Annotated in this window: 104 protein-coding genes and 3 pseudogenes (2 of these 107 cut by a window edge); 43 read left to right on the top strand and 64 right to left on the bottom strand. The window is 72.7% G+C overall.

Annotation, left to right across the window (positions count from 1 at the left end):
• The 3 genes from RM590_RS18285 to RM590_RS18295 form a co-directional block, all read right to left on the bottom strand.
• Positions 1-3,910: the 5' portion of a golvesin C-terminal-like domain-containing protein gene (locus tag RM590_RS18285; protein WP_311705677.1), read on the bottom strand. The gene continues 365 nt to the left of window position 1, outside the view; only the first 3,910 of its 4,275 coding nucleotides appear in the window; it begins with the start codon at positions 3,908-3,910; the stop codon falls past the left edge of the window.
• A 97-nt stretch (positions 3,911-4,007) separates the two neighbouring features.
• Complete coding sequence (locus RM590_RS18290) at positions 4,008-4,931, bottom strand: hypothetical protein (RefSeq protein WP_311705678.1); 924 nt, start codon at positions 4,929-4,931, stop codon at positions 4,008-4,010.
• Between the two features lie 11 nt (positions 4,932-4,942).
• Positions 4,943-5,470 carry a hypothetical protein gene (locus tag RM590_RS18295; RefSeq protein WP_311705679.1) on the bottom strand — a complete coding sequence of 176 codons (528 nt, stop codon included), beginning with the start codon at positions 5,468-5,470 and terminating at the stop codon, positions 4,943-4,945.
• 171 nt (positions 5,471-5,641) lie between these two features.
• Between RM590_RS18295 and RM590_RS18300 the strand changes: the two genes are divergently transcribed.
• A complete protein-coding gene (locus tag RM590_RS18300) occupies positions 5,642-6,190 on the top strand; it encodes an N-acetyltransferase (protein ID WP_311705680.1) in 549 nt (182 codons plus the stop codon).
• On the opposite strand, the gene RM590_RS18305 is transcribed toward RM590_RS18300, so the two are convergent.
• On the bottom strand, positions 6,150-6,395 hold the full coding sequence (locus tag RM590_RS18305; RefSeq protein WP_311705681.1) for a hypothetical protein: 246 nt from the start codon (positions 6,393-6,395) through the stop codon (positions 6,150-6,152). The genes RM590_RS18300 and RM590_RS18305 overlap by 41 nt on opposite strands.
• Positions 6,392-6,553, bottom strand: a complete 162-nt coding sequence (locus RM590_RS18310; RefSeq protein WP_311705682.1) for a hypothetical protein — start codon at positions 6,551-6,553, stop codon at positions 6,392-6,394. The genes RM590_RS18305 and RM590_RS18310 overlap by 4 nt, the downstream gene beginning before the upstream one ends.
• 154 nt (positions 6,554-6,707) lie before the next feature.
• Between RM590_RS18310 and RM590_RS18315 the strand changes: the two genes are divergently transcribed.
• From RM590_RS18315 to RM590_RS18325, 3 genes are all read left to right on the top strand, one after another.
• Positions 6,708-7,535 carry a helix-turn-helix domain-containing protein gene (locus RM590_RS18315; RefSeq protein WP_311705683.1) on the top strand — a complete coding sequence of 276 codons (828 nt, stop codon included), beginning with the start codon at positions 6,708-6,710 and terminating at the stop codon, positions 7,533-7,535.
• Positions 7,532-7,741 (top strand): DUF397 domain-containing protein, encoded by a 210-nt coding sequence (locus tag RM590_RS18320; RefSeq protein WP_311705684.1) that lies wholly within the window; start codon positions 7,532-7,534, stop codon positions 7,739-7,741. The genes RM590_RS18315 and RM590_RS18320 overlap by 4 nt, the downstream gene beginning before the upstream one ends.
• 118 nt (positions 7,742-7,859) lie before the next feature.
• Positions 7,860-8,330, top strand: coding sequence for a CAP domain-containing protein (locus RM590_RS18325; protein ID WP_311705685.1), 471 nt, complete (start codon positions 7,860-7,862; stop codon positions 8,328-8,330).
• A gap of 73 nt (positions 8,331-8,403) precedes the next feature.
• On the opposite strand, the gene RM590_RS18330 is transcribed toward RM590_RS18325, so the two are convergent.
• From RM590_RS18330 to RM590_RS18345, 4 genes are all read right to left on the bottom strand, one after another.
• Complete coding sequence (locus RM590_RS18330) at positions 8,404-10,002, bottom strand: alkaline phosphatase D family protein (protein ID WP_311705686.1); 1,599 nt, start codon at positions 10,000-10,002, stop codon at positions 8,404-8,406.
• Positions 10,003-10,173: 171 nt separating this feature from the next.
• Positions 10,174-11,097: a hypothetical protein gene (locus tag RM590_RS18335; RefSeq protein ID WP_311705687.1), complete on the bottom strand. Its 924-nt coding sequence runs from the start codon at positions 11,095-11,097 to the stop codon at positions 10,174-10,176.
• Positions 11,097-11,648 (bottom strand): hypothetical protein, encoded by a 552-nt coding sequence (locus RM590_RS18340; RefSeq protein WP_311705688.1) that lies wholly within the window; start codon positions 11,646-11,648, stop codon positions 11,097-11,099. The genes RM590_RS18335 and RM590_RS18340 overlap by 1 nt, the downstream gene beginning before the upstream one ends.
• Before the next feature lie 72 nt (positions 11,649-11,720).
• Positions 11,721-12,719 (bottom strand): ArsR/SmtB family transcription factor, encoded by a 999-nt coding sequence (locus tag RM590_RS18345; protein ID WP_311705689.1) that lies wholly within the window; start codon positions 12,717-12,719, stop codon positions 11,721-11,723.
• Positions 12,720-12,775: 56 nt separating this feature from the next.
• Here RM590_RS18345 and RM590_RS18350 point away from each other — a divergent pair, with 56 nt between their 5' ends.
• The 3 genes from RM590_RS18350 to RM590_RS18360 are packed head-to-tail and all read left to right on the top strand — an operon-like array spanning position 12,776 to position 14,751.
• Positions 12,776-14,056, top strand: a complete 1,281-nt coding sequence (locus RM590_RS18350; RefSeq protein WP_311705690.1) for an MFS transporter — start codon at positions 12,776-12,778, stop codon at positions 14,054-14,056.
• A 27-nt stretch (positions 14,057-14,083) separates the two neighbouring features.
• Positions 14,084-14,353 carry a FitA-like ribbon-helix-helix domain-containing protein gene (locus RM590_RS18355; protein ID WP_311705691.1) on the top strand — a complete coding sequence of 90 codons (270 nt, stop codon included), beginning with the start codon at positions 14,084-14,086 and terminating at the stop codon, positions 14,351-14,353.
• Entirely contained in the window at positions 14,350-14,751 is a 402-nt protein-coding gene (locus tag RM590_RS18360) for a type II toxin-antitoxin system VapC family toxin (RefSeq protein WP_311705692.1), read from the top strand. Before RM590_RS18355 ends, RM590_RS18360 begins: the two co-directional genes overlap by 4 nt.
• Positions 14,752-14,791: 40 nt before the next feature.
• Here the strand turns inward: RM590_RS18360 and RM590_RS18365 are convergent, their stop codons facing one another.
• Positions 14,792-16,267: an AAA family ATPase gene (locus RM590_RS18365; protein ID WP_311705693.1), complete on the bottom strand. Its 1,476-nt coding sequence runs from the start codon at positions 16,265-16,267 to the stop codon at positions 14,792-14,794.
• A gap of 107 nt (positions 16,268-16,374) precedes the next feature.
• On the opposite strand from RM590_RS18365, the gene RM590_RS18370 reads away from it, so the two are divergent.
• The 3 genes from RM590_RS18370 (at position 16,375) to RM590_RS18380 (ending at position 19,110) form a co-directional block, all read left to right on the top strand.
• Positions 16,375-17,505 (top strand): glycosyltransferase, encoded by a 1,131-nt coding sequence (locus RM590_RS18370; RefSeq protein ID WP_311705694.1) that lies wholly within the window; start codon positions 16,375-16,377, stop codon positions 17,503-17,505.
• A gap of 34 nt (positions 17,506-17,539) precedes the next feature.
• A complete protein-coding gene (locus RM590_RS18375) occupies positions 17,540-18,496 on the top strand; it encodes a glycoside hydrolase family 5 protein (RefSeq protein WP_311705695.1) in 957 nt (318 codons plus the stop codon).
• Positions 18,497-18,807: 311 nt separating this feature from the next.
• Positions 18,808-19,110, top strand: a complete 303-nt coding sequence (locus RM590_RS18380) for a hypothetical protein (protein ID WP_311705696.1) — start codon at positions 18,808-18,810, stop codon at positions 19,108-19,110.
• Here the strand turns inward: RM590_RS18380 and RM590_RS18385 are convergent.
• The 3 genes from RM590_RS18385 to RM590_RS18395 all read right to left on the bottom strand — a co-directional run bounded on the left by RM590_RS18385 (position 19,107) and on the right by RM590_RS18395 (position 21,354).
• Positions 19,107-19,385, bottom strand: a complete 279-nt coding sequence (locus tag RM590_RS18385; RefSeq protein ID WP_311705697.1) for a hypothetical protein — start codon at positions 19,383-19,385, stop codon at positions 19,107-19,109. The genes RM590_RS18380 and RM590_RS18385 overlap by 4 nt on opposite strands.
• Before the next feature lie 169 nt (positions 19,386-19,554).
• On the bottom strand, positions 19,555-19,701 hold the full coding sequence (locus RM590_RS18390; RefSeq protein WP_311705698.1) for a hypothetical protein: 147 nt from the start codon (positions 19,699-19,701) through the stop codon (positions 19,555-19,557).
• A gap of 309 nt (positions 19,702-20,010) precedes the next feature.
• Positions 20,011-21,354 carry a BTAD domain-containing putative transcriptional regulator gene (locus tag RM590_RS18395; RefSeq protein WP_311705699.1) on the bottom strand — a complete coding sequence of 448 codons (1,344 nt, stop codon included), beginning with the start codon at positions 21,352-21,354 and terminating at the stop codon, positions 20,011-20,013.
• A 70-nt stretch (positions 21,355-21,424) separates the two neighbouring features.
• Here RM590_RS18395 and RM590_RS18400 point away from each other — a divergent pair, with 70 nt between their 5' ends.
• Positions 21,425-21,985 carry a hypothetical protein gene (locus RM590_RS18400; RefSeq protein WP_311705700.1) on the top strand — a complete coding sequence of 187 codons (561 nt, stop codon included), beginning with the start codon at positions 21,425-21,427 and terminating at the stop codon, positions 21,983-21,985.
• Between the two features lie 25 nt (positions 21,986-22,010).
• On the opposite strand, the gene RM590_RS18405 is transcribed toward RM590_RS18400, so the two are convergent.
• Positions 22,011-22,838: an NAD(P)H-binding protein gene (locus RM590_RS18405; RefSeq protein WP_311705701.1), complete on the bottom strand. Its 828-nt coding sequence runs from the start codon at positions 22,836-22,838 to the stop codon at positions 22,011-22,013.
• A 145-nt stretch (positions 22,839-22,983) separates the two neighbouring features.
• Here RM590_RS18405 and RM590_RS18410 point away from each other — a divergent pair, with 145 nt between their 5' ends.
• Together RM590_RS18410 and RM590_RS18415 are read left to right on the top strand one after the other, a co-directional pair.
• Positions 22,984-23,853: a DUF3626 domain-containing protein gene (locus RM590_RS18410; RefSeq protein WP_311705702.1), complete on the top strand. Its 870-nt coding sequence runs from the start codon at positions 22,984-22,986 to the stop codon at positions 23,851-23,853.
• Positions 23,854-23,940: 87 nt separating this feature from the next.
• Positions 23,941-24,891: an alpha/beta fold hydrolase gene (locus tag RM590_RS18415; protein ID WP_311705703.1), complete on the top strand. Its 951-nt coding sequence runs from the start codon at positions 23,941-23,943 to the stop codon at positions 24,889-24,891.
• On the opposite strand, the gene RM590_RS18420 is transcribed toward RM590_RS18415, so the two are convergent.
• The 4 genes from RM590_RS18420 to gmd all read right to left on the bottom strand — a co-directional run bounded on the left by RM590_RS18420 (position 24,863) and on the right by gmd (position 30,034).
• Positions 24,863-25,690, bottom strand: coding sequence for a glycosyltransferase family 2 protein (locus tag RM590_RS18420; RefSeq protein WP_311705704.1), 828 nt, complete (start codon positions 25,688-25,690; stop codon positions 24,863-24,865). The two genes, RM590_RS18415 and RM590_RS18420, sit on opposite strands and share 29 nt — an antisense overlap.
• On the bottom strand, positions 25,687-26,166 hold the full coding sequence (locus RM590_RS18425; RefSeq protein ID WP_311705705.1) for a hypothetical protein: 480 nt from the start codon (positions 26,164-26,166) through the stop codon (positions 25,687-25,689). Before RM590_RS18425 ends, RM590_RS18420 begins: the two co-directional genes overlap by 4 nt.
• Positions 26,166-28,925, bottom strand: coding sequence for a CBM96 family carbohydrate-binding protein (locus RM590_RS18430; RefSeq protein ID WP_311705706.1), 2,760 nt, complete (start codon positions 28,923-28,925; stop codon positions 26,166-26,168). The genes RM590_RS18425 and RM590_RS18430 overlap by 1 nt, the downstream gene beginning before the upstream one ends.
• Positions 28,926-29,020: 95 nt before the next feature.
• Entirely contained in the window at positions 29,021-30,034 is a 1,014-nt protein-coding gene (gene gmd, locus RM590_RS18435) for a GDP-mannose 4,6-dehydratase (protein ID WP_311705707.1), read from the bottom strand.
• An 83-nt stretch (positions 30,035-30,117) separates the two neighbouring features.
• On the opposite strand from gmd, the gene RM590_RS18440 reads away from it, so the two are divergent.
• A complete protein-coding gene (locus tag RM590_RS18440) occupies positions 30,118-31,059 on the top strand; it encodes a GDP-L-fucose synthase family protein (protein ID WP_311705708.1) in 942 nt (313 codons plus the stop codon).
• Positions 31,060-31,099: 40 nt separating this feature from the next.
• Here the strand turns inward: RM590_RS18440 and RM590_RS18445 are convergent, their stop codons facing one another.
• The 4 genes from RM590_RS18445 to RM590_RS18460 all read right to left on the bottom strand — a co-directional run bounded on the left by RM590_RS18445 (position 31,100) and on the right by RM590_RS18460 (position 35,717).
• Complete coding sequence (locus RM590_RS18445; RefSeq protein WP_311705709.1) at positions 31,100-32,605, bottom strand: exopolysaccharide biosynthesis polyprenyl glycosylphosphotransferase; 1,506 nt, start codon at positions 32,603-32,605, stop codon at positions 31,100-31,102.
• A gap of 159 nt (positions 32,606-32,764) precedes the next feature.
• Entirely contained in the window at positions 32,765-33,631 is an 867-nt protein-coding gene (locus tag RM590_RS18450) for a heme ABC transporter ATP-binding protein (RefSeq protein WP_311705710.1), read from the bottom strand.
• Positions 33,628-34,668, bottom strand: coding sequence for a FecCD family ABC transporter permease (locus tag RM590_RS18455; protein ID WP_311705711.1), 1,041 nt, complete (start codon positions 34,666-34,668; stop codon positions 33,628-33,630). The genes RM590_RS18450 and RM590_RS18455 overlap by 4 nt, the downstream gene beginning before the upstream one ends.
• Positions 34,665-35,717, bottom strand: coding sequence for a heme/hemin ABC transporter substrate-binding protein (locus RM590_RS18460; RefSeq protein WP_311705712.1), 1,053 nt, complete (start codon positions 35,715-35,717; stop codon positions 34,665-34,667). The genes RM590_RS18455 and RM590_RS18460 overlap by 4 nt, the downstream gene beginning before the upstream one ends.
• A 59-nt stretch (positions 35,718-35,776) precedes the next feature.
• On the opposite strand from RM590_RS18460, the gene RM590_RS18465 reads away from it, so the two are divergent.
• Entirely contained in the window at positions 35,777-37,237 is a 1,461-nt protein-coding gene (locus RM590_RS18465) for an HtaA domain-containing protein (RefSeq protein WP_311705713.1), read from the top strand.
• The gene (locus RM590_RS18470; RefSeq protein ID WP_311705714.1) at positions 37,234-38,757 is read left to right on the top strand and encodes an HtaA domain-containing protein; all 1,524 of its coding nucleotides are present in this window, start codon (positions 37,234-37,236) and stop codon (positions 38,755-38,757) included. Before RM590_RS18465 ends, RM590_RS18470 begins: the two co-directional genes overlap by 4 nt.
• A 54-nt stretch (positions 38,758-38,811) precedes the next feature.
• On the opposite strand, the gene RM590_RS18475 is transcribed toward RM590_RS18470, so the two are convergent.
• Both RM590_RS18475 and RM590_RS18480 read right to left on the bottom strand, forming a co-directional pair.
• Positions 38,812-38,988, bottom strand: a complete 177-nt coding sequence (locus RM590_RS18475) for a hypothetical protein (protein WP_311705715.1) — start codon at positions 38,986-38,988, stop codon at positions 38,812-38,814.
• A 268-nt stretch (positions 38,989-39,256) separates the two neighbouring features.
• The gene (locus RM590_RS18480) at positions 39,257-40,150 is read right to left on the bottom strand and encodes a LysR family transcriptional regulator (RefSeq protein ID WP_311705716.1); all 894 of its coding nucleotides are present in this window, start codon (positions 40,148-40,150) and stop codon (positions 39,257-39,259) included.
• 82 nt (positions 40,151-40,232) lie between these two features.
• On the opposite strand from RM590_RS18480, the gene RM590_RS18485 reads away from it, so the two are divergent.
• Positions 40,233-41,201, top strand: a complete 969-nt coding sequence (locus RM590_RS18485; RefSeq protein ID WP_311705717.1) for a threonine ammonia-lyase — start codon at positions 40,233-40,235, stop codon at positions 41,199-41,201.
• A 10-nt stretch (positions 41,202-41,211) separates the two neighbouring features.
• Here the strand turns inward: RM590_RS18485 and RM590_RS18490 are convergent, their stop codons facing one another.
• The 8 genes from RM590_RS18490 to map form a co-directional block, all read right to left on the bottom strand.
• On the bottom strand, positions 41,212-42,294 hold the full coding sequence (locus RM590_RS18490) for a DUF5685 family protein (RefSeq protein WP_311705718.1): 1,083 nt from the start codon (positions 42,292-42,294) through the stop codon (positions 41,212-41,214).
• Positions 42,295-42,359: 65 nt separating this feature from the next.
• The gene (locus RM590_RS18495; RefSeq protein ID WP_311705719.1) at positions 42,360-43,343 is read right to left on the bottom strand and encodes an aldo/keto reductase; all 984 of its coding nucleotides are present in this window, start codon (positions 43,341-43,343) and stop codon (positions 42,360-42,362) included.
• 56 nt (positions 43,344-43,399) lie between these two features.
• Positions 43,400-44,995 carry an alpha-amylase family glycosyl hydrolase gene (locus RM590_RS18500; RefSeq protein WP_311705720.1) on the bottom strand — a complete coding sequence of 532 codons (1,596 nt, stop codon included), beginning with the start codon at positions 44,993-44,995 and terminating at the stop codon, positions 43,400-43,402.
• Positions 44,996-45,057: 62 nt separating this feature from the next.
• The gene (locus RM590_RS18505) at positions 45,058-45,882 is read right to left on the bottom strand and encodes a carbohydrate ABC transporter permease (protein WP_311705721.1); all 825 of its coding nucleotides are present in this window, start codon (positions 45,880-45,882) and stop codon (positions 45,058-45,060) included.
• The gene (locus RM590_RS18510) at positions 45,879-46,964 is read right to left on the bottom strand and encodes a carbohydrate ABC transporter permease (RefSeq protein WP_311705722.1); all 1,086 of its coding nucleotides are present in this window, start codon (positions 46,962-46,964) and stop codon (positions 45,879-45,881) included. Before RM590_RS18510 ends, RM590_RS18505 begins: the two co-directional genes overlap by 4 nt.
• Before the next feature lie 35 nt (positions 46,965-46,999).
• Entirely contained in the window at positions 47,000-48,373 is a 1,374-nt protein-coding gene (locus tag RM590_RS18515) for an ABC transporter substrate-binding protein (protein ID WP_311705723.1), read from the bottom strand.
• 70 nt (positions 48,374-48,443) lie between these two features.
• Entirely contained in the window at positions 48,444-49,100 is a 657-nt protein-coding gene (locus RM590_RS18520; protein ID WP_311705724.1) for a biliverdin-producing heme oxygenase, read from the bottom strand.
• Positions 49,101-49,260: 160 nt separating this feature from the next.
• Complete coding sequence (gene map / locus RM590_RS18525; protein WP_311705725.1) at positions 49,261-50,127, bottom strand: type I methionyl aminopeptidase; 867 nt, start codon at positions 50,125-50,127, stop codon at positions 49,261-49,263.
• A 33-nt stretch (positions 50,128-50,160) separates the two neighbouring features.
• Here map and RM590_RS18530 point away from each other — a divergent pair, with 33 nt between their 5' ends.
• The 3 genes from RM590_RS18530 to RM590_RS18540 all read left to right on the top strand — a co-directional run bounded on the left by RM590_RS18530 (position 50,161) and on the right by RM590_RS18540 (position 51,448).
• On the top strand, positions 50,161-50,412 hold the full coding sequence (locus RM590_RS18530) for a hypothetical protein (protein ID WP_311705726.1): 252 nt from the start codon (positions 50,161-50,163) through the stop codon (positions 50,410-50,412).
• Between the two features lie 33 nt (positions 50,413-50,445).
• Positions 50,446-51,156, top strand: coding sequence for an NADPH-dependent F420 reductase (gene npdG / locus RM590_RS18535; RefSeq protein WP_311705727.1), 711 nt, complete (start codon positions 50,446-50,448; stop codon positions 51,154-51,156).
• A gap of 88 nt (positions 51,157-51,244) precedes the next feature.
• Positions 51,245-51,448, top strand: coding sequence for a hypothetical protein (locus tag RM590_RS18540; protein WP_311705728.1), 204 nt, complete (start codon positions 51,245-51,247; stop codon positions 51,446-51,448).
• A gap of 34 nt (positions 51,449-51,482) precedes the next feature.
• Here RM590_RS18540 and RM590_RS18545 read toward each other — a convergent pair.
• The 3 genes and pseudogenes from RM590_RS18545 to panB form a co-directional block, all read right to left on the bottom strand.
• Positions 51,483-52,061 (bottom strand): annotated as a pseudogene (locus RM590_RS18545) (ABC transporter permease).
• A 30-nt stretch (positions 52,062-52,091) separates the two neighbouring features.
• Positions 52,092-52,445, bottom strand: a pseudogene (locus RM590_RS18550) (ATP-binding cassette domain-containing protein); the annotation flags it as partial.
• A 204-nt stretch (positions 52,446-52,649) separates the two neighbouring features.
• Positions 52,650-53,519, bottom strand: a complete 870-nt coding sequence (panB, locus tag RM590_RS18555) for a 3-methyl-2-oxobutanoate hydroxymethyltransferase (RefSeq protein ID WP_311705729.1) — start codon at positions 53,517-53,519, stop codon at positions 52,650-52,652.
• 203 nt (positions 53,520-53,722) lie between these two features.
• On the opposite strand from panB, the gene RM590_RS18560 reads away from it, so the two are divergent.
• From RM590_RS18560 to pspAB, 3 genes are all read left to right on the top strand, one after another.
• Entirely contained in the window at positions 53,723-54,751 is a 1,029-nt protein-coding gene (locus RM590_RS18560) for an endonuclease/exonuclease/phosphatase family protein (RefSeq protein ID WP_311705730.1), read from the top strand.
• An 85-nt stretch (positions 54,752-54,836) separates the two neighbouring features.
• A complete protein-coding gene (gene htpX / locus RM590_RS18565) occupies positions 54,837-55,736 on the top strand; it encodes a zinc metalloprotease HtpX (protein ID WP_311705731.1) in 900 nt (299 codons plus the stop codon).
• 8 nt (positions 55,737-55,744) lie between these two features.
• Complete coding sequence (gene pspAB / locus RM590_RS18570; protein WP_311705732.1) at positions 55,745-56,350, top strand: PspA-associated protein PspAB; 606 nt, start codon at positions 55,745-55,747, stop codon at positions 56,348-56,350.
• On the opposite strand, the gene RM590_RS18575 is transcribed toward pspAB, so the two are convergent.
• Complete coding sequence (locus RM590_RS18575) at positions 56,310-58,118, bottom strand: NAD+ synthase (RefSeq protein ID WP_311705733.1); 1,809 nt, start codon at positions 58,116-58,118, stop codon at positions 56,310-56,312. The genes pspAB and RM590_RS18575 overlap by 41 nt on opposite strands.
• Before the next feature lie 206 nt (positions 58,119-58,324).
• On the opposite strand from RM590_RS18575, the gene RM590_RS18580 reads away from it, so the two are divergent.
• Positions 58,325-59,374: a terpene synthase family protein gene (locus tag RM590_RS18580; protein ID WP_311705734.1), complete on the top strand. Its 1,050-nt coding sequence runs from the start codon at positions 58,325-58,327 to the stop codon at positions 59,372-59,374.
• On the opposite strand, the gene RM590_RS18585 is transcribed toward RM590_RS18580, so the two are convergent.
• The 5 genes from RM590_RS18585 to RM590_RS18605 are packed head-to-tail and all read right to left on the bottom strand — an operon-like array spanning position 59,319 to position 63,653.
• Positions 59,319-60,773 (bottom strand): cytochrome P450, encoded by a 1,455-nt coding sequence (locus RM590_RS18585; protein WP_311705735.1) that lies wholly within the window; start codon positions 60,771-60,773, stop codon positions 59,319-59,321. The genes RM590_RS18580 and RM590_RS18585 overlap by 56 nt on opposite strands.
• Positions 60,770-61,402 (bottom strand): GTP-binding protein, encoded by a 633-nt coding sequence (locus RM590_RS18590; protein ID WP_311705736.1) that lies wholly within the window; start codon positions 61,400-61,402, stop codon positions 60,770-60,772. The genes RM590_RS18585 and RM590_RS18590 overlap by 4 nt, the downstream gene beginning before the upstream one ends.
• Positions 61,383-61,763: a DUF742 domain-containing protein gene (locus RM590_RS18595; RefSeq protein WP_311705737.1), complete on the bottom strand. Its 381-nt coding sequence runs from the start codon at positions 61,761-61,763 to the stop codon at positions 61,383-61,385. Before RM590_RS18595 ends, RM590_RS18590 begins: the two co-directional genes overlap by 20 nt.
• Positions 61,760-62,200 (bottom strand): roadblock/LC7 domain-containing protein, encoded by a 441-nt coding sequence (locus RM590_RS18600; protein WP_311705738.1) that lies wholly within the window; start codon positions 62,198-62,200, stop codon positions 61,760-61,762. The genes RM590_RS18595 and RM590_RS18600 overlap by 4 nt, the downstream gene beginning before the upstream one ends.
• A gap of 34 nt (positions 62,201-62,234) precedes the next feature.
• Positions 62,235-63,653 carry an ATP-binding protein gene (locus RM590_RS18605; protein WP_311705739.1) on the bottom strand — a complete coding sequence of 473 codons (1,419 nt, stop codon included), beginning with the start codon at positions 63,651-63,653 and terminating at the stop codon, positions 62,235-62,237.
• A gap of 397 nt (positions 63,654-64,050) precedes the next feature.
• Here RM590_RS18605 and glnA (RM590_RS18610) point away from each other — a divergent pair, with 397 nt between their 5' ends.
• From glnA (RM590_RS18610) to RM590_RS18640, 7 genes are all read left to right on the top strand, one after another.
• Positions 64,051-65,412: a type I glutamate--ammonia ligase gene (gene glnA / locus RM590_RS18610; protein ID WP_311705740.1), complete on the top strand. Its 1,362-nt coding sequence runs from the start codon at positions 64,051-64,053 to the stop codon at positions 65,410-65,412.
• A gap of 103 nt (positions 65,413-65,515) precedes the next feature.
• Entirely contained in the window at positions 65,516-67,219 is a 1,704-nt protein-coding gene (locus tag RM590_RS18615; RefSeq protein ID WP_311705741.1) for an ABC transporter ATP-binding protein, read from the top strand.
• Complete coding sequence (locus tag RM590_RS18620; protein WP_311705742.1) at positions 67,216-69,006, top strand: ABC transporter ATP-binding protein; 1,791 nt, start codon at positions 67,216-67,218, stop codon at positions 69,004-69,006. The genes RM590_RS18615 and RM590_RS18620 overlap by 4 nt, the downstream gene beginning before the upstream one ends.
• Positions 69,006-70,085, top strand: a complete 1,080-nt coding sequence (locus tag RM590_RS18625) for an iron-siderophore ABC transporter substrate-binding protein (RefSeq protein WP_311705743.1) — start codon at positions 69,006-69,008, stop codon at positions 70,083-70,085. Before RM590_RS18620 ends, RM590_RS18625 begins: the two co-directional genes overlap by 1 nt.
• A gap of 1 nt (position 70,086) precedes the next feature.
• On the top strand, positions 70,087-71,130 hold the full coding sequence (locus tag RM590_RS18630) for a FecCD family ABC transporter permease (RefSeq protein ID WP_311705744.1): 1,044 nt from the start codon (positions 70,087-70,089) through the stop codon (positions 71,128-71,130).
• 1 nt (position 71,131) lies between these two features.
• Positions 71,132-72,190: a FecCD family ABC transporter permease gene (locus RM590_RS18635; protein ID WP_311705745.1), complete on the top strand. Its 1,059-nt coding sequence runs from the start codon at positions 71,132-71,134 to the stop codon at positions 72,188-72,190.
• Positions 72,191-72,196: 6 nt separating this feature from the next.
• On the top strand, positions 72,197-73,042 hold the full coding sequence (locus RM590_RS18640; protein WP_311705746.1) for an ABC transporter ATP-binding protein: 846 nt from the start codon (positions 72,197-72,199) through the stop codon (positions 73,040-73,042).
• A gap of 40 nt (positions 73,043-73,082) precedes the next feature.
• Here RM590_RS18640 and RM590_RS18645 read toward each other — a convergent pair whose 3' ends face one another.
• A complete protein-coding gene (locus RM590_RS18645) occupies positions 73,083-74,297 on the bottom strand; it encodes a S8 family peptidase (protein ID WP_311705747.1) in 1,215 nt (404 codons plus the stop codon).
• 177 nt (positions 74,298-74,474) lie between these two features.
• Here RM590_RS18645 and RM590_RS18650 point away from each other — a divergent pair, with 177 nt between their 5' ends.
• Positions 74,475-77,462 carry a bifunctional [glutamine synthetase] adenylyltransferase/[glutamine synthetase]-adenylyl-L-tyrosine phosphorylase gene (locus RM590_RS18650; RefSeq protein ID WP_311705748.1) on the top strand — a complete coding sequence of 996 codons (2,988 nt, stop codon included), beginning with the start codon at positions 74,475-74,477 and terminating at the stop codon, positions 77,460-77,462.
• On the opposite strand, the gene RM590_RS18655 is transcribed toward RM590_RS18650, so the two are convergent.
• Together RM590_RS18655 and RM590_RS18660 are read right to left on the bottom strand one after the other, a co-directional pair.
• Positions 77,450-78,352 carry a phosphatase PAP2 family protein gene (locus tag RM590_RS18655; RefSeq protein ID WP_311705749.1) on the bottom strand — a complete coding sequence of 301 codons (903 nt, stop codon included), beginning with the start codon at positions 78,350-78,352 and terminating at the stop codon, positions 77,450-77,452. The two genes, RM590_RS18650 and RM590_RS18655, sit on opposite strands and share 13 nt — an antisense overlap.
• 233 nt (positions 78,353-78,585) lie before the next feature.
• Positions 78,586-79,614: a LacI family DNA-binding transcriptional regulator gene (locus RM590_RS18660; RefSeq protein ID WP_311705750.1), complete on the bottom strand. Its 1,029-nt coding sequence runs from the start codon at positions 79,612-79,614 to the stop codon at positions 78,586-78,588.
• A 289-nt stretch (positions 79,615-79,903) separates the two neighbouring features.
• On the opposite strand from RM590_RS18660, the gene RM590_RS18665 reads away from it, so the two are divergent.
• The 6 genes from RM590_RS18665 (at position 79,904) to RM590_RS18690 (ending at position 87,919) form a co-directional block, all read left to right on the top strand.
• A complete protein-coding gene (locus RM590_RS18665; protein ID WP_311705751.1) occupies positions 79,904-81,169 on the top strand; it encodes an extracellular solute-binding protein in 1,266 nt (421 codons plus the stop codon).
• Positions 81,170-81,250: 81 nt separating this feature from the next.
• The gene (locus RM590_RS18670) at positions 81,251-82,168 is read left to right on the top strand and encodes a carbohydrate ABC transporter permease (RefSeq protein ID WP_311705814.1); all 918 of its coding nucleotides are present in this window, start codon (positions 81,251-81,253) and stop codon (positions 82,166-82,168) included.
• A gap of 2 nt (positions 82,169-82,170) precedes the next feature.
• Positions 82,171-83,124 (top strand): sugar ABC transporter permease, encoded by a 954-nt coding sequence (locus tag RM590_RS18675; RefSeq protein ID WP_394813898.1) that lies wholly within the window; start codon positions 82,171-82,173, stop codon positions 83,122-83,124.
• A gap of 52 nt (positions 83,125-83,176) precedes the next feature.
• Positions 83,177-84,850, top strand: a complete 1,674-nt coding sequence (locus tag RM590_RS18680; protein WP_311705753.1) for a glycoside hydrolase family 13 protein — start codon at positions 83,177-83,179, stop codon at positions 84,848-84,850.
• Positions 84,847-85,881 (top strand): LacI family DNA-binding transcriptional regulator, encoded by a 1,035-nt coding sequence (locus RM590_RS18685; RefSeq protein ID WP_311705754.1) that lies wholly within the window; start codon positions 84,847-84,849, stop codon positions 85,879-85,881. The genes RM590_RS18680 and RM590_RS18685 overlap by 4 nt, the downstream gene beginning before the upstream one ends.
• A 319-nt stretch (positions 85,882-86,200) precedes the next feature.
• The gene (locus RM590_RS18690) at positions 86,201-87,919 is read left to right on the top strand and encodes a carbohydrate-binding module family 20 domain-containing protein (protein WP_394813895.1); all 1,719 of its coding nucleotides are present in this window, start codon (positions 86,201-86,203) and stop codon (positions 87,917-87,919) included.
• A 28-nt stretch (positions 87,920-87,947) separates the two neighbouring features.
• On the opposite strand, the gene RM590_RS18695 is transcribed toward RM590_RS18690, so the two are convergent.
• On the bottom strand, positions 87,948-88,571 hold the full coding sequence (locus RM590_RS18695; protein ID WP_311705755.1) for a hypothetical protein: 624 nt from the start codon (positions 88,569-88,571) through the stop codon (positions 87,948-87,950).
• Between the two features lie 89 nt (positions 88,572-88,660).
• Positions 88,661-90,562 (bottom strand): hypothetical protein, encoded by a 1,902-nt coding sequence (locus RM590_RS18700; protein WP_311705756.1) that lies wholly within the window; start codon positions 90,560-90,562, stop codon positions 88,661-88,663.
• A 75-nt stretch (positions 90,563-90,637) separates the two neighbouring features.
• Between RM590_RS18700 and RM590_RS18705 the strand changes: the two genes are divergently transcribed.
• Positions 90,638-91,309: a GNAT family N-acetyltransferase gene (locus RM590_RS18705; RefSeq protein WP_311705757.1), complete on the top strand. Its 672-nt coding sequence runs from the start codon at positions 90,638-90,640 to the stop codon at positions 91,307-91,309.
• On the opposite strand, the gene RM590_RS18710 is transcribed toward RM590_RS18705, so the two are convergent.
• The 4 genes and pseudogenes from RM590_RS18710 to glnII all read right to left on the bottom strand — a co-directional run bounded on the left by RM590_RS18710 (position 91,290) and on the right by glnII (position 95,223).
• Positions 91,290-91,937: a response regulator transcription factor gene (locus RM590_RS18710; RefSeq protein ID WP_311705758.1), complete on the bottom strand. Its 648-nt coding sequence runs from the start codon at positions 91,935-91,937 to the stop codon at positions 91,290-91,292. The genes RM590_RS18705 and RM590_RS18710 overlap by 20 nt on opposite strands.
• A 36-nt stretch (positions 91,938-91,973) precedes the next feature.
• Positions 91,974-92,612 (bottom strand): annotated as a pseudogene (locus RM590_RS18715) (hypothetical protein); the annotation flags it as partial.
• A 69-nt stretch (positions 92,613-92,681) separates the two neighbouring features.
• Positions 92,682-93,983: a sensor histidine kinase gene (locus RM590_RS18720; protein ID WP_311705759.1), complete on the bottom strand. Its 1,302-nt coding sequence runs from the start codon at positions 93,981-93,983 to the stop codon at positions 92,682-92,684.
• 220 nt (positions 93,984-94,203) lie between these two features.
• Positions 94,204-95,223, bottom strand: coding sequence for a glutamine synthetase (glnII, locus tag RM590_RS18725; RefSeq protein ID WP_311705760.1), 1,020 nt, complete (start codon positions 95,221-95,223; stop codon positions 94,204-94,206).
• A gap of 171 nt (positions 95,224-95,394) precedes the next feature.
• On the opposite strand from glnII, the gene RM590_RS18730 reads away from it, so the two are divergent.
• A complete protein-coding gene (locus tag RM590_RS18730) occupies positions 95,395-96,288 on the top strand; it encodes a Gfo/Idh/MocA family protein (RefSeq protein WP_311705761.1) in 894 nt (297 codons plus the stop codon).
• A gap of 43 nt (positions 96,289-96,331) precedes the next feature.
• On the opposite strand, the gene RM590_RS18735 is transcribed toward RM590_RS18730, so the two are convergent.
• The 7 genes from RM590_RS18735 to glnA (RM590_RS18765) all read right to left on the bottom strand — a co-directional run bounded on the left by RM590_RS18735 (position 96,332) and on the right by glnA (RM590_RS18765) (position 103,051).
• On the bottom strand, positions 96,332-97,255 hold the full coding sequence (locus RM590_RS18735) for a bifunctional helix-turn-helix transcriptional regulator/GNAT family N-acetyltransferase (protein ID WP_311705762.1): 924 nt from the start codon (positions 97,253-97,255) through the stop codon (positions 96,332-96,334).
• Positions 97,256-97,430: 175 nt separating this feature from the next.
• Positions 97,431-97,829 carry a DUF2795 domain-containing protein gene (locus RM590_RS18740; RefSeq protein ID WP_311705763.1) on the bottom strand — a complete coding sequence of 133 codons (399 nt, stop codon included), beginning with the start codon at positions 97,827-97,829 and terminating at the stop codon, positions 97,431-97,433.
• A 210-nt stretch (positions 97,830-98,039) separates the two neighbouring features.
• Entirely contained in the window at positions 98,040-98,618 is a 579-nt protein-coding gene (locus tag RM590_RS18745; RefSeq protein WP_311705764.1) for a TetR/AcrR family transcriptional regulator, read from the bottom strand.
• A 239-nt stretch (positions 98,619-98,857) separates the two neighbouring features.
• Positions 98,858-99,634, bottom strand: coding sequence for a group II truncated hemoglobin (locus tag RM590_RS18750; RefSeq protein ID WP_311705765.1), 777 nt, complete (start codon positions 99,632-99,634; stop codon positions 98,858-98,860).
• On the bottom strand, positions 99,631-100,197 hold the full coding sequence (locus RM590_RS18755) for a hypothetical protein (protein ID WP_311705766.1): 567 nt from the start codon (positions 100,195-100,197) through the stop codon (positions 99,631-99,633). The genes RM590_RS18750 and RM590_RS18755 overlap by 4 nt, the downstream gene beginning before the upstream one ends.
• An 87-nt stretch (positions 100,198-100,284) precedes the next feature.
• A complete protein-coding gene (gene rsgA / locus RM590_RS18760) occupies positions 100,285-101,364 on the bottom strand; it encodes a ribosome small subunit-dependent GTPase A (RefSeq protein ID WP_311705767.1) in 1,080 nt (359 codons plus the stop codon).
• 271 nt (positions 101,365-101,635) lie between these two features.
• Positions 101,636-103,051 (bottom strand): type I glutamate--ammonia ligase, encoded by a 1,416-nt coding sequence (gene glnA, locus RM590_RS18765; protein ID WP_311705768.1) that lies wholly within the window; start codon positions 103,049-103,051, stop codon positions 101,636-101,638.
• Positions 103,052-103,247: 196 nt separating this feature from the next.
• On the opposite strand from glnA (RM590_RS18765), the gene RM590_RS18770 reads away from it, so the two are divergent.
• A complete protein-coding gene (locus tag RM590_RS18770) occupies positions 103,248-103,715 on the top strand; it encodes an RDD family protein (RefSeq protein WP_311705769.1) in 468 nt (155 codons plus the stop codon).
• 119 nt (positions 103,716-103,834) lie between these two features.
• Here RM590_RS18770 and RM590_RS18775 read toward each other — a convergent pair whose 3' ends face one another.
• From RM590_RS18775 to lipB, 4 genes are all read right to left on the bottom strand, one after another.
• Positions 103,835-104,545, bottom strand: a complete 711-nt coding sequence (locus RM590_RS18775; RefSeq protein ID WP_311705770.1) for a DUF4191 domain-containing protein — start codon at positions 104,543-104,545, stop codon at positions 103,835-103,837.
• Positions 104,546-104,597: 52 nt separating this feature from the next.
• Complete coding sequence (locus RM590_RS18780; protein ID WP_311705771.1) at positions 104,598-104,816, bottom strand: hypothetical protein; 219 nt, start codon at positions 104,814-104,816, stop codon at positions 104,598-104,600.
• Positions 104,817-104,918: 102 nt separating this feature from the next.
• The gene (gene lipA, locus RM590_RS18785) at positions 104,919-105,851 is read right to left on the bottom strand and encodes a lipoyl synthase (RefSeq protein ID WP_311705772.1); all 933 of its coding nucleotides are present in this window, start codon (positions 105,849-105,851) and stop codon (positions 104,919-104,921) included.
• An 82-nt stretch (positions 105,852-105,933) separates the two neighbouring features.
• A complete protein-coding gene (lipB, locus tag RM590_RS18790; protein ID WP_311705773.1) occupies positions 105,934-106,725 on the bottom strand; it encodes a lipoyl(octanoyl) transferase LipB in 792 nt (263 codons plus the stop codon).
• Positions 106,726-106,923: 198 nt separating this feature from the next.
• On the opposite strand from lipB, the gene RM590_RS18795 reads away from it, so the two are divergent.
• A complete protein-coding gene (locus tag RM590_RS18795) occupies positions 106,924-108,486 on the top strand; it encodes a regulator (RefSeq protein ID WP_311705774.1) in 1,563 nt (520 codons plus the stop codon).
• A 55-nt stretch (positions 108,487-108,541) separates the two neighbouring features.
• On the opposite strand, the gene RM590_RS18800 is transcribed toward RM590_RS18795, so the two are convergent.
• From RM590_RS18800 to RM590_RS18810, 3 genes are all read right to left on the bottom strand, one after another.
• On the bottom strand, positions 108,542-109,843 hold the full coding sequence (locus RM590_RS18800) for an FAD-dependent oxidoreductase (RefSeq protein WP_311705775.1): 1,302 nt from the start codon (positions 109,841-109,843) through the stop codon (positions 108,542-108,544).
• Between the two features lie 197 nt (positions 109,844-110,040).
• On the bottom strand, positions 110,041-110,958 hold the full coding sequence (locus tag RM590_RS18805; protein WP_394813896.1) for a TIGR01777 family oxidoreductase: 918 nt from the start codon (positions 110,956-110,958) through the stop codon (positions 110,041-110,043).
• Positions 110,959-110,976: 18 nt separating this feature from the next.
• Entirely contained in the window at positions 110,977-111,546 is a 570-nt protein-coding gene (locus RM590_RS18810; RefSeq protein ID WP_311705777.1) for a DUF4240 domain-containing protein, read from the bottom strand.
• A 138-nt stretch (positions 111,547-111,684) separates the two neighbouring features.
• Between RM590_RS18810 and RM590_RS18815 the strand changes: the two genes are divergently transcribed.
• Positions 111,685-111,895 carry the 5' end (the start) of an SDR family oxidoreductase gene (locus tag RM590_RS18815; protein ID WP_311705778.1) on the top strand. 722 nt of this gene lie beyond the right edge of the window, so only the first 211 of its 933 coding nucleotides appear in the window; its start codon is at positions 111,685-111,687; the stop codon falls past the right edge of the window.

Raw genomic sequence — 111,895 nt, forward strand, 5'->3', positions numbered from 1 at the left:
TGCGGAACAGCGACAACGCGCCGCTGTTGAAGAAGTGCTGGCTGATGTCCGAGGCGACCAGCCAGACCGGCGCGGGGACGTTGAGGTCGGACTGGACCTCGGCTGTCCAGTTGCCCACGGGCTGGTGCAGGAGTGCCTCGTCACTGACCGCGGGGCGGTAGCCGATGGATCCGCCCGAGGTGTACTGGACGGCCACACATTCCGCCGGAACGGCGTCCGAGGCGGGCTGCCCGTGCCTGTCGATCGTCAACGGGCCGGAGGCCACCGGATCGTAGGCACGCCCGGGCAGGATGCCGGTGGCGCTGGTGCTCGTGGTGGTGACGCGCCCGTCGTGTTCGTTCATGTCGGTGGCGCTATAGGTCAAGTCGGGCTCCTCGATTCCGAAGTCCTCCTCGATGGCGTCGAAGATGTCACGGACGAACTGCGGCAGGTGGGTGTCGCCGGTCCGGTCGTCGAACTCGGCGTACTCGGTGCCGTCCAGGATGTAGCCGTCCTCCAGCACGATGTAGGACACGGTGACGCTCTGGCGGATCTTGTAGGAGCCGTCGTCCGTGTCGAAGTAGTCGGGTCTGGTGGTGGAAATGGGGCGTTGGGAGACCGGATTGGAGAAGTTCAGCCAAGCCGGGATGCTGCTGCCGTCGGGATGGTCGGTGGGGTGGGTGCCGGCCTCCTCCACTTGCGTGCGCCAGGCTTGCATCGCCTCGCGCATGGCCGGACCGGCGCAACTGCTGGTCTGCTGGGTGGTGCAGGCGGGCAGGTCCAGCACGTCCCCGGTCCGGTCCATGGCCCAGTCGTACAACGAACCCCGGTCGGCGAACGGGGTGGCCAGGAAGTCCGCGGAGCCGTGTGCGTCGAGGTTCTGGTCCTCGTCGAAGTAGGCCACCGCCTCCACGGTGTCCTCGACGAACTCGCCGTCGACGGGGATCACCATGGCGGCGTCGAAGGCGACGTTGTCCTCGCCGTTGCCGCCGGGCACCGAGTTGTCCAGCCGGATGACCGGCTGGTTGTCGAACATGAACGCGCCCAGCAGGACCCAGCGGTTGCCCGTGCCGTACTGGCTGATCCTGCGCACCTCGGTGCCGTACGCGGTGTCGATCTCGTAGCGGGCGTAGGTGGTGCGGGCACCGTGGTCGGGCAGGTGCACGGCGACGATGCCGGGGCTGTTGACCGTGTTGTCGAACGCCCAGGTGGCCTCGACGTTCAGGCGCTGCCCCAGGACGTCCAGCTCGCGGCCGTGGGCGAAGGTGAATCCGGCGGCGAAGCCCGCGCCGAGCTGGTGGTAGTCGACCTTCGCCGGCCACACCCGCTGGCCGCTGTCGTTGAGTTCGCCGGGCCCGAAGTCGACGGAGTATGTGCCCGCCTGGTGCCAGGGTTTGTCACAGTCGGGGCGGACGGAGGGCACGTCGTCGTCCAGGTTGTCCACGATCAGCGCGTTGGCCGGGATGTCGTCCAGGGCGCAGTTGGGCGGATAGGCGGTTCCGTCGGGCTCCTCGGGATAGGTGGAGTTGAACCGGACCAGTTCATTGCCGCAGGTGTAGGAACAGTCGTCTTTCCAGGTCACCGGGGCGTGCCACCAGCACCGGTAGTCGGAGCGTTCACAGGGGCCGGACGGCGAGGTGATCGCGCCCGGGTCGCAGTTGTTGGCGGAGGTGCAGAAGAGCGTCATGGGCGGCTTGACGCCGGCCCGGTAGTACTTGGCGGTGCCGGGGGTCAGCGCGTCGCCCTCGGTGCCGTTCCACCAGGCGGCGCGGAAGCCGGCGACCATGGTGTTGGGCGCCTCCAGGGCCTCCAGCGGGTGCGCGGCGAAGCCGAGGACCTTCTCCTGGTAGGGCCAGTCCTGCGGGTGGGCAGCGTCGGCGTACTGCGGGTTGCCGTAGCGGTCCTCCATGAAGTTGTCGCGGGCCGGGTCCCATTCGGGGTTGGCCGGGTTGTTGGCCCAGCCGACGCCCCAGGCGCCGCCGTTCTGTCCGGCCTGGGACTGCGGGTAGTAGCCGGAGTTGTAGGCCCACAACGCGAAGAACCAGTTCTCCAGCTTGGCCGGATCCCCGTTGTTCACGGTCAGGCCGCCGTTGCGGGTCTGGTTCCACTTCTCGGAGAGGATGCTCAGCCCGGCCGCGATGTTGACGGTGTAGTCCAGGGCGACCGCGCGCTGCTTCTGGTACGGCCAGGCGGCCGGCCCGCCGTCCTCGTGCCCGGCGCGGCGCATGTGGTCGGTGACCTGGGTGATGCCGTAGCCGCAGTCGGCCTCGGCCCAGTCGACCGTCCAGTCGTTGGAGGAGTCGCCGTCGTAGTAGTCGATGCCGTAGTAGTTGCCGATGAGCGGGTTCCCGGTGACACCCGGCACGGTGTAGCGGGACGCCTGCCACATGTTGGACTCCTGGGCGGTGACGCCGAGGAGGACCTGCGCGGGCACGCGTCCGCCGCCGGCCAGCGCGGGCCGGGGGAACATGTCGGCGGACTGCGGCTGGTAGGCCGGCATGCCGAGGTTCTTCCAGTTCGCCGGGCGGGAGATGTGGTTGTTCAGGGTGTTGTTGATCGCCTGGTCCACCGCCCATTCCACCTGGCGCGGCTTGGGCTGGAGCGCCTGGTCGGTGGGGCTGTTGCGCGGCACGGAGCAGGTCCGCTCGCTCTCCACCACCTCGGTGCGGGAGGCCAGGGTCTCGGGGGTGTCCTGCTCGGCCTCGGCCGGGCCGGTGGCGGCCACGGGGTCGGGGGTGACGGTGAAGCCGAGGTCCTCCTCGGTGGCCATGGCCGTCATGTCCACCCGCACCGGGCGGGACGCGCCCCACTCGGCCTCGGCCGTGGTGCGGGAGTCGCCGCCGTCCGCCCAGGCCACGCCGCCGATCAGCGCCTCACCCCGGGTGGAAGCCGTCGCCTCGCGCGGGGTATCGGGCAACACCCGGACCTGCGCAGGCAGTTCATCGGCCACCTGTTCCGTCTCGCCGGTCAGCCAGACCTGCCCGGCGGCCGTCCGCGTCAGCCCGGTGCCGGTCAGCGGGCCCTCGGCCAGCGTGGCCGGCTCGGCCCCGCCCCGGTCGAGCTGCCGCCCGGTGAGCCGCATGGCCCGCGCCGTCTCCTCGCCGTCGTGGTCCATGAAGACCAGGCCGCCGTCGGCGTCCGGTGTGAGCCGGTAGGGAACGTTGTCGGTGCCGGCCACATCGGTCAGTTCGCCGTCGTCGCCGACGCGGACCACGCCGCCCGCGCCCGCCGCGTAGATGGTGTCCTCGACGGGAACGGCGGAGGTGACCTGCCCCTCGACCTCGACCGGCTCGGCCAGCTCGCCCCCGGGCACGTCGAGAACGGTCAGCCGGGTGCCGTTCAAGTCCTCGCCGCCGGACTGGGTCAGCACGGCGGTGTCCCCGACGCCGCAGCCGGGGTTGTAGTAGGACAGCGACGCCTGCTGCGGAAGCTTCGTGACCTCGCCCGAGTCGAGGTTCACCACGGCCGTGAACCCGCCCCGGGCCATCAGCTCCGGTTCGTTGGTGAAGGTGCGGGGCGCGTAGACGGCGACGGCCCATTCGCCGTCGCCGGTCACGCACGCGTTGCCGATCCAGGAGTCGGCGTCGAAGCCCGGCTCGGCCAGGGTGGCGGCGGTCCGCCACGCGTAGCCGTCGCTCGCGTCGGCGACCAGGAGATGAAAGCCGGTGACGTCCCCGGTCGTGGTCCAGGCCCGGTCGTTCGACGACTCCCAGTCACCGCCGAGCAGTTCGGCCCGCTCGTCTTCCGCCACGGACGGTGGCGCCTCGGGCGCGGGCTCCACGGCCGGGGCGGCCGGTTCGAGCTGGTCCCAGATGTCGTAGACGGACTGGGGCCCCGCCTCGTCGGCCCGGGACGCGGGTGCCTGAAGCAGTCCGACGGCGAGGGCGGTGGCGAGTACGCCCGTCCCCCACAGCCGGTGTCTCCGGCGCAATCGATGCCGATATGTCACTTTCTTCCCCTTTCTTGCGCACAGTGACAGGCCCTCCGGCCAGGGGTGCGGCCGGAGGGTCCTGTCGGGTCACTCGGGGTTACTGGAGAGAAGCGGCGACCGCCAGAACGGCGTCGTTCCGCGCCTGTTCCTCCTCCAGCGCGGCGCGGTGCTCACCGATCAGGTCCTCCTGAACGGCGGACTCCACCGCGAACCACGTCTCGACAAGGCCGACTTGCTCCTTGCAGCCGATGTCGGTGACGGCGATCTCCTGGGCGGGCGCGGTGGTGAGCGTCCCCGCGTCATAGGGGTGGGCCACCTCGTAGCCGGCCTCCGCCATGCAGGCGGACCAGGTCCCGATGGCGGCGACCACGTCGGGGTGGGACCGGGACGCCTCCATGGACTGTCCGGCCAGCTCGTTGGCCAGGGTCTCGTCCAGCATCCCCACGGTCTCGGCGGACACGCCGACGCAGCCGCCCTCGGGCACGTCGATGCCGTCGATCTCCGAGACGGTCTCGCCCGCCTCGGTCCGCCCGGTGAGGACGGCGATCTCGGCGTCGGTCGCCTCCGCCGACGCCGTCGCGACTTCCGCGGGCTCGGGCAGTTCATACCCGTAACGCTGGGCGTCCTCCAGGACCGTGATCCCGTAACGGCGCGGGGTGTTCATGGTGTTGTAGGAGAACGACGGGTCCGCGTACAGCACCGGGGCGAACCAGCGCAGCCCCCGCTCGGTCACGCACTCCTGCTCGACGGACCGGCGCGCCGTGTCCCAGGCGACTTGATCCGGGTAGGAAATGAGGTATTCCTCCAGCGGGAGCGACAGCCCCTCCGCGAGCCCCGAGGCCGGAACGGCACTGGGCCAGCCCTCGTCGACGAGCCGCACTGCCATGGCGTCGCCGGCGCTCGCGGTGCTGTCGGCGGGTGAGCCGCCGCTTGTGGCGGCGACGGCGGCGGTGCCGGCGACCAGCGCCAGCGCCAGCCCGCCCGGGACGGCGATCCGGGCCCAGGCGCGCGTCTCTCGCATCAGCCCTCGCATCAGCAACCCGACCTTGCATAGTGGGATTCATTGTTGTTCTTGAGGTCGGTGCCCATTTGCCCGATGGTGTTGTGGTAGGCCATCCGGGAGTGGCCCGTGGCGAAAGTGCCGGCGTAGATCTGGAAGTTGGCACAGTCCCGGTTGTTGAAGGAGGCGGCGTTGTTCACCAGCCGCTCGTTGTATCCGCTTTCGTTGTGGCAGCCGGGACCGTAACCGGTCCGGAACACATAGGCCAGGTAGTTGCTCCCGTCCTCCTGGCCACGGTGATTGCCCAGATTCCGGTTGCTCGCGTGGCACGCGGAGTTGGGCGCGCTGCCCGCCGGATACGAGTTGTAGTGCAGGAGCAGGCAGTCGCGGATGCCCGCCTCGTCACAGGTGTCGCCGACGTTGATCGTGGCCTGTGCCCCCACGTCGTTCCCGTCGTCCGCGTGGGACGCCGGCGCCTGGAGGAGTCCCAGGGCGAGTGTGGTGGCGACGGCCGCCGTCGCCAGGAGTCGGGTTCCCCGGGGTCTGTGCCGGTGTGCCATTGTTCCCCTTCCGGTCCGTTGGTGGCTGAGCGCAACCGGGCTCATGTGAGTCTGTGGGAGCGGACTTGATAAATCCTGACCAGGCGCTGATACGTCCACTGACCCGCCGCTGGAACGCCCGCTCCGTCCGATCCGGTGACCCCACGGGCTTCGTGGGGCAGGATGAGCCTCATGATCGAAACCTTGTCCGGACCGTCCGCGCTCTCGTACCGGCAGGCGGAGGACGGCGACCTGGCCGAGCTGGTGCGGCTGCGGGACACGGCCGCACGCTGGCAGATGGAGCGCGGGATCGACCAGTGGCGGCCGGGGGAGCTGGGCGAGGACCACTTCCGGGCGCGGCTGCGCGAGGGGGAGGTGTGGCTCGCCACCATCGGGCCGGACGGACCGCTCGTCGGGGCCTGGGAGCTGTGGTGGGACGACCCCGGCGCCTGGGGCGAACAGCCGCCCGTCGCCGGGTACATCCACCGGCTGATGATCGACCGCCGCACCGCGCCGCCCGCCGCCGGGCGGCGGATGCTGGCCGAGGCCGAACGCCGCATCGGGGCGTGGGGGCGCCCGCTCGCCAGGCTGGACTGCCTCGCCACCAACCCCCGGCTGCGCACGTACTACCAGGAGGCCGGTTACACGGCGGTGGGCGAACAGCAGGGCAAGCGCGCCATCGACGGCAAGCGGTACGCCGTCACCCTCCTGGAAAAAACCCTGCCCGCCCACGACGCCTGAGCCGGGGGTCGATGCGGCGCGTCGCCCACAGCACGGTGTCGCGCCGCATGGTGAACGTCTCGCCCGAGGCGAAGTGCAGCCGCTTCACGTCGACGCCCATCGTCACCATGTCCAGGACGGTGAACGCCTGTCCGCCGATCATGAGTTGATCGCCGATCCTGATCGTGGCCGCGTCCACCTCTATCGCCATCAGCACCCCGTTCACCGCGCGGCACCGCCCTTGCTCAGTACGTTGGCCTCGCTGGCGGCGTTGGCCTCCCGGACCTTCTCGCGCAACTGTGCGAGCGTCGGGCTCTCCTCCCCGTCCTGCTGCGGTGTTTGGGGCGGCTGGGGCGGTGGAGAGGGGGGTGGCGCATCCGTCATCTGACCCTCCGGGGGCGAAAATCCGTCTGTTCGAGTGAGTACTCTGTGTGCTCGGGGCACTACTAGATCAGCACGAAACGGGTCGCGACGCGGGACATGAAGAGGAACGGTCCGGCCCGGCGAGCGTGACGGTACGTGATGAGGGGAGGTCACCGTGGCTGACGACGAGGTTCCCGCGGGGAACTTGAATGACCTTGGTTATCTCGGTGTCGAGATCAAAGAAGCCAGGGAGGGCCGCAAGCTGACGCAAAAGCATCTGGGCAAGGCCACGGGCTACTCGGAGAGCTATGTCAGCAAGGTGGAAGCGGGGGCGGTGCTGCCCAGCGAGCAGTTCATGTGCGGCTGCGACAAGGCGTTCGGAACGAACGGGCTGTTCGTGCGGCTGCGGGAGCGGGTGACCAAGCGGGGGCACGCCTCCTGGTTCCAGCCGTACGTCAAGCTGGAGCGCGAGGCGGTCACCATCCTGGACTACAACGCCAGTCTGGTGACGGGCATCCTCCAGACCCCCGCCTACGCCCGGGCGGTCATCCGCGCGGCCCGCCCGCGCGAGGCGGACGATCTGATCCAGGCCAAGGCCGAGGCGCGCTACCGGCGCCGCGAGATCCTGAAGCGCGAAAACCCGCCGCTGCTCTGGGTGGTCCTGCACGAGAGCACCCTGCGCACCATGGTGGGCGACACCCCCTCGGTGATGCGCGAGCAGTTGGAGCAGCTCATCCAGGACGCCCAGACGCCCAACACCATCGTCCAGATCCTGCCGTTCGGCGCGGGCGCCCCGCCTGCGGCCGAGAGCTTCACCCTGCTGACCTTCGCCGACCGGTCGCGCATCGTCTACGCGGACACGCTGATCGGGGGGCAGTTGACCGACGCCCAGGAGTCGGTGGACCGCGCGACGGAGGTCTACGATCGGCTGCGGGCGGAGGCGATGCCCCCGGCCGAATCGCTGGCCCTGATGCGCAAGATCCTGGAGGAGTACACCCTATGAGTGCCGCCTTTGACCTGTCCCGCGCGGTGTGGGAGAAGTCCAGCTACAGCAATGGCGAGGGCGGGAATTGTGTGGAGTTCGCGCGGACCTTCGCCGCCGACGCGGGTGTGGTGCCGGTGCGCGACTCCAAGCGTCCCGAGGGTGCGGCGCTCGTCGTGCCCGCCGCCGCCTGGCAGGCGTTCGTGGACACGGTCACGGCGTCCTGACCCCCACCGTTCCGGTCCCCCGCTCGCGCGGCGGGGGGACCGGAGCCGGTGCACAACGCACGGGCCGTGCGCAGCGTTCAAGTGGAAGACACACGTGCGAGAAATTAGCCTGGAAAGCATGAGCGATCAGGAACTCTTCGATGTGATCAGCGACGCGCGCGCACACCCGGAGAAGTATCCGCCCAATGGGAATGCCTCGGGCGCCGCCATGAGCCCGTGCGCCAATGCTTTCCAGCTTTCCCCGCGGCTACGGGATGTCGCCCGCGATCACAACACCTTCCTGGCGAGCCGCCCCATCGAGTGGGTCAACAGCGATGTCAACATGCACCGTGGACCCAGCGGAAAACTGGTCTGGGAGGACGGCGAGCCCATGAGTCAGGCGGGCTACAACACTTTTCGGGCGGAAATAGTGGCCACCGGATTCCCGACAGCCGAGGCGGCGGTGCGTTTCTGGATGCAGGACGACGCGCCGTGGAGCTGGGGCCACCGCAACCTGATCCTCAACTGCTCGGTCCAGGAGGCCGGTACCGGCCATCACCAGGGCGGTTCGGGTGGCCACTATTGGACGGTCGACATGGGCACGAGGTAACGGCCGCCTGCCCCGGGACGGCGGTCCTTCCCGTTCCGCGCCGGGAACGGGAAGGACCGCCGTCCGGTTGGCGTCAGCCCTCCTGCACGCCCGGCCGCCGGTCCTCCACCACGTAGCTCGCCCGGGTGGAGATCGGGGCGCCGGGCCGGGTGACGTACGGCAGCACGCGGAAGTCGCTGCGCCACCGCTCCTCGGTGACGTTGACCCGGACGTAGCCGCGCTGCGCGTTGAAGAACTTCATGTGCGGGTTGGCCGCCAGGAAACGCTCGCCCTCCGCCGTCATGTCCGCGCCGTCGGCGCCGCTGGAGATGGAGGTGCCGACGAACTCGCTGGCCACGGTCGGGGAGTCCGGGTCGGTGAAGTCCCGCTTGAGGTCCCACGCGTAGTTCTGGTGCCGGTCGCCGGTGATCACCACCAGGTTCCGCACGCCGCGGTCCTGGGCAGCCGCCAGCACCCGGTCCCGGTCGGCCACGTAGCCGTCCCACGGGTCGAGGAAGATCTGCGTCGTCTCCGCACTGGCGTCCAGGTCGGTCTGTCCCATCGGGGCCTGGTTGCCGAGGATCTGCCATCGGGCGTCCGACCGGCTGAAGCCGTTGAGCAGCCACTCCCGCTGTTCCGCGCCCAGCAGCGTGCGGTTCTCGTCGAACCGGTCCGTGCAGGTGGCCGAGGTGCCGTCGCCGCAGGGCTGGTCGTCACGGTACTGCCGGGTGTCGAGCATGGTGAGGTCGGCCAGCCTGCCGTACGACAGCCGGCGGTGCAGCCGCACGTCGGGCCCGTTGGGCATCTGCTGCCGCCGGAGCGGCATGTTCTCGTACATCGCCTGGAACGCCGCCGCCCGCCGCTGCCGGAACACCGCCGGGTCCTGGTCCGGTTCGGTGTCGGCCTGGGAGATGTCACTCGCCCAGTTGTTCTCTACCTCGTGATCGTCGATGGTCATGATCCACGCGAAACGGGCGTGCGCCTGCTGCAACGGCGCCTCCGTCTTGTACAGCGCGTACTGGAGCCGGTAGCGGGCCAGGTCGAACGTCTCGCCGTGGAACCGCGCGTCCACGGTCACGCCACGCTTGTTGGTGGCCACGCCGTACTCGTAGAGGTAGTCCCCGAGGTGGACGACGAAGTCCAGGTCCTCGGCGGCCATGTGCTCGTACGCCGTGTAGTACCCGTCCTGCCACGCCTGGCACGAGGCGAACGCGAAGTTCAGCTCGCGCGGCCTGCTGTGGGGCGCGGGCATGGTCCGGGTCCGGCCGACCGGTGAGACCTCCCCGCCGGTGCGGAACCGGTAGAAGTACTCGCGGTCCGGCGCCAGGCCCCGGATCTCGGGATGAACGGAATGGCCGAGTTCCGGGGTGGCCACCACGCTGTCGCGCCTGACGACGGACCGGAACCGCTCGTCCCGCGCCACCTCGTACTCCACCCGCACCGGCCGCGCCGGCATCCCGCCGCTGCCGTCGGCCGCGAACGGGTCGGGTGCCAGCCGCGTCCACAGCACGACGCCGTCGGACAGCGGATCGCCCGAGGCCACACCGAGGGTGAACGGATTGCCCCCCTGGGCCGGAGCGGCGTACGCGGCCGAGGCGTTCCAGGCTCCCGTTCCGAGCAGCACTGCGGCGGCCCCCGCACCGCCGACTCCCAGAACTCCCCGACGGGAGAATGACCGGGCGGATCGTGACATGGGTGTCCTCCAGCGGTGAGGCGAACAACTTCGCCCCGATGCTGGGGAGTCAAGCTGTCCTACGCCCCCCGCTGCGATGACGTCCCGGTGACGGCCGAAAATCGGTCAGGGGAGGCAAGGGGCGGGCCCTCCGGCGGGTTTGCGCCGGAGGGCCCGCGGGCGGGTGGTTACTTACCGGAGGGCTTCGGCGGTGGCCAGCACCTCGGCGTTCTGCTCCCGCTCACCGTCCAGCGCGGCCCGGTGCTCGTTGATCAGGTCCTCCTGAATCGCCGACTCCACCGCGAACCACGTGTCCACCAGGCCGACTTCCTCCTTGCAGCCGATGTCGGTGACCGCGACCTCCGTGGCCGGGGCGGTGGTGATCTCCGACGCCTCATAGGGGTGGGCTACCGTGAAGCCGTGCCCGGCCATGCACGCGGACCAGTCGGCGATGGCGGCCACCACGTCCGGGTGCGTCTCGGACGCCTCCATGGCCTGCCCCGCCAGCTCGTTGGCCAGCTCCTCGTCCAACTCACCGACGGTCCGGGCGGATTCGCCGTAGCAGCCCCCCTCGGGCACCTCGATTCCGTCGACCTCCGCCACCTCCTGACCGTCGTCCGTCCGGCCCGTCAGCACGGCGATCTCGGTGTCGGTGGCCTCCGCCGACCGGCTGGTCGCGGCGGCGGTGTCGAGCGGCGGCAGCTCGTAGCCGTACTGCTCCGCGTCCGCCAGGACGGTGATGCCGTAACGGCGCGGGGTGTTCATGGTGTTGTAGGGGATGCTCGGATCGACGTAGGTCACCGGCGCGAACCAGCGCAGCCCGCGCTCGGTCACACACTCCTGCTCCACCGTCCGCCGCGCGGTCTCCCAGGCCACCTGGTCCTGGTAGGGGATGAGGTAGTCCTCCAGCGGCAGCACCAGACCCTCGGCCGGTCCGGAGGCGGCCATGGGCGCGGGCCAACCCTCGTTGACCAGCTCGACCGCCGCCGTCTCCGTCCCCGTCTCCGTCTCGGCCGCGTTGTCGCTTCCGCCCTCGTTCGCGATCGCCGTCCCCGCCGCCAGTGCCAGTGCCAGCACCAGCCCGGCCGGCACCGCTACCCGCCTGATGGTCATCATCAGCACCCCGATCGCGTGTAGTGGGACTGGTTGTCGTTCTTGATGCCGCTGGCCAGGGGGCCGCCGAGCTCGTTGCCGTACCTGAGCATCTGCGAGTGGCCCTGGCCGGAGTTCCCGGCGTAGATCTGGTAGGAGACGCAGTCCGCGTTGAAGTAGGAGGCCGCGTTGTTGACCAGCCCCTGCCCGTCCCCCGAGGCGTCCCAGCAGTCGGGATTCGCGGCGGGCTGGTAGTCGCGGAACACATAGCGCGTGTCGTTGCTGCCGTTCTCGATCCCCCAGTGCCGGGAGATGTTGCGATTGGTCATGTGGCAGGCGCCCTCGGGTTCCAAGTAGGTCCCGTCGTACGAGTTGTAGTGCAGATAGAGACAGTCGCGGATTCCCTCCGGATTGCAGGTGTCCCCGACATAGGAGGTGGCCAGCGTCCCCACGTCGCCGCCCGCTCCGTCCTCCGCGCTGCTCGCCGGCGCCTGGACCAGCGCCAGCCCGAAAACCGCCGCGCCGGCCAGGCCGAACGCGCGGAGCCTCTTCGATGAACCTCTGTCGCTGCGCATGAGGCCGAACCTAGGGGAGCCCACTGGTCCGGGAGCTTGACGGAATCTTGAACGGCGCTGAGACGGAGCGCTTCAAGCCGCCGGTGGCCCCGCGCCGGCGGCTTCCATCACCGTCTGTCCGGCACGGGTGCGCGCGTAGAGGACCTGCCGGCCCGCGCGGTGGGCGCTGACCAGACCGGCGGTGCGCAGGGCGGTGAGGTGCTGGGAGACGCCGCCGGGGGTCAGGCCGGTGCGGCGGGCGAGTTCGGTGGTCGAGGCGGGAGCGGCCAGTTCGGTCAGGAGGGTCGCGCGGGAGCGGCCCAGCACCCCGGCCAGCGCCTCGGAGACCTGCGCCGGGCGGGCGTGCCAGAGGGTGCCGACGGCTCGCGGCGGGTAGCGCAGCGACGGCTGCCACGGCTCGTTCAGCACGGAGAAGACGCGCGGCCAGACGAAGGCGGAGGGCACCAACAGCAGGCCCCGGCCGTCGAGTTGGCGCGCGCCGCGCACGGTGCGGTGCTCCAGGTGCAGTGTTCCGCCGGCCCAGGTGACCTGCGGATCGAGGTCGGCGAACAGGTGCTGGGCCCCGCCCTCGACCAGCCGCCCGGCGCGGTAGCGGATGTCGCCCTCCAGCAGGGCGAGGACGCGCGGCCAGTACGGGGCCAGCGCCAGCTCCCAGTACGCCTCGATCAGCTCGGCAAGCCGGGCGAGCCCGGCCGTGGGGTCGGCCCGCAGCGCGGCCAGGCGTGCGGGCGGCACCTCGGCAGTTGTGCGCAGCAGCGCGGGCGGGGTGGCGCGGACCGTGGCCAGCTCGACGTCCAGCGAGGGCAGCGGCGTGGTGGGCGGCGGGCAGAGGAACCCCGGGACGCTGCCCGCCCACGGCGAGCGGGCGGGCACCGGCACGAGGTCGAACAGCGGGCCGAAGTCGGTGCTCGCGGCGGCCAGTTGGTGGCGCACCCGGTGGACCCACGCGGCATGCAGACCCTGCTCGTCGGCGCCCTTGAGCATCCGGATGCTGGCGACCGCCTCCCACAGCGGGGACAGCGCGAAGCGGGTCCGGGCCAGGTCCTCTCTGCTGAACTCGATCTCGATCATTTAGCTCAGAGTAAATCAATAGGGGGAACGGAGGGCGGTCGCGCACGGTGGCGGGCATGACCGAAGCACCCCCCTCACCGTGGCGGCTGCGCGACTTCCGCATCCTCTTCGCCGCCGGTGCGCTCAGCCACCTCGGCAGCAACGTCGGCTATATGGCGATCCCGCTGCTCGCCGTCACCGCCCTCGGCGCGGGCCCCGGCCAGGCGGGCGCGCTGGCCGCGCTGTCCACGGCCGCGTTCCTCCTCATTGGCCTGCCCGCGGGCGCCTGGGTGGACCGCCTGCCGGGCCGCCGGGTGCTGGTGGTCGCGGACGCGGCCCGCGCGGTGCTGTTCGCCTCGGTCCCCATCGCCTGGTGGCTGGACGTGCTGTCGCTGGCGCAGCTCTACGCGGTGGTGCTGCTGACCGGCTGCGCGACGGTGTTCTTCGACGTCGGTTCGCAGAGCGTTCTGCCCCAACTGGTCGGCCGTGAACGGCTGGTGCGGGCGAACTCCGCCCTGGTGAGCCTGATGGCCGGCGCCACCATCGCCGGCCGCGGCGCGGGCGGCTTCCTGGTCCAGCTCTTCACGGCGCCGTTCGCGGTTCTCGGCGGGGCCGTCGCCTACCTGGCCTCCGCCGCCGGCCTCACCCGCGTCGGCGCCCGCCTCGCGCCCGCCCCGGCCCCGGCCGCCGGGCGCGACCTGCGGGCCGAGATCGGGGAGGGGCTGCGCCACGTCCTCGGCAGCCGCGAGCTCCGCGCGCTGGCGCTCACCGCGGGGCTGACCAACCTGGGCGCACAGATGATCAACGCCATGCTGCCGGTGCTGTTCACCCGCGAACTCGGCCTGCCTGCCGGTGCGTTGGGGATGTACTGGGCGGCCGGCGGCGTGGGCATCCTGCTCGGCGCGGCCCTCGCCCGCCGCCTGGCCGCCCGCCTCGGCCACGGCCGCACCCTGGGCCTGGCCGGCCTGTGGTTCGCCCCCGCCGCGCTCGCGGTCGCGCTGGTCGGCGACGGCCCCTGGCTGTGGCTGGCGGGCGCGGGCTGGCTGGCCGCCATGACGAAGACGGGCATCGACAACGTCCTCGGCGTCACCCTGCGCCAGCACCTGACCCCGGCCCCCCTGCTCGGCCGCATGAACGCCACCTTCCGCTTCGTCCTGACCGGCGCCCTGGCCATCGGCGCGGCACTCGGCGGCCTGATAGGCGAAACGGCGGGCGTACGAGCGGCGGTGTGGGCGGGAGCCGCATGCCTGGCGTGCGCGTTCCTCCCGGTGTTCTGCTCACCGGTACGGGGGCTGCGGGAACTGCCGGTGCTGCCGGTGCTGCCGGTGGCGACGACGGATGTCGCGCGGGTGCGCTGAATTCAGAGCTGCATGTAAAATGCATGCATGGTCGCACTGCAGATCCGGGATGTTCCGGAGGAAGTACGGGACGCGCTGGCCGCTCGCGCCCGGGAGAACGGTCAGTCCCTGCAAGGGTTCCTGCTGGCACTGGTCATGCGCGAGGCGTCGTTCGCCAGGAATCTGGACCTGCTCCAGGAAATCGAGAGCTGGCCCGGTGAGCCCGGGCCCACCGTGGAGGACGTGGTGGCGGCACGGGACGCTGCCCGTGCCGAGCGCGACACGACGCCGGGCGCGCGCCACGGCGGTGCCGCGTGATCGTGGTCGACGCGTCGGTCGCGGCGCTGCTGTTCGCCGACCCGGAGACGGAGCCCCGGGTCAAGGCCGCGCGAACGGTCCTGGCCCGTGACCCGGTGTGGGTCGTTCCGGAGCACTGGAAAATCGAGGTCTTCAGTACGCTCAGGGGCCTCTGGCTGGGCCGCAAGCTCAGCGATGAGCGCACGCGGCGCGCTGTCGCCGGCATCCCGCGCATGGTGGTCACTGTCGTGCCGACCGATTCCCTGATGCCCCGCATGTGGGAGCTGAGAGGCAATGTCAGTGGGTACGACGCGGCCTATGTCGCGGCCGCTGAGGCGTACGAGTGCGCGCTGGTGACGGCGGACGCGCGCCTGGCGCGCGCCGGTGGCGTGCGGTGTCCGATCGAGGTGATCGCTTGACCGCCCGCGCGGCAGCGCCCCCCTCCGGAGGGGGGCGCGTTCAACCGCCGTACAGGTCGGCGGGACTGACCAGCACCACTTCCCGGTCCTTCCGGGCGCGTTCCAGCAGCGCTTCGTTGAACCCCGCGCCGCCGCACAGCACCAATCGCGTGCCGCCGGTGTCGTAACGACCGGCGCGGGTGATCGCTTCGCGGACGCGGCCGAGGCGTTCCAGGTGGCCGAGGCCCATCGTGTCGTTCCACTTGGCCTCGCCGATGGCGAGCAGGGGCGGCCGGGTGGCTCCGTCCGGGATGCCCACCACGGCCAGGTCGACCTCGTAACTCCTGCGCGCCGCCTGATCCGTGACCGTGCCGTGGCCGACGCGTGCCGGCAGACCGCCGAAGAGCTCGGGGTCGGCGTGATGCAACGCCCATTCCCGGCAGACCTGTTCGAAGTGCGGGCCGAGCACATTGCTGGTGAACCGGCGCCGGCTCGCCTGCCAGACGCGCTCCGCCGCCCCCGGGCGCTCCAACTGGTCCCAGACCGGCCGCATGATCGCGTGATGGAAGGCGATCAAGGGCTCGGCGATCTGGTAGGTCGAACGCTTCTCCCGGAAGGCGTCCGCATCTCGGCGGAGCAGTCCGGCGTCCTCCAGTACATTGATCGGGTGGGCGATGTCGACCGCCTTGCGGCCCAGGTGTCCCGCGATGCCGCCGCGGGTGGCGTTGCCCTCCGCGACCGCGCCGAGGACGGACAAGTACAGGGCGGTGTCCCGCAGATCGGGTTCCTCGGCAAGCAGGTAGCGGGCCTCGCGGAACAGCGGCGTTTCCGGGTTGAGCACGGTGCGGATCACCCAGTCGTCGAAGTCGTCCGGGCCGGCCGGAGCGTCCCCCCGGGCGAACTCGCGGCGGTACGCGGGGGTGCCGCCGACGACCGCGTGCACCTGGAGCGCCAGCCGGGGGTCGTCGTCGACCCCCCAGAACCGGGCGGCCTGCCGGTGGTCCAGTGTGGGCACGACCAGCTCCAGGCCGGCGCGTCCGCGCAGCGGCGCCGTACCGGACAGCAGCCTGCCCATGAACGAGAGCGCCGAGCCGCACAGCAGCAGCCTGGTCCGGGACTGGGTGCGCTGCTCCCGCAGTGGGCCGAACGCCTGCTGGAGGATCGACGGCAGCTCCGGGTTGGCCTTGGCGAGGTAGGGGAATTCGTCGATGACCACGGGCACCGGGCGCTCCCGGCCCAGGGACAGCAGCGCGTCCGCCACCTCGGACCAGTCGGCGAAGTGGTACGCGGTCGCCGGCTTGGCGTACTCGGTGAGAGCGGCGCTCATGCGGCGCAACGACACCGCGTCCGTGGCCTCGGTCGCGCCGAAGTAGAAGCCGTCGGCCGCCCGGCAGATCGCGTCCAGGAGGAAGGTCTTGCCCTGGCGGCGCCGACCCGAGACGACACCCAGGGTCGCTCCCGGCTGCTCATCGGTCACAAAGCGGTCGAGTGCTGACCACTCCCGGTCACGGTCGAACATCTCCGCGGGCTTGCGCACGCCGGAACTCCCTGCTCGGCTGTAATGAGGTCTACACTTTTAATAAGTGTATCTCTATCTTGTGCACAGGCGAGCTGGGGAGCTCGATCCGGGGAGGGGACGGTGCCATGAAGGTGCTGCATGTCGTGACGCTGCACACGCCCACGCACGAGTTCGGCGGGCCCACGCGCGTCGCTCTGAGTCAGGTCCGGGGGCTGCGCGAGCGCGGGGAGCGGGCCGTGCTGGTGGCGCTGGGGGACGGGTTCGGCGGGGCGGAGCTGCCGCGGGAGGTGGAGGGGGTGCCGGTCCGGCTCTTCCATGCGCGGCACGTGCTGCCGCGCTTCGAGGTCAGCGGCATCACCTCGCCCCAACTGCTCGCGCGCGCCTGGGAGTTCGTTCGCTCGGCCGACATCGTTCATGTCCATCTGATGCGGGACCTGATAACGCTGCCGTTCGCACTGCTCGCGGTTCGAGCCGGGACGCCGCTGGTGCTCCAGACCCACGGGATGGTCGACCCGACCGAGAAGCGGGTGGCGCGGCTCGTGGACGCGCTCGGCGTGCGGCGGGTCCTGCGGCGGGCCGACGCGGTGCTGTACCTCACCGAGCGGGAGCGGCGCGAGACGGCGGCCGTGGTCGCGCCCGAGCCGATCGGCCCGCAGTACCGGCTGGTCAACGGGGTGCCCGCGGGGACCGAGCGGCGCCGCACCGACGGGCCGCCCACCGTGCTGTACCTGGCCCGGATCCAGGAGGGCAAGCGCCCGCGCGACTTCGTCGCCGCGATGCCGGCCGTGCTGGCCAAGCACCCCGACGCGCGTTTCGTGCTGGCGGGCCCGGACACCGGGGGACTGGCGGAAACGCTCGCGCTGGCCGAGGAGTTGGGCGTCCGGGGCGCCCTGGACTCGATCGGCGCGATCGACGGCCGGGACCGGGTGATGGCCCAACTCCGGGCCGCCGACGTCTTTGTCCTGCCGTCGGTGCAGGACGCGTTCTCCGTCTCCGTCCTGGAGTCGATGTCCGTGGGCACCCCGGTCGTGGTCACGGCCACCACCGGCCTGGCCCCCGACGTCGAACGCGCCGGCGCCGGCCGGGTGGTGCCGCACGGCGGGGCGATCGGGGACGCCGTCCTGGAGCTCCTGGACCCGGCGGCCAACGAGCTGGCGTCCCGAGCCGCCTTCGAACTGGTCCGGGACAGCTTCACCATCGACGGCGTCCTGGACACCCTCCTGGATGTCTATGGCCGGGTGTCCGCCCGGGGATAAAGTGGCGCCCGCCACGCCCCGGATCGGAGACCACATGCCGCGCCCCACCCTGCCCTCCGCGACGCTCGGCTCGGGAATCAACCTGGGCAACGCCCTGGACGCCCAGGACAGCTCCCCCCGGGCGCTGCCGCCGCTGCCGAGGTACTTCGACGCGATCAGGGCGGCCGGCTTCGACACGGTGCGGCTCCCGGTGGCGTGGTCGGCACACGCGGCGGAGGGTGCTCCGTTCACGATCGAGGAGGACTTCTTCCAGCGCGTCGACCGGGCGATCGACGAGGCCCTGGCTTGGGACTTGAACGTGGTGCTGGACGTGCACCACTACCACGCGCTGAACGACGCGCCGGACGCACAGACCAAGCGGTTCCTGGCGCTGTGGCACCAGATCGCCCCGCGCTACGCCGACCGCCCGGACCGCCTCTGCTTCGAACTCCTGAATGAGCCCCGCGCGGCCCTGACCCCGGAGCGCTGGAACGCGCTGCTGCGTCAGGCGCTGGCCGCCGTTCGGGAATCCAACCCGGAGCGCACGGTGGTCATCGGCTCGGCGGAGATGAACGACATCCACGGACTGCCGAAGCTCGACCTCCCGGACGACGACCACCTGCTGGTGACGGTCCATTACTACTCCCCGTTCCCGTTCACGCATCAGGGCGCGCACTGGGTGGCCAACTCCGCCCCCTGGCTCGGCACGACATGGGGCGAGGAAGCCGACCGGAAGGCGGTGTCCGACGACCTGACGCTCGCCGCGAACTGGGCGGAGACGATGGAAGTCCCGCTGTTCATCGGCGAGTTCGGCGCATACGAGCGAGCGGACATGGACTCCCGCGCCCGCTGGACGGCCTGCGTCCGGGAGACGGCGGACCGCCTGGGAATGAGCTGGGCCTACTGGGAGTTCGCCACGGACTTCGGCGCCTATGACCCGGAAACGGACACCTGGCGCGAGCCACTGCGCCAGGCGCTGCTCCCTTCCGGAGAGAGCTCTTCGCAGGGGTGAGCGGGCCGATAGAGTCCGCTCATCCGTTTGAATCGACTCGGGGGGGCCGACCCATGGTGAAGTACCCGCTGCCGTTGTCGGGAAGACGTGTCGTCGGCGCCGCCGCCGGGGTGTTGCTGCTTGCCGCGTGTGGTGGGGGTGGCGGAGGTGACGACAGTGCCGGGGGTGAGGCTTCGCCGAGTGAGAGTGTCTCCGCCACTCCTTCCGCCGACCCGACCACCGAGTCGCCGGAGCCCGAGCCGGAGCCCGAGCCGAGTGACACTCCGCCGCCGTCGCCCAGTCCGACCGAGGACGAGGGGCCCGATCTCTCGATGCTGCCCGAACTGGCGGGCTTCTGGATGACCACGCCGGATCCAGCGACGGCCTCCTCGCTGGACTTCGACGGCGACTACGGCTCCGTTTTCTACCTGCCCAACGAATCCGAGGGGCGGCCCTACCTGAACTGCTTCGGCGTTCTCGACGGGAGCTCCTTCGCCGTGGACTGTCAGAGCTGGGACGTGTCGGGCGTCCCCTACCACTTGACCGCCGATCTGGAGGTCAACGGCTCGACGCTCACCGTGACGTGGGACAACGGCGACGTGGAGACCTACACGTACTACGGGGATGGTGCCTAAGCCCGCTTGCACGCCTGGACGGCGTGTGTCGGTACCACGCCCAGGTCCACCAGCAGTTCGCTGCACAGGTTCATGTTGCCCTCGGCCCCGATCCGGCAGGACTCGATGTGCTTCTGGGTGACCTCGTAGCCGCGGTTGTTCAGATAGCTGGTGCACTGGATGGTGGCGGCTCCCGCGGGGGACGCGAAAGCGATCGTTCCGGCGAGTGCCGTCACCGAAAGCGCCGTGCCGATCAGGATCTTCCGCAGTGTGTGTCCCATGGTGCTGGTCGTCATGGGGGCAAGCCTGCCGTCCTCCCCTTGACGGCGGCTGATCATCCGCTGATTCCGGGGTTCAGACAGTGGTCGGACGGGCTCCATGTCGGCGGTCCGTGGTGGCCACCAACGGGGGCTTGAATGCGCGAGTTCCAGCCAAGCGCAAGGGATGGCCCATGATCCGCAGAATTCACCGTGCCGCGCTGACGGCGGCGACCGCCGCCGCCCTGACCGTTGTCGTGCCGACCGCCGACGCGTCCCAGCCCGCGGCGTTCTTCGGTTCCGAACTGCCGCTGAGCGCCCCGCCGGTGACCGAGGAGGTCGCGCCCGGGGTCACGCTGACCTCCCTCCAGCTCGGCGCGCGCGACGCCGACGACCTCTGGACCGTTCATGTCTACCTGCCCGCGGACCCGGACGGGCCGGTGCACCGCGGGACCACCGGGCTGGGGCCCAGGGCGGCCGCCGAGCGCGTCGCCGGGGCGCTGCGGGCGGCGGGCTTCGAGCCGCGTATCGAGGAAGCCACCGCCGCTCTCGACCAGGGAGCCGGGGTTCGGCGAGCGGGTGTATGTGGTCTTCCTGCCGGTCCTGACCGTGGCGTACACGAAGCGCCGCGGGAATGGGTCCGCCGGGACTTGAGCCGCCTCGTTCACCCCGGGCCGCACGCGCCGCCGCACGTCGCCAGGCTGCACCAGCGGCGCCGGCCGCTGGCGTCCAGGAAGAGCCAGCCGCAGTGCTCGCTCGGGCAGGCGGTGACCGTGAACCGGCGCGGATCGGCGAGGAGTTCGGCCGCGCTGGTGGCCGCCGCCCACAGCGGGACGCGCAGCCCGGCCGCCGGGGACAGCCGCCAGCGGCCCAGGCCGTCCGGGCCCCGGGTGAACGCCGACATTCCAGCCGCCTGCTGGGCCACCCCCGCCACGGCCGTGAACGCCCGGGCGTCGTCCGCGTTCGTCAGGCAGGCGTACAGGTCCGCGCGGAACTCCCTTGCCGCCGCGAGGACTTCCTCCGCCTCCCGGGGCCGTTCCCGCGCCTGCCGCAGCAGCGACACGACGACCGGCTCCGGCACCAGGTCCTGGTGCCCGGCCCAGACCGCGAGCGTGGCGTACCGGGCCAGCCACTCGGAGCCGGGCAGCCCGGGGCCCGTCCAGGCCCAGCCCGCATACGTGTTGCAGAACTCCAGCGCCGGATGGCCGCCGACCGCCCACGGCAGCCACTCCTCGCCGACCCGCACCGCGTAGACCGGCGCGGGCGGCCGGTCCAGCCGCGGGTCGCCGCGCAGGATCCGGTCGTGCAGCGTCTGGAGCTCCACGCCCGGCTCGATGCCCAGCTCCTCCACCAGCGCCCGGCGCGTGCGCCGGTACAGATCCAGCGCGTCCGCCTGCCGACCGCCCCGGTGGAGCGCCGTCATCCGGGCCGCGACCAGCCGCTCGCGGCGCGGGTGTTCGTCGGCCAGCGGTGTCAGGTCCGCCAGCACCCGGTCGTGCAGGCCCATGGTGAGCTGGGCCTCCGCGCGCCGTTCCAGCGCGGACAGCCGCTGCTCGACCAGATGCCCGCCGAGCCGGTCCCGCAGCACCTCGCCGGCCACGTCCGCCAGCAACGGGCCGCGCCACAGGGCCAGCCCCTCGTCGTACAGCCGGACGCGTTCCCCCGGGTCGCCGGTCGCGGCGGCGCGCCGGACCAGCGACAGGAACGTGTGCGCGTCGATCTCGTGCGAGCCGGAGTCCACCGAGTAGCCGTCGTGCCGCGTCTCCACGATCACGCCGTGCGGCTTGAGCGCGGCGCGCAGCCGGCCGATGTACGTGTGCACGGTGCCCCGCGCGGTGGCGGGCGCCACGCCGTCCCACAGCAGGTCGATCAGGCGCTCGGTCGTCACGACGTGATCGGCGTTCAACAGGAGGATGGCCAGCAGACACCGCTCCTGGCGGCGGCCGGCCAGCGGGATCCGCCGCCCGCCGTGCCGGGCTTGAAAAGGACCGAGCAACTGGAACTCCATGGCGGTCCGCAAGCCTACCGCCGGCCCGCGCGGTGAGAACGTGGTGAGCGGGCGGGTGAACGCTGACCCCATGCAGACACGACGAATCGCTTTCCCGCTGCTGGCCCTTGCCGTTCCCGCGCTGCTGGGCGCCGCCCCCGCCGCCGCGTCCGCCCCGCCCGCGGCCGCCGCGCCCGCAGCCGCCCCCGCCGCCCCGGCGGCCGGCTGGGAGCCGGCGCCGTCCGCGCCCTGGGAGCTGCCCGCCGGCGCCCGCTGCGACTTCCCGATCTCCGGAGTGCCGGTGGTGGACGAGGTGGTGCAGCTCGTGACGGAGACCCACCCGGACGGCTCGCCCAAGACCGTTGTCTACAAGGGCGACTTGGTGATCCGGGTGACCAACCTGGAAACGGGAGCGGCCCATGACGCGGACGCCAGCGGCAGCGCCGTCGTCGAGTACGCCGCCGACAGCTCCGCCTCCTTCTGGTACGTGGTCGGCCCGGTGCTGGTCGGCGTCGGCGAGAACGGCGGCAACGTGCCGCGCGGGCTGTACATCGTCGACGGCGTCTACACCCTGGACATCGGCGCGGACGGCTACAAGACGATCGACATGGTGGCCGGGACGACGGACGACATCTGCGCCCACATCGACTGACCGCCGCCCGCCGGGGCGGCAACGGTCAGGAGTCCGTTCCCCGGAACGCGTCGAGGTGGTCCCGCACCCAGGCGGCGTAGGGGGTGGCCGGGCGGCCGAGGATCCGCTCCACCTCGTCGGTGACGAGCGCCGGGCGGTCCACGGTCTCGCGCAGCAGGGCCAGATACGCGTCGATCACCGGCTCGGGGATGCCGAGCCCGGCCATCCCTCGCTTGGCCGCCTCCGGTGGGACCTCCTCGTACCGCAGCGGGCGCTCCAGCGCGGTGCCGATGACGCCGACCATCTCGGCGTGGGTGAGCGACTCCGGCCCCGTCAACTTCGGTTCTCGCTTGACCAGTTCGTCGGTGAGCAGCGCCTGGGCGGCGACGGCGGCCAGGTCCCGGGGATCGATCGGGGCCTGCTGGGACCGGGCGTAGGGGCCGGCGACGGTGTCGCCGGCCCGAATCTGCCCGGCCCAGAGAGCCAGGGTGCCGGTGGCGAACATGCCGGGCCGGAGGATTACCCGTTCAAGTCCCGACTCGGCGACCGCTTCCTCGATCGCCAGCGTCGGCGGGTCCACCGCGATGCCCGACAGCAGGACCACGCGCCGCACGCCCGCCTCCCGGGCCAGCTTCAGCAGGTCGCGCGCGGAATCCCCGACGGCCTCCGGGTTCAGGAACAGGCTGCTGACCCCGGTCAGCTCGTCGGCGATGGCAGTGGGCTGGTTCAAGTCGGCCTCGACCACCTCGACCCCGGCGGGCAGCCCCGCGGCCGCCGCGTTCCGGGTGACGGCCCGCACGCCGGTGCCCCCGGCGTGCAGCAGTTCGACAAGCGGGCGTCCGACGCCGCCGGTGGCGCCAGTTACCAGAATCATGTGGGTTCGTCTCTCCTCGATGCTCCGCCCCCGCTCCGCCGCGGGGCCGGTCATTACCTGAGAGCGAACCGGGCGCCGAAGTGTGACATCGACCCACGCGGCAATCCGGATGCGATCGCCGGCCGCGCTCCGGCACACTGCGCCGATGAACAGGGAACGCGCCCTCGCCCACGTCGCCGCCCGCGCCTCTGGCGGACCGCTGCCGCCGGGGCTGCGGCTGACCGTCAACTTCCACCCGGACCGGCTGGTGGGCGGGCGGCCGATCCTGGAGTCGATGGCCGAGGACGGCGCCTACTACTCGCAGTTCGTGACGGCCACCAGCAACGGCGGCCTCACCGCCCACCCCGGCGGGGACCGGTGGCACTGGGAGAGCCGCATCTTCGGCGGCGCCTACGACGACGCGCCCGCCCATGAACGGCCCGTGTACGGCGCCTTGAACCACCGCCCGCTGGCCGTCGGCGGCGCGCCGCGCTTCGGCTCGTCGTACTTCCGGCTGACCGCCGGCACGCTCGCCCGCGCCACGTTCTGCTACCCCGACAGCTCCACCGGCCCCAGGGACTTCGGCGTCGCCGACCGGTTCGCCCTGATCGAACTGGCCGAGGCCGACGGCCAGAACACCCTCGACGGCCATATCGAGGCCCAGATCCACGGCCCCGTTCTCCTGGACCGCGACGTCGAAGCCCTGGTGCTGGACCCCTGCTTCCGCGACACCCCCGTGGGCGACGCCGCCCGGCGGCTGCCCTGCCCGGTGGAGTGGCACCCCGGATTCCGGGCCGCCGCCGAGGAGCTGGCCCGTCACCCCGGCTTCCGGGGCCCGCGGTACGCCGCGCTGGCCGTGGCGCTCGCCGAGGACGGCGTCCTCACGCCCCGCCCCATCGGCGACGCGGCCCGCGCGGGCCGGCATGAACCGGACGCGCTCAAGAAGGTCTGGCACCTCCTCGCCCACCTGGGCGCGCCGGCCGACGTCGGTCAGCCGTGGGCCGTTGGGCTCACCCGAAAGTTGGACGTTCCATAACGCGCCCGGGAGGAACGGGCGATGTGAGACCCGCAGTGATGGTCTGGGCCCCAAGGACATTTCCCGGAAAGGTGCATTATGGGGCAGTTGGCCACACGACCCGCGAACGATGTCGTGATCCGCTCGCACACGCACGGCGGGTTCCGCTACACCTCCCGGGTCGTCACGTCCCGGCCGGCGTCGGGAGTGACGCCCATCGTGCTGGTCGGCGGTGCCTTTCAGCGCAAGGAGTCATGGGGGCGGCTGGAGAAGGCGCTCACCGACTACGCCACCGTCATCACCGTCGATCTGCCGGGCTGGGGTGACTCGGACGACCTCCCGGCCGCATACGGTTTCGAGTTCGTGGCCGACGCCCTGGCCCACCTCCTGGACGACCTCGGCCGCCCCTGGGTGCACCTCGCGGGCGGCTCCTACGGCACGGCCGTCGTCTGGCGGCTGGCCCAGCTCCGGCCGGGGCGGGTCGGCAGAGTCGTCCTCGTCGGCACGATGCCCAGGCTCTCCGAGCGGATCAGGGACGGCATCCGGCACACGCTGGAGCTCCTGGACACCGGTGACATCGAGCAGTTCGCGACCGCCACGGTGGATGTGTTCATGCGGGGCGGCACACGACGGAGAGTCGTCAACAAAGACGTCATCCGCAGGATCCTGGTCCGGAACTTCTCCTCGGCCTCCGACCGGGAGAGGGAGAAGTACCGCAACAACTCCCTCCGCCTGCTCAAGGAGGACTCCGCGCTCTCCCCCGAGCCGCCCGTCCTGGCGCCGACCCTGTGTGTGACGGGCGAGCACGACGACTTCACCGGGCCGGCGGCCTGCCGGGAAGTGGCGCGGTACTGCGCCGACGGTCACGTCGCCATCGTTTCCGACGCCGACCACCTGGTGCACCTCGAACGGCCCGCCGAAGTCGCGGACTTGTTCATCCGCTTCTTCGACGGGCAGCCACTGGCCGGACTTGAATACTGCTCCCTTCTGGAACGCGTCGGCCGACCGGTGCCGGGCCCTGCCGCGCGCCTCAGCCCGCGTCCAGCTCCCGTGCCTTGAGCCCGATCTGCCAGCGGTAGAAGCTCATCGCCAGCGCGTAGTCCAGGCCCGCGCGGCCGTCCAGGAAGCCGCGGCGGTAGACATAGGCGTAGGCGAACGACAGCAGCGGTTTGAACGGGGCGCGGTGGAAGAGCTGGCCCTGCCGGGTCTTCGCCTTGCGGATCTGCTCGCGGACGTCGGGGTGGTGTTCAAGCCACGCCTCCCAGTCCGAGTAGCGGTTGTGGCGGTCGAACCAGGTGCGGACCGGGTCCAGGTCCAGGTGTTCGATCGGGGCCCGCAGGCGGTGCACCGGGTCGGCCAACGGCTGGTAGTGGCCCTCCTGTTCGCCCATGCCGGGGGCGGCGAGGTCGTCCGGCTCGGGGAACCGCGCGCGGGTGCGGTCCAGCAGCGCGCGTTTCACGATGGTGTGGCCGTGCCGCAGGCGGCGGCCGGCGAACCAGTAGCCCAGGGGTATGTCGAACGCGGCCGGGCGGACCCGGCGGCCGTCCAGGAATATCCGGCGCAGCTCGGCCAGCAGCTCCGGGCTCGGCATCTCGTCGCCGTCCAGGAACAGCAGCCAGGGGATCTCGGGCCGCACATGCTCCAGGCACCACTGCTTCTTCTTCGGGTAGCGGCCGTCCCAGGTGTAGGGCACGACGTCCGCGCCCTCGGCCATGGCGAGGGCGCGGGTGTCGTCCGTGCTGTCCGAGTCCACGACGACCACCGCCTGGAAGTGGCCGATGACGGAGCGGACCGTCGTGGTGATGTTGGCCGCCTCGTTCTTCGTGGGGATCGCCACCACGATCGGCAGGAGGGTCACTCTTCTCCTCGGGCTTCGGTCAGCAGGTCGGCGTATTCGGGGCACAGGTGCTCGACGGCCGCCTCGGCGTCCGGGATGTCGCCCTCGCGCAGGGCGGTCACGGCGGCCTCGGGGTCGTGGCGGTCCAGATAGCCGAGCCGGTCGCAGGCGGCCGAGCCCAGCTCCAGGATGGCCGCCGGGTCGGCGCCCTCGGGGACCCGTTCGGTCAGATAGTCCTGTTCCTCCTCGGAGAACTCTCCCTCGGCGGGCGTGAGTTCCGCCCGGGGGATGGTCTCCTCGGGTATGCCGTCGTCCTCCGCGCCGGGCGCGTCCTCCTCGTCGGCCGCGTTCTCCTGGTCGGGCACGTTCTCCTCGTCGTTTGAAGTGCCCTGCTCGGATGACGGGGCGGACGCGGCGCCGTCGTCCCCGCCCCCGCCGCAGGCAGTGAGCACGGCGACGGCGGCCAGCAGCGCGGCGGCTGGGAGGAGCCGCCGCATCAGGGCGCCCCGAAGGTGAGGAGGAGCTGCGGCCGGTAGCCGCTCGCGGCGGCCTCGCTCGCCCACAGCCAGAGGCTGTCGGTCCCCTCGCTCGTCAGCGCCACATCGAACGAGCCGCCGAGCGCGCCGTTCACCGTGGCCAGGTTCAGCGGAACGGTGTACACCCCGCCGGGCGTCGCCGGGGCGCTCAGCGTGCCCAGCGAAGTACCGCCCAGCGCCGGGCGGTTGGCGTACGTCGTGCCCGTCTCCGTCCAGGCCCCGGTGATCGGCACGACGGCGAAGTCGTCCGCCGACCCGGCGACCGAGTCGCCGGTCACCCGCACCCGCAGCGCGGCGGACTTGAGCACCTGGCCGCTCGGGGCGGCGGGCAGGTCGAAGGCGAGGTAGCTCTCGTAGGCCGTGCTGCCGCGCACCGCGAGCTGCTGGTGGGTGCCGTAATTCGTGCTGGTGGCAGCCGCGTTGACATAGGTGTCGGCGGTCGGGACCAGCGTGGTGACCGTGTCGGTCGGCAGCGACGCCGCGTCGTGGTGCGCGCGGACGCGGGAGGCGGACAACTGGGCCGGGTAGACGGCCGTTTCATCCAGGTAGCCGTCGAAGAAGTCGCTGGCCGGGCGGTTCGGCCAGCCCTGGAGGCTGTCCCCGCCGGTGCGCCAGTAACCGGTGACGTTCCGCGACGAGGTGGTGAGGATCGAGCCGGCGACCTGGGAGCCGTCCACGTACAGGCGCAGGCCGTTCGCCCCGACCGAGGCCACCACATGGTGCCATTCGCCGTCGTTGTAGGCGGCCGGGCTGGTCACCGTGCGGTAGGTGCCGTTGTAGACGCCGAACGTGAGGCGGCCGTTGCTCTGCATATAGACGTTGTTGTCGCGCGACGTGCTGTTCTGAAGGGTGCGGTTGCCCATGCCGATCAGCTTGCCGCCGCTGGTGGTCGTCGTGCGGAACCACGTCTCCACGGTGAACCGCGTCAGCCCCGAGTAGCTGCGATCGCTGTAGGTGTACGCGTCGGCGCCGTCGTAGCCGACGCCGGCCGCCTCGGGGGCGGGCACGGCGGCCGGGGTCACGCCGCGCTGCGGGCCGCCGCGGTGCACGCCGTTCGCGTTGTTGCCGGAGGCGTCGGAGGCGAAGTTGTTGGCCGTCTCGTCGTAACGCCAGTACAGCAGCGGGTCGTCGGCCAGCACGGCGTCCGCGTACGGCTGGCCGCCGTCGGCCGCGGTGACGGTGACCGGCGGGGACAGCGCGCTGGTGTTGCCCGCGGCGTCGGTGGCGCTGACGCGGTAGCTGTGGGTCTCGCCGGGCGCCACATCCGTGTCGGTGAACGTCAGTTGGGGTCGGCGCCAGGGCACGGAGGACGCCTCCGCCGTGTGCACGGGCTGGCTGCGGCCGTCGCGGTAGACGCGGTAGGTCAGCAGGCTGTCGTCGAGGTCGAGGCTGGGCCGCCAGGTGACGTCGATCCGGCCGGCCGCCGGGCTGGCGGCGTGCGTCTCGGGGATGGAGGGGGCGCCCGTGTCGGGCGCGGTGGCGAACCGCGTCAGGCCCCACTGCGCCGTGCCGTTGACCGTGGTGAAGCCGCCGCCGACCCACAGGAAGTCCCGCTCGTCGGTCGGGTGATCGGTGGCCACCGTCATCACGCGCGGGCCGAGTTGCTCGCCGAGGCCGTCGTTCGTGTTGGGGAACCAGCCCAGCAGCTTGGGGTCGTGCACCGACTGGGCGAACAGGTGGTAGCGCTCCTGGTTGGGGAACTCGCCCATGCTGGAACAGTCGTGCGCGTGGTGTCCGCTGTACAGGACCTCCTGGTGGACGGCCACGGCCTGGGTGGCGCCCAGGCACGTGTCGCGCCAACGCTCGTCGAACGTCCCCCAGTTGAGGGCGATCCGGCCGTCGAAGCCGCCGGTGCCCTCGTTCGCCGTGTAGAAGCCGCTGGCGTCGGTGGCCAGCGCCTGCACGGTGGAGCTGTCCTCGATGAAACCCCGGCCGTAAGTGCGGACGTTCGCGCCGGTGTCCGCGTCGACGACGGCCAGGGCGTGGGAGCCGGCGCCGTTCATGGTGAAGAAGTCGCCGCCCAGGATGACGTTCTCGCCGTCGGGGGAGAGGGCGATCGCCTTGCCGATCTCGTCGGCGTCGGCCCGCCAGCTCTGCACCGCGCCGCCGGTGGACACCGCGCCGAACCGCGCCCGGGCCTGGCCGCTGAGCTGGGTGAAGTCGCCGCCCAGATAGACCCGGTCGTCGGTGGCGGCGATTGCGCGCACGATCCCGTTGGCCGCCGTGGGGAACGGCTTGCGCTCACAGCTCGGGATGTCGAACGCGGCCAGGCTGCTGGCGCCGACGCCGTTGACCGAGCCGAACGTGCCGCCCACGTACAGGGTCTGCCCGTCCGGCGAGACGGCCAGCGCCCGCACCGTCGCGGTGCCCGAGCCGACCGTGAACGACAGGTCGCAGTCGGCCACCGGCGCGCCGGTCGCGGCGTCCAGCGCCACGAAGTTCGCCGCGGGCCGCTCCTGGGTGCCCGAGGCCGCGCCGGGCGGCCGGACCGTGGAGAACGTGCCGCCCGCGTACACCACCCCGTTCGCCTGGGCCAGCGCGTACACGATGCCGTTGGTCTGCCAGGTGGGCAGCTCCTCGGCCGTCATCGACACCGGCGGCGTCAGGGCGCCGGCCGACGGTGCCGAGGCGCCCTCGGTGGCCGCCAGCAGGCTCGCGGTCAGCGCCAGGACGGCGCCAACCGCCCCGGATCTGCCGCGCGTTCGTCGTTCGCTGCTCATTTCCTCACCCTTCCCCACGTTCCCCACTCCGGGCGCAGTTATGGACCAATCAAGTGGGCTTCTGGTTGTGCGCCGCCCGCGCCGGGAGCGCGTGCTCAACGGTCGATGCGCACCCGTGCGCCGCTCAACTCCGCGTCCAGCGCGGCGATGTCGGCCTCCACCATCAGCTCGGCCAGCTCCCGCCACCGCACCTCGGGCCGCCAGTTGAGCAGTTCGCGCGCCTTGGAGGCGTCGCCGACCAGCGCGTCCACCTCGCTGGGCCGCTCGTACTTGGGGTCGAACCGCACGTGCTCCGACCAGTCCAGCCCGCCCGCCGCGAACGCCGCCCGGAGGAAGTCCCGCACGGTGGCGGGCACTCCGGTGGCCACGACGTAGTCGTCGGGCTCGTCCCGCTGGAGCATGAGCCACATCGCCTCGACGTACTCCGGCGCGTAGCCCCAGTCCCGCACCGCGTCCAGGTTCCCCAGGTAGAGGCGGTCCTGGAGGCCGGCCCTGATCCGGGCCACCGCGCGGGTGATCTTGCGGGTGACGAACGTCTCGCCCCGGCGCGGCGACTCATGGTTGAACAGGATGCCGTTCACCGCAAACAGCCCGTATGCCTCCCGGTAGTTGACGGTGGACCAGTAGCCGTAGACCTTGGCGCAGCCATACGGGCTGCGCGGGTGGAAGGGGGTGCGTTCATTCTGCGGAGGCGGCGCCGCGCCGAACATCTCGGAGGACGACGCCTGGTAGATCCGGGTGTCCACGCCCGCCGCGCGGATGGCCTCCAGCAGCCGCAGCGTGCCCAGCCCGGTCACGTCCCCGGTGTACATCGGCGCGTCGAACGAGACCCGGACGTGCGACTGGGCGCCGAGGTTGTACACCTCGTCCGGGGCGATCTCGCGCAGCAGGTTGACCAGCGCCACGCCGTCGCTCAGGTCGGCGTGGTGCAGCACCAGCGTGCGGCCCGGCTCCTGCGGGCCCTGGTAGATGTGGTCCAGCCGCTCGGTGTTGAACGAGGACGAGCGGCGCAGCAGACCGTGCACCGTATAGCCCTTCGACAGCAGCAACTCGGCCAGGTACGAGCCATCCTGGCCCGTGACGCCAGTGATCAGCGCGGTCTTTCCCATGGTGATCCCCCCTCGGTGACAACGTGATGGGCTTGTGGGCGTTCTGGGTGGGCGGGAGTGGCGAACTGGCACAATCCCGAGGCATGACGACTCAACTGGACGCCGGCGCCCGGGTCTTCGTCGCGGGTCACCGGGGCCTGGCCGGCTCCGCGATCGCCCGCGCGCTGGCGGACGCGGGGTATGAGGTGCTGACCAGGACCCGGGCCGAGCTGGACCTGCGGGACGGGGCCGCGACGGCGGACTTCCTGCGCGCGGCGCGGCCCGACGCCGTGGTGCTGGCCGCGGCGACGGTCGGGGGGATCATGGCGAACGCCCGGAACCCGGTGCCGTTCCTGGAGGACAACCTCCGCATCCAGCTCGGCGTGATCTCCGGCGCGCACGCGGCCGACGTGAACCGGCTGCTGTTCCTGGGGTCCTCGTGCATCTACCCCAAGCACGCGCCGCAGCCCATCCCGGAGGAGGCGCTGCTGACCGGCCCGCTGGAGCCGACGAACGAGCCGTACGCCCTGGCGAAGATCGCGGGCATCACCCAAGTGCGCTCCTACCGGCGGCAGTTCGGCCGTTCCTACATCTCGGCCATGCCGACGAACCTGTACGGCCCCGGGGACAACTTCGATCCCGAGACCTCCCATGTGCTGCCCGCGCTGATCCGCCGCTTCCACGAGGCGCGGCGCGACGGCCGGGACGAGGTCGTGCTGTGGGGGAGCGGCACGCCCCGGCGCGAGTTCCTGCACAGCGCCGACCTGGCCGCCGCGTGTGTGCTGCTGCTGCGCGAGTACGACGACGAGCCGCCGGTCAACGTCGGCTGCGGGGAGGACCTGACGATCGCCGAGCTGGCGGACACGATCGCCGGGGCGGTGGGCTTCACCGGCCGGATCGGCTGGGATCCGTCCCGGCCCGACGGTGCCCCGCGCAAGCTGCTGGATGTGACCCGGCTGCGGAAGCTGGGGTTCGCCCCCCGGGTGCCGCTGGCCCGCGGCATCCGGGAGACCTATGAGTGGTGGGTGCACGCGACGCGCTCCTAGAGTGTTCAAGTCACCGAAGTCCCGGCTTCGCGGGGGGTGTTCAGTACGCGCCGCGGCCGTCGACGACGGCGCGGAAGGTGCGGGCGAGGACGTCGAGGTCGCCGGTGACCGACCAGTTGTCGGTGTAGAACAGGTCCAGGGCCAGGCCCTCGTCCCAGGACAGGTCCGAGCGCCCGCTGATCTGCCAGGGTCCGGTCAGCCCGGGCTTGACGCCGAGCCGGCGCAGCTCGACCGCGCCGTAGCGTGCGACCTCCTCGGGCAGCGGGGGGCGCGGCCCGACCAGGGACATCTGGCCGCGCACCACGTTGAAGAGCTGGGGCAGCTCGTCCAGCGAGGTGCGGCGCAGCAGCCGGCCCAGGCGGGTGACCCGGGGGTCGCTGCGCATCTTGAACAGCGGGCCGGTCAGATGTTCATTGGCGGATTCCAGCTCGGGGCGGCGCAGTTCGGCGTCGGCGACCATTGTGCGGAACTTCCACAGCGTGAACGGCGTGCCCCGGTGGCCGATCCGGGTCTGCCGGTAGAGCACGGGCCCGGGGGAGTCCAGGCGCACCGCGACCGCCAGCAGCGCGAGCAGCGGGGCCAGCGCCACGAGTGCCAACCCGGCGGCGGCCCGGTCGAACACGGACTTGAACGCGGGCTGTGCGCCCCGGCGCAGCGGCGCGGCGATGTGCAGCAGGTTGAGGCCGGCGGCGGTGGAGACCGACAGCCGGCGCAGGGCGACCTCGGTGAGGCCGGAGGCGATCGCGAGCGAGAGCCCGGCGTCCTGCACCGCCCAGGACAGGCGCCGTAACCGCTCGCCGGTGAGCAGCGAGCCGGGGACGACCAGCACCAGGTCGGCGTCCTTGCGGCGGGCGGCGGCCAGCACGGTGGAGCCGTCGAGGCCGTCGGGTACCAGGTCGGGGACCGCGGGGGACAGGTCGGGGCCCACCGCGTCCAGACGCCCCGACTCCGGGATGCCGCAGGCCGGTTCGCCGGTGCCGGCCAGCACCGTGCCGACCACCACATACGCGTGGTCGGTGCGCGCGGCGAGCTGCGCGGCGACCACGTCCACCGGCCCGGCCTCGCCGACCAGCAGGACGCGGCGCAGCGCCTGCGCCTGGTGGCGCTGGCCCGTGAGATGACGGTGGATCAGGACGCAGGTCAGCCCGGTGACCGGCACGGCCGGGGCGAGGGCGAGCAGCGCCGAGGAGACCTCGGAGCTCTCGCCGGTGATGGCGCGCAGGGCGGCCAGCAGGCCCACCAGGACCAGCCAGTCGTGAACGGTGGCGATCAAGCCGCGGCTCTCGCCCAGCGAACGGCCGACATAACGCTGGTTCAGGGCGCGGACGGTGATCCAGGCCAGGGTGGCGGCGACCGCGGCGGCGAACGGGCGGGGCTCGCCGGCCGCGGCGTAGACGGTGAGGACGGGGACGAGGACGCCCAGCAGATCGGCGGCGATCGCGGCGAGCGGATACCACGACGCGGTGTCGCGGCGCCGGACGGAGCGGCGCCCGGTGCCGGGTGATCTTCGGGCGCTGCCGTGCCGCGACACGTGTGAATGACGCATGTACCCCCCAAGGTGGCTGCGACAACACTGCGGAGACTATGTGAAGGTGTTACGCGATAAAGAAGGCGCGCCTTCATCTCCCCGTGAGTGCGCGCCGTGCCGCTGGAAAAGGTTAGGGCATCCAACAACCGTTTGACTGTAGTTTGTTGAAACTTTCCGTTACCGACCAGTTCCGTGGGGTGGTTCTTCCGGTCTGCGTGGAATGACGAGGCGTACGCCGGTGCGCGGGTGCGGCAGGACCTCGACCGGGTGCTGGTAGACGTGGCCGAGCAGGTCCTCGGTGAGGACCTCGTCGGGCCGCCCCACGGCGGCGATCCGCCCGCGGTGCAGGACCGCCGCCCGGTCCGCCCAGGCCGCCGCCAGCCCCAGATCGTGCAGCACGACCACCACCGCCCGGCCGGCCGCCGCCCGCTCCCGGCAGACGCGCAGCACCAGTTCCTGATGGCGCAGGTCAAGGGCGGCGGTGGGCTCGTCGAGCAGCAGCAGCGGGGCGCGCTGGGCCAGCACCCGGGCCAGCGCCACCCGGGCCCGTTCCCCGCCGGACAGCGCCGCGAACGGCCGGTCGGCGAAGTCGCTGACCTCGGTGGCCGCCATCGCCTCGGCGACGGCCGCGTCGTCCTGCTCCTCGCCGTCGGTCCCCGCCCAGGGCGCGCGGCCCATCCGCACCACCTCGGACACGGTGAACGGGAAGGAGAGCGCGGCGGCTTGTGGAAGCATCGACCGGCGCAGGGCAAGCTCTCGCGCGCCCCAGGCGTGAGCCGGGCGCCCGGCGATGGTCAACTCGCCGGAGGCGGCCGGGAGATCGGCCGCCAGCGCGGCCAGCAGCGTGGACTTGCCCGCGCCGTTGGGCCCGATCAGTGCCAGCACCTCGCCCGCGGTGACCGTGAGGTCCACGCCGTCCAGCACCATGCGCCCGCCCAGCTCGACGCACAGCCCGCGCGCCTCCGCCACCGTCTCCCCGGCGGCGGGCGTCGCCGGCACCCGCGGCGCCCCGCCGCCCAGCAGCCGTGTGAACAGGCCGGTCATGCCCACCCCCCGTAGCGCCGCCGCGTCCGGCGCAGCAGCCAGAAGAAGAACGGGCTGCCGATGAGCGCGGTCAGCACCCCGAGCGGCAGCTCGGCCGGCTGCGCGGCCGTGCGCGCCGCCAGGTCACCGGCCAGCAGGACCAGCGCCCCGCCCAGCGCGCTGCCCGGCACCAGGAACCGGTGGCCGGGCCCGGCGGCCATCCGCAGCAGGTGCGGCACCAGCAGCCCGACGAACGTGATGATGCCCGCCACCGCCACCGCGGCGGCCGTCAGCAGCGCGACGACCAGCACGAGCGCCAGGCGCAACCGCTCGACGTCCACGCCCAGATGGCGCGCCGGGCGCTCGCCCAGCGCGAGCAGGTCGAGCCGCCGCGCGTACAGCGGCGCGACGAGCAGCCCGGCCGCCGCGCACGGCAGCACCGCGAGCACCTTGGGCCAGGTGGCCTGGGAGAGCGAGCCGAGTTGCCAGAACGTGATCTGGGTGACCTGGGCGTTGTCGGCGAAGAAGATGAACAGGCCGATCAGGGCGCCCGCGAAGGCGTTGACCGCGATGCCGGTGAGGATGAGGGTGACCACCTCGGTGCGCCCGCCGGCCCGCGACAGGGCGTACACCAGCAGCACGGTGGCGAGCCCGGCGACGAACGCGAAGGCGGTCACGGTCCAGTTGCCCAGGAATTCCAGGCCGAACGCGATGGCGCCCACCGCGCCGACGGCCGCGCCCGCCGAGATGCCGATGACCCCGGGCTCGGCCAGCGGATTGCCGAACACGCCCTGCATGAGCGCGCCCGCGCAGCCCAGCGAGGCGCCGATCAGCAGCGCCAGCACCACGCGCGGCAGCCGGACGTGCCACAGCACGCTCTCTCCGACCCGGTCCAGCTCCCGGCCGCCGAGCCCCATCCGGTGCTGCGCGGAGGCGAGCACGTCGTCCAGCGGTATCTGGTAGGCCCCGGTCGCCGCCGACACCAGCGCCAGCACGGCAACGGCCGTGACGAGTCCGCCGGTGAGCCAGCCCGCCGGGCGCCGGGCGGTGTCCTTCACTCCGCGGTGCCGTCCCCGTGGATCTGCTCGGCGAGCGACGCCAGCACCTCGTCGGTGCGCGGGCCGTAGTTGAGCAGGACGCCGTCGTCGATGCTGGCAACGCGCCGGTTCATCCCGGCCGGGGTCTGGGCGATCCCCGGGATCTCCAGCATGCCGTCCACGCCACCGACCGATTCAAGTCCCTTGGTCATCACGAGGATCACATCGGGCGCCGCGGTGGCCAGCGCCTCGCTGGTGATCGGCGTGAAGTCCTTGTCGAGACCGGACTCCTTGCCCGCGTCCACGCCGCCCGCCGCCTCGATCAGCGAGGCCGCGCCCGACTCCGCGCCGCCCAGCAGATAGACCGAGGCGGAGCCGCGCAGATACAGGAACGCGACCCGCGGCCGGTCGCCGTCGGCCGGCAGGTCGGCTTGAACGGCCGCGATCCGGTCGGCCGTTCGCTCGTTCAAGTCCTCGCCCGCCGCCGGGACGCCCAGGGCCTCGGCCACCGCCGCGATGCGCGGCTCGATGTCCTCCAGCGCGAGCGCCGCGTCGAGCACCAGCACGGGCACCCCCGCCGACCGGATCTGGTCGATGGACTCTTCCGGGCCGGTGGTGGACTCGGCCAGCACCACGTCCGGGCGCTGCGACAGCACGCCCTCGGCGGAGACGTCGTGTCCCCGGGTGACCACCGGCAGGTCCTCGGCCTGCTCGAACGTCGCGGTGATGTCCCGGGCCACGACCCGGTCCCCGAGGCCCAGCGTGAACACGATCTCGGCCAGCGAACCGGAAAGCGGCACGATCCGGTCGGCCGCCTCCACTGTCACCTCGGTGCCGTCCGCCGAGGTGACCGTCACCGGCAGCGCGGGCTCCGGCGGTGGCCCGGACAGCGGCTCCACTCGGTCGGCCGAGGCCGCCGGTGCCGCGTCGTCCGGCTCCCCGGACCCGGCCCCCGCCGAGCCGCAGCCAGCCACCGCCAGGGCAAGTACCAGCAGCCCGGCGAGAGTTCGGAGGGGGCCCCGGCGCCCGGCACGGTCCACCGTTCTGCCGCCTTTCGAAGCTGTACGCATGTAACTTAGGTTAGCCTAACCTCAGCATTCACTCCGAGTCGGCCGGGAGGGACTCCACGATGCTGCCCAGAAAGCCGCACCTTCGTGCACGCGTCTCGTTCGTCACCGCGTTCCCGGCCGCGCTCCTCGCGGTGCTCCTGGCCATGCTGCCCGGCACGGCCCACGCGGCCGAGCGCACCGTGGCCGGCGGCCGGCTGGACTGGGGCGTCAAGTCATCTTTCCAGAGCTATGTCACCGGGCCCATCGCGAACGGCGGTTGGAGCCTGACCGGGGGAGCGGCCACCGTCGGCGAGAGCCAGTTCCGCTTCCACACCGCGCGGGGCACCTACGACCCCGACAGCGGCGCGTTCCGGGCGGGCTACTCCGGCGGCGTCCACTTCACCGGCCACCGGCAGGAGAACGGCGAGCACGAGCTGGACCTCACCATCAGCAACCCCACGGTCGCCATCGACGGCGCCTCCGGCGCCCTGTTCGCCGACGTGCGCAGCAAGGAGCGCGGCACCGGCGAGATCACCGAGGCGGCCCACGTCCCGCTCGCCGACCTCGATCTGACGGGCGTGGACCTGCGCGGCGGCACCGCCATCCACATCACCACCATCCCCGCCACCCTCACCACCGAGGGTGCCACCGCGTTCGCGGGCTACTACCAGGCCGGCGACGCCCTCGACCCGGTCACCCTGACCGCCGACACCGAGGAACCCCCGGCCCCGGACTCCACCCCGGCCGACGACGGCACCGGTGACCCCACCGACGAGCCCTCCGAAGAGCCCGCCGGGGACGGCGAGTTCACCGACGCCATCGTCGACTGGGGCGTGCGCCGCACGTTCCGCGAATACGTCACCGGCTCCATCGCCCAGGGCGCGTGGGAGCTCACCGACGGCGCGCAGGACGGCGGCGCCCTCTTCCGCTTCCCCGCCGGCCGCGGCACCCTCGACGCCGAAGCGGGCACGCTGGAGGCCGCGTTCACCGGTGGCGTGCACTTCACCGGCACCGACCTGGACCTCGCCCTCGGCAACGTCACCGTCACCGTGGCGGACGGCACCGGCACGCTGACCGCCGACGTCACCACGGCCGGGACCACCGAGCGCGACCAGCCCCTCATCACCTTCCCGGCCGCCGAACTCGCCCCCGAGGACGGCCTCGTGCTGCTCCAGGAGGTCCCGGCCGAGCTGACCGAGGAGGGCGCCGCCGCGTTCGGCGGCTTCTACCAGCCAGGGATCGCCATGGACCCGGTCACCCTCGCCGTGGCCACGGACCCCGCGGCCGAGCTCCCCGCCCTCCCCGACCTGGGCAGCGAACCCACCGCCCAGGAATCCCCCGAACCCCCGGCGGCCGGGGCCGACGCGTCGCCCTCGGCCGCCGCCGACGACGAGGACGCCGGATCCACCGGCTCCACGACCGCACTGATCGCGACCGGCACCGGCGCCGTACTCGCCCTGGCCGCCGCCGCGTATCTCATCCTGCGCCGCAACCGCCGCGCCACCCACCCCGAGACACCCGAGGAGACACCCGCGCCATGACCTCCGCCACCAGACCGCGCCCCATCCGCCGCGGCGCGCTACTGCTCGCCACGGCCACCGCGACCGTGCTGAGCATCACCTCACTGGCCGCCCCGGCGTTCGCCGAGGACACCCAGGCCGCGCCGATCGGCCTCGTCGACGGCACCCTCGACTGGGGTGTGAAGGAGTCCTTCCGCCGCTATATCACCGGCCCGATCGCGGGCGGCAGCGCCACCACGGCCGACGGCGCCGAGACGAACCAGGACGGCAGCTACCGGTTCACCGGCGGCACCGGCACCTACGACCTGACCACCCACGCCGTGGACACCGCGTTCGACGGCAGCGTCCACTTCGAGGGCCACCACGGCGCGCTGGACCTCAAGCTGTCCGAGCTGCGCGTGGTCACCGAGGGCACCTCGGGCTCGATCGTCGCGGACGTGACCGTGGCCGGAACGACCACGGAGGACGTCGAGTTCGCCGCCCTGGACCTCACCGGCGTGGCGCCCGGCCAGGGCGAGGGCGGGGCGATGGTCTTCGCCGGGATCCCGGCCACGCTGACGGCGGGCGGCGCCGAGGCGTTCGAGTTCAACGGCTCGCCGATGTACGCCGAGGGCACCGCGCTTGACCCGGCGACGCTCACCGTGTCCCCCGCGCCGGACGACGGCGAGGAGCCCGACCCCAACCCGGGCGACGACGAGGGTGACCCGAACGCCCCCGGCGGTGGCGGCGGCGACCAGGGCAGCGGCCAGGACGGCGGCAGCGACACGGACCCCGACGCCACCGCCGGCACGGTCCACGACGGCAACCTGGACTGGGGCGTCAAGGAGTCGTTCCGCGGCTATGTCACGGGCCCGATCGCGAACGGCTCCGTCGAACTCGCCGCCGGAGCAACCGAGATCACCGGCGGCTATCGCTTCCCGAACGGCACCGGCGCGTATGACACCGAGGCCGGCACGCTGGCCACCGCGTTCGACGGCTCGGTCCGTTTCGTCGGCCACGAGGGCACGCTGGACCTGGCGTTCAGCGAGTTCGCGGTGGACATCACCGGCTCCGGGGCCGAGTTGGTCGCCGACGTGTCCTCCAAGGACCGCGAGACCGGCGAGGTCACCGAGTACGACGGCATCGCCGTCGCCGAACTCGACGTTCCCGCCGACGCGTTGACCCCCGTGAACGACGTCGTCACGCTGGACGCCGTGCCCGCCACCCTCACCGCCGAGGGCGCCGAGGCCTTCGCCGGCTTCTACGAGTCCGGCGAGGCCCTGGACCCGGTGACCGTCACGGTCGCCGTCACCGAGGACGCCGACCTGCCGTCGGGCGGCGATGACACCGGCGGCACCGGGGACGCGGGCGGTGCGGCCGGCACCGGCGGGCTCGGCACCCAGACCGGGGCCGGCGGCGGAGCGCTGGCCGCCACCGGCGGCGGCAGCGACACCGCGGTGCTCCTCGCCGCCGCGGCGGCGCTGACCGCGACCGGCGCCGCGGCCGTCACCGTCGCCACCCGCCGCCGCCGCGCGGCCGGCGCGGACGCGATGACCGCCTGACCGGGGCGTTCGTCACCCTTTGCCAGGAACGCCGCCCGCCGGGGGCGGGCGGCGTCAGCACAGTCCGTGGGCGGCTCTCGGCGATGTCGTCGTCTCTCCGCTGGGTTGCGTGGTGCACACCTGCCAGCCATAGAGGATCCCGCCCTCACAGGCTTCCTGCGTCACGCAGGTGGTCGTCTCGGGCACGAACGTCTCGCAGGGCTCGACGCAGTCGCGCATGCAGGTGCTCATGCATTGCGGGTTGGAGGAGGACTCGCACTGTGTCCAGCAGTGTGGCCGGCACTCCTCCTCGCACGTGATCTGCGCCGGCACCACCTCGCCCCCGGCGTGGGAGGGCGTGCGCCCGGCGCGCGGCCATCGGTAACGCCCCGGGCCAGGGCGGAGGGCGGCGTCGGCGGTAAAACCCGGAAGAGTCATCGCGTCATCCTTCGGCGTTCCTCGGAGACCTCGGGGGCCGTCTTCTGTCCCGATTGTCACGTTTCGCCCGGTGAGGCGCGAGTCAGAAGCCGTTGAGCTCGGTGGCCGACCGCAGAGCCGCCGTGAACGCCTGCACCGGCAGTGTCGGCGGCTTCCCGTACACCGCGAGCGAGACGCAGCGGCGGTCCTCGGGCAGCCGGTCGGTGCGCACCCCGGGATGGCGGTGCGCGCGCAGGGCCAGCGCCGGCAGCACGCCAACGCCCAGCCCGGCGGCGACCAGCGCCTGCACGGCCACGTAGTCGTCCGTCTCGAACGTGATCCGCGGAACAAACCCGGCGCGCTCGCACAGCGCCGCCAGATGTGTCCGGCACCGCTCGCACCCGGCGATCCAGCTCTCCGAGGCGTAGGTGGCCAGCTCCGCGCGGGGTCCGTCCCACTCCCCGTCGGCCGGGGTCACCACGTACATCGGCTCCTCGAACAGCGGGGTCATCGTCGTGTTCCGCCGGTCACCCGGCACGGGCGCGTCGTGGTCGAATATCAGCGCGGCGTCGACATCCGCGTTCCGCAGGGCGGTCAGCGCCTCCGGCGGCTCGGCCTCCGTCAGCGCCAGCTCGATCCCCGGGTGCTCGGCCGCCAGGGCCGCCGCGGCCGTCGGCACGAGCGTCGCCAGCGCCGAGGGGAACGCCGCCAGCCGCACCCGACCGGTGCCCAGCCCCGCGTGCGCGGCCAGCTCGGCCCGGGCCGACTCGACCTGGCCGAGGATCTCCTCGGCCCGCGCCACCAGCAGCCGCCCGGCGTCGGTCAGCAGGATGCCGCGCCCGGCGCGGCGCACCAGGACCACTCCCACCTCCGCCTCCAGCTTGGCCAGGTGGTGGCTCACCGAGGGCTGGGCGTAGTGCAGCGCCTCGGCGGCGGCGGTGACGGAGCCCTCGCGCGCCACCGCGACCAGGACCCGCAGTCGGGTGAGATCGAGCATGGAACGAATCATAGGCGGATTCGATGGTTCCAGAGAAAACAGGCATTGGATCTATTCGTCCCGTTCGTGGGACGGTGCTGGCATGCTGCGACCGCCGACCATCACCGACGCGCTCCGCGCCCGCCGCCTGCTGGGCGACCACCTGCCGCCCACCCCGATGTGGTCGTACCCGGCCCTGAACGCCACGGCCGGCACCACCGTGCTGGTCAAGCACGAGAACGCCCAGCCAACCGGCGCCTTCAAGGTGCGCGGCGGCATCACGCTGCTGGCCGGGCTGGACTTGGCCGAGCGCGCCCGGGGCGTCGTCGGCTACTCCACGGGAAACCACGCCCAGTCCCTCGCGTTCGCCGCCGCCCGTTTCGGCGCGCCCTGCGTCATCGTCATGCCGGTGAACCCGAACCCGGCCAAGGCGAACGCCGTTCGCGCACTCGGTGCCGAACTGATTGAGGCGGGCGCCGACTTGACCGAGGCGGCCGAGCACGCCGAGACCGTCGCGGCGGAACGCGGCATGCGGCTGGTCAGCGCGGCGAACGAGCCCGCGCTCATCGCCGGGGTGGCGACCGCCTACCTGGAGATCTTCGACAAGGAGCCGGCCCTGGACGCCGTCATCGTGCCGGTCGGCGGTGGCAGCGGCGCGGCGGCGGCCTGTCTGGCCGCGGCGGCGGTCGCCCCCGGCTGTCAGATCATCGCCACCCAGTCCGCGGCCTCACCCGCCGCCCACGACTCCTGGGAGTCCGGCGGTGCGCCGCTGTCCCGCCCCAACCGCACGCGCGTCGAAGGGCTCGCCACCGGCCGGTCGTTCGAGCTCACCCAGCAGCTCATGCGCCTGCACCTCGCGGACTTCCTGCTCGTCGACGACGACGCCATCGCGGCGGCGCAGTGGACGATGATGCGCGACGCCCACACCCTCGCGGAGGGCGCGGGCGCCGTGGCGCTGGCGGCGCTGCTGGCCCACCGCGAACGGTTCGCCGGCAAGCGGGTGGCCGTGATGTGCAGCGGCGGCAACGCGAGCGAGCGCGAGATCCTGACCTGCGGCGGGCTGGCCGCCTGACCAACAGGGCCTAACAGGGGCAGTCGCAGCAGCACCCGTCGCCGTCGCTCTTTGAATTGCCCTTCCCGCTACAGCAGTCGCAGCAGTCGCATTCGTCGCAACAGCCTTCGCGCTCCTTGCCGGTCCACGGATCCCAGTACACGGAGCGGCAGCAGATCTGACCGGTGCAGAAGAGCCCCGTCCACAGCGCGCAGCCGGCGATGAGCCCGCGCCGCCGCTTGGTCTCCGGCGGCTGCTCCAGCAGGTTGAACGTGCGGTGCACGGCGCGGCGCAGTTCGTGGTCGAGGAGGACGTGGACGAGTTTGTCGTCGGTGAAGTCGACTTCCTTGAGGGCGAGTCGGACGCCGAGGACGGCGTCATCGCACAGCCTCCGTACCTCGGGCAGCGGCGTTCCGGTGGCGGCGACGGGGTTCCACGCGCCGGCCTCCTCGTCCGCCTTCAAGTCTTCGACGGCGTCGAGGAGGTGGGCGATGCGGCCGAAGAGGCGGCCGGCTTCGGCGAGGGGTGGGGCGTTGTGGGGGCGGCCTGCGAGGTGGGCGGTGTGGGCGAAGGCGGCGGCGGTGGCTGTTTCGGTGGGTTCGGTGATGGTGAGGAGGGGGGTGCCGGGTCCGGCGTGGGTTTCGATGGTCTGCTGGCGTTCGACGGCGTCGAGCAGGACGGCGGTGTCGAAGCCGATGCGGGCGGCGCTGCTGGATCCGGCGGTGTCCCAGCCGTGGGCGAGGCGGGTGGCGGCGGTGGCGAGGGTGCGGCGGGCGAGGAGTCCGTCGCGGTCGTGGATGTGGTCGCGGATCTTGGCGGAGGCGAGCACGAGGGAGACGGCTGCGGCGAGTCTGGCTCCCTCGCCCTGGGCGATGGTGGCGGTGCGCATGCCGCGCAGGGGGCAGGGTCCGGCCTTGCGGCGGCCCTGGGCGGTGGCCGGGGTCTGGGCGTCGTGCAGGACGGATATCAGCAGGCCGTCATAGTTGGTGGCCACCCGTGCGGACTGGCCGTGCGTGCCGCGCAACGCCAGACACAGCCCGCACAGGTGCGCCATCCACTCACTCGCCAGTCCCCCAGGCAGCCGGTGCCGACACGGCCTGATGATCCCAAACATGCTGCTCCCCCGTGCTGTTGCGTGTGAACGGCGCTCATCATGCCAGGCCGCCGCACCGCCCCGCGTCAACGTCCGAGCAGCGTCTCGATCTCCTTCATCTGCTCGGCGGTCAGCGGGCCGAACCGCAGCGCGCCCGCGTTCTGCTCGGCCTGGGCGACCGTCCTGATGCCGGGGATCGGCACCGTGCGCGGGCTGCGGGCCCACAGCCAGGCCAGCGCGCCCTGGGCCGGGGTGCGGCCGCCGGAGGTGAGGATGTCGCGCACCGCGTCGAAGCGCGCCTGCCACTCGGGGGCCACCCCGCCGTCCCGGAAGAGCGTCAGCCAGGGCGGCGGCGTGGCGCGGATGTCGCCGCTCGGCAGGGCCGCGCCCGAGGCGTACTTGCCAGTGAGCACGCCCATCGCGAGCGGGCCCCGGTTGATGGCGGCGAGGTTCAACTCGTCGCACAGGGCGAGCATGTCGGGGGCGTCTTGGAGCACGTTGCAGTTCATCTGCACCGTGGCGCAGTGCGGGCCCTGCGCGAACAGCCGGGCGCGTTCCGGGTCGTCGGTGGACCAGCCGTAGGCGCGGATCAGGCCCTCGGCGACGAACTCCTCGCAGGCGTCGCGCAGTTCGGCCGCCGCGTCCAACGGGCCCTCGTTGATGTGGAATTGGTAGAGGTCCAGGTAGTCGGTGCTCAGGCGGCGCAGCGTGTCGGTGAGGGCGCGCCGGGCGTAGCCGGGCGTCACGTCCGGCCCGGGGCCCGCCGTCCTGGTCCCGGCGTCGAAGAGGTTGCCCCACTTGGAGGCGATCACCACCTCCGACCGCCGCCCGGCCACGGCCCGGCCCAGCACCTCCTCGCTGTGCCCGGTGCCATAGACGTCGGCCGTGTCGAAGAACGTCACGCCCAGCTCGATGGCCCGGAGGATCGCGCGTTCCGACTCGGCGTCGTCCACCGCGCCCCAGCCCAGCGGCTGGCCGTCGCCGCCCTGCCACTCGCCGCCGATGGCCCAGCAGCCGAAGCCGAGGGCGCTGACCGCGATGTCACTTCGTCCCAGAGTCCGCTTTTCCATGCCATGGAGTCTGCCGCCTGGAGCGCACTCCAGGACAAGCGGTTTGAACCGGCCCGTTACAGCGCGAAGATGCCGTAGCCGAAGCCGGGGACGCTGACCTGCTGGCCGACGACGGTGGCGCCGTTGGTCTCGATGGGGCGGGCGGTGACCAGGCCGGGCGCGGCGAGAGTGTAAGTGGCGGGCTCCCGGCGGGGGTTGATGGCGACCAGGTAGCGCTCGCCCCGGGTGTAGACGAGGGGGTAGCCGGTGTGCAGGACGGTGACGGACGCGCGGGAGCGGAGTTCGGGGGTGGCCTTGCGCAGCGCGATCAGGCGGCGGACCAGGTGCAGCAGCGAGTCCTGGTCGGCGCGCTGGGCGGCGACGGTGGGCCGGTCGGGGTCGGGGTCAATGGGCAGGTAGAGGCGGTGGGTGGGCGCGTTGGAGAACCCGGCGTTGGGGCTGGAGTCCCACTGCATCGGGGTGCGCGAACCGGCCCGGTTGTAGCGGCTGCCCAGGACGCTGCCCTCGTGGTCGGGCAGGCCGGGCAGGTAGCGCATGCCGATCTCGTCGCCGTAGTAGATGGCGGGCAGGGTGGGCCAGGTCATCTGGAACGCGAAGGCGGCGGGGAGCTGTTCGGCGGTGCGCGGGCCGCAGGCCAGCCGGGAGAAGTCGTGGTTGGCGCTGGGCAGCGTGATGAAACCCCGGGCGCCGATGACCGCGTTGACCGACTCCCAGGCGGTGACGAACGTGCCGGCGGTGCCGCCGCCCTCCGCGTCGAAGTAGCAGTGGCGCTGCGTCCAGTGGTCGGCGACGGTGCCCTGGTTGTTGTTCCACAGGGAGCGCAGCGGCAGCCCGTCGGAGGGGCCGCCGAACTGGAGGAAGAAGTCGGAGTGGAAGCCGGCCGGCACGGAGACCGCCGGGTCGCCCCACTCGGCCAGCAGCGCCGCGTCGGGGTGGGTGTTGTCCAGCCAGTCGCGCAGTTCGGCCCACAGCTTGCTGGTCTCGCCCAGGTCCGGGTCGTCCTTGACGAGGGAGTGCGCCATGTCCACGCGGAAGCCGGCCAGGCCCAGGCGCAGCCAGTGGTCCATGATCTCGCGCAGCGCGGCCCGGTTGGCGCGCGGTCCCTCGGCGTCCACCGGCTGGCGCCAGGGCTCGGCGGGGTCCTTGCGGGCGTAGCCGAAGTTCAGCGCGGGCTGGGAGTCGAAGAAGTTCGGCAGATAGCCGCCGGGGCGGCTGCCGGGGGAGGGGACGAATCGTTCCGGCAGGGCGTGGTCCAGTTCGGCCCAGATGTAACGGTGGTTCGCCGGGTCGTTCGCCGCCGCCTGGAACCAGGGGTGCTGGTCCGAGGTGTGGCCGGCCACCAGGTCGAGCATGACGCGGATGCCGAGCCGCCGCGCGGTGTCCACCAGCTTGGCGAGGTCGTCCGACGTGCCGTAACGGGGCGCGACCGACAGGTAGTCGGAGACGTCGTAGCCCGCGTCGTTGAAGGGGGAGGTGAAGCAGGGGTTGAGCCAGACCGTGTTGACGCCGAGCCACGCCAGGTGGTCCAGGTGCTGGGTGATGCCGGCGAAGTCGCCGATGCCGTCCCCGCCTGAGTCGGCGAAGCTCTGCGGATAGATCTGGTAGAGGACGGCGTCGGCCAGCCAGGCGGGGGTGGGACGGAAGGACGGCATCGCGAGGGGGGACCTTTCCTGTCATATGCCTGCGCGAGGCATGCGAGGGGCGGCGCCGGGCATCAGCCCTTCACCGCGCCGGCTGTCAGGCCGGAGACGACGGCGCGGCGGAAGACCAGGACCAGCAGGGCGATGGGCAGGACCGAGACCATGGCGGCGGCGAAGATCGTTCCGTAGGGAATGGTGAACTGGCTGCCGAACAGCGCCAGCCCGACCGGCATCGTCCGGAACCGGTCGGCCGTGTTGAGGGTCAGCCCGATCAGGAACTCGGTCCAGCAGGCGGTGAAGGTGAAGATCGCGGCGGTGAACATCCCGGGCCGGGCCTGCGGCAGGATCACCGACCACACGGTGCGCACGGGCGAGGCGCCGTCCACCCACGCCACTTCCTCCATCTCCTTCGGGATCCCGAGGAAGAAGTTCCGCAGGATCCAGACCGCGAACGGCACGTTCAGCGCCGTATACACGAGGATCAGCCCTTGGTAGCTGTTGAGCCACCCGATGTCGCGCATCAGCAGGAAGAGCGGGGCGGCCAGCGCGATGGTGGGGAAGAGGGAGATCATCAGCAGCGCCACCATGATCGGGGCCTTGCCGCGCAGCGGGAGCCGGGCCAGCGCATAGCCGGCGAACGCGCTCAGCGACAGCACGATCGCGGTGGCCACGACGGACACCAGCACGGAGTTCAGCAGGTAGGTGCCGAAGTTGTTGTCGACGAACGCCTGCTTGTAGTTGTCGAAAGTGATCTTCTCCGGCCAGAGCGTGGGCGGATTGGCGCCGATCTCGTCCACGCCCTTGAGCGAGGAGACGGCCATCCAGTAAAGCGGGGCGGCCACGAACGCGGCGATCACCAGCGCCGCCGCGTGAGTCCAGGTCAGCCGGATCCGGTTCATGTCCCAGTCTCCTCCTCGCCCACCCGTGCCTTGAACACGCGCATGAACAGCAGACAGCCGCAGAGCACCAGGGCGGCGGTGCTGGCGGCCACGGCCGCGCCCGGGCCGAAATCGAGGTTGGTGAACATCACCTGCCAGCCCAGCAGGGCCAGGGATTCGGTGGCGTCGCCGGGCCCGCCGCCGGTCAGCACGAACGGCAGGTCGAAGATGCCGAACGCCTGGAGGATGCGGAAGAGGACGGCGATGACCAGCGCGGGCCGCAGCAGCGGCAGCCGCACCCGCCAGAACGCGGTCCAGGCGTCGGCGCCGTCCACCTTGGCCGCCTCGATCACGTCGCGCGGCAGCATCATCAGGCCGGCCAGCACGATGATCGCCACGAACGGGGTGGTCTTCCAGATGTCGGCCACCGCCATCGAGAGGATGGCCGGCATGCGGGTGCCGAGGAACTGCACGGGCTCGCCCGCGACCGAGTCGGACATCGAGGTCAGGATGCCGTAGACGCCGTTGTACATGTACGCCCACAACTGCGCCGAGACGACCGTGATCATGGCCCAGGGCAGCAGGAGCAGCGCCATCATCCAGCCGCGGCCGGCGCCGCCGAGCCGTTCCAGTACCAGCGCGATGAGCGTGCCGAGGATCAGCTCGGTCAGCACCGTGCCGATGGTGTAGAGGATCGTGAACAGCAGCGCGTGCCGCCAGCGCTCGGAGCGCAGCAGCAGCGTGTAGTGGTCCGAGGTGAGGCCGGACAGCCGGAAGCCGTCGGCGGACACGGTGACGTTGCTGAGGCTCATCGCGACGGAGAAGGCGATGGGGAAGAGGGTGACGGCCAGCACGATCAGCAGCGCCGGCCAGGTGAACGCCCAGCCCAGCCGGGCGAAGCGGCGTTCCAGCACCGAGCGCTGCGAGGTGAGGTGCCGACGGCCCCGCCCGGGCTCGTCCCCGGGCCGGTGCGGCGAGGTGACGGGCGGCGGCGGCTCGTCGTGGATGGGCGCGAGGGGGCGCCGCGCCCGCCCGGGGGCCACGGTATGCCCGTCGTCCTCACCGGCGGCCGAAGGGACCTCTTCCGGGGGCTCGTCACTCACGGCAACCTCACGCTCGCTTCATCACTCACGGGAGCTCACAGGGCCTCGTCGTCCAAGGCCCGCTGGATGTCCGCCGAGGCGGCGCGCAGGGCGGCGCCCGGAGGCGTCGAGCCGGCCAGTGAGCCGTTGATGTTGGTGAAGACGCCATTGCTGACCTGCGGATAACGGGGGGTGGCGCTCGGCCGGGCGACCAGCGGGATGTCGGAGGCCAGGGCGAGCACCGGGTCGTCGCGCCGCAGGTCCTCGTCCTTGAGCACCTCGGCGTTCGTCGGCAGCACCGAGTTCTCGGCGAGCATCCGCTGGGCCTCCGGGCCGGTCATCCACTTGATGAAGGCCAGCACCGCGCCGAGCCGGTCGCTGTGCGGATTGGCCGCGAGGTTCCAGCCGCCCATCGCCGAGGGGCCCGGGCCCTCCTCGCCCTCGAACGTGGGCAGCGGCGCGACGCCGACCTTCCCGGCGACGGCGGAGATCTCCGGGGTGTTGGCCTCGCCGTAGCCATGGGCCCAGTTGCGGTGGAACGCGGCGTCGCCCTCGACGAACGTCTGGATCGACTGCGGCTCCTGGAAGCTCGTGTTGGCCGAGGGCGCCACGCCGTCGTTCATCATGCCGCGCATGAAGTCGAGCACCCGCCGGTTCTCCGAGGAGTCGATCTCGCTGCGCTCGTGATCGTGTGACACGATGCGGCCGCCGGCGGCGGCCGACATCTCCAGCCAGTTGACGGTGAGCCCCTCGTAGTTGGCCCACTGCCCCACATAGCCGTACTTCACATCGCCCGAGTCCTGGAGCGTGGCGGCCGTCTCGGCCAGCTCCTCCCAGGTCTTGGGGACCTCCAGGCCGTGCTTGTCCAGCAGGTCCTTGCGGTAGTAGAGGAAGCCGGCGTCCGCGTAGAGCGGCGCGGCCAGATGTTTGCCGCGGTACTCGGTGACGGCGGCGCGCCTCTCCTCGAACCGATCCCAGAAGTCGTCGGGCAGGTGTTCGTCCAGCGGCATCGCCAGATTGGCGGCGCCGAACTGGGCGGGCCAGACGACGTCGCTGTTGAAGACGTCGATGCTGGACGAGCCGCCGGTGATCTCGGTGGTCAGCGTGGCCCGCATGGTGTCGGTGTTGTTCGGTGCCGCGTGGAACTCGACCGAGATCTCCGGATGCTTCTTCTCGAAGGCGTCGATGAGCTTCTGCGGCAGGCCCTCGGGCCCGAAGTTGATGGCGTACCAAGTGATGGAGCCCGACGCCGGTCCCACGTCCCGCGGATCGACCGAGGCGGAGCCGGCGGCGGAGCCACAGGCGGCTGCGGCCAGCAGGACGGGGACGGCGCAGAACGCCACAACTCGGCGGATGGACGTGCCCAGGACGTACTCCCCTTGTGGATAACCGCGTTCCTGGGCGTCAGCCTCGCGTGCGCGCCTTCTCACACAAAGGAGAAAACGCTCTTATCGGAAATATTCACTGGAAAGGCGCCGCCGGGTGGGGGCCGGGTGGGAGTCAGTGCCCGGCGCGGTCCAGCTCCACCAGCAGCCCGATGTTCAGCGCGTACGCCCGCCGGCACTCGTCGACGATCCGCTCCCGCTCGTCCTCGCCGGCCGGCAGCGCGTCCAGCAGCGAGCGGTACTGGCGCTTGAAGGCGGCCGGGTTCGCGATGTCGTCGAAGACGTAGAACCGCACCCCGTCGCCCTTGCGCGCGAACCCCCAGGTCCGCTCCGCCACGCCGCGCACGACCTGTCCGCCGGAGAGGTCGCCGAGGTAGCGGGTGTAGTGGTGGGCGACATAGCCGCCGGGCCAGTCGCGGGCCACCTCGCCGATGCGCCCGGTGTACGCCGCCGTCGAGGGCAGCGGCGCGATCGCCTCCCGCCAGTCGGGGCCGCCGTGCAGATGGTCCAGGTCCCGCCCCAGCGCGGCGGTGCGGAACAGCTCGGGCCGGACGAACGGGCCGGCCACCGGGTCGGCGGCCAGCGCGCCCGCGGCCTCCTCCAGCGCGCGGTAGACGAACCAGAGCTGCTCGGTGTAGCGCCGGAACGCCCCGACGCCCAGCCGCCCGCCGAGCAGCGCGTCCATGAACGACGAGTCGTGCGCCTCGGCGTGCTGGGCGTGGGAGGACTCGCGGAGCCGGGCGGAGAACGGGATGGTTTCGAGCACGGTCACGACGGGCCTCCGAACCGAAAGCGGCGGGGCGCGGCCGACTGCCACGCCCCGCCATACTGTCTACTTAGGCTTACCTAAGTCAAGGTCTTGCCGACACCGTGTCGGTAAGCCGTGTTCGGTACACCGCGCCGGTGAAACGCCGGGCGCGCCCGGCCCGTTGTCACGGCAGCGTCAGGATCTCCGCGCCGCTCGCCGTCACCAGCAGCGTGTGCTCGAACTGGGCCGTCCGCTTGCGGTCCTTGGTGACCACCGTCCAGTTGTCCGCCCACATCTCCCACTCGTACGTGCCCAGCGTCAGCATCGGCTCGATCGTGAACGTCATCCCCTCCCGCAGCACCGTCGTCGCCTCCGGGTCGTCGTAGTGCGGGATGATCAGGCCCGAGTGGAACGCGCTGTTGATGCCGTGGCCGGTGAAGTCCCGCACCACGCCGTAGTGGAAGCGCTTGGCGTAGGACTCGATGACGCGGCCGATCACGTTGATCTGCCGTCCCGGCCTGACCGCCTTGATGGCCCGGTTCAGCGCCTCCCGGGTGCGCTCCACCAGCAGCCGCGACTCCTCGCCCACGGCCTCCTCGCCGCCCACGAGATACGTCGCGTTGGTGTCCCCGTGCACGCCGCCGGTGAACGCGGTGACGTCCAGGTTCACGATGTCGCCCTCGCGCAGCACCGTGGTGTCGGGGATGCCGTGGCAGATCACCTCGTTGACCGAGGTGCACAGGGACTTGGGGAACCCGCGGTAGCCCAGGGTCGACGGATAGGCGCCGTGGTCGCACAGGTACTCGTGCGCCACCTGGTCCAGCCGGTCGGTCGTCACGCCCGGCTCGATGTGCGCCGCCGCCTCCGCCAGCGCCCGCGCGGCGATCCGCCCCGCGATCCGCATCCGCTCGATCGTCTCCGCGTCCTGCACATGCGATCCGGTGTACCGGGCGGGGCCCTTGCGGCCCACGTACTCGGGACGCGGAATGGCGGAGGGCACCGAGCGCGCCGGGGAGATCCTGCCGGGAACAAGAAGTGACTGGCCAGACATGCGATTGAGTGTACGGGCGGGCAGGATGAAGGCATGGCTGCTCTCTTCAGGCGCAAGGCGACCGGCCGGCCCGGCGAGTGGTACTACTGCCTCAAGCACCGCGTGGTCGAGGAGGGCCCCGAGTGCCCGGCCAAGGACCGGCTGGGGCCGTACGCCACCCGCACCGAGGCCGAGCACGCGATCGACACCGCCCACGAGCGGAACGCGGAATGGCGCACCGACCCCCGCTGGAACGACGAGGAGGCCGACCCCGGGGCCGGGGCGGACCGGGGTGGGAGCCCCTGATGAACTCGCCCGCGGGGGTGGGAGGATGCGGGCATGACTTCAACTGACGCAGGCGCCGCCGCGCCGAAGCCGGCCAAGGACCCCTGGGAACTGCCCGACGTCTCCGGCCTCGTGGTCGGCGTGCTCGGCGGGACCGGCGACCAGGGCCGCGGCCTCGCCTACCGGCTGGCCCGCGCCGGGCACAAGGTGATCATCGGCTCCCGCGCCGCCGAGCGGGCCGAGACGGCGGCCGAGGAGCTGGGCCACGGCATCGTCGGCCTGGACAACTCCGGTTGCGCGCGGGAGAGCGACGTCGTGATCGTCGCCGTGCCCTGGGACGGCCACGCCGCCACGCTCACCGCGCTGCGCGAGGAGCTGGCCGGCAAGCTCGTCGTCGACTGCGTCAACCCGCTGGGCTTCGACAAGAAGGGCGCCTACGCGCTGGTCCCCGAGGAGGGCAGCGCCGCCGAGCAGGCCGCCGCCCTGCTGCCGGACTCCCGCGTGACCGCCGCGTTCCACCACCTGTCGGCGGTGCTGCTCCAGGATCCCGCGATCGAGAAGATCGACACCGATGTGATGGTCCTGGGCGAGAGCCGCGCCGACTGCGAGATCGTCCAGGCGCTGGCCGCCCGCATCCCCGGCATGCGCGGCGTCTTCGCCGGGCGGCTGCGCAACGCGCACCAGGTCGAGTCCCTGGTGGCCAACCTCATCTCCGTGAACCGCCGCTACAAGGCCCACGCGGGCATCCGCCTGACCGACATCTGAGCCCTCGGGCGCGTGCGGGACAATGGGGTCCCACACGCCGTTCACCAGGCCCGAGACACCAAGACCCGAAACAGACCCGGAGCACCTCATGCCCGCCGTTCCCCCGGCCGGCGGCCGGCCCCGCCGGCTCGCCCTCTACGCCCTGATCCTGTGCGCGCTCGCCGTCGCCGCCGCGGTGATCTCGTTCGTCGAGGGGAACTGGCTGGGCGTCGTCTGGGTGCTGCTGGCCGGCCTGTCGTCCAACATGGCCTGGTACTACCACCGGAAGGCCAAGGCCCGGCCGACCGCTTAGGCCCTGTCCTGTCCGAGCCCGGTCGGCCGGGGTCTCAGGCCGTCTTCGAGCGGAAGCGGGCCACGGCCAGCGGCGCGGTGACCGCCGTGATGCCGATGGACCGCAGCACGGAGGCCAGCGCGGACAGCGGGTTGGCGTCGGCGAACGACTCCAGCCAGCCCGGCATGGGTGTCCGTCGGCACGAAGATCGACGAGGCGAACCGCAGCGGCAGCAGCGTCATCATCGCGAACCCCTGGATCGCCCGGGCGGAGTCCAGCGTCAGGCCCACCAGGAAGCCGACCAGCAGCACCACGAACGCCACCAGCAGCCGGCCGATCTCCACCACGACCTGGGCCACCAGCACCGAGGACCGGGCGATCGGCATCGACCGGAAACGGTCCATCACGCCCTTGCCGAAGTCCTCGTTCACGCCGGTGCCCACCGCCATCGCGATGTTGAGCCCCAGCATCGCCATCAGGCCGGGCACCACGCAGTTGACATAGGCGTCCTGAGGCCCTGCCGGATCTGCATCGCGTTGCGCCGCACCAGCGCGCCGATGTGCCACAGGTTCGAACGCAGCCCGATCCGCGGATCCTCCAGCGCGGCCGGGTCGTTGGCGACGGTCGTGCTCATGCGGCGGCCTCCTGAAGCTCCTTGCCGGTGTCCGTGTCCAGGCTGGGCAGATGCGCCGAGATGTCCGCGATGCCGAAGCCGCGCGGCCATCGCGCCCAACTGCCCGGCGTCCGCCGGGCGGATCGTCAGCGTGCGCCCGCCGACGCGCGCCTTGAGCTCGGCGATCGTGCCCTCGGCGATGATCCGCCCGTGGTCGATCACCGTCAGCTCGCTCGCCAGTTGTTCGGTCTCCTCCTTGCCGCCGGCGACGATCCGCTTGACCTCGTCCCACACCTCGTTGCGCGAGCGCGGGTCCAGGCCCGTGGTCGGCTCGTCCAGATACAGCACCTTCGGGTCGCCGATCATGGCGGCGGCCAGATCCAGCCGGCGGCGCATGCCGCCCGAGCACGCCCATCACGGTGCCCTCGCGGACATCGAGATCGATGCCGTCGACGGCCCTGGTGTCGCCGAAGTGTCTGACCAGCTCCCGGACTTCCACGGCGGTGCGGCCGGGGTCGGTGGAGTTGTGTCGCGTCATGCCGCCAGGCTGTCAGCCGTCACCGACAGCCCACCGACAAGTCACCGACAAACGGGCCGCACCGCCACGGATCAGTGGAAGCTGTGCTCCTCCGCCGGGTACGTCCCGCCGACGACGTCGTCGGCGAACGCCCGGGCCGCCTCGCCCAGCGCCTCCCGCAGCCGCCCGTACTGCTTGACGAACCGCGGGGTCCGGCCGCCGGGCCAGTCGGTCATCCCGGCCATGTCCGTCCACACCAGCACCTGGGCGTCGCACTCCGCGCCCGAGCCGATGCCGACCGTCGGGATGTGCAGGCTGCGCGTGACCTCGGCGGAGAGCTCGGCCGTCACCAGCTCCAGCACCACCGCGAAGGCGCCCGCGTCCTGCACCGCCTTGGCGTCCCGCAGAAGCTGCTGCGCCGCCTCCTCGCCGCGGCCCTGCACCGGGTGCCCGCCGTACGCGTTCACCGACTGGGGGGTCAGGCCCACGTGCGCCATCACCGGAATGCCGGAATCCACCAGCAGCCGGATCTGGTCCGCCGAGCGCTCGCCGCCCTCCAGCTTCACCGCGCCGACGCCGGCCTCCTTGACCAGGTGCGTCGCGCTGCGCAGCGCCTGCACCGGGCCCTCCTGATAGGACCCGAACGGCAGATCGCCGACGATCAGCGCCCGCTTGGTGCCCCGCACCACCGCCGCGGCCAGCATGGTCATCTGTTCCAGGGTGACGGGCACGGTGCTCTCGTACCCCAGGTGGGCATTCCCCATGGAGTCACCCACCAGCATCACCGGGATGCCGGCCTCGTCGAAGACGGAGGCGGTCATCGCGTCGTAGGCGGTCAGCATCGGCCACTTCTCGCCGCGCCGCTTGGCCGCTCCTATGTCCCGGACGGTGATCCGGCGGCTGCTCTTGCCGCCGTAGAGCCCCGGCCGGGCAGGCGTGTGCTGTGTCATCGCGCTGGTCATCGCGCTGCTCCTGTTCGTCGTCTCGAAGCGCCGTATCGGCGTCCCCGGATCGCCTTCCATGGTCGCACCGACGCCGGGCGGACGAAAAGAGGGTGCTGGTATAACGGAACCCCGCGCACCGTCGTGACCGTCTTGAGATCACACGTATCCGGGGCTCGCAGAGGGGTTCCCGAGGCGGAGCGCGACGTCAGCGAGGGCAGCGGATGGCACGTTTGTACACCCCGGAAACCCGACCGGACGAGGGCGCCGACGACGGCGCCGGAGCCGCCGGGGGCGGTGGTGGTGCCAAGCCGCGCTGGCGGGACCGCGTCGGCCGCTGGCGGCGCGGCTGGATCGTGGGCGGCCTGGCCCTGCTGCTGGCGCTGATCATGCTGCTGCATTCCAAGATCCCCAACCAGATCGGGAACCTGGGCAGCCTCACCCAGACCTTCCTGCCGTGGCTGGGCCTGGCCATCCCGGTGCTGGCCGGCTGCGCGGTGCTGCGCCGCTCGGCGACGGCCGTGATCGCCGTGGTGCTGCCGGCGTTGGTGTGGCTCAACCTCTTCGGCGGACTGCTGCTGGACAAGTCCGGCGACGGCGGCGCGCTGATGGTCGTCAGCCACAACGTGGACGCCGCGAACGAGGACCCCGCCGCCACCGCCCGGCAGCTCGCCGAGTCCGGCGCCGACCTCATCGCCCTCCAGGAGCTGCCCGCCGACCGGCTCCCCACCTACGAGGAGGAGATGGCCGCCAGCCACCCGTTCCACAGCGTGCAGGGCACCGTCGGGCTGTGGAGCCGCTACCCGCTCAGCCAGACCAGCCCCGTGGACATCGGCATGGGCTGGACCCGGGCGATGCGCACCACCGTCAGCGCGCCGGGCGGCGAGATCGCCGCGTACGTCGCGCACCTGCCCTCGGTCCGGGTGCAGTTCCGGGCCGGCTTCACCGCCGAGCAGCGGGACGACGCCGCCGACCTGCTGGGCCGGGCCATCGCGGCCGAGCCGCTGCCCCGCACCGTGCTGGCGGGCGATCTGAACGGCACCATGAACGACGGCGCGCTGGCCCCGCTCACCTCCCAGTTGCGCTCCACCCAGGGCGCGGCCGGCGCCGGCTTCGGCTTCAGTTGGCCGGCCGGCTTCCCGATGGCCCGGATCGACCAGATCCTGGTCCGCGACCTGGAGCCGGTCTCCTCCTGGACGCTGCCCGCGACCGGCAGCGACCACCTGCCGGTGGCCGCCCGCGTGGATCTCTGACCCCGTTCGCTCCCGTTCTCCCTTTTGCCCTGGGCTGATCTACTTTTGAGGGGAGGGGCAGCTCGCGGGGGAACGGGAGGAAGACATGGCGAAGACCCGATACGTCCCCGACCGGGGGCTGACGAACCGCATGGTGCTGACCATGTTCCTGATCGGGCTGCTCTACGTGGTCTTCACCGGGGTGCTGATCGCCGCGTTCGGCAAGGCGTGGCCGCTGATCGTGGTCATGGTGGGCGGCCTGTTCGCCGCGCAGTTCTGGTTCAGCGACCGGATCGCCGCGTTCAGCATGGGCGCCCGCGAGGTCACCCCCGAGCAGGCGCCCGAGCTGCACGGCGCCGTGGACCGGCTGTGCGCGCTGGCCGACATGCCCAAGCCCAGGGTCGCGATCGCCGACACCGACGTGCCCAACGCGTTCGCCACCGGCCGCAGCCAGCGGAAGTCGCTGGTCTGCGCCACCACCGGGCTGCTGCGCCGGCTGGAGCCCGACGAGCTGGAGGGCGTCCTGGCGCACGAGCTGTCGCACGTCGCGCACCGGGACGTGGCCGTGATGACCATCGCCGCGTTCCTCGGCGTGCTCGCCGGGCTCATCACCCGGATGGCCCTGTGGACCGGCCTCTTCGGCCGCGGCGGGCGCAACAACCAGAACATCTTCCTGCTGCTCATCCCGCTGATCAGCGCCCTGGTGTACGTGATCAGCTTCCTGCTCACCCGGCTGCTGTCCCGCTACCGCGAGCTGTCCGCGGACCGCGCCGGGGCGCTGCTCACCGGCCGGCCCTCCGCGCTGGCCTCGGCGCTGACCAAGGTCTCCGGGCAGATGGCCCGCATCCCCACCCGCGACCTGCGGCAGGCCGAGCCGTTCAACGCGTTCTTCTTCGCCCCCGCGCTGTCGTCCGGCGCCAGCCTGAGCCGGCTGCTGTCCTCGCACCCCACGCTGGAGCAGCGCCTGGACCGGCTGGCGAAGCTGTCCGGCCAGCTCGGGAGGTGACGGGCGCGATGGGCTTCCTCGACGCCATCCTCGGCCGCCGCAAGCCGGCGCCGCCCGACCTCGACCAGCTCTTCGCCGTGCCGTCGGCCGCCGTCACGCTGGAGGCGGGCGCCGGATTCACGCCCACCGGGCTGGGCTCGGTGTGCTTCGCCAGCGTGGAGGGCGGCGCGTTCGACCGTGTGCGGCAGGAGGTGCGGGAGCTGCTGGACGCGGACACGGCCACCGGCGGCATCCCCGTGGAGTTCAGCCAGGACTCCTACGGCTACACCTGGCTGCTGGCCCGGCACGGCGCGGACGACCTCACCGGCCTGGTCAACGATCTGCACGCGGTGAACACCTCGCTGCGCGACGCCGGCTTCGGCCCCCAACTCCTGTGCTCGCTCACCTGCTTCGAGGCGCGGCCGGCGGACGGGGAGCCCGGCCGGCCGCGCCCGCTGGCGCTGGTCTACCTGTACAAGCGGGGCACGTTCTACCCCTTCGCGCCGCTGCCCGGCGCCACCGAGCGCCGCGACAACGGACTGGAGCTCCAGGTCCGCGCCCTGCTGGGCGACGACCTGCGCCTGGAGGAGGACCTCACGCGCTGGTTCCCGGTGTGGGGCGCTCCGGGTCTTTAGTGGGAGCCGCGCCCGGCTCCTCCCGCCAGCGGTTCGTGATCGGCAGCCGGCGGTCCTTGCCGAAGCCCTTGGGCGAGATCTTGGTGCCCGGCGGGTACTGGCGGCGCTTGTACTCGGCGGTGTCCACCATCCGCAGCACCCGCGTGACCAGCTCGGACGGGAAACCGGCGGTGATCAGCTCCGCCCGGCCCCTGTCCTGGTCCACATACAGCTCCAGCACCCGGTCCAGCACGTCGTAGTCCGGCAGCGAGTCGGTGTCCACCTGGCCCGGCCGCAGCTCCGCGCTCGGCGGCTTGGCGATCGAGTTCTCCGGGATGGGCGGGGTCTCGCCGCGCCGGGCCGCCGCCTCGTTGCGCCACCTGGCCAGCCGGTAGACGCCCGTCTTGTACAGGTCCTTGATCGGCGCGTAGGCGCCCACCGAGTCGCCGTAGAGCGTGGAGTAACCGACGGCCAGCTCGCTCTTGTTGCCCGGGGCCAGCACGATGTGGCCCTCCTGGTTGGACACGGCCATCAGCAGCGTGCCGCGCAGCCGGGACTGAAGGTTCTCCTCGGCCAGCCCGGTCAGCTCCACCGCCGACATATACGCGTCGAACATCCCGCCCACCGGAACCGTCCGCAGGTTCAGTCCGGTGCGGCGCGCCAGCTCGGCCGCGTCGCTGCGCGAGTGCTCCGAGGAGTACCGCGAGGGCATCGAGAGGCCGTACACGTGCTCGGCGCCCAGCGCGTCGCAGGCGATCGTGGCGGTCAGCGCGGAGTCGATGCCGCCGGACAGCCCGATCAGGACCGAACGGAAGCCGTTCTTGTTCACATACGCCCGCACGCCGGTGACCAGCGCCTGGTACACCACCTCGGTGTCGTCCAGCAGCGCCGCCTCGCCGCCCAGGTGGCGCGGCTCGTAGCGGGGGAGCGGGTCGGCCGACAGCGTCACATGGTCGATCTCCAGCCCGTCCTGCACCCGGCCCGAGGGCGGTGTCGGCGCGGCGGCCGGCAGGTCGAGGTCCAGCAGCAGGCACTCCTCGGCGAACTGCGGAGCGCGGGCGATGACCGAGCCGTCGTGGTCCACCACGATCGTGTCACCGTCGAAGACCAGTTCGTCCTGGCCGCCGACCATGGCCAGATACGCCACCGCGCAGCCGGCCTCCTGCGCCCGCTTGCGCACCAGCTCCAGCCGCGTGTCGTGCTTGTGCACCTCGTACGGCGAGGCGTTGATGGTCAGCAGCAGCCCGGCCCCGGCCGCGCGGGCCGCCGGCACCCGGCCGCCCTCCTGCCACAGGTCCTCGCAGATGGCCAGCGCCACATCGACGCCGTGGACGCGCACCACGGGCAGGGTGTCGCCCCGCACGAAGTAGCGGAACTCGTCGAACACCCCGTAGTTCGGCAGGTGGTGCTTGGCGAACGTCAGCGCCACCTGGCCGCGGTGCAGCACGGCGCCGGCGTTCCGCGGGGCGCCGGCCGGCTGGCCCACGTTCTCCCGGATCTCGTCCTCGGACCGGTCCAGATAGCCGACGACGACCGGTACCTCGCCGAGCCCTGACTCGTTCAGGCGAGTGGCCAGCTCGCCCAGGGCGCGGCGGCTGGCCGAGACGAAGGACGCGCGCAGCGCCAGGTCCTCGACCGGGTAGCCGGTCAGCATCATCTCGGGGAACGCCACCAGGTGCGCGCCGCGGTCCACGCTGTGCCGCGTCCAGCGCAGCACGGCTTCCGCGTTGCCGGTCAGATCACCGACGGTGGAGTCGATCTGGTTCAGGGCGATACGTAGTTGTGGCACGCGACCGAGTCTAATCGTCCGATTGACATTATGGGTCGTTGGGCGGCGCGTTCCGGTCGTTGTCCGGGCGGACACACGCCCGTGAGCGGGGGCAATCCGAAACGCAGTCCGCATATTCGGCCAGGATGTGGCAAAGCGCGGTTGCCCGGGAGCGCGTGAGGGCAGAGCTACTCCACGTCACCGAGGGTCCCGCCGGAAGGGGTGACATGCCGCAGGACGTCCGCTTCGCGCTGCCCTTCGCCGCCCGCCGGGGCGCCGGGTGCGACCGGGCCCGGAAGCGCCACATCGCCTGGATGCGGGCGCACGGGCTGGTCAACGAGCCGGGCGTGCTGCGCCGTTATCTGGACTGGCGGCTGACCGACCTGGCGGCGTCCGCCTACCCCGAGGCCACAGGTGACGACCTGCACCTGGTGACGGACGCCGTCTGCCTGGGCTTCCCGCTGGACGACCAGTTCGACGGGCCGCTGGACCGGCAGCCCGAACGGGCGGCGCGGCTGGCCACCGAGCTCGCCGCCATCCCCTACCGCGCGCCCGGCGCCCCGCCCCGGCTGGACCTGCCCCTCACCCGCGCCTACGCCGACCTGTGGCGGCGCAGCGCGGCCGGGATGTCGCCGTCCTGGCGGCAGCGCGCGGCCGGTCACCTGACGCGGTTCTTCCTCGCCTATCTCCAGGAGGCGCAGAACAGGCACCTCGGCACCCGGCTGGCGGAGGACGCCTACGTCGCGCTGCGGCGGCAGGCCGTGGGCACCGCGCCCTGCTTCGATCTCATCGAACGCGCCGGCCACTTCGAGATCCCGCCCGGCGCGTACTGGAGCCGCGAGCTCCAGACCCTCACCCGCTGCGCCGGCGATGTGATCTTCCTCTGCAACGACGTGCACTCGGTGGAACGCGAGGAGGCCCAGGACGACCCGCACAATCTGCTGCTCATCCGGCAGCGCGCGCGAAGCTGTTCGCGGGCGGAGGCCACCGCGCAGGTCGTCGGCCTGGTCGCCGCGCGGGTGGCGCTGTTCCAGACGGTGGCCGCGCGGCTCCCCGCGCTGTGCGTCCACTGGCGGCTGAACGCCCGGGGCGCGGCGGCGGTGGAGCGGTACGCGGACGGGCTGCGCGCCTGGATGGCCGCCAACGAGTGGTGGGGCACGGCCTCGGCGCGTTACACCCCGGACGGCACGCCCGGCCCGGCGGTGCCCCGGCCCGTCCGGCTCACCGGCCGAGCAGCCAGTCCAGCGCCGCCCGCCAGCCCCGCACCCGTCCGGTAGCCGGGCCGGCCCCGGCCGCCGCGGTGGCGGGGGCGTGTGACGCGGCCGGGGCCGCCGGGCGGTCCCGGGCGGCCGGCTCCTGCTCGGCGGGCGCCGGCCGGCGGGGGGTGAACGCGACCGGCAGCGCGTCCAGATGACGCGACCAGGTGGACGCGGACCAGCTCAGCTCCGCCGGCTCGACCGTGAGCCGGATGTCCGGCAGCCGGGCCAGCAGCACCTCGATCGCGGTCACCGTGATGGCCCGGCCGATGTCCTGGCCCGGGCACTCGTGCGGGCCGCTGGTGAAGGCCAGGTGCGAGCGGTTCCCGTGCATCAGCGCGCCGGGCGCCGGGCGGATCCCGGGGTCGGCGTTGCCCGCGGCCAGGCCCAGGAGTAAGACGTCGCCCTTCCTGATGCTCTGGCCGCCCAGCTCCACGTCGTGCAGGGCGAACCCGCCCGGGCACACCGAGATCGGCGGCTCGTCCCACAGCACCTGCTCCACGGCGGCGGGCAGCGTCATCCGCCCGCCGTGCAGCGAGCCCTGGAAACGCGGGTGGGCGAACACCATCCGCAGGGTGTTCACGATGAGGTTGGTGGTGGTCTCGTTCGCCGCGACCAGCACCAGCCGCAGATGGTGCTTCACCTCGTCGTCGGACAGGTCGCCCGGGTGCGCGATCAGCCAGGACGCCAGGTCGTGGCCGGGCGCCGCGTGCTTGCGCTCCACCAGCCGGTGCAGCACGCGCTGGATGTAACGGTCGGCGTCGACCGCCTTCTCGGTGCCGATCAGAAGCTGACGGCTGGCCGTCACCAGCCGGGGCCCCTCCGCCTCGGGCAGCCCCAGCACCTGCGTCAGCGTCAGCATCGGCAACTGCTGCGCGTACTGGGACAGGATCTCCGCCCGCCCCTGCTCCACGAAGCCGTCGATCAGCCGGTGGGCGCTGCGCTGGACCAGCCGGCGCAGGCCGCGCCGGTCGAAGCGCTGAAGGCTCTCGTTCACCGCGCCGCGCAGCCGCTGGTGCACCTGCCCGTCCTGGTGCGTGCAGTCCGGGCCCCACAGCAGCACCGGCGCGATGGGCGAGTCGGTGCCGACGCGGCCCTCGCGGAACTCCGCCCAGTTGCGCCCGTCCCGGCTGAACCGCCGTGGGCTGCGCGTCACTTGAAGGATCTCGTGGTAGCCCAGGATCAGCCAGGCCGGCACATCGCCCTCCAGCAGCACGGGGGCGACCGCGCCGTGCCGGGTGCGCAGCCGCTCGTAGAGCGTGGCGGGATCGGCCGCGGCGGCCGGGCCGTACAGCCGCTGCACATCGCCGGGGCCCAGCGCGGCGGGACACGTGGCCGGCGGCTTCTCGGCGGTCGATTCGGCCGGGGACTTCCCGGCCGTCGGCTCGGTGCGGGACGGGTCGGGCGAGGGCTCGGTCACGGGGCCTCCGGGGGCTTCGCGGAAGAGGTGGCGGTGGCGTAGAGGTAGCGCAGCAGCGTCAGCAGCACGTCGCGGCTGGAGTCGAGCTTGCGGGCGTCGCAGCCGACCACCGGCACGTGGTCGGGCAGGTCCAGCGCGGCGCGCAGCTCACCGGCCGGGTGGAGCGGGGCGTCGGGGAAGTTGTTGACGGCGACGACGAACGGCACGCCGCTCTCCTCCAGCCGGTCCATGGGCAGGAAGCCGTCCTCCAGTCGGCGGGTGTCCACCAGCACCACCGCGCCCAGCGCCCCCTCCAGCAGGCCGTTCCACAGGAACCAGAACCGCTGCTGCCCCGGCGTCCCGAACAGGTACAGCACCAGCCGCTCGTCGAACGTGATCCGGCCGAAGTCCATGGCCACGGTCGTCTCGGACTTGCACTCCACCCCGGCCAGGTCGTCCACGCCGACCCCGGCCGAGGTCATGGTCTCCTCGGTGGTCAGCGGGCGGATCTCGCTGACGGAGCCGACCATCGTCGTCTTGCCGACGCCGAATCCGCCGGCGATCACCACCTTCACCGATCTCTCGGCCGAGTCGGGCAGCAGATCCGCCGCCCGGGGCCCACCGGGGAACTCAGAGTCGTTGTAGCCCATCGATCAACGCCTTCAGGGTCGCGAGGTCGGGATCCGCTGCGGTCCGCCGCTGCTCGGTGCGTGACTCCTTGATCTCCACATGTCCGTCGGAGTACAGGTCCAGGAGGAGGACGACGACCGCGCTGAACGGCAGGCCGAGATGGGCGGATATCTCGGCCACCGACAGCGGGCGCCGGCAGACGCGCAGCAGCGCCGCCCGCTCCGGCGGCATGCCCGGCCCGGGCCCGGAGTTGGCCACCACGAGGGTGACCAGGTCCAGCGCGAGGGACCGCCGCCGCGCCCCCGCCCGGTCGGCGTGCCCGCCGGTGACGACATAGAGGGGAACGGACTTCCCGTCCTCGTCCCGGCCGGTCGCTGTCACGGCGCGGCCTGCTCGGGGGTCCTGGCGCCGGTGGACAGGTGGTCGCCGATGCGCTGCACCAGATCGCGCATCCGGTTGCCCACCATGCCCGGATCGACCTCGTCGGTCGTGGTGACGGCGAGATAGGACCTCGCGCCGGCCGACATGAGATAGAAGAAGCCGCCGTTCAGCTCCATCAGCACCATCCGGATCTCGCCCTCGTCCGGCTCGGGCCGCCGGGCGAACTCACCGGCGATCGACTGCGCCAGGCTCTTCACGCCGGACGCGGCGGCGGCCAGCCGCTCCGAGCTGTCCCGCCGGTCGCCGTGCTGCGCGATGCACAGCCCGTCCGAGGACAGCACGACGATGTGCTGGACGCACGGAACGGTGGCCGCCAGGTCCCGGAGCATCCAGTCCAGACCGGACACCCGCCGCTGGGTCACCTGCTTCTCATTCATCTTCCGGAATCTCCGCCCGCCTGCTGGAACAACTTCACTCGTTGCGCGACTGATCGCCGGCGGGTGGGTCGGTGGCGGTGGGCGGCCACTCGCTCGGCTCGGCCCGCAGCCCCGCGAAGAACGCGTCCACCCACAGGCCGGGCGGCCGGCGCCCCGACTCCTCGGGCGCCTCCCGGCGCGCGACCGCGCCCTGCCCGGCGGGGGCCGTGTCCGGCTCGCGCCTGCTGCGGCGCTGCGGCAGCCCGTTGGCGGCCCGCTCGTAGACGGGCGTCTCCTCGTCGTCCGCCGGCCGCGGCGGGCGGGGCACGAACGGGCTCGGCTTCGCGTAGGTCGGGTAGGAGGGCGGGGGCACGGCGGTGAACAGCTCGTCCGGGAGGTACACCACCGCGCGCACGCCGGCGCCCGTGGACGGGCGCAGCGAGATCCGCGCGCCGTAGTGGCTGGCCAGGATGCCGGCGACCCGCAGCCCGATCCGGGCCGTCTCGCCCAGGTCCTCCAGGTCGATGCCGTCCACGCCCTGGCGCAGGAGGAACTCGGCGCGGCGCTGCGTCTCGTCGGTCAGGCCGGAGCCGCAGTCCTCGATGGACACCTCGATGCCGCCGGACACCTCCTGGGCGTTCATCACCACCTTGGTGGTGGGCGGCGAGTAGCGGGTGGCGTTGTCCAGCAGCTCGGCCATCACCAGGATCAGCGACTCGGCCGCCTCGCCGACCACCGCCGTCTCGACGACATGGTGCTGGGTGACCCGGGTGTACTCGGCGATTGGGCCGGAGCCCGCGCGCATCACGTCGTAGAGCGTGATCGGCACCCGCCAGCGGCGCAGCGGCACGCCGCCGCCGAGGACGGCCAGCGCGGTGGCGAACCGGCCGGCCACGTTGATGCCGTGCTCCACCACCATCAGATCGCCGAGCATCTTCGGGGTGTCGTGCCGGAACTGCATGGAACGGATGTGCTGTTGAAGGCGGTGGATCTCGGACTGGATGCGGTTGGCGACGTTCACGATGGCCCGCTTGCCGGAGTCCCGCTGGAACTCCTTCTCCCGCATCATGTCGACGATCGCGAAGACCAGCGTCTCGTGCGCCGCGTGGATCCGCACGTCCGAGGCGGGGCCCGGCGCCAGCCGCGGCACGACGTGGTCCTCCACCACGCCCCGCTTGAGCTGGTCCAGCAGCGGCGGCATCAGCTCGTAGACGAGGACGGCGGTGTCGTCGGCCTGCTGTTCCGCCTGCTCGCGCAGCGCCTCGATGACCCGCCCCCGCCGCGCGGTCTCGCCCGCCAGGGCGAGCACGGCCAGCGCGGCGACGGCTCCGGTGCCCAGCACGGCCGGCCACGCGTCGCCCCCGGCCAGGAACGCGGCGGCGACCGCGCCGGCCGCCACCAGGGCGGGGGCGGCGAGCCATCTGCCCGTCGTGCCGGAGCGGCCAGGGGCGTGTAAAGCATCGGCGTGCACCATGGGCATCCTCACTGGCCTCGGCGGGCACGGTGGCAACCGGTCGTAGCGGCCACAACTCGCTGTGTGACTCGGGAGAGTAGAGGGCGCGCGGGCCCCGGCGCAGGCCGTTGGGCAAACCTCCCCCGAACGAGCGGGGCGGGCGGCGGCGGTGGACCGTACGCTGTCGGCGGAAACGTCGCTGAGCTGGGGTTTGTCCGGGCCCCGCCGGTGAAATTCGCCCCGTAGATGTGTGGCCAAAGGTGGTGTCGGCTTCTTCCGCCGCGGTGTTCCACAATGGAGCCGGGCCGTCCCGGTCGCGCATGCGCAACGCCGCGGAAATCCTGTGATGGGATGCTCAGGAGCCCCAAGGACCCCGCGGCCCGGGACAGAGCCGTCTGACCAGCGAGGATGGGTGGAAATGGAGAAGCAGCAGGAGTTCGTGCTCCGCACGCTGGAGGAGCGGGACATCCGTTTTGTGCGGCTGTGGTTCACCGATGTGCTCGGCTTCCTCAAGTCCGTCGCGGTCGCTCCCGCCGAGCTTGAGCAGGCGTTCGAGGAGGGGATCGGCTTCGACGGCTCCGCCATCGAGGGGTTCGCCCGGGTCCACGAGTCCGACATGATCGCCAAGCCCGCGCCCAGCACGTTTCAGATCCTGCCGTGGCGCGCGGAGTCGCCGGGCACGGCCCGGATGTTCTGCGACATCCTGATGCCGGACGGCTCGCCCTCCTACGCCGACCCGCGCTATGTCCTCAAGCGCGCCCTGGCCAAGAGCTCGGACCTCGGCTTCACCTTCTACACCCACCCCGAGATCGAGTTCTTCCTGCTCAACGACAAGCCGGTGGACGGCTCCCGCCCCACCCCGGCGGACACCTCGGGCTACTTCGACCACACCCCGCAGAACATCGGCATGGACTTCCGGCGGCAGGCCATCACCATGCTGGAGTCGATGGGCATCTCCGTGGAGTTCTCCCACCACGAGGGCGCCCCGGGCCAGCAGGAGATCGACCTGCGGTACGCGGACGCGCTGTCCACCGCGGACAACATCATGACGTTCCGGCTGGTGATGAAGCAGGTCGCGCTGGAGCAGGGCGTGCAGGCCACGTTCATGCCCAAGCCGTTCTCCGAATACCCCGGGTCCGGGATGCACACCCACCTGTCCCTCTTCGAGGGCGACCGCAACGCCTTCCACGAGACCGGCGCCGAGTACCAGCTCTCCAAGATCGGCCGCTCGTTCATCGCCGGACTCCTGCGGCACGCCGGGGAGATCTCGGCCGTCACCAACCAGTGGGTGAACTCCTACAAGCGCATCTGGGGCGGCACCCAGCGCACGGCCGGCGCCGGCGGCGAGGCGCCCTCGTACATCTGCTGGGGCCACAACAACCGTTCGGCGCTGATCCGGGTCCCGATGTACAAGCCGGGCAAGACCGGCTCCACCCGCATCGAGGTCCGCTCCCTGGACTCCGGCGCCAACCCCTACCTCGCCTACGCCGTGCTGCTGGCCGCCGGTCTCAAGGGAGTTGAGGAGGGCTACGAGCTGCCGCCCGGAGCCGAGGACGACGTGTGGGCGCTCACCGACTCGGAGCGCCGCGCGCTGGGCATCGAGCCGCTGCCGCAGAACCTGGGCGAGGCGATCCAGTTGATGCAGCGCAGCGAGCTGGTCGCGGAGACGCTGGGCGAGCATGTCTTCGACTTCTTCCTGCGCAACAAGCGGCAGGAGTGGGAGGAGTACCGCTCCGAGGTCACCGCCTTCGAGCTGCGGAAAAACCTTCCTGTGCTGTAAGTGGCCACGGGTGTCGGCACATCATGCCGGCACCGGTCCGCACCCCCGGCGCAATCATTAGGGTAGCCTCACCTAAGTTGATGTCGGGCGGGTCGGAGGCGTGGTGAGAACTGACGGGCCCTCGGGCGGCCACGTCCTGCGGTCGGCCATCGCCGCGCAGTGGCGCGGCATGGGTATCGGCGCGCTGCTGGGCGCCGGACACCAGGTCGGCGAGGCGCTCGTCCCGGTGCTGATCGGCGTGGTGATCGACCGCGCGGTGGCCGGGGACGACACCGGCGGGCTGGTGTTCTGGCTCGCCGTGCTCGCCCTGGTCTACCTGGGGCTCTCCACCTGCTTCCGGTTCGCCGCCCGCGTCGGGGAGCGCGCCGCCGAACGGGCCGCGCACGACCTGCGGTTGGGACTCGTCCGCCGTGTCGTCCACCCCGGCGGCGGTACCGAACGAGGGCACCTGCCCGGCGCGCTCACCAGCATCGCCGCGGAGGACACCCGGCGCGTCGGCTCGTTCGCCATGGCCCTGATGCTCGGCATCGCCGCGCTCGCCGGACTGCTGACCGGCGCCGTGGCGCTGCTGCGGGTCTCCACCGAACTCGGGCTGCTGGTGCTGCTGGGCACGCCCTTGCTGCTCTGGCTGACGCACCTGCTGAGCAAGCCGCTGGAGCACCGCAGCACCACCGAACAGGAGCGCGCCGCCCACGCCTCGGGCGTCGCCGCCGACCTCGTGACCGGGCTGCGGATCCTCAAGGGGCTGGGCGCCGTGCCCGCCGCGGTCGCCCGTTACCGGCGCGTCAGCCGCGCCTCGCTCACCGCCACGCTGCGCGCCGCCCGCGCCGAGGCCTGGCAGAGTGGCATGACGACCGGCCTCACCGGCCTGTTCATCGCCGCGGTCGCGCTGGTGGGCGGGCGGCTCGCCGCCGGGGGCTCCATCAGCCTGGGCCAGTTGGTGTCCGCCGTGGGCCTGGCCCTCTTCCTGCTCGGGCCGCTGGCCACCCTCTCCTGGGTCAGCGCCGAACTCGCCCAGGGCCGGGCCTCCGCCGCCCGCGTCGCCGCGGTGCTCGACGCCCCCGCCGCCGTGACCGCCGCCGGGCGCGAGCTGTCCCGGCCGGTCGCCGGCCGGCTCCGGCTGAGCGGCGTGGACCTCGGCGGCTCCGCCGGGAGCGACCTGGAGGCCGCGCCCGGCGAGATCCTCGGCGTCGCCGTCACCGAACCGGCCCACGCCACGCGCCTGTTGGACCTCCTGACCCGCGAGACCGAGTCGGCCGCCGGGTCGGTCGAACTCGACGGCGTGCCCGTCAACGACCTCGACCCGGCCGAGTACCGCACGGCCGTGCTCGTCGCCGCCCATGACGCGGACCTGTTCGCGGGCACCGTCGCCGAGAACGTGGCCGCCGGCGCCCCCGACGGCGGTGACCTGACGGCCGCCCTGACCGCCGCCGCGGCCGACGACGTGGTGCGCTCGCTGCCCGAGGGCGCCGGGACGCCCGTCGGCGAACGGGGCCGCGCCCTCTCCGGCGGCCAGCGCCAGCGCGTCGCGCTGGCCCGCGCCCTCGCCGCGGATCCGCCGGTCCTGGTGCTGCACGACCCGACAACGGCGGTGGACGCCGTGACCGAGGCGCGGGTCGCGGCCGGCCTGCGGCGGCTGCGAACGGCGCGGCCGGACCGCACCACCGTGCTGGTCACCACCAGCCCCGCGCTGCTGGCCGTCGCCGACCGCGTGGTCCTGGTGGACGACGGCCGGGTGGTGGACGCCGCGCCGCACGCCGTTCTCGCCGAGCGGCACCCCGCCTACCGGGCGGCGGTGCTGACATGAGAGACGGCAGATCCGACGCGGACCTGCTGCCCGTGGCGACGGCCGCCCGGGTGCGCGCCGCCGTCCGCGCGCTGCTCGGCGCGCACCGGGGGCTCGCGATGGGCGCGTTCGGCACGATGGCCGTCGCGACCGCCGTGGGACTGCTCGTCCAGCCGCTGCTCGGGCGCATCGTCGACCTCATCGCCGAACGCCACGACGCCGGGGCGCTGACCCTGCCCGTGATCCTGCTCGCCGTCGTCGCCGTCGTGCAGGGCGTCACCACCGCGCTCGGGCTGTCCCTGGTCTCCCGGCTCGGCGAGACGCTGCTGGCCGACGTGCGTGAACGGTTCGTCGAACACGCCCTGCGGCTGCCGCTGCGGCGGGTGGAGCGGGCGGGCACCGGCGACCTCACCTCCCGCGTCACCGGCGATGTCGTGGTGGTCGCGCAGGCCGTTCGCAAGGCCCTGCCCGAGCTGGTCCGTTCGCTGCTGGCCATCGCGCTCACCCTGGGGGCGCTCGCCGTTCTCGACTGGCGCTTCCTGCTCGCCGCGCTGCTCGCCGTGCCGATCCAGATGCACACCGCCCGCTGGTACGTCACCCGCGCCGTCCCGCTCTACGCCGAGCAGCGCGTCGTGACGGGCGCCCAGCAGCAGCAGTTGCTCGACACGATCGGCGGCGCCGCGACCGTGCGCGCGTTCCGGCTCCAGGAACGGCAGGTGGCGGACGTCGCGGAACGGTCCGGCACCGCCATGGCGGTGTCCCTGCGCGGGGTGCGGCTGGTGCTGCGCTTCTACTGCCGGCTGCACCTGGCCGAGTACACCGGGCTGGTCGCCGTGCTGGTGACCGGCTTCGTGCTGGTCCGCCAGGACGCCGTCACGATCGGCACGGCCACGGCCGCGGCGCTGTACTTCCACAGCCTGTTCACCCCGGTCAACGCGGCCCTGGTGCTGCTGGACGACGCCCAGTCGGCGACCGCCGGGCTCGGCCGGCTGATCGGGGTCGCCGACCTGCCGGCCCCAGCCGAACTCCCCGCCCCGCGCCCCGCCGCCCCCGGCACGGTCACGGTCACCGGCCTGAGTTACGGCTACCGCCCCGGGCACCCGGTGCTGCACGACATCGACCTCGCGCTGCGGCCCGGGGAACACGTCGCGCTGGTGGGCGCTAGCGGCGCGGGCAAGACGACGCTCGCCCGGCTGATCGCGGGCATCCACCGGCCGGACGCCGGAACGGTCACCACCGGCGGCGCCGTCGGCCTGGTCACCCAGGAGGTCCACGTCTTCGCCGGGCCCCTCGCCGAGGACCTGCTGCTGGCCCGGCCCGGCGCGGCCGAGGCGGACCTCACCGGTGCCCTGGACCGGGTCGGCGCGCTGGAGTGGGTCCGGGCGCTGCCCGAGGGCCTCGGCACCGTCGTCGGCGCGGGAGGCCACCGCCTCACCGCCGCCCAGGCCCAGCAACTCGCCCTCGCCCGGCTCGTGTTGGCCGACCCGCCGATCGCCGTGCTCGACGAGGCCACCGCCGAGGCGGGCAGCGCCGGCGCCCGGATGCTGGAACGGGCCGCCGAACGGGCCCTCGAAGGCAGAACGGCGCTGATCGTCGCCCACCGGCTCACCCAGGCCCGCTCCGCCGACCGGATCGTCGTCCTGGACGGCGGCCGGGTCTCGGCCAGCGGCACACACGACGAGCTGTGCGCCGCGGGCGGCACCTACGCGGAACTGTGGGCCGCCTGGTCCCGGTCCCGGCCGGCCCCCGACCCGGGCCCGCCGTCCCCCCGCCCCCTCCTCCCCACCGTGACGAAGGACAGAAACTGATGTACCGAACGACCAGACGCTCCCGGCTGACCGCAACGCTGGCGGCTGTCCTCGTCCTCGGCGCCGCCGCCTGCGGCGGCTCCGGCGATTCGGGGTCGGACGACGGCGACGGCACCGGCGGCCGGGCCGGGGACCAGGCGCAGGCCGAGCCGGGGGCGTTCCCGGTGACCATCGAGCACCGGTTCGGCTCCACCACCATCGAGGAGGAGCCGCAGCGGATCATGACCGTCGGCCTGAGCGACCAGGACGCGGTGCTGGCGCTGGGCAAGGTGCCCGTGGGCACCACCGAGTGGCTCGGGCTGCACGACGCCGCCATCGGCCCCTGGGCCCAGGAGGAGATCGGCGACGCCGAGCTGCCCACCATGCTGGAGGACCCGGGCACCGGGCCCCAGTTGGAGGAGATCACCCTGCTCAACCCGGACCTGATCCTGGCGCTCTACGCGGGCCTCACCCAGGAGCAGTACGAGAGCCTCAGCCAGATAGCGCCGGTGGTCGCCGCCCCCGAGGAGTACGTCGACTGGGGCATCCCCTGGCAGGAGCAGACCCTCATCACCGGCCAGGCGCTCGGCCGGCCCGAGGCGGCCCGCGACCTGGTCACGGAGGTCGAGGACCGGCTCGCGACGGAGATGGAAGCGCACGCCGAGTTCCAGGAGGCCACCGGCATCGTGGCCAGCCCGTACGAGGGCTACTGGGTCTTCGGCCCGCAGGACCCGCGCTCCCGGCTGCTCACCAACCTGGGCCTGACGACGCCCGAGGGCCTCGACGAGGCGGTCGGCGGCGAGTTCGGCGCCAACATCAGCAGGGAACGCACCGACCTGCTCGACCAGTCCGTGGCCGTGTGGTTCGTCCCCGACCCGGAGACCGCCGTCGACGAGCTGCACGGCGACCCGCTCTACGGCGGCCTGGCCGTGGCCCAGGAGGGCCGCGAGATCATCGTCGGCGAAACGACCGACTACGGCGCGGCGTTCACCTTCGGCACCGTGCTGAGCCTGCCCTACGTCATCGACCGGCTCGTCCCGCAGTTGGAGGCGGCCGTGGACGGCGACCCGGCGACCGCCGTGGCACAGCCGGCCGACTGACGTGAACGGCGGAACGGAGCGGGGCGGCGGCCCGGCCGCGCGCCCCCTCCTGCTGGTCCTCTCGCTCGTGGTGCTCCTCGCGCTGCTCTGCCTGCTCTCCCTGGGGCTGGGCGCCCGCGACATCCCGCCCGGGCAGGTGCTGCGCACGCTCCTCGGCGACGCCCCCGACCAGCAGGTGGAGAACATCATCTGGTCGGCCCGCGTGCCCCGCACGCTGGTCGCCCTCGCCACCGGCGCGGCGCTCGGCCTGTCCGGCGGCCTGATGCAGGCGCTGACGCGCAATCCGCTCGCCGACCCCGGCATCCTGGGCGTCAGCGCCGGGGCCGCCTTCGGCGTCGTGCTCGCCAGCGCGTCGTTCGGCGTGGCATCGGTGTTCGGCTACATCTGGTTCGCCTTCGCCGGCGCGCTGGTGGCCAGCGTCGGCGTCTATGTGCTGGGCGGCGTGGGGCGTTCCGGGATCACACCCGTGAAGCTGGCCCTCGCCGGGGTGGCCCTCACCGCGCTGCTGTCCTCGCTCACCAGCGCGATCGTGCTGACCAAGCCGGAGACGCTGAACCGCTTCCGGTTCTGGTCCGCCGGGTCGCTCGCGGACACCCGCGGCGAACAACTGCTCACCGTGCTGCCGTTCCTCGTCCTGGGCGCGCTGCTCGCGCTGGCCTGCACCCCCGCGCTGAACAGCCTCGCGCTCGGCGAGGACATGGCCACGGCGCTCGGCCGGCGGACCGGGCTGATCCGGCTCCAGGGCGTGGCCGCCGTGACGCTGCTCACCGGCACGGCCGTCGCGCTCATCGGCCCGGTGGTCTTCATCGGCCTCGTCGTGCCGCACATCGCCCGGGTCCTCGCCCAGCGGGCCGGCATCGGCCCCGACCACCGCTGGCTGCTGCCCGTCTCGGCGGCGCTCGCCCCCTGCCTGATGCTCGTCGCGGACCTCACCGGGCGGCTCGTCGCCCGGCCCGTCGAGATTCAGGCCGGGGTGCTGGTGGCCTTCCTCGGCGGCCCGTTCTTCATCGCCCTGGTGCGCCGCCAGCGCCTCGCGGAGGTATGACGTGGCCACCCTCGAATCCCCGCCCACCCGCACGTTCCGGCTGGCCGTGCCGCCCGTCTCCGGGTTCCTGCGGCCCCGGCAGCTCGCCGTCTGCGCCGTGCTGGCCGTCGCCGTCTTCCTGCTCTTCTGCGGCAGCCTCGCCATCGGCGACGTGTCCCTGCCGCTCGACGAGGTGATACGCGCCCTGTTCGGCTCGGGCGACCCCGGAACGCTGCTGGTGGTACGCGAGTTCCGGATGCCGCGCGCCCTGGCCGGGCTGCTGGTCGGCATCGCGTTCGGCATCTCCGGCGCGGTGTTCCAGACCATGACCCGCAACCCGCTGGCCAGCCCCGACATGATCGGCATCACCCAGGGCGCCGGCGCCGCCGTCGTGGGCGGCATCGTCCTCGGCTGGGGCAGCGGACTCGGCACCCAGACCCTGGGCCTGCTCGGCGCCCTGGCCACCGCGTTGCTCATCTACGCGCTGGCGTGGAAGCGCGGCACCACCGGATACCGCATCGTCCTGGTCGGCATCGGCGTCGCCTGGATCTGCACCAGCCTCACCGACTACCTGACCGCCCGCGGCCGGATGAACGAGGCGCAGGCCGCCCTCGGCTGGCTGGTGGGCAACCTCAACGGCCGCACCTGGGACCAGATAACGCCCCTGGTGTGGGCCATGATCGCGCTCGTCCCGGCCGCGCTGCTGCTCAGCCGCCAGGCCCGCACCCTCCAGCTCGGCGACGACGTCGCCACCGCGCTCGGCACCGCCGTGCAGCGCGTGCGGCTGGCGCTGCTGCTCACCGGCGTCGGCCTGGTCGCGTTCGGCACCGCCGCCGCCGGGCCCATCGCCTTCGTCGCGCTGGCCGCGCCCCAGATCGCGCAGCGCCTGGTGCGCGCCGCGTGGCCGCCGCTCGTCGCCTCCGGGCTGGCCGGCGCGCTCGTCGTCCTGTTCGCCGATCTGGTGGCCCGGCAACTGATCCCCGACACGGAGCTGCCGGTCGGGGTCGTCACCGGGGTGCTCGGCGCGCCCTTCCTGCTCTGGCTGCTCATCCGCGTCAACCGCGCGGGCTCGGGAGGCTGATCGTTCATGACCACGTCGAAGACCGCCGGGGCGCCGCCCGTGGCCGACGAGCCCGAGCTGCGGGCGACCCGTCTCCAACTCGCCTATGGCGACCGGCTGGTGGCCGAGGACCTGGACCTGGCCGTGCCGCCCGGCCGGATCACGGCCATCGTCGGCGCCAACGCCTGCGGCAAATCCACGCTGCTGCGCGCCCTCGCCCGGCTGCTGTCCCCGAAGAGCGGCGCCGTCCACCTGGACGGCCGGGCCCTGCACACCATCCCGACCCGCGAACTCGCCAAACGGCTCGGCATCCTGCCGCAGGCCCCCGTGGCCCCCGAGGGGCTGACCGTCATCGACCTGGTCAGCCGCGGCCGTTCACCGCATCAGACGTGGTGGCGCCAGTGGTCCCGGGGCGACGAGGACGCCGTCCACGCCGCGCTGGCCGCCACCGGCATGAGCGACCTCGCCGGCCGGACGGTCGACGAGCTCTCCGGCGGCCAGCGCCAGCGGGCCTGGATCGCCATGGCCGTGGCGCAGGGCACCCCCGTGCTGCTCCTGGACGAGCCGACGACCTACCTCGACCTGGCCCACCAGATCGACGTGCTGGACCTGGTCACCGACCTCAACCGGCAGGAGAGCCGCACCGTGGTGATGGTGCTGCACGACCTGAACCAGGCGTGCCGGTACGCGGACCACATCGTCGCCATGAAGGCGGGGCGCGTCGTGGCCGAGGGCGCCCCGGCCGAGGTCATCACCGAGGAGACCGTGTCCGAGATCTTCGGGCTGCGCTGCCACATCGTCCCCGACCCGGTCAGCGGCACCCCGATGGTCGTCCCGGTCAGCCGCCACCACCCGGCCCCGGCGGCGCCCTGAGCAGGGACGCCGCCGGACCCCGGTGTCAAGGAAACCGGTGTCAGAAACCGCCGGTGTAGAGCAGGCGGTTGGGGGAGTTGGCCGAGACGGCCAGCACGTTCTTGGTGGACTGGCCGATGAGCCAGTTGGCCACCTCGGACGGACCGGCGGTCGGGTGGGCCGACTTGTAGAGCGCGGCGACCCCGGCGACATGGGGGCTGGCCATCGACGTGCCGTCCAGCGCGACGCTGCCGCCGCCGAGCCGGGCCGACATGATGGCCTGGCCGGGGGCGAAGATCTCGAGGCAGGGGCCGTAGTTGCTGAAGCCGGTCTGCCTGTCGTTGTGGTCGGTGGCGCCGACGGTCAGCGCCCAGGTGGCGCTGGCGGGGGAGACCTGGCAGGCGTCCCGTGTCTCGTTGCCCGCGGCCACCACCGGCAGCACGCCCCGGGCGGCCAGGTTGTCCACGGCGTCGTTGACGGCCTGGTTGAAGTCCCCGCCGAGGGAGGCGTTGACCACGGCGGGCTGCCGGGCGTTGTCCGCCACCCAGTCGAAGCCGGCGATGATCCCGGACCACGAGCCCCGGTTGTCGCAGCCGAGGACCCGGACGCTGACCAGGAGCGCATGCCGGGCCACGCCGAAGTTCGCGCCGCCGATGGTGCCCGCGACATGGGTGCCGTGGCCGGCGCAGTCGGCGCCGTGGCGCCCGTCGCCGATCGCGTCGAAGCCGAACACGGCGCGCCCGCCGAACTCCGGATGCCCGTAGTCGATTCCGCTGTCGATCACGAAGACCCGGGCCCCCGCGCCGGTGTGGTTGACGTTGTACTGCTGGTTCAGCGGCAGATAGAACTGGTCGATCCGGTCCAGCCCCCAGCTATAGGCCTGGGCCAACGGGCCGGGCGCCCGCACCGGTTCGGCCGTGGCGTGGCCGTCCTCCTCGACGGCCGTCACGCCCGGCAGCGCGCGCACCGCCGTCAACTGCTCCGGCGTGAGCTTCGCCGCGAAGCCGTTGAGGGCGGAGTCGTAGGTGAACAGCGGCTCGACCCCCGGCACCGCCCGCTCGATCGCGGTGTCCGGGGTGACGTCCTCGGAGAGCGTGACGATGTACTGGCCGGGGATGGGGTCGGCGGTGCGCAGCAGCGGCGCGGGCTCGGCGCCTGGCGTCCCGATGGTGGCCGTGACGGGTGGGGCCGCGGCGGCGGAGGTCAGGGGACCGGCGACCGCGAGGAGGAGCGCGGCGGCCGCGGCGAAGGCGCGAAGCTTCGTGTGTGTACCCATACCTAGGGGGTGGGCCGCGCGGGGGCCCCGGATGCGCACATTGCGCAACGAGAATGTAACTGTGGGTGGTGGATGATCGCCGCGCGCCCCCGCGGTGTGCTCGCGCCCCCCGTCCTGCCGCGCACCGGCAAGGCTTAACCTCTATGCGGGACATCGCGTACAGAAGGGACCACAGCCGTGCCGGTGGGCGGGCGAAGGGACAGCCGTTACGGACAACTGCTGCGCCGGGGGTTCACCGACCCCACCGCCGCCGCCGGGCTGCTGGACGCGCCGGCGCTCGCGCCGGCCGGCGGCGACGGCGTGCTGGCGGACGCCCTGGCCGCCACCGCCGACCCCGACCTCGCGCTGCGCGGCCTGGTCCGGCTCGCCGAGGCCCAGCCCGAGGGGGAACGTTCCCGACTGCTGGACACCCTGCTGGCCGCCAAGCCGCTGCGCGACCGGCTGCTCGCCGTGCTGGGCGCCTCCGAGGGCCTGGCCGACCACCTCGCCCGGCACCCCGCCGAGTGGCAGGCGCTCGTCGCGTTCGAAACGGCCGACTTGCACCCCGGCACCGAGGAGTTCGAGACGGCGCTCGCGCCGGCCACCGACCCCGACACGCTGCGCGTGCGCTACTACCGCGCCCTGCTGACCATCGCCGCCCGCGACATCACCGGCACCACCGGCTTCGCCGAGACCGCTGCCGAGCTGGCCGACCTGGCCACCGCCACCCTCCGCGCCGCCCTGCGCATCGCCGGGAACGAGGCCCCCGAGGACGCCGCGCAGTGCCGCCTCGCCGTCATCGGCATGGGCAAGTGCGGCGGCCGGGAGCTCAACTACGTCTCCGACGTGGACGTCATCTTCGTCGCCGAGCTCGCCGAGGGCGTCGAGGAGGGCCCCGCCCTCCAGGCCGCCACCCGGCTGGCCGGCCGCATGATGCGCGTCTGCTCCGACACCACCGCCGAGGGCACCATCTGGCCCGTCGACGCCAACCTCCGCCCCGAGGGGCGCAACGGCCCCCTCGTGCGCACCCTCAGCAGTCACCTCGCGTACTACCGGCGCTGGGCCAAGACCTGGGAGTTCCAGGCGCTCCTCAAGGCCCGCCCGGTCGCCGGCGACCAGGCCCTGGGCGACGCCTACTGCACCGCCGTCGCGCCCCTGGTCTGGCAGGCCGTCGAGCGGGAGAACTTCGTGCCCGACGTGCAGCAGATGCGCCGCCGCGTCGAGCAGTCCCTCCCCGCCGCCCAGGCCGAGCGGGAGCTCAAGCTCGGCCCCGGCGGACTGCGCGACGTCGAGTTCGCCGTCCAGCTCCTCCAGCTCGTGCACGGCCGCACCGACCCCGAGCTGCGCCGTTCCACCACCCTCGACGCGCTGGCCGCGCTCGCCGCCGGCGGCTACGTCGGCCGCCAGGACGCCGCCTCCCTGGACGCCTCCTACCGCTTCCTGCGCACCGCCGAGCACCGCATTCAGTTGCACCGGCTGCGCCGCACCCACCTCATGCCCACCGACGACGCCGAACTGCGCCGGCTGGGCCGCTCCCTCGGCTTCACCGGCGAGCCCGTCCAGGAGCTCAACGCCGCCTGGCGCCGGCACACCGCGGGCGTCCGCCGCCTGCACGAGAAGCTGTTCTACCGCCCGCTGCTGGACGCCGTCGCCCGCCTGGAGGCCGGCCAGGCCCGGCTCGGCCAGGACGCCGCCGCCGAGCGCCTCGTCGCCCTCGGCTACGCCGACCCGGCGTCCGCCCTGCGCCACCTGACCGCCCTGGCCTCCGGCGTCACCCGCAAGGCGGCCATCCAGCGGACGCTGCTGCCGGTGCTGCTGGACCGGTTCGCCGACTCGGCCGACCCCGACGCCGGCCTCCTCGGCTTCCGCAAGGTCTCCGACGCCCTGGGCACCAGCCCCTGGTACCTGCGGCTGCTGCGCGACCAGGGCGCCGCCGCGGAGAATCTGGCCCGTGTCCTGTCCGCCGGCCGCCTCGCCCCCGACCTGCTGCTGCGCGCCCCCGAGGCCGTCGCCCTGCTCGGCGACCCGGCCGGTCTCCGGCCCCGCCCTGGCCCCGCGCTGCACCAGGAGATTCAGGCCGCCGTCCGGCGCGCCGACACCCCCGAGGCGGCCGTCGCCGCGGCGCGCGGGGTGCGCCGCCGCGAGCTGTTCCGCACCGCAGCAGCCGACATCGTCGGCGCCTACGCGCCCGAGGGCACCCCCGCCGCCGAGGCACCAGGACCGGTCCTGGACCGGGTGGGCGACGCGCTCACCGACATCAACGCCGCCACCATCGCGGGCGCGCTGAGCGCCGCCGTCGCCGCCCGCGGCGAGGACGAGCCGCCGACCCGGCTGGCCGTCATCGCGATGGGCCGCTTCGGCGGCCACGAGCTGAGCTATGGCTCCGACGCCGACGTGATCTTCGTCCACGAGCCCCACGAGGGCGTTTCCGAACAGCGCGCCGCGGAGGCCGCGTTCGCCCTCGCCAACGAGATGATCCGGCTGCTCCAACTGCCCAGCATCGACCCCCCGCTCCTCATCGACACCGATCTGCGGCCCGAGGGCAGGAGCGGCCCGCTGGTCCGCTCGTACCGCAGTTTCGCCGCCTACTACCAGCGCTGGTCACTCGTCTGGGAGAGCCAGGCGCTGCTGCGCGCGGAGCCGGTGGCCGGCGACGCCGGGCTGGGGGAGCGGTTCCTCGGGCTGATCGACCCGCTGCGCTATCCGCCCGACGGTCTCGGCGACGACGCGGTGCGCGAGATCAGGCGGCTGAAGGCCCGGATGGAGGCGGAACGGCTGCCGCGCGGCGCCGACCCCACCACGCACACCAAGCTGGGCCGCGGCGGGCTGAGCGACATCGAGTGGACGGTGCAGCTCCTCCAGATGCGGCACGCCCACGCCGAGCCGGCCCTGCGCACCACCCGCACCCGGCGGGCGCTGGCCGCCGCGGCGGAGTGCGGGCTGCTCGACCCGGCCGACGCGGAGGTGCTGGACGAGGCGTGGGTGCTGGCCTCGCGCGTGCGCAACGCCGTGATGCTGGTGCGCGGCCGGCCGCTGGACACCTTCCCCACGGACGCGCGCGAATCGGCGGCGGTCGCCCGTTACCTGGGCTACGAGCCGGGCGCGGTCGGCCGGATGCTGGACGACTACCGGCGCACCACGCGGCGCGCGCGGGCCGTGGTGGACCGGCTCTTCTACGAGGGCTGAGCCCCGGCGTTCCGGGCTTTCCCGGCGTTCCCGGTGTCCGGAACGGTGGGCGGGATCCGGCGGGGCATCCGGTAGCAGAACGCGCCGTACCAGAGGCGGGCCACGGCGTAGCCGAACGCGAGGCAGATCATGCCGCCGACCGCGTCCAGCCAGAAGTGGTTCGCCGTCGCGACGATCACCAGCAGGGTCACGACCGGGTAGAGCGCGCCGAGGATCTTGAGCCACAGCGGCCTGGCGAGCACGAGGATCGTGATGCCGCACCACAGGGACCAGCCGATGTGCATCGAGGGCATGGCGGCGTACTGGTTGGACACCGAGGCCATGGCCGTTCCCTCGGCGGACAGCGAGCCCCACGTGTGGTGCACGGTGGCCGTGTCGATGAAGTCCATGCCCTCCATCAGCCGGGGCGGGGCGAGCGGGTAGAAGTAATACCCGAGGAGGGCGACGCCGGTGGTGGCGAACAGCACGAGCCGCGTCGCGCCGTACCGCCCGGGGTGGCTGCGGAAGAGCCACACGAGCACGACGATGGTCACGATGAAGTGCAGGGTGGCGTAGTAGTAGTTCATCGCCACGATCAGCCACGTGACGCTCTCGGCGGCGTGGTTGATCCCGCGCTCGAAGGCCAGGCCGAGCGAGTCCTGCACGTCCCAGATCCAGCGCGCGTTGCTCTGGGCCTCCGCCACCTGGTCGGGGGCGGCGTTGCGGATCAGCGAGTAGGTGCCGTAGCTGATGGCGATGAGCAGCAGCTCGAACCAGAGCCGCGGCCGACGGGCCACCCGAAGCGAACTCCAGCGCCGCGGTGCGGGGGCGGCGGCGGTCTCTTCCTGATCGGTGACGACCTCTGCCGGTTCCACTCGCTCATCTTTCGCACTGACGCCGGTTGCCCCCATGGGCCCACAGTCTGCCAGAGAGCCGACACTCCCCCGATCATCCTCCGGTCTGGTCTTCAGCCCACCACCTACTCCGGGGGTCGGACACTGCCCGTAGGGGCTGGGGGCGTCATGCCTGCTGGCTCCATTCCCCGGAGGGCGACCCCCGGACCCCCGGGAGCGCGGGGGTCGTCATGCCTGCTGGCTCCATTCCCCGGGGGGCGACCCCCGGACCCCCGGGAGCGCGGGGGGCGTCATGCCTGCTGTATCACCGGCGCGGTCGCGGTCGACCCGCGGACCACCAATTCAGGCATGAAAACGAACTCGCTGTGCGGAGCCGGTGTTCCGCCCACCTCTTCGAGGAGGGCCCGGACCGCCGCCTGGCCCATCGCGGGGACCGGCTGGCGGATCGTTGTCAGGGGCGGGTCCGTGAACGCGATCAGCGGGGAGTCGTCGAAGCCGATGACCGAGCAGTCCTCCGGCACGGACAGCCCGCGCTGCCGCGCGGCGCGGATCGCGCCCAGGGCCATCATGTCGCTGGCGCATATCACCGCCGTGCAGTCCCGGGCCAGCAGCGCGTTCGCCGCCGCCTGGCCGCCCTCCAGCGTGTAGAGGGAGTGCTCGATCTGCCGCTGCGCCTCCGCGGCCGTCACCCCGAGCTCCTCCTCCATCCCGCGCAGGAAGCCCTCGATCTTCCGCTGCACCGGAACGAACCGCGCCGGGCCCAGCGCCAGGCCGATCCGACGGTGGCCCAGCGAGGCCAGATGCGTGATGGCCAGCCGCATCGCCGCCCGGTCGTCCGGGGAGACGAACGGCGCGCGCACCTTGGGCGAGAAGCCGTTGATGAGAACGAACGGCACGCCGTTCCCGCGCAGCCGCTCGTACCGCTCCGTGTCGGCGCTGGTGTCCGCGTGCAGGCCGGAGATGAAGATGATCCCCGCCACGCCCCGCTCGACCAGCATCCCCGTCAGCTCGTCCTCCGTGGAGCCGCCGGGCGTCTGGGTCGCCAGCACCGGCGTGTAGCCCTGCCGGGTCAGCGCCTGGCAGATCACCTGCGCGAAGGCGGGGAAGATCGGGTTCTCCAGCTCGGGGGTGATCAGCCCCACCAGCCCGGCGCTGCGCTTCTGGAGCCGCGCCGGCCGTTCGTAGCCGAGCAGATCGAGCGCGGCCAGTACGGATTCGCGGGTGGCGGAGGCGACTCCGGGCTTGCCGTTCAGCACACGGCTGACGGTCGCTTCGCTGACCCCCGCCTGGGCTGCGATGTCAGCTAGCCGTGCGGTCACAGTTCGGGACTGTACCGGTCGTCGCTCCCGGCGCCCACCGCGGAGGGGACTGCTGTACCGGAATGTATGAATTTGGGTGGCCGCCCGCGCCGCACTCCCCACCGCGGGCCCCCGAGCGCCCCCCGCGTCCCCAGGGCCCCTCCGATCTCGGCCTTGCAGAAATTTGCCGCAAGGTCTTTCCAATCTCTTGCACCGCTGTTACGTTCCTCGACAGCCCGGCGCCGCAGAGGCGCGACGCACAGGGTGGAATTGGCCACCCAAATCGGGCGTAACGCTTGAAGGAGTTCACATGCGGCGCAGCATAGGGACGACGGCCGTCGTTGCGGCCCTGGCTCTTGCGGCAACGGCTTGCGGCAGCGACGGCGATGACGAGGGCGGCAGCGGCGGCGGGGGGTCGGAGAGCGGTGAGCTCACCGGCACGGTCACCTACTGGGACACCTCCAACGAGACCGAGGCGGAGGTCTTCGAGGCCGTCGCCAAGGAGTTCGAGGAGCTGCACCCGGGCGTCACCGTCGAATACGTGAACATAGGTTTCGACGACGCGCAGAACCGTTTCAAGAACGCCGCCGGCGCCAACGAGGCCCCGGACGTCATGCGCACCGAGGTCGCCTGGGTGGCCGACTTCGCCAGCCTCGGTTACCTCTACCCGCTGGACGACACCGCCGCGCTGGACAACCAGGAGGACTTCCTGGACGAGGCGTGGGCCAGCACCCAGTACGACGGCCAGACCTACGCCGTGCCCCAGGTGACCGACACCCTGGCCCTCTTCTACAACAAGTCCCTGCTCGCCGACGCCGGCGTCGAGGTGCCCACCTCGCTGGCCGAGATCGAGGAATCGACCGCCGCCTTCGAGGACGCCGGCACCACGCCGCTGTACGTCCGCGGCGACGACCCCTACTGGTTCCTGCCGTTCCTGTACGGCGAGGGCGGCGACCTGGTCGACGCCGAGGCCCAGGAGGTCACCGTCGACAACGAGGCCGGCGTGGCCGCGTTCGAGCAGATGCAGGGCCTCATCGACTCCGATGCCGCGATCACCGACACCAGCGAGGGCTGGGAGAACATGATGTCCTCCTTCGCGAACGGCGATGTCGCCATGATGATCAACGGCCCGTGGGCCATCGCCGACGCCACCGCCGCCCTTGGCGAGGACCTGGGCGTCGCGCCCGTCCCGGCCGGCGGCTCGGCGCAGGGCGCGCCGCTCGGCGGCTGGAACTACGGCGTCTACGCCGGCACCCCGGACGCCGACGCGTCCTTCGAGTTCGTCAAGTACATGAGCTCGGCCGAGACGCAGCAGCGCATCACCGAGGAGCTGAGCCTGCTGCCGACCCGCGACTCCGTCTACCTGGAGCCCAGCGTCCAGGAGAACGAGATGGTCTCCTTCTTCGCGCCGGCCGTGGATGTCGCCCACGAGCGCCCCTGGATCCCCGAGGCCCAGTCGCTGTTCGAGCCGCTGCGGATCTCCATCGAGGCCATGCTGACCGGCTCCGCGTCGCCCGAGGAGGCCGCCGCCGACACCGGGGACGCCTACCGTGAACTCCTCGAAGACTGGCAGTGAGCGGGGTCACGACCCAATGGCTGACGCTGTGAACTCCCCTGTCACGGCCCGCGCCGCGGGTCCGGCCGCGCCCCCGGACGGCTGCGCCGCAAGCTGGCCACGTACTGGTACGCCTGGGCGATGATCACCCCGGTGGTCCTGGTGATCGCCGCGATCATCGGCTGGCCGCTGGTCCGCGGTGTCTATCTGTCGCTCACCGACGCCGACGAGTCCAACGTCGCGCGCACGATCGGCGTCAACGAGATCCCCGCCACCTACGAGTTCGTCGGCCTGGACAACTACATCGACATCCTCCAGGACGACACCTTCCGGGAGCGGCTGGGCTGGACCGTCGTGTGGACGGTCTCCTGCGTGGCCATCACCTTCCTCATCGGGCTCGGCCTGGCCAACATGCTCAACCGCTCCTTCCGCGGCCGCGCCGTCTACCGCATGGCGCTGATCCTGCCCTGGGCGATCCCGGCGTTCGTCTCCGTGTTCGCCTGGCGGATGCTCTACAACGAGCGCAACGGCCTGCTCAACAGCCTGCTGGAGGGCGGCGGGATCGAGGGCATCGCCTGGCTGGACGACCCCACTTGGGCCAAGGTCGCGGTCATCGCCGTGAACGTCTGGCTCGGCGTGCCGTTCATGCTCGTCGCCATGCTCGGCGCGCTCCAGTCCATCCCCGCCGAGCAGTACGAGGCGGCCGAGATGGACGGCGCGAACGCCTGGCAGCGCTTCACCAACATCACGCTGCCCGGGGTCCGTTCGGTCTCCATGACCGTGGTGCTGCTCAGCACCATCTGGACCTTCAACATGTTCCCGGTCATCTTCCTGCTGACCCGCGGCGGCCCGGCCGGCTCCACCGACATCCTGGTGACCGAGGCGTTCCGGCTGGCGTTCGTGGCCAGCCCCCGGGACTTCGCCAACTCCGCGGCCTGGGGCGTGCTGATCCTGCTGCTCCTGGTCCTCTTCGCGATCGCCTACCGCAGGGTGCTGCGCCGGCAGGGAGAGGTGTGGTGACGATGAGCACCGAGACGACACCGGTCAACGGACCCGGCGCCCGGTCCGCCCCGCGTGCGACGACACCGCAGGCGGCGCCCGGCGGCAGCCGCGCCGGCGGAGGGGGCGGGCGGCCCAGGCGGGTCCGCCGGCGCGGCGAACGCAGCCGCGCGGCCTCCATCGGCCTGCACGCGACGCTGCTGCTCGCGGCCCTGATCGCGGTTTTTCCGCCGTTCTGGCTGCTGGTCACGTCCTTCAAGCCGAAGACGGACACCTTCACTCGGTCCCTGTTCTCCAACTTCACGCTGGACAACTACGACCACGTGCTCAACGACACCGAGTTCCTGACCTGGTTCGGCAACTCGGTGCTGATCGTGGTGCTGACCACGGTCATCGGCGTGCTCATCTCGGCCACCACCGGCTACGCGCTCAGCCGCTTCCGCTTCCCGGGCATGCGCCCGCTGATGTGGACCCTGCTGATCACGCAGATGTTCCCGATGGCCGTGCTCATCGTGCCGCTGTACAACCTCATGTCCCGCTACGGGCTGCTCAACCAGCCGGTGGCGCTGGTCATCACGTATCTGACGATCGCGGTGCCGTTCTGCGCCTGGATGATGAAGGGCTTCTTCGACACCATCCCCGTCTCCATCGACGAGTCGGGCCGGGTCGACGGGCTCAACCCGTTCGGCACGTTCTGGCGGCTGATCATGCCGCTGGCCCGGCCGGGCCTGGCGGTCACCGGGTTCTACACCTTCGTCACCGCCTGGGCCGAGGTCGCCTACGCGACCGCGTTCATGACCGGCGAGCAGAACCTCACGCTGGCCGGCGGTCTCCAGACGTTCGTCAACCAGCACACCCAGGACTGGCATCTGATGACGGCCGCGGCCGTGCTGATCGCCGTGCCCGCCACGCTCGTCTTCGGGTACGCCCAGCGCCATCTCCAGTCCGGACTCACGGCCGGGGCCACCAAGGCCTGACCCGACCAGCACCGACCTGACCTGACCTCCACGCGACCTCTTCAGGGATGACATGACTCAGCACCTCGCTGACCGCGCCCAGCCGACCAGCGACCCCACCAGTGCCCCCCGCAGCCGGCCGGAGTGGTGGCGCGACGCGGTCATCTACCAGGTCTATCCGCGGTCGTTCGCCGACGGCAACGGCGACGGCATGGGCGACCTCGCCGGCATACGCAGCCGGCTGCCCTACCTCGCCGACCTGGGTGTCGACGCCGTCTGGCTGAGCCCCTTCTACGCCTCCCCGCAGGCCGACGCCGGATACGACGTGGCCGACTACCGCGCCATCGACCCGATGTTCGGCGACCTGCACGACGCCGACGCGCTGATCCGCGACGCCCACGACCTGGGCCTGCGCGTCATCGTGGACATCGTGCCCAACCACTCCTCCGACCAGCACGAATGGTTCCAGCGGGCGTTGCGCGACGGGCCCGGCTCGCCGCTGCGCGACCGTTACCACTTCCGCCCCGGCAAGGGCGAGACGGGCGAACTGCCGCCCAACGACTGGGAGTCCATCTTCGGCGGCCCGGCCTGGACCCGCACCGAGAACCCGGACGGCACCCCCGGCGAGTGGTACCTGCACCTGTTCGCCCCCGAACAGCCCGACCTGAACTGGGACAACGGCGCGGTGCACGACGAGTTCCGCTCGCTGCTGCGGTTCTGGCTGGACATGGGCGTCGACGGCTTCCGCATCGACGTCGCGCACGGCCTGGTCAAGGCGGCCGGCCTGCCGGACATGGGCCACCCCGGGCAGTTGAAGCTGCTCGGCACCGAGGTGCTGCCGTTCTTCGACCAGGACGGCGTGCACGAGATCTACCGCTCCTGGCGCAAGATCCTCGACGAGTACCCACAGCAGCGCATCGGCGTCGCCGAGGCGTGGACGCCCAACGAGGGCCGCACGGCGCTGTACGTGCGCCACGACGAGCTGCACCAGGCGTTCAACTTCCACTACCTCACCACCCCGTGGGACGCCGCCGAGCTGCGCCGCGTCATCGACTCCTCGCTGGACTCGATGCGGCCCGTTGGCGCGCCCACCACCTGGGTGCTGTCCAACCACGACGTGGTGCGCCACCGCACCCGGCTCGGCGGCGGGATCGAACGGGCCCGCGCCGCGACCCTGCTGATGCTGGCGCTGCCCGGCTCCGCCTACGTCTACCAGGGCGAGGAGCTCGGCCTGCCCGAGGTCACCGACCTGCCCGACGACGTCCGCCAGGACCCGGCGTTCTTCCGGCGCGGCGTGGGCGGTTCCGGCTCCGAGGGCCAGGACGGCCTGCGCGACGGCTGCCGGGTGCCGATCCCGTGGACCGCGCAGGGCGCCTCCTACGGCTTCGGCGACGGCGGAAGCTGGCTGCCGCAGCCGGCCGTGTGGGGCAAGCTGTCCGTCGCCGAGCAGACCGGCGACCCCGGCTCGACGCTGGAGCTGTACCGGGCGGCGCTGACCCTGCGCCGGTCGCACCCCGCGCTCGGCGCGGGCGACGCCGTGGAGTGGCTGGCCGCGCCCGCCGGCGTGCTGGCGTTCCGGCGCCGCGCCGCGGACGGCTCCGCGCTGGTCTGCGTGGTCAACACCACGGACGCCCCGGTCGCCGTCCCCGACCTGCTCACCGCACCGGGCCACCGGCTGCTGGCCAGCGGCCCCTGCCCGGACGGCGCCGTGCTGCCCGCCGACACGACGGTGTGGTGGCAGGCGTGAGTGATCCAGGCCCGGTCCCGCCGGCGCCGGACCCGGTCCTGCCGGGCCCGGCGCGGCTGGCCGACATCGCCCTGCAGGCCGAGGTCAGCGAGGCGACGGTCAGCCGCGTTCTCAACGGCAAGACGGGCGTGGCCGCGGCCACCCGGCAGCGGGTGCTCGCGGCCCTGGACGTGCTCGGCTACGAGCGGCCGGTCCGGCTGCGGCAGCGCAGCGCCGGCCTGATCGGGCTGGTGATACCGGAGTTGACCAACCCGATATTCCCGGCCTTCGCGCAGGTCATCGAGCAGGTGCTGGCCCGGGACGGCTACACGCCCGTGCTCTGCACGCAGAGCCCGGGCGGCGCCACCGAGGACGAGCTGGTCGACCAGCTCGTCGAACGCGGCGTCACCGGCATCGTGTTCCTGTCCGGGCTGCACGCCGACACCTCGGCCGACCCGGCGCGCTACACCCGGCTGACCGGGCGCGGCGTGCCGTTCGTGCTGATCAACGGGTTCAACCCGGCGATCAAGGCGCCGTTCGTCTCGCCCGACGACGGCGCCGCGACCCGCATCGCGGTCCAGCACCTGCGCGCGCTGGGTCACCGGCGGATCGGCCTGGCCGTGGGCCCGGAGCGGTTCGTGCCGGTGCAGCGCAAGGTGGCCGGCTTCCTGGACGAGACGGCCGGCCAGGGCGTGGTGCAGCACTCGCTGTTCAGCGTGGAGGGCGGCCAGGCAGCCACCTCCGCGCTGCTGGACGCCGGCTGCACCGGCATTGTCTGTGGCAGCGACATGATGGCCCTGGGGGCGGTCCGGGCCGCGCGGCAGCGGGGACTGGAGGTGCCGCGCGACGTCTCGGTGGTGGGCTACGACGACTCCGACCTGTTCGCGTTCACCGACCCGCCGCTGACGACCCTGCGCCAGCCGGTGCGCCCGATGGCCAGCGCCGCGGTCAACTCCCTGCTGGAGGAGATCAACGGGAACCCCGTCCAGCACACCGAGTTCGTCTTCCAGCCCGAGCTCGTGGTCCGCGGCTCGACCGCCCAGGCGCGCTGAACGCATCCCCCGGCCGGCCGGGCGCGTGGGGCCGGATGGACCCTCGACCGGCCGGGGGGCTGTCCGCAAGCTAGCAGTCCGCAAGCTCTTGCGTAAGAGCTTGCGGGCTTGGTCACGCGGATATTTCCCGGACGTGCGCAAAGGATTGACCCGACTCCCGAGTCGCTCTACGGTCTCCCGTGCAAGAGTTTGCAGCAAGAATCGGCTCAGGCTCGTCGGCCTTGCGGGCATGGCGCGTTGCCTCTCACCGGCCGCACCCCCCACCTCTCCAGGAGGCGTTTTGTCCGCTCGTCGTCAAGGAAGACACGGGATCCGAAGAGTGCGGAGGCTCGGCAGCGCGTTCCTCGCGGGACTGGTGACCGTCGCGGCCACCGTCCTCTCCCTCACCGCCACCGCGCCCGCGGCCCAGGCCGCCCCGCCCGGCACCAGGGACGTCACCGCCGTCCTGTTCAACTGGAACTTCGACTCCATCGCCCGGGAGTGCACCCAGCGCCTCGGCCCCGCCGGGTACGGCTACGTCCAGGTCTCCCCGCCCCAGGAGCAGATCCAGGGCGGTCAGTGGTGGACCAACTACCAGCCGGTCAGCTACCGGATCGACAGCCGCCTGGGCAACCGGGCCCAGTTCCAGACCATGGTCACCACCTGCCGGAACGCGGGCGTCGGCGTCGTCGTCGACGCGGTGATCAACCACATGACGGCCGGCTCCGGCACCGGCACCGGCGGCTCGGCCTACACCAAGTACAACTACCCCGACGCCCCTTACAGCGACGGGGACTTCAACACCTGCCGCCGCGAGATTGGGAACAACTACGGCGACCGGTACAACGTCCAGAACTGCGAGCTGGTCGGCCTGGCCGACCTCAACACCGGCAAGGACTACGTCCGCCAGCGCATCGCCGACTACATGAACGACCTGCTCTCGATGGGCGTGGCCGGCTTCCGCATCGACGCCGTCAAGCACATCCCGGCCGCCGACCTGGCCAACATCAAGTCCCGCCTGACCAACCCGAACGTCTACTGGAAGCAGGAGGCGATCTTCGGCGCGGGCGAGGCCGTCCTCCCCGACGAGTACCGCGGCACCGGCGACGTCCAGGAGTTCCGCTACGGCCGCGACCTCAAGCGCGTCTTCGAGAACGAGAGCCTGGCCTACCTGGAGAACTTCGGCGAGGGCTGGGGCCATATGCCCTCGGGCGGCACCGCCGTCTTCGTCGACAACCACGACACCGAGCGCAACGGCTCCACCCTCAACTACAACAGCGGCGCCAACTACACCCTGGCCAACGTCTTCATGCTGGCCTGGCCCTACGGCTCGCCCGATGTCCACTCCGGCTACGAGTTCAGCCACCACGACGCCGGGCCGCCCAACAACGGCCAGGTCAACGCCTGCTGGCAGGACGGCTGGAAGTGCCAGCACGCCTGGCCGGAGATCGAGAGCATGGTCGCGTTCCGCAACGCCACCCGCGGCCAGCCGGTCACGAACTGGTGGGACAACGGCAACGACGCCATCGCGTTCGGCCGCGGCAGCCAGGGCTATGTCGCCATCAACCACGAATCCGGCGCGCTGACCCAGACGTTCCAGACCTCGCTCGCCGCGGGCACCTACTGCGACGTGCAGAGCGGCCAAAGCGTCACGGTCAACGGCTCCGGCCAGTTCACCGCCACCCTCGGCAGCAACACCGCGCTCGCCCTGCACACCGGCGCCCGCGACTGCGACGGCGGCGGCGAACCCACCCCCGATCCGGCGACCGGCGCCTCGTTCAACGTCAACGCCCAGACCCAGTGGGGCGAGAACATCTATGTCGTCGGCAACCTGACCCAGCTCGGCGGCTGGAACCCGAGCCAGGCCATCCGGCTCGACGCCGCCGACTACCCGGTGTGGCGGGCCGAGCTGACGCTGCCCGCCGGCACCACGTTCGAGTGCAAGTACATCCGCCGCGTGGACGGCCAGTCCGGCGTCACGTGGGAGAGCGGCGGCAACCGAACCGCCACCGTCCCCACGAGCGGACGGATCGTGCTCAACGACACCTGGCGGGTCTAGCCAGCCTCCGGTGCGCGGCCGGTGTCCCTCATCCCTCGGGGGACACCGGCCGCAGCCAGTCGGTCAGCACGACCGCGCCGGCGCCGAAGCGCTGCTCCAGCGACTCCTCCAACTCGGGTGTCGAGGCGACCACTTCGGCCCGGAGAACGCCGTGCTCCTCATCCGGCCACGAGCTCAGGATCTCCGGGTAATTCTCGGTCAGCTCGGTCTGAATGGAAAGCAGCTCGTCGTGAGCGAGCCCGGCCGGATCCTCCGGCAGCGGGGCGCTGTCGTCCGGCTCCACCACCTCCGGGCCGCCCGCGCCGGGGTCGGGCGCGGCGGCCGGCTCGGTGAGCGTGAACCGCTCGCCGTCCCAGGTGCCGGTCAGCGCGTACATGCCCCACGTCGTACCGTTCGCGGTCTCCGCCTCCACGGCCGACCAGTCCCAGTTGGTGATGTCCGGGCCCCCGCACTGCGGGGGCAGCGACTCCATCACCGAGTGGCACAACTGCGGGCCGTGGTCGCCGGATTCGAGCACCGTGGCGGTCACCTGATAGAGCTGCGGCTCCTCCTGGCCCGCGGCCGGCGGCGGGGAGTCGGCGGCCGGCGGCACAGTGCGCGAACCGTCCCCCTCCTCCCCGCAGGCGGCGAGCAACAGGACCACGGGCACCATGCCCAGTAACGTTCGTTTGCCCATGCCGCTTCGACGTGGCCGGACACCGATGGGTTCCGGTCCGGCGCGCGCCGCTCAGCCCGGCATCGTCAGCCCAGCATCGCCAGCTTGCCGCCGTCCGCGAGCTCGGCCGTCAGCTCGGCCTCGGCGCCCGCCTCGGCCGGTAGCGCCACCGTCCGGCCCTCCTCGCGGCCGGTCACCCCGCCGGTCGCCGCGATGGCGGTCACCTGCTCGCTGCCGGCCGCCACCAGGTACCAGGCGTCGGCGGGGGAGCGCCACAACACCCCGCTCAGCACGCGGGGCTCGCGCGCCCCGCAGGCCGGGCCGTCCTCGGCGGTCGCCGTCACCGCGCCCTGCTCGCCCTGGTGGTGCGCCGGCGGCACGAACAGTGCCAGCGCCCGGGTGCCCACCCCGCGCCAGGTCTCCGAACGCGCGCACACCCAGTCCGCGGACCCGCCGTCGTCCGGCAGGGACTGCTCGGCGAACGCCCAGGCGTTGACCGTCCGCACCCCGCCGCCGTTGGCCGCCGAAAGCTGGCAGGCGATCCGCGCCCACCGGTGCCGGGCCGCGGGCTCCGCCGCCACGGTGCGCTCGTTCCCCGGGGAGCCCGAGGTGAGCAGCGCGGGCGGCAGCTCGCCCAGGTCGGCCAGCACGAACGGCAGGTCCGCGCCGCGCGCAGTCACCTCCAGCACCGGGAACTCGGTGCACTCGCCGCTCGCGGCCCGGCCCGCCGGGGTGCGGATCGCGTCCGTCACGCCGTGCTCGTCCACGGCGATGGGCGTGGCCTCGCCGACCGGGTCGAGCAGATCGGTCGTCGCCGCCTCGCTCACCCAGGGAGCCGTCAGATAACGGGTGTTGCCGTCGCCACGGCCGATGACCACCGCGGAGGCGCCGACGAGGTCGGCCCCGTCCACCCGGGCGAAGTCCAGCACCACGCCGCCCTCCGCCGCCCCGGTCGGCTCCGCGTACCGCACCAGCCGCAGCCCGTCGTACAGCAGCACGACCGAGGAGCCGCCCGCCTCCCCGGCGTACAGCAACTGCGCGGGCCCCGGCGCCGGGCCCGTCTGGGTGCCGGCCGTCGCGGACACCGTGACCTCATCGCCGGGCCTGGCCCACACCGCCAGCGCCCGGCGCAGCAGCCCGGTGTCGTCCAGCGCGCCACCGCGCGCGGGCCACACCGAGAAGTCGGTGCGGGACGACTGCCGCCACACATCGGCCGGGATGCGGCGCAGCCCGGCCGGATCGAGCGCGGCCTCGGCGGCGGCGTTCTCCGCGTAGGGCGGCGCCGCGGCGCCGTCGGGGCCCCAGCCGCCGGGCAGGAACGCCAGCGCTCCGGCGGCCAGTGCGAGGGCGGCCCCGCCGATCAGCGCGGTCCGCGCGTACTGGCGGCGGCGCAGCAGGTCGGTGGGCCGGGCCTGGAGCAGGCAGGGGTCGGTCAGCGACGGCGAAACGGACACGTCCGCGGCCGACTTGACCGCCGCCCGCGACTGCTGCTCGGACACCCCGGCGGCCTCCAGCAGGTCCCGCACGGCGGCGTCGCCCAGCCCGTCCAGGCGGCGCAGCGCGTAGGCGGCGCGGCCGGCCGGCGACAGGCCGGACAACTGCTGCTCCAGCACCACCTCGTCGGACTCGCCGGCCCGCGGGAACAGCCTCAGCCCCACCACCTGCGGCAGCAGCCGGGGCGCCCGCGGCAGCCAGCGCACGGGCCCGGGCCGGCTGGCGTCCAGCGCGGCGCGCAGCACGCGCAGCCGCAGACAGGCGTAACCCGGGTCGCCGCCCCGGGGCGAGGGCACGACGGGCCCGCCGTCGTCCGACTTCCCGCGCGGCAGGGCCCGTTGCACAACGGCGTGCGCGCCGAGCACCCGCCGGTGGCGGCCGAGGGAGGGCGGGAGCACCAGATATCCGAGCCGGACCAGCCGCGGATAATGCTCGACGAGCGCTGCCTCGGCCTGGTCGAGCCCCAGGGCGGGCCGCACGTCCTGAGAAGACACATCGCTGGGAGACACACCCACAAAACGAGCCCCGCGCCCAGCAGTTACGGCGCGGCGGCGGAGGAGAGGCACGGCATGGGCCAGACGCTGTCGGAGATCGTGGAGGCCGCGGCGGACGGCCGCTTCCCGCCGCCCGACGGCGGCACGACGGTGGTGCCGCAGGAGAATCACCGCGACGCGGGGGTGCTCGCGTTCACCGCGCACGCCGTGGTGTTCACCGACGAGGACCCGGAGTGGGTGCTCGCGACGCTGGCGGCCCTGGACTGCGACGCGCTGGCCGCCGCGATGAACCCCCGTTTCCTGACGGCGCTCCTGGACCGCACGGGGCGGGTCACCGACACCATCGACCTGCTCACGGTGGCCGATCCGCTGCCGGGCGAACCCTCGCTGGAACTGCGGGAGATGACGGACCGGGACCATCCCCGGGCTCAGCGGGCGCGCCGGCGCCGGGACGATGTGCGGGTCTGGGCGGCGGACGGCGGCGTGCTGGTGCTCGGCCGGGGCGTGGCGGGCCGCTGGGAGACGGCGATAGAGGTGGACGAGGCGGCCCGCCACCGCGGCCTGGGCCGCGCCCTGGCCACCGCCGCCCGCCATCTGGTCCCGCCGGGCGAGCCCGTCTGGTCCCAGCAGGCCGCGGGCAACGCCCGCAGCGTGCGGGCGTTCCGGGCGGCCGGCTACCGCCCGGTGGGCGCAGAGGCGCTGCTCCTCCCGGGCCGGGCCGGGGCGGTCAGCGCTCCAGGTAGGTGAGCACGGCCAGCACCCGGCGGTTGTCGTCGTCCGAGGGCGGCAGGCCCAGCTTGGTGAAGATGTTGGAGGTGTGCTTGGCCACGGCCCGCTCCGTGACGACGAGGCGCTCCGCGATGGCCGCGTTGGACCGGCCCTGCGCCATCAGCTCGATGACCTCGAGCTCGCGCGGGGTCAGCCGCTCCAGCGGCGAGTTGTGGCCGCCGCGCTGCGCCAGCAACTGCTGGATCACCTGCGGGTCCATGGCCGTGCCGCCGGCCGCCACCCGGCGGACCGCGTCGATGAACTGCTCGGCGTCGAAGACGCGGTCCTTCAGCAGATAGCCGACGCCGCCGTTGCCGTCCGCGAGCAGTTCGCGCGCGTAGAGCTGCTCCACGTGCTGGGAGAGCACCAGCACAGGCAGCCCCGGCTGCTCGCGGCGGGCCTGGAGCGCGCACTGGAGGCCCTCGTCCGTGAACGACGGCGGCAGCCGGACGTCGACGATGGCGACGTCCGGCTTCAGGTCGGCCAGCGCCCGGCTGAGGCCGGGCCCGTTGTCCACCGCGGCCGCGATCTGGAAGTCGTGCGCCTCCAGGAGGCGGACCAGACCGTCCCGAAGAAGGAAGAGATCTTCGGCGAGGACAACGCGCACAGGTGTTCTCCGTTTCAGTGGTGTGGAGCGCCCAGCCTAACGGCGCGGCACGACGGTCGACAGAACCGTGGGCAGGGTGATCCAGTCCGAGCTGACCACGCTCGCGCCCCGGCCGGCCAGTTCCCGGACGCGGACCAGCGCCTGGGCCGCGGTGGGGCTCGACTCGTGGATCGCGGGCGGCACGCGGTGGGCGTCCGTCATGATCAGCAGGTAGTGGCGGTCGGTGTACCAGGCCGTGTCGATGCCGCCGCCCACGTATGTGCTGGCGTCGCCGTCGAAGACCACGAACCACGGCCGCAGGGAGGCGTCGGCGTAGCGGGCGACGCGCGGGTCGCCCGGCTCCGCGCCGTGCACGGCGGGGAACGCGGCGGCCCGGTCGGGGGTGCCTGCCGCGGCCGAGTCGCGCAGGTGGGCGGCGTACTCCACGTCCGTCCACAGCCCGTCGAACGGGTTGCCCTCCTCCACGGTGCCCGGTATGAGGTGAATGATGAACCTGCCAGCCAGCTCCTCCCGGGAGGGGAAGTCCTCCGCCCGCACGGCCGTGTCCAGGTCGGCGTGGCCGGCGGCCAGTTCGGCCGGGCGGTAGACCGCGTTGCCCAGGATCTCGTTGATCAGCGCGTCGAGTTCGTCGGGGCCGCGGCCGAGGTTGTCCGCGAAGCCGTCCTTGAGCTCGATGGAGCGACAGCGTAATGACGTTCGAGTGCGGTCAGGTAACGGGCAGGCGGAGTCCGGCTGACCGGCGGCTCAGCGGAGGGTGGTGCGGCGGCCCGGCTCGGTCAGCGCGCAGGGGATTTCGATGGTGACCAGCGTGGGGCCGCCGACGGGGCTGCTGAGGGCCAGCACGCCGTCGAACGCGCCGAGCCGGCGCTCCAGCCCGCGCAGTCCGCTGCCCCCCTCCGGGCTGGCGCCGCCGCGGCCGTTGTCGGTGATGGCGATGCGCAGCGTCTGGTCCTTGCGGCTGTAGTAGATGTCCAGCCAGGCGCGTTCGGCCTCGGCGTGCTTGGCGGCGTTGGTCAGGACCTCGCTGATCGCGAAGTACGCGGCCGACTCCACCGGCTCCTCCAGCCGGCCCGGCAGCTCGACGTCGACCTCCACCGGGAGCTGCGTGCGCAGCGCCAGGGCGCGGGCGGCGTCGCCGAGGCCGCGCTCGGCCAGCACCGGCGGGTGGATCCCGCGCACCAGGTCGCGCAGCTCGGACAGCGCCTCGGCCGAGTTCTCCCGGGCCTGCGCGAGCAGCCGCTTGGCCTGCTCCGGGTCCTTCTCGATCAGTGCCTCGATGGTGCCCAGGCTCATGCCCATCGCGACGAGCCGGGCCTGCGCGCCGTCGTGCAGGTCGCGTTCGATGCGGCGCAGCTCGGCGGCGGAGTTGTCCAGCGCGTCGTGCCGGGTCTCGGTCAGCCGGGCCACGCGCTGGGCCAGCAGCCGCTTCTCGGAGGCGCCGATGAGGGCGCGGGTGAGGTAGAAGTGGCCGCGGATCAGCAGCGGGTTGTAGAAGAGGCCGACCACGCCGAGGCCGATGCCGGTGAGGGCGGCCAGCACGGCGGTGAACCACGAGCTGATCGGCACGAACGCGAACCAGAACGTGCCCCCGGCGTCGACGATGGGCCGCCAGACGCCGGCCACCAGGACCAGGCCGTAGAGGGCATAGCCGAGCAGGGTCCAGGGCAGCAGCGCCAGGATGAAGCCGGCGACGGCGTCGACGAGGAGCCAGCCCGCGTCGCGCCAGGTGGCCGGGTCCTTGAGCATGTGCACGGTGCGCTCGACCTGCCCGGCCAGGCCGGGGCGGGGGCCGCCGTGCAGCGGGCGGTAGCCGGCGTGGATGCTGATGCCGTACCAGTCCCGGGCGAACATGCGGCGCTGGTTGGCGTGGGCGCGGATCGCGTCGACGATCACCGGGGTGGTGAACAGGCCCAGGCCCAGCAGCACGAACGCCAGCGAGACCACGAAGAGCACGAACAGCAGCAGGGAGACACCCACCGAGAGCAGCGAGAGCAGCAAGCCCTGCGCGCCCGCCTTCAAGGCGTCCCGTACGCGTTGCCCGTTCATTCCTCGTGCCTTCCTGTCCTGCCTGCGCTGTGTACTCGTTACAGTCTGCTGCCTGTCGCGGGCGGGCGTCACGGGGGTGGGCCGCCCGGAGGGGCGGTGTAGCCAGGTACACCAAAGGCGCCCGCCGATGGCGGGCGCCCGTGGAGCCTCCCCGGAACCGCGGCCGAGCTGCCAGCAGCGGCCGGGGAGACGCTTTCGTGCGCGGAGCGGGCGGGTGGCCTCAGACCAGCCCGGCCTGCTCCAGCTCGGTGCAGACGGTGTCCACCAGGAGGCGGGTCACCACGTAGGGGTCGCAGTTGGCGTTGGGGCGGCGGTCCTCGATGTAGCCCTTCTTGTCCCGCTCGACCTGCCACGGGATGCGGACCGAGGCGCCGCGGTTGGAGACGCCGTAGCTGTACTGGTCCCAGGGGGCGGTCTCGTGGGCGCCGGTGAGGCGGTCCTCGACGCCGACGCCGTAGTTGCGCACGTGCTCCAGCGGCTTGCCCTCCTTGCCGAGGGAGTCGCAGGCGGCGATGATCGCGTCGTAGCCCTCGCGCATCGCCTTGGTGGAGAAGTTGGTGTGCGCGCCGGCGCCGTTCCAGTCGCCCTTGGCGGGCTTGGGGTCGAGGGTGGCGGAGATGCCGAAGTCCTCGGCGGTGCGGTAGAGCAGCCAGCGGGCGACCCAGAGCTGGTCGGAGACCTCCAGCGGGGACAGCGGGCCGACCTGGAACTCCCACTGGCCGGGCATGACCTCGGCGTTGATGCCGGAGAGGCCGAGGCCGGCCTTCAGGCAGTTCTCCAGGTGGGCCTCGACGACGTCACGGCCGTAGATCTCGTCGGCGCCGACGCCGCAGTAGTAGCCGCCCTGCGGCGCGGGGAAGCCGTTCTCGGGGAAGCCGAGCGGGCGGGAGCCCTTGAAGAACGTGTACTCCTGCTCGATGCCGAAGATCGGCTCCTGGGCGGCGAACCGCTCCGCGACGGGACGCAGCAGCGCGCGGGTGTTGGACGAGTGCGGGGTGTCGTCGGCGTTGTAGACCTCGCACAGGACCAGGCGGTGGTCGCCGCCGCGGATCGGGTCGGCGTAGGAGGCGACCGGCTTGAGCACACAGTCGGAGGAGTGGCCCTCGGCCTGGTTCGTGCTGGACCCGTCGAAGCCCCAGACCGGCGGCTCGGCACCATCTTCAACGATCTTGGTCTTGGACCGCAGCTTGGCGGTCGGCTCGGTGCCGTCGATCCAGATGTACTCGGCCTTGTAGCTCACGGTCGTGCTCCTCGGGAGGTCTGCGCGGGTGCGTGCGTACGCTGTCCACACCCTCGCGACCTGCGGTTTCCCCGTAGTTGCTCGCCTGTTAAGGCGATGTGAACCATGTTTCGGCCGTCCCCTTAGGGTGGGCGCCGACGCACGTCCGTGGAAACGAGAGAGGCCCGAACTATGAGAATCGGTCTGGTCGGTACCGGCCCCTGGGCTCGGCGGACCCAGGGGCCGGCCCTGGCGGAGCACCCGGAGGCCGAGCTGGTGGGCGTCTGGGGCCGGCGGCCGGAGGCGGCGGGGGAGCTGGCCGAGGAGCTGGGCACCCGGGCCTACGACGGCGCCGACGCGCTGTTCGCCGACTGCGAGGCCGTGGCGTTCGCGCTGCCGCCGGACGTGCAGGCGCCGCTGGCGGCGCGGGCCGCGGCGGCGGGCTGTCATCTGCTGCTGGACAAGCCGGTCGCGACCTCGGTGCCGGCCGCCCGTGAGCTGGCGGACGCGGTGGCGGCGGCGGGGGTGGCCTCGGTGGTCTTCTTCACCCTGCGGTTCGCCCCGGAGACGGCGGCGTGGGTGGCGGCGCAGAGCGCCACCGACGGCTGGGTGACGGGCCGCGCGGACTGGTTCTCGCCGGTCTTCGGCGGGGCGGACACGCCCTACTCGCACTCGGTGTGGCGCAAGGAGCGCGGCGCGCTGTGGGACGTGGGGCCGCACGCGCTGTCGCTGCTGCTGCCGCCGCTGGGCGAGGTGACCGGCGTGACGGCGGCGCACGGGCCCGGCGACATGGTGCATGTGGCGCTGCGGCACGCGTCGGGCGCCTCCAGCTCGATGACGCTGACGCACACGGTGCCGCCGCAGGCGTCGTCGGTGACGGCCGAACTGCGGGGCAGCGCGGGCATAACGACGCTTCCCGAACGCGGCGACGGCGGCGCGGTGCGGCCGTTCATGCGGGCGTTCGACGCGCTGCTGGAGTCGGTCGCGACGGGCGAGGCGCACCCGTGCGACGTGCGGTTCGGGCTCCAGGTGACGGAGATCCTCTCGCGCACGGAGGCGGCGCTGCCGACGCAGCGCGGCGCCTGACGGCGTCCGGCCGGGCGGCGCGGCGGGGCCGGACCCCGCCGCGTCAGGTCAGGTCCAGCTCCCACTCCTGGCCGGTCTCCGGGCGGCCGAACATCTCGTGCGGCCGCGTCCGCGTCAGCACGAAGCCCGCGGCCTCGTAGATGCGGCGGGCGCTGGTGAGGACGTCGTTCGTCCACAGCACCAGGCGGCGGTGGCCCGTCTCGCGGGCGAAGTCCACGCACCGGGCGACCAGCGCCCGGCCGGCGCCCAGGCCCCGGGCGTGCGGTTCGACCAGGAGCAGCCGCAGCCGGGCCGTTCCCGGGTCGCCGGGCTCGGCGACGCAGAAGACGCTGCCCACCGGCTCGCCGTCGTGCTCCGCGATCCAGGCGCCCTCCCGGGCGGGGTCGTGGTCGGCGGCGTAGCGCGCGACGACCTCCGCGACGAGCGCCTCGAAGGCCGCGTTCCAGCCGTACTCGGCGGTGTAGAGGGCGCCGTGGCGCTGGATCACCCAGCCGAGGTCGCCCGGCCCCGGCGCCCGCAGCCGGAACGTCTCCGGGCGCGCGGTCAGGCCCAGCAGCCGCGACACCGTGCGCAACGCCGCGTCCAGGTGGGCGCGTTCGGCCGGGGACAGCTTCTCGACCAGCGCCGCGGTCGCCGCCGTGGACCGGGTGTCCAGCAGGTCGGCGGCCGCGCGGCCGGCGCCGGTGGGGCGGACCAACTGGCGCCGTGAGTCGTCGGGGTCCCGCTCGCGGCGCACCAGCCCCGCCTGCTCGGCGCGGGTCAGCAGGCGGCTGAGCTGCCCCGGGTCCATGTCGAGGTCCTGCCGCAGCGTGGTCACGGGGGTCCGCTCGCGGCGGGCGAGTTCGTACAGGACGCGGGCCTCGGGCAGCGAGTGCGGGGTGCCGAGGCGGTGTTCGTAGTCCAGGGCGCCGATGAGCCGGGTGTAGTCGCGGTTGAACGCCCGGAGCCGTGCCACGATCTCGTTCATTGACTCAGTCAAACGTATACGGCTCGTGGGTGTCAACGCGGCCGTGCGTCGGCCTCCTCGCCCTCAACCGGCCGCGCCGGCGACCGCGTCCAGACGGTCGCCGCGCCGCGCCACTGCCTGCCGCGGCTGCTCGACCGCGGCCATGCCCTGGTCCGGCCGGCCTGATCCGGGGGTGTCAGGCGCTGGGCTTGCGGCCCAGCACCGTGACCACCTCCTGGACGTTGGCGAAGGAACGGTCGGCGGGCAGCCGCCGCACCGCCTCCATCAGGTGGTCCGGGGCGTTCTCCTCGGCCAGGACGTCCAGCAGCTCGTCCCGGTGCGCCGGGTACACGCCGACGCGCAGATGGCGGGCGAGCTCCGAGCGGAACTCCTCCTTCTCCTGCTCCTCCGTGCCTGCCCCGCCGTACGGCGGCACCGGGCCGCGGGTCAGCGCCGGATCGTCCTCGGCGGACGGCTCCGGATCGTGCCAGTCCTCGGCCCTGGTGGGGTGGTCACCGCGCAGCATGCCCTGGAGTTCGTGCTTCATGACATCGTCCCGGTGGACGTTGAGTCGATCGCTGCCCCGTTGCTGCATGGCTGTGCCTCCTTGCCTGGGGAGACCCCCGGGTACCCGCCGGGGGCGCGCCGACACGGCCGTGTTTGACCGCCGAGCGCCGGGGAACCCGCGCCAGCGGCCGAGTGCGAGCGGCCTCGTGGGGGACACGAGAAGGCTCCGGGGCGGGAAAATCAGGGGTCCTGTCCCGGAGCCGACCCCCTTCACGGACTGTGCGGCCCGCCGCGCGCGTCAGTGCGCCACCAGCGAGGCCAGCACCGAGTCCAGATAGCGGCGGTCGTCCTCGCCGCGCGGCAGCAGCCCGGGCACGGCCCGCGCGAGCTGGGCGCGCCCCAGACAGCCGGCGTACACCTGGAGGCCGCGGTAGCGGGCCTCGGCCTCGGTGAGCCCCAACTCCCGGAATAACTCGGTCAGATACTCCAGCCGACGGGCGGTGACCCGGCGCAGCGCGGCCGCCACCCGGGGGTGCGCCGCGTCGCCGTACAGGCTCAGCTCGGCCGGGTCGTTCAGCATGGTCTCCGTGGCCGAGCGGAGCAGCTCGGTGAGCCGCGCCACCGGCTCCCGCCGCCGGCTCGGCGCCGCGGCGACCTCATCGGCGCGCTGCCGCTCCCAGCGCGTCAGCGCCGCGTCGATCAGCGCCTCCCGGTTGGCGAAGTGCCAGTAGAAGCTGCCCTTGGTCGTCCCCATCCGCGCCGCCAGCGGCTCGATCGCGATGGCGGCCAGCCCGCCGCCCTCGCGCAGCGCGCCCAGCGCCGCCTCCGCCCAGTCCTCGGCCGTCAACCGGCCCCGGCCCCCCCGTCGTTGTGGCATGGATGCACGGTAACGCACGGTTAGTCCATGCGGTGGCGCATGGTAGAGCTGGCGTGCGCGGAGCGTGCCGGCGGCCGGTGCGCCCCCGCCCCGCGCCCGGGCCCGGCCGGCCCGCTCGCCGGCCGGCTGTCCAGCGACAACGCCCCGGCCCGGCCCGCCCCCTGCGTGCCACGGCCGGCCACGGGGCGTGGGCGCCGGGGGTGGTAACGGTCCCATCACGTCCCGGCGTGTCAGTCCTTTCAGTCCTTCGCCGGCTGCCACGGGGGAGTGATCCCCCACTCCCAGCGCGGCATCGGGGCGGCGTTCAGTGGCGGCGGGTTGTCGCCGGAGTAGATCAGCGCCATCCGCGTGCCCCACTCGATGTAGTACGCGAACACCGCGCGGAACTCCGGGTCCGAGGGCAGCCCGGCCTCGTCCGCCGCGTCCATCAGCAGCGCGACCCAGCGGCGGCGCTGCTCCTCGGTGATACCCCGGCCCACATGGTGGCGCGCCATTCCCGCGTGCCCCCCGCGCTCCGCCGAGTAACGCGCCGGGCCGCCGAACACCTCGCCCAGCCACAGCGCCACATGCCGGGGGTGGTCCCCGCTCATCTCCGCGAACACCGGCTTCAGCACCGGATCCGCCAGCACCCGGTCGTAGAACACCTCGGCCAGCCGCAGGAACGCCTCCTCGCCGCCCGCCCACGCGTAGATGGTCGGCGTGCTCGACCCCGAACCGGCCACGCCGGTGGGCTCGTAGTGGCGCATCTCCTCGATGGCCGACACATACGGCCTGATCTCGGCGAAGAAGGCGCCGAAGTGCTCCCCGCGCCGGAAGCCCTCCAGATGCGCCTCGACCGAGGTCCAGCGGATCCGCAGGATGTAGCTCTCCGGCTCCTCCACACAGCGCGTCAGCTCGAAGTCCACGCACTCCGGCGCCGCGGCGAGCGGCACGGCCGCCCGCCGGTACGCCTCCTCGAACGCCGGGCCGCCGCCGGTGGGTATCCGGTACCGGATGTACTCAACGCTCGTCGTCATCTCCGCCCCTCCCGGCCGGCGCCGCCGGTGTCCTCGGTGTGCCCGGCGTCCGGGCCCTGGGAGCGTACCCGCCGCACCTGCGCCAGCGAATCGCGGAGTTCATCGAGCCAGTTGTCGGCGTTCCGGCGCACCAGCCGGACGCACCACGCCAGCGCGTCGCTGCGGCTGCGCGCCACCCCGCCGGCCACGAGCGTGTCGAGCACCTGCCGCTCCGGCTGCCGCAGCCGGGTCATGACGGGCGCGGCGAGGTGCGTGAACAGCGTCCGGTCCCCGCCGCACTCCACGCCCCACGACACCTTGCGCCGGAAACGCGCCTCGGCCTCCCGCGCCACCTCCATGCGCGTGCCCCGGGTGCGCTCCCGGAACTCCGCCGCCCGGCCCTCGCGCGCCGCCGCGCGCTCGGTCTCCGACGCCTCGCCGGGCAGCTCCGGCTCGGGGATCCGGCCGACGACGGCGATCTCCTCCCGGTCGGCCGTCACCTCCACCAGCTCGGTGAACAACCCCTCGGGCAGCCGCCCGGCGAACCAGCCGCGCAGCTCCTCTGTCTGTTCGTCAGTAATCATGTAATTGAGATTACAGGTCAGTGCTGTGGGGGCGCACCGGCCGATCCGGTGCGCCCCCACAGTCATCTCCCGCCCCGGGGCGGCCTGTTACCGCTGCTGGTCGCGGAAGCGGTACGTCGCGCGCTGGTGCCGGATGATCTCCTTCCAGCGCTGCGTGCGTTCGGCCCGCAGCCGGGCGTCGGTCCGGGAGGCCGCCCAGGCGTTCTCCCGCAGCAGCTTCCGGTAGCTCGCCAGCCGGCGGGCCGGCAGCGCGCCCGACTCCACGGCCGCCAACACCGCGCAGCCGGGCTCCGTTTCATGGCCGCAGTCGCCGAAGCGGCACTCCTCGGCCAGCTCCTCGATCTCGGCGAAGACCTGTCCCAGCCCCTCCGCCGCGTCGTGCAGGCCGACCCCGCGCAGCCCGGGGGTGTCGATGAGCACGCCGCCGCCCGGCAGCGGAATCAGCTCGCGCCGCACGGTCGTGTGCCGGCCCTTGCCGTCCTGCTCGCGGATCTCGCCGGTGGCCAGCACCTCCTCGCCGAGCAGCGTGTTGGCCAGCGTGGACTTGCCCGCGCCGGACTGGCCGAGCAGCACCACGGTGCCGGTGAGCAGCGCGGTCAGCTCGGCCAGGCCCTCGCCGGTCACCGCGCTGGTGGCCACGATGTCCACGCCGGGCGCCGCCGCGGCGGCCTCGGTCAGCGCCGCCGCCGGGTCGGCCGCCCGGTCGGTCTTGGTCAGCGCCACCACGGGCCGGGCGCCGCTCTCCCAGGCCAGGGCGAGCAGCCGCTCCAGCCGGCCGGCGTCGAGGGCGCCGGCCAGGGATACCGCGAGCACCACGGTGTCGACGTTGGCGGCCAGCACCTGGCCGCGCGAGTCACGGGCCGCCGAGGAACGCACGATGGCCGTGCGCCGCGGCAGCAGCGCCACCAGGCGCGGCTCCTGCCGCGCCTCCCCGGGCAGCAGCGCGGCCCAGTCGCCGGTGACCGGCTCCAGCCCGCGGTCGGTGGCCGCCCTGACCGGACCCCGCTCGGTGACGGCGTCGCACTGCCCGCGGTCGACGCCGACGACCCGCGCTGGCAGCAGACCGGCGGCCTCGTGATCGGCGAACTCGGCTGCCAGGTACTCGTCCCAGCCATGGGCGGACAGGCCGGAGGGATCAGAAGAAGAAGTGGAATGCGAAGAATGCACGGTGAGAGACCCTTGCGAAAAAGGGGCCCCGAGGACGGAACGGAGTCAGACCGGGGCCCGGGACGTGAGGATGGTCCGGGCGCTGCGCAGGGCAGCAGTCTGTGTGGCAGCCATCGAACTCACCTCCCGGTCTTCGTTGTTGGGCCCCCACCACGCGGGACCCGTGCGGCGCCAGGCTAACACAGCCCCGCGCACAGCACCCACGAGAAAGAGCCCCGCCCACCGGTCGGAGAACCGGCGGGCGGGGCCGAGGTGCGACGTTCGCGCGTGCTTACACGTCGAAGTACAGCTCGAACTCGTGCGGGTGCGGCCGGAGCTGCATCGGGGCGATCTCCTTCTCACGCTTGAAGTCGATCCAGGTCTCGATCAGGTCCGCGGTGAAGACGCCGCCGGCCAGCAGGTACTCGTTGTCCGACTCCAGCGCCTCCAGCACGGCCGGGAGCGAGGTCGGGACCTGGGGGAGCTCGGCGTGCTCCTCGGGGGCCAGCTCGTAGAGGTCCTTGTCGATCGGCTCGGCCGGCTCGATCTTGTTCTTGATGCCGTCCAGGCCGGCCAGCATCAGCGCGGAGAACGCCAGGTACGGGTTCGACGACGGGTCCGGCGCGCGGAACTCGACGCGCTTGGCCTTCGGGTTCGACCCGGTGATCGGGATGCGCATCGCGGCGGAGCGGTTCCGCTGCGAGTAGACCAGGTTGACCGGGGCCTCGAAGCCGGGGACCAGGCGGTGGTAGGAGTTCACCGTGGGGTTGGTGAACGCCAGCAGCGACGGCGCGTGCTTGAGGATGCCGCCGATGTAGTAGCGGGCGGTGTCCGACAGGCCCGCGTAGCCCTGCTCGTCGTAGAACAGCGGGGTCTCGCCCTGCCACAGCGACTGGTGGACGTGCATGCCGGAGCCGTTGTCCCCGAAGATCGGCTTGGGCATGAACGTGGCGGTCTTGCCGTTGCGCCAGGCGACGTTCTTCACGATGTACTTGAAGAGCATCAGGTCGTCGGCCGCGGCCAGCAGCGTGTTGAACTTGTAGTTGATCTCCGCCTGGCCCGCGGTGCCCACCTCGTGGTGCTGCCGCTCGACCTCCAGGCCGGCCTTCATCAGCTCCAGCGTGATCTCCGCGCGCAGGTCCGCGAAGTGGTCCACGGGCGGCGCCGGGAAGTACCCGCCCTTGTAGCGGACCTTGTAACCGCGGTTGCCGCCCTCCTCGATGGCGCCGGTGTTCCAGGCGCCCGCCTCGGAGTCGATGTAGTAGTAGCCGGCGTTCGACTTGGTCTCGAACCGCACGTCGTCGAACACGTAGAACTCGGCCTCGGGGCCGAAGTAGGCGGTGTCGGCGATGCCGGAGGAGGCGAGGTACGCCTCGGCCTTCTTCGCCACGTTCCGCGGGTCACGGCTGTACGCCTCGCCCGTGATCGGGTCGTGGATGAAGAAGTTGATGTTGATGGTCTTGTCCTTGCGGAACGGGTCCACCCGCGAGGTGGACAGGTCCGGGACGAGCGCCATGTCGGACTCGTGGATGGCCTGGAAGCCACGGATCGACGACCCGTCGAACATCAGGCTCCCGGTCGGGTCGAACGCTTCGACCGGCACGGTGACGTGCTGCATGATGCCCGGCAGATCGCAGAAGCGGACGTCGATGAACTTGACGTCGTTGTCCGCGATGTACTGATTGATCTCGTCGGCGTTCTGGAACATCCGATGTCCTCCTAGTCCCGGCCCCGGCGGGGCGGGAACGTGCAGCTCGGGAGTGGCCCAGTGCGTGGGCCTGCCGGGGCCGACCCTAAAGACACGCCATTTCTCAAGCATGACCCAATTGTTTCGCCGATGTTAACCGGACTTCTCATCTGATACCGCCGACGGCGGAGCCGGGCGCCCGCGCTACCGTTGAGGAGTGGACAAGCGGCAGGTAATTGGTTCCTGGCTCTCCGGGCCCCGTGCGGCGGCCGAGGACATGGGCGTCGACTTCGGTTACCGGGGGCAGCGCCTCGGCCTCCCCGAGACCGGCCCCGGCTCGGTGGCCCCGCTCGGCAGGCGGCTCGGCGCGATCTTCGTCGACTGGGCCATGTGCTCGCTGATCGCATACGGTCTGATCGCCGACCGGCAGGCGGAATCCGTCAGCAGCCCGGCGCTGCTGCTGTTCGTGATCATGGCCTCGGTCACCGTCGGCACGCTGGGCATGACGCCCGGCAAGCGGCTGTTCGGGCTGCGCGTCATCAGCGTCAACGGCGGGCGGCTGACGTTCCCCCGCGCGGTGCTGCGCTCCGTGCTGGTGGGCCTGGCCATTCCGCCGCTGATCTGGGACCGCGACGCCCGCGGCCTCCACGACCGCTTCGCCGGCGCGGTCCAGGTCCGGATGTGACGCACGACAGCGCGGTGACCTGACAACGACGAGCGGCCGGGGACGTGACGCCCCCGGCCGCTCGTACACGCGTCTGTGCGCGAAACCCGGGTGAAACAGTGCGGCGCGGACCGCGTCCTTCAGCGCCCGCGGCGCTGCACGTTCCCCTTCGGCAGCCGCATACCCTTGGGCATCGGGCCCTTCGGCAGCGGCATGTTGCTCATCAGGTCACCCATGGCGCGCAGCCGGTCGTTCACCTCGGTCACCCGGGGACCCGACAGGACGCGCGGGAACTTCAGGATCGTGGAGCGCAGCTTCTTCAGCTCCACCTGGCCCTCGCCCTTGCCCACGAACACGTCGTGCACCGGCACGTCGGAGACCACGCGGTTCATCCGGCGCTTCTCGGCGGCGATCAGGGTCTTGAGCCGGTTCGGGTTGCCCTCGCCGACCAGCACCACGCCGCACTTGCCGACCGCGCGGTGCACCACGTCCTGGTTCTTGTTGATCGCGACGGCGGGGGTGAAGACGATGCCGCGCCGCATGTTCTCCAGGACGGCCGCGGCGGCGCCCGGCTGGCCCTCCATCTGGCTGAACGCCGCGCGCTCGGCCCGCCGTCCGAAGACGATCGCCGTCGTCAGCAGCGCGACCAGGAAGCCCAGGATGCCGAGATAGATCGGGTGTCCGAGCAGAAAGCCGATGCCGAGGACCACGGCGAAGGTGCCCAGGCCGACGGCCGAGAGGATCCAGCCGATCCAGCGGTCGGCCCGCCTGGTCATCTTGTAGGTCAGGGCGATCTGCTTGAGCCGCCCCGGGTTCTCGGAATCCTGTTCCTTTTTTTCCTTCCGCGCCATGGCGCAAGTCTACGGGGCGGTGACCACCGCCGACCGCCCGGGGCGCGGGCGTTCAGGGCCGGGGAGCGGGCAGCACCGCGGGCCGCACCCGCTCGCTCGCGGCGGCCAGCGCGCGCTCCGCGTCCCGCCGGGCGGCCGCCCGCGCGCGGTCCTGCAACACCGCCGTCCGGGCATTCCGCAGCGCGCGGCGCCTGCCGCCGCGCAGCAGCACCCCCTCCAGCACGCGCAGCGTGCCGGTCACAGTCGGACGTGCCGGACCGACGAATTGCATGGCCAGTCCCCTCCCCGGGCGGTCGAACAACGTGCTTCTATTGTTATCGAACGGTGTTACCGGCCCATGACCCGGGGGTCAATGCCGGTGAAAGACCGGCCCTCAGGCCGCCGAGCGCTGCGCGACCGCCTGCTGGTAGAGCCGCCCGGCGCGGTACGACGAACGCACCAGCGGCCCGGACATCACGCCGGAGAAGCCGATCCGCTCGGCCTCCTCGCGCAGTTCCACGAACTCCTCGGGCTTGACCCACCGGTCCACCGGGTGGTGGCGCGGGGTCGGCCGCAGGTACTGCGTGATCGTGATCAGCTCGCAGCCCGCCTCGTACAGGTCGACCAGCGCCTGGCTGACCTCCTCGCGGGTCTCGCCCATGCCCAGGATCAGGTTGGACTTGGTGACCAGGCCCTCCTCGCGGGCCAGCGTCAGGACCTTCAGCGAGCGCTCGTAACGGAACGCCGGGCGGATCCGCTTGAAGATGCGCGGCACCGTCTCCACGTTGTGCGCCAGCACCTCGGGCCGGGAGGCGAACACCTCGGCCAACTGCTCGGGAACGGCGTTGAAGTCGGGGATCAGCAGTTCGACGCCGGTGCCCGGCGTCAGCGCGTGGATCTGGCGCACCGTCTCGGCGTACAGCCAGGCCCCGCCGTCCGGCAGGTCGTCCCGCGCGACACCCGTGATCGTCGCGTACCGCAGCTCCATCTGCCGCACCGACTCCGCGACCCGACGCGGCTCGTCCCGGTCCAGCTCGGCGGGCTTCCCGGTGTCGATCAGGCAGAAGTCGCAGCGCCGGGTGCACTGTTCACCGCCGATGAGGAACGTCGCCTCGCGGTCCTCCCAGCATTCGAAGATGTTCGGACAGCCGGCCTCCTGGCAGACGGTGTGCAGGCCCTCCCGCTTCACCAGCCCCTGCAACTCCCGGTACTCCGGGCCCATCGTCGCCCGGGTCTTGATCCACTCGGGCTTGCGCTCGATGGGGGTCTGGCTGTTCCGGACCTCAAGGCGCAGCATCTTGCGACCGTCGGGTGCGACAGCGGACACGTCCGGCTCCCTACCACTTTCGATTCCTCGGCGAACACCAGCGTACGCCTGTGCTTCTGTCTCCCGAACGGCACTTCGGCCGTCAGACGGCACGGGGCAGCGGCTCCGCCGTCTCCAGCACACCGCGCAGGTGCTTCTCCACTACCGGAAGCACCTCGGTCACCGGAACATTCCTGCCCAGCTCCTGGGAGATCGACGTCACACCCGCGTCCCGGATCCCGCAGGGCACGATGCGGTCGAACGAGGTGTTGTCCGGATCGCAGTTGAGCGCGAACCCGTGCATCGTCACGCCCTTGGCGACGCGGATCCCGATCGCGCACAGCTTGCGGTCCTCGTTGCGCTGCCCGGCGTTGGACGGCGCGTACTCCGGGCCGCTCAGCCGCGGGTCGAACTCCTCGTCGTGCAGGCGCGGGTCGAAGTCCAGCGACAGGCCCCCCAGCGTGCGCCGGGCGCCCCCGTCGTCCAGCGCGTCGCCCAGCACCCACACGCCGCTGCGGCCCTCCACCCGGGTGGTCTCCAGGCCGAACTCGGCGCACGCCCGGATCACGGCCTCCTCGATGCGCCGCACGTGCGCCACCACGTCAACCGGGCGCGGCAGCTTCAGGATCGGGTAGCCCACCAACTGTCCGGGGCCGTGCCAGGTGATCTTCCCGCCCCGGTCGACGTCCACCACCGGGGTCCCGTCCAGGGGGCGCTCGCTGTCCTCCGTGCGCCGCCCGGCCGTGTACACGGGCTGGTGCTCCAGCAGCAGACAGGTGTCCGGAATCTCATCCGCGAACCGCGCGGTGTGCACCCGCCGCTGCTCCTGCCACGCGGCGTGATACTCGACGGCCTCGGCGCCGAAACCCAGATGGACAAAGCGCAGCTCGCTCACGGCCGCGGCTCCTTCGTTTTCGTACACACGCTCTGCGTCTCGATCCCACTCTAAGCCCGCGAGGATGCCATTCCCCCGGGGCCCTCTGGCTCACACATATGGATGAATCCTCGGTCGAGGAGCCGACGAAACCGGGCAGGACCGTTACATTCACGCCGTTCCAGCCGCACAGCCGTAAGGCAGGAGACCGCACCGCCGATGTCCACGGAACGACCCGGAGGCTCGCCCTCCACGCAGTCCGCTTCACCGCGCACCCCGAACCGCCAGCTCGCCGCGCTCATCGCCGAAGCCGGATTCTCCCACGCGGGGCTGGCCAGACGCGTCGATCAGCTCGGCCTCGAACACGGCCTCGATCTCCGCTACGACAAGACGTCGGTCACGCGCTGGCTGCGTGGCCAGCGGCCGCGCGGCACCACCCCGGCGCTGATCGCCGAGGTGTTCACCCGGCGGCTGGGCCGCCGGCTGTCCGCCCAGGACCTCGGCCTGGAGGCGTGTGCCCCCGTCTACGCGGGTCTGGAGTTCGCCGCGAGCCCCGCCGAGGCCGTCGACATCGTCGCCGGCCTGTGGCGCAAGGACTCCGGCAGCTACGCCGAGCTGCGCAAGATCGCCTTCACCCCCGCCGGCCTCGTCGTGCCCAGCCGCGACTGGCTCATCGGACGCCCCGACGAGCGGGTCGCCCGCGGCGAGCCGCCCGAGGCCGGCGCGGCGCCCGCCCCCGAGCAGGCGCCGCCCGCCCGGGTTCCCGAACAGTTGCGCGGGCGCCCGCTCGCCCCGCCCGGGCCCCGGCGCCCGGCGCCGCCGCCCCCGGCCCGGCCCAGCCGGCCCAGCCGGCTCGACCGGGTCGAACGCGGCCCCGGCCAGCGCGTCACCGCCGGCGACATCGCCGCGCTGCGGTCGGTCGCCGACCTGTTCCGCACGCTGGACCAGGCGTACGGCGGCGGGCACGCCCGGCAGGCCCTGGTCCGCTATCTGGAGCACGAGCTGGAGCCCATGCTCCGCGGCAGCTACGGCGAGCAGACCGGCCGCAAGCTGTTCTCCGCCGCCGCCGACCTGACCCGGCTGGCCGGGTGGACGGCGTACGACATCGCCGCGCACGGGCTCGCCCAGCGGTACTTCGTGCAGGCGCTGCGGCTGGCCCAGGCGGCGGGCGACCGCGCCTACGGCAGCTATGTGCTGGTCTCCATGAGCAGACAGGCGGTGTACCTGGGCCACGGCCGGGAGGCCGTGCAACTGGCCCGTGTCGCCCAGCAGGGCATGGCGAGCTCCGTGCCGCCGGTGGTGCAGGCCCTGCTGCACGCCGTCGAGGCGCGCGGCCACGGCCTGCTGGGGGAGGTGCGCTCGTGCACGGCGGCGCTCGCCCGGGCCGAGCGCGCCCTGGAGTCCGCCCGGCCGGGCGAGGACGTGCCCGGCTGGGCGCGGTTCTTCGACGAGGCACAGCTCGCGGACGAGTTCGCGCACTGCCACCGCGACCTCCAGCAGTACCGGGCCGCCGCCCGGCACGCCGAGCGCTCCCTCCAGTTGCGCAGCCCGGCGTTCGCCCGCAGCAGGCTGTTCTGCCGCGTGGTGCTGGCCGGCGCGCGGCTGGGCCTGGGCGACGTCGAGCAGGCGTGCACGCTGGCCGCGGAGGCCGCGCAGCAGGCCGGCGAGATGCGGTCGGTGCGCGCCCACGAGTACCTGCAGGACTTCGAGCGGCGCCTCGAACCGTTCCGCGACGCCGCGGCCGTCCGCGTCTACCGGGAGAAGGTGGCGGCGCTCGGCTGAGCCCGCCCGGGCGCGACCGGTGGGTCGGTCGCGCCCGGGGGCGCTCCGGCGCGGATCAGCCCGCGAGCTCCGGTGCGGGCGCCGCGGCGGGTGCCGCCGTCGGCCGGGGCACGCGCGCGTCGGCGAGCAGCGCCGCGGCGGCCCGCCGGGCCGACGCCAGGTCGCCGGTGGGGCCCGGGGTGTCGCGGTGGTCGCCGCACACGTACAGCCCGTCCAGCAGCCGAACGGGCCGCACCCCGGTGTGCGGGGGCACCACCGGCACGGCCTGCGGGTCGTGATGGGCCGCCAGCAGCTCCCAGTCCTCGGCCGCGGTCCGGTGCATCTCGCTCAGTTGCGGCCGGGCCGCCTTGTCCAGCAGCTCGGTCGGCTCCCCGGCACCCGGCCCCAGGACCACCGAGGTGACCAGCGTCCGGCCGGCCGGCGCGCGGGACGGGTCGGCCGCCGAGGCGGCCAGGCTGTGCGCCACCGGGCCGCGCGCGGCGGCGTCCACGATCAGCGTGGCCCCGGACGGCACCTCGGCCGGGGCGGCGTGGTGGAGCACCGTCACCGCGCGGAAGTCCGGCACCCGCAGCCCCGGGAGCAGCCGGGCGGCCTCGGCGGCGCCGGTGGCCAGCACCACCGCCCGGCAGCGGAACGTTTCTCCCGACTCCGCCTCCACGGCCGTGGTCGTCACGGACGCCGCGCGCACCCCGGTCCGCACCGACCCGGCGGGCAGCCCGGCCGCCAGCAGCTCGGGCAGCGCCGCCGCGCCGCCCGCCGGCAGGCCCAGGCCCCGCCGGGCGAAGGCGCGCAGCGCCAGATCGTCCAGCAGGCTGGAGGTCGCCAGGTCCGGGTCGTGCAGCAGCGCCGACAGCAGCGGGCGCAGCGAACTCTCGGCGAGGCCCGCGGGAATGCCCCGCGTCCGCAGCGTGCCGGCGGCCGTCAGCTCGGGCCGGGCGCGCAGCCGCGCGTCCGCGCAGCGGCCCAGCCGGGCCAGATGGGCGCGCAGCCAGATCCGGTCGAGGGCCGAGGACATCGAGGAGGCGGCGCCCGTCCGGTGCTCCTCGCCCGCGCCGATCCGGTGCCCGCGCCGCCCCGGGCCGTGCAGCAGGACGCCGCCGGTCAGCCGGCGCAGCGGCAGCGGACGCGGCAGGTGGCGCAGGACGGGGGAGTCGGGGAACGAGAGCTGGCTGGCGTGGTCGAGCCGGAACCCGTCCCGGTCCTCGGTGGCCATCCGGCCGCCGATGCGGTGTTCGGCCTCCAGTACGGTCACCGAGAGCCCGGCGGCGCTCAGGTGGTGGGCGGCGGCGAGTCCCGCCGTGCCGCCCCCGATGATGACGGTGTCGGAGAACGCGCGGGGCGTTCGGCGCTTGAGCACGTGGCCTCCTGGGTGAGGTGGTCGGTGCGTGCGAGCGGTGGGCCGGGCTGTGGGTGGGCCCGGAGGAGCTGATGCCCGCAAAAGGCGCGGGCGATGCCCGAACCGGAGCCGACCCTCTCACGCCGGGCGGATTGAGACAGAGCGCATGGACCGGGCATGGGCGCACAGAGGTCGCACAACGACGCGCCCGGTCCGCGCTACCCGCGCCGGGCCAGCGCGCCCCGGATCGCGTCCTCCACCGTGGGCTCCGCGAAGACGAAACCGGCCTCCAACAGCCGCTTCGGCAGCACCCGCTGGCTGCCCAGCACGTCCTGGGAGAACTCGCCGAGCACGACGCGCAGCAGCGGCGCCGGCACGGCGAACACCGTCGGGCGGCGCAGCACCCGGCCCATGGCGCGGGTGGCCTCGCGGTTGGTGACCGGATGCGGGCCGGTGAAGTTCACCGGGCCGGACAGCTCGTTCGCGTCGTCGAGCAGGAAGCGCAGCGCGGCCAGATAGTCGGCCAGCGAGATGGCGCTCCAGTACTGCCGGCCGTTGCCGAGCCGGCCGCCGAGCCCGGCGCGGAAGATCGGGAACAGCTTGCCCCAGGCCCCGCCGGAGCGGGCGACCACCAGGCCGGTGCGGATGAAGAGCGTTCGCGCGCCCGCCTCCTGGGCCGGCCCGGCCGCGGCCTCCCAGTCCCGGGCCACGTCCGCCAGGAAGCCGGTGCCGGCCGGCGCGTCCTCGTCCACCGCCCGGTCCCCGGTGTCGCCGTAGTAGCCGATGGCGCTGCCGCACAGGAACACCCGCGGCCTCGTCCCCGCCCCGGCGATCGCGGCGGCCACGGCCGCCGTGCCCAGCACCCGGCTGTCGCGGATCTCCCGCTTGTAGCGGTCGGTCCAGCGCCGCGCCGCCACCGGCGCGCCCGCCATGTGCACCACGGCGTCACAGCCGTCGATCGCCGCGACGTTCAGCTCCTGCTCCCGGCCCGAGGGGTCCCACCGCGCCTCGTCCGCGGCGCGCGGCTCGCGCCGCACCAGCCGCACCACCTCGCGCCCGTCCGCGCGCAGCGCGTCGGCGAGGGCGCCGCCGATGAGACCACTGGTGCCGGTGATGGCGATACGGCGAGGTTCCATGGCCCCCATCCTGGGGGATCACGGTTCCGCCAGGCCAACCGGGGCGTCGGAGGCGCGGAACCGCGCCCACAGCCGGGGCCAGGCCGCCGCCAGCGCCGCGTCGTTCTCGAAGTCCGGCGCGGCGCCCTCGGGTTCGGGCGGCGGCTCCGGCAGGCCGAGGGCCGGGAGCTGATCGCCGGTGAGGATCTCGTACGCCTCGTAGGCCGCGTAGCCCAGCTCCTCGGCCTCGCCGTCCGTGCGGGCGTCGAAGTCCGCCGGCAGCAGGTCGGCCAGCGCGTCGGGGTCGTGCAGCGTTCCCTCGAACACCGCGCGGCCCTGCCCGATCAGCCAGCACCGGAAGTTCTCGAACGTGTCGTCGCCCGCCCCGCCCAGCAGCACCCAGGCGGCGCCCCACACGTCCCAGCGGTAGGCCCGGTTGAACCGCGACTCAAAGTGCCGCGCGAAGTCGGTGACGGCCTGCGGATCCAGTCCCGCCAGCCGGTCGACCAGCAGCTCGGCCTGCGCGTCCGGGTCACCGCCCGCCGCCTCCCGGGCGCGGTCGACGATCTCCCAGAAGGCCCCCTCGTCCAGCAACGATTCCGTGTCCATGAGCGCAACCTCCGTCACGCCTCCAGCATCCGCGCTCCCCGCGCCGGGCGCACGCCGAAGTTCGCCCGGAAAGCCGGACAGAAGGTGTCCGGTATCGCTGCGAGGCTCATCGTCGCACTGAGAAACGGAAGGACGTGCATGGTGGAACAGCCGAACAAGCCGCTGTCGGGCAAGATCGCACTCGTCGCCGGCGCGACCCGGGGCGCGGGCCGGGCGATCGCCGTGGAGCTGGGCGCGGCCGGGGCGACGGTCTACGTGACCGGGCGCACCACGCGGGCGGCCCTGAGCGAGGTGGGCCGGGCCGCCGAGACGATCGAGGAGACGGGGGAGCTGGTCACCGCGGCCGGCG

Origin of the sequence: Streptomyces litchfieldiae, assembly GCF_031845365.1 — a bacterium.
Taxonomy (GTDB): Bacteria; Actinomycetota; Actinomycetes; order Streptomycetales; family Streptomycetaceae; genus Streptomyces; species Streptomyces litchfieldiae.

Coding starts and splice junctions, on each gene's coding strand:
- RM590_RS18485 (WP_311705717.1), top strand. CDS start 40,233: ATGCTGCGACCGCCGACCATCACCGACGCGCTCCGCGCCCGCCGCCTG.
- RM590_RS18730 (WP_311705761.1), top strand. CDS start 95,395: ATGAGAATCGGTCTGGTCGGTACCGGCCCCTGGGCTCGGCGGACCCAG.
- RM590_RS18375 (WP_311705695.1), top strand. CDS start 17,540: ATGCCGCGCCCCACCCTGCCCTCCGCGACGCTCGGCTCGGGAATCAAC.
- RM590_RS18795 (WP_311705774.1), top strand. CDS start 106,924: ATGTCCACGGAACGACCCGGAGGCTCGCCCTCCACGCAGTCCGCTTCA.
- map (WP_311705725.1), bottom strand. CDS start 50,127: ATGTCTGGCCAGTCACTTCTTGTTCCCGGCAGGATCTCCCCGGCGCGC.
- RM590_RS18580 (WP_311705734.1), top strand. CDS start 58,325: ATGCCGCAGGACGTCCGCTTCGCGCTGCCCTTCGCCGCCCGCCGGGGC.
- RM590_RS18500 (WP_311705720.1), bottom strand. CDS start 44,995: ATGCCGTCCTTCCGTCCCACCCCCGCCTGGCTGGCCGACGCCGTCCTC.
- RM590_RS18385 (WP_311705697.1), bottom strand. CDS start 19,385: ATGACGACCAGCACCATGGGACACACACTGCGGAAGATCCTGATCGGC.
- RM590_RS18755 (WP_311705766.1), bottom strand. CDS start 100,197: ATGATTACTGACGAACAGACAGAGGAGCTGCGCGGCTGGTTCGCCGGG.
- RM590_RS18775 (WP_311705770.1), bottom strand. CDS start 104,545: ATGGCGCGGAAGGAAAAAAAGGAACAGGATTCCGAGAACCCGGGGCGG.
- RM590_RS18655 (WP_311705749.1), bottom strand. CDS start 78,352: ATGGGGGCAACCGGCGTCAGTGCGAAAGATGAGCGAGTGGAACCGGCA.
- RM590_RS18490 (WP_311705718.1), bottom strand. CDS start 42,294: ATGTTTGGGATCATCAGGCCGTGTCGGCACCGGCTGCCTGGGGGACTG.
- RM590_RS18325 (WP_311705685.1), top strand. CDS start 7,860: ATGAGCGATCAGGAACTCTTCGATGTGATCAGCGACGCGCGCGCACAC.
- RM590_RS18470 (WP_311705714.1), top strand. CDS start 37,234: ATGACCTCCGCCACCAGACCGCGCCCCATCCGCCGCGGCGCGCTACTG.
- htpX (WP_311705731.1), top strand. CDS start 54,837: ATGGCGAAGACCCGATACGTCCCCGACCGGGGGCTGACGAACCGCATG.
- RM590_RS18335 (WP_311705687.1), bottom strand. CDS start 11,097: ATGATGACCATCAGGCGGGTAGCGGTGCCGGCCGGGCTGGTGCTGGCA.
- RM590_RS18495 (WP_311705719.1), bottom strand. CDS start 43,343: ATGGAAAAGCGGACTCTGGGACGAAGTGACATCGCGGTCAGCGCCCTC.
- RM590_RS18665 (WP_311705751.1), top strand. CDS start 79,904: ATGCGGCGCAGCATAGGGACGACGGCCGTCGTTGCGGCCCTGGCTCTT.
- gmd (WP_311705707.1), bottom strand. CDS start 30,034: ATGGGAAAGACCGCGCTGATCACTGGCGTCACGGGCCAGGATGGCTCG.
- RM590_RS18745 (WP_311705764.1), bottom strand. CDS start 98,618: ATGCCACAACGACGGGGGGGCCGGGGCCGGTTGACGGCCGAGGACTGG.
- RM590_RS18735 (WP_311705762.1), bottom strand. CDS start 97,255: ATGAACGAGATCGTGGCACGGCTCCGGGCGTTCAACCGCGACTACACC.
- RM590_RS18340 (WP_311705688.1), bottom strand. CDS start 11,648: ATGCGCAGCGACAGAGGTTCATCGAAGAGGCTCCGCGCGTTCGGCCTG.
- RM590_RS18475 (WP_311705715.1), bottom strand. CDS start 38,988: ATGAGCACCTGCATGCGCGACTGCGTCGAGCCCTGCGAGACGTTCGTG.
- npdG (WP_311705727.1), top strand. CDS start 50,446: ATGACTTCAACTGACGCAGGCGCCGCCGCGCCGAAGCCGGCCAAGGAC.
- RM590_RS18400 (WP_311705700.1), top strand. CDS start 21,425: ATGCAGACACGACGAATCGCTTTCCCGCTGCTGGCCCTTGCCGTTCCC.
- RM590_RS18410 (WP_311705702.1), top strand. CDS start 22,984: ATGAACAGGGAACGCGCCCTCGCCCACGTCGCCGCCCGCGCCTCTGGC.
- RM590_RS18295 (WP_311705679.1), bottom strand. CDS start 5,470: ATGGCACACCGGCACAGACCCCGGGGAACCCGACTCCTGGCGACGGCG.
- RM590_RS18395 (WP_311705699.1), bottom strand. CDS start 21,354: ATGGAGTTCCAGTTGCTCGGTCCTTTTCAAGCCCGGCACGGCGGGCGG.
- RM590_RS18440 (WP_311705708.1), top strand. CDS start 30,118: ATGACGACTCAACTGGACGCCGGCGCCCGGGTCTTCGTCGCGGGTCAC.
- RM590_RS18720 (WP_311705759.1), bottom strand. CDS start 93,983: ATGAACGGGCAACGCGTACGGGACGCCTTGAAGGCGGGCGCGCAGGGC.
- panB (WP_311705729.1), bottom strand. CDS start 53,519: ATGACCAGCGCGATGACACAGCACACGCCTGCCCGGCCGGGGCTCTAC.
- RM590_RS18465 (WP_311705713.1), top strand. CDS start 35,777: ATGCTGCCCAGAAAGCCGCACCTTCGTGCACGCGTCTCGTTCGTCACC.
- RM590_RS18345 (WP_311705689.1), bottom strand. CDS start 12,719: ATGATCGAGATCGAGTTCAGCAGAGAGGACCTGGCCCGGACCCGCTTC.
- RM590_RS18425 (WP_311705705.1), bottom strand. CDS start 26,166: ATGCGGCGGCTCCTCCCAGCCGCCGCGCTGCTGGCCGCCGTCGCCGTG.
- RM590_RS18640 (WP_311705746.1), top strand. CDS start 72,197: ATGACCACGTCGAAGACCGCCGGGGCGCCGCCCGTGGCCGACGAGCCC.
- RM590_RS18680 (WP_311705753.1), top strand. CDS start 83,177: ATGACTCAGCACCTCGCTGACCGCGCCCAGCCGACCAGCGACCCCACC.
- RM590_RS18540 (WP_311705728.1), top strand. CDS start 51,245: ATGCCCGCCGTTCCCCCGGCCGGCGGCCGGCCCCGCCGGCTCGCCCTC.
- pspAB (WP_311705732.1), top strand. CDS start 55,745: ATGGGCTTCCTCGACGCCATCCTCGGCCGCCGCAAGCCGGCGCCGCCC.
- RM590_RS18405 (WP_311705701.1), bottom strand. CDS start 22,838: ATGATTCTGGTAACTGGCGCCACCGGCGGCGTCGGACGCCCGCTTGTC.
- RM590_RS18620 (WP_311705742.1), top strand. CDS start 67,216: ATGAGAGACGGCAGATCCGACGCGGACCTGCTGCCCGTGGCGACGGCC.
- glnA (WP_311705740.1), top strand. CDS start 64,051: ATGGAGAAGCAGCAGGAGTTCGTGCTCCGCACGCTGGAGGAGCGGGAC.
- RM590_RS18480 (WP_311705716.1), bottom strand. CDS start 40,150: ATGCTCGATCTCACCCGACTGCGGGTCCTGGTCGCGGTGGCGCGCGAG.
- RM590_RS18320 (WP_311705684.1), top strand. CDS start 7,532: ATGAGTGCCGCCTTTGACCTGTCCCGCGCGGTGTGGGAGAAGTCCAGC.
- RM590_RS18450 (WP_311705710.1), bottom strand. CDS start 33,631: ATGACCGGCCTGTTCACACGGCTGCTGGGCGGCGGGGCGCCGCGGGTG.
- RM590_RS18600 (WP_311705738.1), bottom strand. CDS start 62,200: ATGAATGAGAAGCAGGTGACCCAGCGGCGGGTGTCCGGTCTGGACTGG.
- RM590_RS18625 (WP_311705743.1), top strand. CDS start 69,006: ATGTACCGAACGACCAGACGCTCCCGGCTGACCGCAACGCTGGCGGCT.
- RM590_RS18695 (WP_311705755.1), bottom strand. CDS start 88,571: ATGGTGCCCGTGGTCCTGTTGCTCGCCGCCTGCGGGGAGGAGGGGGAC.
- glnA (WP_311705768.1), bottom strand. CDS start 103,051: ATGTTCCAGAACGCCGACGAGATCAATCAGTACATCGCGGACAACGAC.
- RM590_RS18590 (WP_311705736.1), bottom strand. CDS start 61,402: ATGGGCTACAACGACTCTGAGTTCCCCGGTGGGCCCCGGGCGGCGGAT.
- RM590_RS18350 (WP_311705690.1), top strand. CDS start 12,776: ATGACCGAAGCACCCCCCTCACCGTGGCGGCTGCGCGACTTCCGCATC.
- RM590_RS18300 (WP_311705680.1), top strand. CDS start 5,642: ATGATCGAAACCTTGTCCGGACCGTCCGCGCTCTCGTACCGGCAGGCG.
- RM590_RS18355 (WP_311705691.1), top strand. CDS start 14,084: ATGGTCGCACTGCAGATCCGGGATGTTCCGGAGGAAGTACGGGACGCG.
- RM590_RS18705 (WP_311705757.1), top strand. CDS start 90,638: ATGGGCCAGACGCTGTCGGAGATCGTGGAGGCCGCGGCGGACGGCCGC.
- RM590_RS18445 (WP_311705709.1), bottom strand. CDS start 32,605: ATGCGTCATTCACACGTGTCGCGGCACGGCAGCGCCCGAAGATCACCC.
- RM590_RS18460 (WP_311705712.1), bottom strand. CDS start 35,717: ATGCGTACAGCTTCGAAAGGCGGCAGAACGGTGGACCGTGCCGGGCGC.
- RM590_RS18780 (WP_311705771.1), bottom strand. CDS start 104,816: ATGCAATTCGTCGGTCCGGCACGTCCGACTGTGACCGGCACGCTGCGC.
- RM590_RS18290 (WP_311705678.1), bottom strand. CDS start 4,931: ATGCGAGAGACGCGCGCCTGGGCCCGGATCGCCGTCCCGGGCGGGCTG.
- RM590_RS18675 (WP_394813898.1), top strand. CDS start 82,171: ATGAGCACCGAGACGACACCGGTCAACGGACCCGGCGCCCGGTCCGCC.
- RM590_RS18430 (WP_311705706.1), bottom strand. CDS start 28,925: ATGAGCAGCGAACGACGAACGCGCGGCAGATCCGGGGCGGTTGGCGCC.
- RM590_RS18530 (WP_311705726.1), top strand. CDS start 50,161: ATGGCTGCTCTCTTCAGGCGCAAGGCGACCGGCCGGCCCGGCGAGTGG.
- RM590_RS18810 (WP_311705777.1), bottom strand. CDS start 111,546: ATGGACACGGAATCGTTGCTGGACGAGGGGGCCTTCTGGGAGATCGTC.
- RM590_RS18605 (WP_311705739.1), bottom strand. CDS start 63,653: ATGGTGCACGCCGATGCTTTACACGCCCCTGGCCGCTCCGGCACGACG.
- RM590_RS18645 (WP_311705747.1), bottom strand. CDS start 74,297: ATGGGTACACACACGAAGCTTCGCGCCTTCGCCGCGGCCGCCGCGCTC.
- RM590_RS18505 (WP_311705721.1), bottom strand. CDS start 45,882: ATGAACCGGATCCGGCTGACCTGGACTCACGCGGCGGCGCTGGTGATC.
- RM590_RS18370 (WP_311705694.1), top strand. CDS start 16,375: ATGAAGGTGCTGCATGTCGTGACGCTGCACACGCCCACGCACGAGTTC.
- RM590_RS18750 (WP_311705765.1), bottom strand. CDS start 99,634: ATGACGACGAGCGTTGAGTACATCCGGTACCGGATACCCACCGGCGGC.
- RM590_RS18310 (WP_311705682.1), bottom strand. CDS start 6,553: ATGACGGATGCGCCACCCCCCTCTCCACCGCCCCAGCCGCCCCAAACA.
- RM590_RS18380 (WP_311705696.1), top strand. CDS start 18,808: ATGCTGCCCGAACTGGCGGGCTTCTGGATGACCACGCCGGATCCAGCG.
- RM590_RS18330 (WP_311705686.1), bottom strand. CDS start 10,002: ATGTCACGATCCGCCCGGTCATTCTCCCGTCGGGGAGTTCTGGGAGTC.
- RM590_RS18805 (WP_394813896.1), bottom strand. CDS start 110,958: ATGGAACCTCGCCGTATCGCCATCACCGGCACCAGTGGTCTCATCGGC.
- RM590_RS18740 (WP_311705763.1), bottom strand. CDS start 97,829: ATGCAGCAACGGGGCAGCGATCGACTCAACGTCCACCGGGACGATGTC.
- RM590_RS18560 (WP_311705730.1), top strand. CDS start 53,723: ATGGCACGTTTGTACACCCCGGAAACCCGACCGGACGAGGGCGCCGAC.